Raw genomic sequence first — 115343 nt, forward strand, 5'->3', positions numbered from 1 at the left:
GCTCCGACCTCTTTGAACGTGAGCACGGTATAGCAGCAATACTACCTTTCATCCGATACTTCTTTCGCGACACCCCGGTATTGGCGGTAACGATTTCAACCAGTTCCTCTGAAGCGGAGTGGAGGGCGGCGGTTGAAGCGTTGTCCAAAGTAGTCACTAAACGCACACTGATCGTTCAATCTACGGATTTCTCGCACTATTTGCCAGCGCACGTTGCTGCATCTCGCGATCAAGAGACCTTAAACGTTATAGCGGAGGGAGATCCGGCACGTATTTCGGAGCTGCATCAATCCAACCATTTGGACTCCAAGGCAGCACAGTTCGCGCAGATGAGCCTGCAGAGATCCCTGTTTGACTCCTACCCGACCGTCATAGCCAATCGGAATCAAGCCGAATACGGGTCGAGAATCACAGCTACAACGAGTTACTTCGTAGAAGTTTATACCCGAAACGACAGCCCAGCGTTTCTTCCGGCGTATGACGATCAACAGGTGTTCTATTTTGGAGGAGATGTGTTCCCGGGGAGGTGGCTGACGCGACCTCTCGAGAAGTCAGAAAATAGATCCAAGCTGATCGAGATGGTGCAGTCCTTAACGGGAGGACGGCCGTTGATCGTCAATCTCGAAGGAGCGCTACTCCCTGAGGGGCTATCGATATCCAAGCCCGACCTACATGCAATCGACAGAGCGATCGCCGCTCCTATTCTCCGCGGCCTCAATGTAGTCGTAGCGGGCCTCGCTAACAATCATTCGTTTGATTTCGGGCCAAACGGTCTCAAGGAAACTACCTCCGAGTTGAGGCGGCTTGGCATTCAGTCTGCACAGCACATGAGCGTTGTGGACCTCGGCGCCTTCAGAATGGTCGCGATAAACTTCATCCGCGGCAGAACAGTCGCAGGATACCCTTTTGCTGGGATCAATGATATTCAGCAGCTCTGCCGGCGGCCCACGTCCCCCCCTCTTATTGCCTTCGTTCATTGGGGAGAGGAATACACTTCGGGCCTCCCATCCGATCTCATGCGGATTAGCGAAGCGTTGCACGATTGCGGAGTGTCATTGATCATAGGTGCACACAGCCATCAAGCGTCTGCTCACCCCGTTTCCGTTCATGCTGGGCAAATTCAAGTAGTGTTCTCGTTGGGCAACTTGCTCTTCGATCAGCGCTCCTCGTTGACTTCTGGGGCGATACTTGAACTCAGGATTTTCAAACAAAGAACGATGGCGACTCGTATGCGGCGAGTGCTGAACTTTTTCAACGAACTGGATCCTTCTGGATCAATCGCCGCTCAATAAAGCGTCTTTGGATACCACGAAGGCAAGAAATATAGGAGGTCGATTGGCCGAGAGCGAATTTCACGTCCGTCAGTTAACACAGCGACCAGCTGTAGATCATGATGCGATGATTTTGGGGCATTGAGGGCAACTACGAATTGGCGACTATGTCCTGCATCAATGGTGGACGTGCTAATTGGAAGCTGAATGCGATAGCTTCCCTGATCCAATCTCAAGGTGATCGGTTTATCTCGGATCGGCTCGGGCCCTGACCCTTCTCCACATTCAGGCGCTTGTGTCAGGCCACCTATAGTGATGTTTATGTTCAACGGCGAAGAGACTGAAATCATCCTGCCCGACGCGTCTTGATACTGATATTCGAAGATCCCGCGAAGTGCTGTCACCACCTCTATGCCATCTAAACCTATCGACTGGGACAAATTGCCGAATGCGCCTGTCTTTTTGAGGGCGTCAAGACATTGCGATAAGTTTTTAGGTTTGTCTGGACCGTTCTCGCGGTCAATTTCACATGTGAAGCCCGTCTGCTTAAATCTCTTCAACATGGTAAGGTTGGCACCGGCCTGAGCGATTGCGTCAGACACGTCAATGTTTGTGCGGTTTTGGAAGGTCCCAACTGCCTTAGTGAAGCGCATGCTCTGAGGGGCAGCGTTCTTGCCCGGAGTGGAGAAGTCAAAGCGTAGGGTGCCATTTTCGACTCGTCCCCATCCGAAATTATTCATCCCAAAATAAGGAGCAAAATTACCATTATCCCTTCGTCGTCCAGTGGAGACCGAGTAACCGCGGCCACATGACTCCCTCTCAGTCGCTACAAGCAAATCAAGAGCGGGGCGGTTTTCGCTCTCGCTTTTGGACACATCGAGATAAAAGCCTTTGATCTCGATCCTAGTCGCTGTCCTATTCTGAAAGTCGAAGGCGAGTTTAGGGGGATACACCCCATTGCGGTCGAAGCCGAACAGGCTCTGACGGAAGAAACCGCCCTCGTCTTTCAAGGCGGCCACTTCGCTCTGGATTGTCCCTTGACTCATCCAAACCGAGAGGAGTTGAGGGTCATCTGGTCTGACCGTTATTTTGTTGCCTACGGCCGTTCCCACGTAGCCGAGCGACTCTCGAGCGGGCACTTCGTTCGTCGGCTTGCTTAGAACGGTTACACCAAGGCGCACGTCATCATGGGTCGCGCCTGATATTTGGCCTCCTGTCTGAGCTATGCGGATCCGCTTAGAGCCGGGGAGTTCAGTTCCGTTTCGCCACACCGACTGATAAATCGATCCTCCGGGTAAGGTCGTCTTTCCCAGCCCCTCCCTTAGCCCCGAGACAAATCGGCCTTCAAAAATCTCTCCTGTTGCATCGATATACTTTCCGACGCCAGCAGCGCGGCCTTCGACAAAAGAGCCTTGGTAAAATTCTCCAGTGGGCAACTGAAGTGTGCCCTCTCCATTGAAGCGACCGTTCTTCCACGAGCCATCGTAGACAACATTGTCTCGGCTAACATACCGACCAAGGCCGTTTGGTCGTCCGTCCCGCACGTGACCGACATATACGCTGTCAATGGAGCTGGGGTCACGGGGCGAACCCGTTCGTGCCCTCCATACCAATCGGCCAAAACCGGAGATGCGGCCGCCGTGGTCGGAACTTACCTGGCTCGGGGTCCAAACAAAGTCCAGATTGCGAGAAGGATGAGAGTCGAACACCGAGTAGCTGCGCGCAATCAAATTCAGGGCTCGCTCATCAAAGACATAAAGGATCTTCGTTCTCCAAATTCCCTTCTCACGAGAGAAGTCGTCTCCCAAGATAGTGTCGACCACTACCCTTTCTTCTTGAGACTCCGCTTTCGAGAACGGAGCGCCAATTAGGACGAGAACTAACAAGCCGAAGCGAGCGCAAACCGACATGTTTTACTCCTCAATATTCAAACATTAGTGGATGTCCTTTGTGGACCCGTATCCCAGCGACGTAATCCTCCGTGCCCACTCGGAGGCGTTAGTCGAGACGACTTCTGGGTGACCGGTCCCGCCGCAAATCAATATATGAGTGTCGTCTGACCAGAAGATCATAGTCGGGGGCTGCGCCTTTCCGGCGCGTATAGGGCGCATGCGAGCTAACGGTAGAGCGCGCGTAGCCAACGAAAGATGCGCATTGCCCTGCTCAAACTCCCAAATCGTTAGTCCCCCAAGAGCGTCCAGTGCCGCCAGCTTGCTACCAGTCGGGCTGAACGCGACCGAGACGGTCTCGCCTACTTGCGCGGTCAATCGCGTGTAATTTGCAAAGCGGTTCAAGTCGTAAATATCAACGAAGTTCCCGTTCCCAGATACCGCAAGAAGACCACTCGCTTCATCTACCGATAGGCTTGCACTACCCTCGCGCGGCTTGCCTGCAAGCTTCGCAGCGGGCAACACCGCGACAGGCTTTCGAGTTGTAAGATCAAAAGCAACCACCGGACCGTCCCGGTAGCTGGCCAGTGCCAACCGACGTTTTCGATCTACGGTAAGTCCGAATAATCCATCACCTTGAGGCGGTTTTGCGAACTCAAGCGTGGCCGACGAATCAGTGATAGTTATTCGGTCCGGCGTTGCCATCAAGATGTCGTCCGCTTTTCCTGCCCACACGAGGATGGACGCACTACCCGTCTCGATCGCTCGAAAGGGTTCATCGCTGGAGCGGCGGCGAGAGTGAATTTTCTCTGGTAACGCCACGTAGAGTCGCTCCGGAGTAATCACGACAGCTTCGGCCGGCCCGTCTGTAGAAACGTAGTTGGGTTGACGCTCCTCGCCGCCATTAATCGACAATAATCCCACTTGATTTCCCAGACCTGGAATGAAGGCCAGCATATCCCTCTGAGGCGATACCGCAGCTGTCGTCCAAATTTGCTTCTCCGTTGCAGTAACAAGATCCCGATATACTTCGCCGGACTGCCGAAATGACCAAATCAGCAGCTCGTTATTGGCGTCCCGAGACGCCAACCTTTCGCCGGTCGGGTCCCACGATAGGTGCGTTATTGGAGCACGATGACCTCTGAACTCCTCAGCTAATTCGCCCACACTTGAGCGGTCCTTTCGGCAGATACAGATTGTGTAATCGTCGCAGAGGAGCGGCAGCTCGCTGCGCGCGGGACGCCATGTGTTACTGGGCAAAGCAGCGACACCGCGTCGGCCTGCAAAATCCCCAATTGACCGGACCTCCTTGCTATCTACATCGAAGAACTGAACGCTGTCCTGCAATGTAAAGGCGAGCGTCCTCCCGTCGTAAGAGAGACTTAAATTCTGAATGACCCCTGCAAACGAAAGCGGAGTTAAGAGCGAGTGTCCCTGCTGATCAAAGCCTATCAGCGCGGTTGCCTCCTCGCCATTTGAGAGCACCTTTTGCTGCGCAACGTAGAATCTTTCACCTTGCGCATCACTGGCAGCGCTCGTTACTCCCGCCAGTGGGAGTGAGATAACCGCTTTGCAGAAGATGCTGCGTGGGCCTGGATTGACTTGGCATCTCACTGGACGAAATCGGTCCGCTTCCACAAAGCTGATTATAAACGTGTCCTGTCCTGCGTCCTCGATCCTCGCATTCGATGCATAGTCGTCGCTCAGTTTGATTTGGTAGGTTGCAAGAACTTCTTGTTCCTTGCCGATCACGTTGATATAGCCGTTGTTCAGAACGACCACGAGTAGGCCCGAGGCGAGGGCTTTCATTTGAAGAACCGAAGTGTAGTTCTCCTCACCTTTCGCTGCTGATTTTTGGAGAGGGACTTTCTTCAGTGCCGGCTGTTGTGAGGTGCCTACAATGTAAAGGTTGCCGGTATCTTCGGCGATAGCCAAGGTTTGAGAGTCGACCCATTCAAGAGCACGCACGGCGGTGTCTAGGTGAACTCGGCGCTCAAGATGTGGTGAGATTTCGATAGCAGCCTCAAAAAGGGCCGCGCGCGAGGCGAGAGTGGATGCGCTGTGAAATGCGCGTAGCGCGAGCCCGGCGGCCGCAGGTGTGTCACCTTCCGCAAGAGTAGTGGCTATACGAAAGGCGAGAGCTGTTTCGTTGCGGCTGACACGCGCACTGTAGGCGAACCAAGCTAAGCCGGTGGCTAACGCTAAAGATACAAATAGTCCTAGTCCGGTAAACCGGGCTACTCTTCGGTTAGCTATTGCAATGGTTTCAGCGTCCCTTAGGCGACGCTCCTCTTCCCTTCGCTCAGCTTCTCGACGGACTTCATCAGCAGCTTGTCTGTCCTCAGCCGTCTTCGCTCTCAACGTCTCTATCTCCCGGGCTCGCTCTGCCTCTAAGCGAGCGAGCCTTTCTCTGTCGAGCTCGGCTTCACCGAGTTTTACTTCGATGGCCAAGCGCTCCGTCTCTCGCTTGGCTGCTGTTTCAACTATATCGCGGTGATGTTCGATACTTGCTTTCACAAAGTCGCGGACATCTTGGGCGAGATCGGCTGATCTCTGTTCGAACCAAGTCTCAGCGCGCCTGAGCGGTAAGCCCATCAACAGAGCTTCGGGCTTTTCCGCTTCCGCTAGCCGGCCATACGCTTTTGCCGCGTTTTCCGTCTCGGTCCTCCAAATCAGAAACTCTCGTTGATCGTCGAGCCATGCTTTAAGGGTCGGCCAGCTTCGCAACAGTTGCTCGTGTGCAACTTCAACGAACGGTTCTGCGCTGACGAAAGGGGTTGCAATCGTAAGAAGCCGCTGCTCTGGTCCTGCGAGCTCCTCCGCAACCGCCCATTCCTCGGATAAGCACTCGCTCTTCGTAGCTCGACGTCGAACCGGGCTCCCTACTTGGGAGACTTGCGCCAGCCGAAGCGTAAAGAGTCGACGCACGATTTCGGTGTTTGTGCTTGTCATCTGCAAGAATGCATCCGCTCGCCGTCGAAGAGGCAGACCGATGTCGACAATGCCTGGCTGATCTGCCCAGCGCAGCACGCCGTCAGCGCGGCTCAACATATTGAGCCACATCTCTTGGAGCAAATCTGACAGTAGGGGCAACGCTCCTGGATCTCGGGTTCCTTCCGCAATCACCAAAGGCATCTTTGCATCCTCGAATCGAACTCCAAGCAGTTCGGCAGGCTTGCGAATAGCATCTACGAGGCCGTCTTGACCTAAAGGAAGGACGTTGAACACAGTAGAAAGTGTGAAGATCGCCTGATCGTTCTGGAAGTTAGAGTAGAAATCTGAGCGAAGGCTCAGCAAAACAGAAAATGAATCATCATCGCTCGCTGCGCCCGCCAGCAATTCCGAAAATAGTTGCGCATCCTCTTTCCTTTTTGTGCGCGTGTAGAGTTCTTCACCTTGGTCAACATACAGCACAAATCGTTTGGGCGCGTAGCCGCCCTGAGCATCCGCGATCTTCTCGCGAACCAAGCGAAGCATATCCTGCAATCGCGCGCCTTCTCGAAATCGCGTAACCCAAGCGCTCGCATCCCGGTCCGTCTCCGCTAGATCATCGCTCTTATAGAGCCTTACGAGACTTACCGCGAGTTCCTTCAACGGATCTGAGCCGGGATGAATCGTGAATTGCAGAAATGACCGGCTTTCCTTCAGTCCGAGCGGCCAAGTGCCACGATCGAGCGGCCACAATTGAGACTTCAAGCGGGACATTACGCCGGCCATGACCAGCGATGATTTGCCTACCCCTGATTGTCCTATCAGTGTAATTAGTCGGCCGCGAGCGCGGGCAAGAAGGTCTAATATTTCCGCGGTCTCTTTCTCTCGGCCAAAAAAGAAGGCGGCGTCTGTCGAGGTCAGAGCGGGAAGGCCTTTGTAGGGCTGAAACTGCTTCCAAGGCTCAAGCGTCGTCTCGTGTCTAACATCGCTCAGGGCTCGGTCTACGGCGTCAATGGCATTGCGGCTCGTCAGGTCGACGGCAAAGATGTGCTGTATAGTTGAGAGAAATGCGAGTCCCGGAGCAGGTGAATCGGTTATTATGATAGGAATGATTCTCGGACGACCCTCTGTTTGCCGCGAGAGCTGCAAGGCTTCGTAGTATTCAAGCTCCTGCCAAGGGCCAATTCTCGAGCCCAAAATCAAGATGACGACGTCGGCCTTGCGAAGCTCCTGGCCCAGCTTGGGAATCCAATAAACGCCACCATGAAGGTCGCGTTCATCAAAGAAGAGCGACGCGTCAGGCTTGCGGGCGCACAGCCCGGCAACAAAACGTCTCACACACTCCCGATCTTTAGATGCAAAGCTGACGAAGATTCGCACGATCGCCCCCGTCGTTAGGGGGATTATTCCTTACAACCTAAAGGTATTCAAGGACAATTGAATACGAAGCGAGTGCATCTGGACCGAATTGCCGGCTGCCGGCGCTGAGAACGGAGGCGAATTATGGATAGCGCAGGCTAGGGAGCTTGGTAGGTTTCGAGCACTGGAGAGCTCATGAAATGCTCTAAGATTACTTCGGTATGCTCTCGTTTCTCCACCTCGGTCCAGCCCAAATTGGTGAGGTCAGCTATGCTCCGCTTATCGGCCTTATCGAGGCTGAACCGATCCGGCTGAGCCATGAAGTTGACCCGATGCAGCCGGCCATCAAGCAACAGCTTTGTTTGGGCGAGCGCTGCTTCGGCTTGCGCTTCGAACATAAGGTTGACTAATCCGATATTCCATTTGAGCGCACTAGCCCGATCATTCTTAGCGATACTAAACGGTTCAGTAGTCGTTCCAACACTTAGGATATGGATGTCTGCGAGCGCAACTTCAAGAAAGGCGATCGCTTCGACAAGGCCAACCATCACAGGGCTATTCGCCCAAACGCCCCCGTCAACAAACCTACCATCCTTGTTGGCCGAAGCTGCAGCAAAATAAGTTGGAGCAGCCGAAGTCGCTAAAGCGACATCTACAGCCGGCACATTGACATCATTGATAAATCTCGGATGATGAGGTGTCTTGAAGATGTATATACGTCCTCTCACCGCATCGTAGGTTGGGATGACAAGTCTCGACTTAGCCTCACCAAATTTGCGATCCTTCAGAACTTGAGAAAGTTCTACCTTCAAGATGTCCCGCGAAAGCTTTGGGCCTAAGAAGAGCTGACGTATGAGGCCGGCGGAGCGCTCCACTAAGCTCATTGCAGGGAATATGAACGGGCCACGTTGACGATAGAAGTCTAACAAATCCGAAGCGGATAGACCCATTGCAAGGCCGAGCGCGAGAATTCCCCCTGTAGACGTGCCGCAGATCAAATCGAAATGGTCAACCAGCCTCGCGCCAGATTGCTTCTCTATGCGGGCAAGCGCCGCAGCTGTGAAGACCCCTTTGATACCGCCCCCGTCCAGGCACAGAATACGAAACACGTGTATCTCCAGCAGATGGAGAAAGAATGTTAATTCTACTGCCTTGGCCGATCAAGTGTCATGACCCGCTCCCCGGTTTTAAGTTAGGGTTCTGTTCTCCACCGAGGAAACGGACGATGCGTGAAGGCAGGCTCACGGAACAAGCTCGAGAAGTTGCTGGCGGAGACGATGCTGGATGCATCGACGCTGAAGGAGATGCTCGGAAAAAACTTCTGACGCCCGGATTACGGAGACGAGCTTCTGATCAACGCAAACAACTATTCGGTGGGTTACGCCTCGGCCATACTTGCCGGCAAACCTCAAGCGCAGCTCGTAAACTCGTCCACGCCGAAACGAATAAAACGCATGACTGCGGAAGCTCTTTCACGGATGGAAAGTGAGCTCTCGCGGCTTCAGCAGGCGATAACATCGATCCAGGACACCTACGGCCAAGACCACCTGCGCCTTACGGTGCTCAGAGGTTACCTGGCCAAACTCGTCGGCGACACGAAGATCGCTAATATCTGGAGAGGCTACTAGTCAATTCTGCATCAGCATCCTGCGCATCACGAAATACTCCCCGCCGCCGTCGATTTATTAGCTCGAGAAATTTTCGACGAAAATCGATGTCAATAACGAAGGAGGCATCAATTTCGATCCAAAAGCCATCGGCGCGCACGGCTGCAAGCCTGGTCTCCACACTCCGCTTGAGGTCAGCATAGAAACGCAGCACTTTGCGTTTCGCATCAAAGATTTCGTTTACGATGGCGCGACGCGCATTCCGCTTCTCACCCAATAGAGCTGCAAGCTCCTCATCAAGATACTGCAGTTGGGCCTCGATACCACGCAAGCTGTCTGGCTTTGCTTCAGTTTCAGCGCCAGCCATTTCGTCGCGGCGTTTTTGCCAGCTTGTGAGACGCTCTAGATAATTCTGATACTGTCGCTGTGGCGTTCCAAGCTTCTCCTTCAGACCTTCGATGGACTGACCCACATAGGCATGAGCTCGACGTAAATCCGGGAGGGACTCCAAAACGGAAAAGTCTGCGTCATCCGAGAACTCAAGCTTGCGGTCCATTTCTAGGATCGCAAGCTGAGCTCTAATTGCTTCTGCCCTAGTTTCAATAGGATTAAGGTTCACTGTGAATGCGACGATTGCAGCGGGATCCACACCCAGCGCCTTCAACTGCGGCGCCGACTCTCCGATTGTTCGCTCAGCGTCAGATTTGAGCGTTATCAGGCGTTCTTGCAGCGACACGATCTGTTGAAGGTCACTTTTGACCCGAGTAGTCGCTTCAACGCAGCGCTGGATACGCTCACCAAGCGATTTTAGAAGAGCCACTTTCTGCGCAACCTCAGCGGCCAAAGATTTCTGTTCGGGGTCTTCTTGGTCGGGTTTAGCCACCTCTTTTGGCTTTGCAGCATCAATTGCGACGAGTTCTTCAAATTTCGCTTTCCGTTGCCCTTCTAGCTGTAGTCGATATTGAATTTTTCCCTGTTCCTCTAACTTTACAATCTCAATATTGAGCTCGCGCAGGCGCCGTTTAAGAATGCTAACTTCCTGCTTACTCTGTAGCGTCTTGAATTCCTCCAGCTCGGAAAAGTTGGCTTTTCCTAGCTTGTCAGATTCCTCGATATGACTGCCGACGCGATCGCAAGGAAGCTGGGGATCGAGAAAACGGCCATGATCCGGGTCAGGGCTGGCATCTCGTTCGCCCTCACCGAGGCCATGGACGAGGGGCACTGTGGCCTGCCGACCGACGAATTGGCGCCGCTGGCCGAGAAGCTGCTCGAGGTTCCGACGGAACTCGTTCGAGAGGCGCTTGATCTCGAAATATCGGAGGGCACGGTCGTTGCCGATAGTGTCGGCGAAACACGCTGCGTGTTTCTGGCAGGTCTGCACCGGGCCGAGCGCATCATTGCTGAGCGCCTGGTCCAACTTGCAAGCGGTAAGCTCCCCTGGACGTGGATCGATCCGGACAAGGCCTTGCCATGGGTCGAGAGTCGGATCGGGCTTTCGGTATCCTCCCTCTCTCCGGGCACGGAGCTCCACGCCTATTGCTTCACGGATTGGACAGACGATATCCGTCATACCGCGGCTGCTTTCGGATGCGTTGCGCATCTACATCCAATCCAGGATGCGATTTCGTTCTCCTACGACTATCCGCTCTCCATGGCTGAGCGTCATCCGTCGATCATAACACCCAACCGGCCAATAGTCGTCCAGGGCCGGACAATCCTAAGATTCGGCTTCGTCGAGGGGGAAGCGATCGTGCAGGCCGAGCGTGCAGTCTTTGATCCGCATTCTCATGACCCGATCGAGGAGTTCGAAGCGAATGGATCGCGGGCCCCACCGCCTCGCGGTTGTCCTGAACGAGAGCGAAGCGGGGGGATCGGACGGCGCCGTCGACGCCGCCGCCCTGATGGCAAGGCACGGAGCGGAGATCGTCGTCGTCAAACGTGGACCGCGAGGAGCAACCGTGTTCGAGCGAGGTGGGGATGCGGTCGAGATTCCCGTCTATCGATCGGACTCTGTGTTCAAGATCGGATCGGGCGACGTGTTCAGTGCCGCGTTTGCCCTGCATTGGGGTGAGCGCGGCCTCGCCGCGGCCTCGGCTGCGGACATAGCGTCGAGAAGCGTGGCCAGTTTCGTCGATGGTCACGCGTTGCCCTTGGACGATACCACGAACCAAAGTGCGGTCGCCGTACGCGCCGCGGACCAACGCCGGATCTACCTGGCGGGGCCATTCTTCGATCTCGCACAACGCTGGTTGATCGAGGAAGCCTTTCGAATTCTCACGGAATTCGGTGCGGAGGTGTTTTCTCCTCTGCACGAGGTTGGGACGGGGCTTTCTGCCGACGCGATCGCGGAGGCGGACCTCGAAGGCCTGCGCGGCTGCTCAAAAGTGCTTGGCCTACTCGACGGCGCCGATTCCGGAACGGTCTTCGAGGTCGGTTACGCGCGCGCCCTCGGCATTCCGGTCATCGCCCTAGCCGAAAGGCTCGATGCGGAAAACCTAACAATGATCGCCGGGTCCGGGTGCGAGGTCGTGCGCGACTTCACGACTGCAATCTATCGAGTCATGTGGGCCGGTGGGCGATGAAGGTGCTGCTCTTCTCGGGTGGATTGGACTCGTCGGCACTCGCCTCTTGGAAACGGCCGGATGTGTGCTTGACGATCGACTACGGTCAACGACCGGCTAGCGGCGAAATAGCTGCGGCCAAGGCCATTTGCGACGAACTGCGCATTCGCCATGAGCTTCTGACCGTCGATCTGAGGGCACTGGGATCGGGAAGTCTCGGGGGAAAACCCCAGTCGAGCCTCGCGCAGGCCGAGGAGTGGTGGCCGTACCGCAACCAAATGCTCATCACCCTAGTAGTCTTCAGGAGAAACGAATGCTGCGCGTCACTGTTGAAATTTGGCCAGGCGGAGACAAGACGCGCGCTCGCTCTCTCGCGATCGCAAACGTCGCCAACCTCAGTGACCTCGCGAACGTGAGTGATTACGCGGTGAGCGTCTCCGAGGGATACAATCCCGTTACCAACACGCCACCTTGGTCGCAGCGCGGGCAAATCTACGAGCACGATCGCAGAACATCGGTGTGGGGGCCGAGGTGCGTGAGGAGAAGACGCTGAAGGCCGGCAACACCGACGACGCCGATTTGAGGACGAGGCATGAGCGCGGACCGTACGAGCGACGACGCCGATGACGCTGATGTGCCGTGGACCGCCCGCGATGCGGTCTCGACCGGAGCTGCGGCTGACTCGGCCGACTGGGACGAACGCCTGAAAGGGCTGCCACGGCTCCTGCGCTTCGCCATGCTGGTCTGCGGCAACGCCCGTCATATCGAGCAGCGGCTGATCGCCGAGATCAATGAGCTCTGCCCGAACTTGCCGCTCAACGCGGCTTGGGCCGCAGCGCCCGACGTGCGCACTGGACTGGCGCTCGCCGCCGAACTCGATCGCCGTGCCGTCACCCAGAATGAGCCGAATCTGCGCAGCCTTTCCGACAGCGTGCGGCTGTTGTGCCTGCCGCTGCCGCGCGAAGCCACCTATTTCGAGGAGCACCGCAGGGTCGGCAAGGCGCTCGTCCAGGCCTTTAATGTGACCTCCCGTCACGCGGGGGAACAGCTCCGCTGCAATCTCGAGCGATTCACCTTCGGCTGGGCGGCACTACCAGCCTGCACCGACCTGCTGCCGAAAAATCTCTCGGCCGCGGTGAACGCAACCGTCCTCGGCGGGACCATGGCGGAGTACCGCATCGCTGCTGTCGAAGCGGCGGCCCGCCGGCGGGCAGAAGAGGAGAAGCGCAGGAAAGAGGAAGAGGACGAGAAGGCCGCCGAGGCATCCCAGCAGGTTTCCTCTCCTGCGGTGGAAAGGATTCCTGATCACCATCTCGTGGTGGCGCGCCTGAGCAGTGATGAGATGAAGAACCCGAAGCTGAAGGACATTCTGGGGCCGCTTAAGAGCGCCATCAACGCGGCCTTGCCGCTGGTCGAGGTGCCACCATTGCACAAGGCTCGCAACACGTTGATTTCGAATTCCCCTACGCATTGGACGTCATCGACTTTGCGCTGGCCGATCTCGTCGGCCGTGCCACTGTCCGGCTGCGGCCCCTACTCCTCGTCGGCGATCCTGGCGGCGGCAAGTCCCGATTTGCCCGCCGCCTTGGAGAAGTCCTTGGCGTGAGCGTTTGGCGTGAGGACGCGTCCCGCGCGGACGGCGCGGTATTTGCCGGTACCGATCGGCGCTGGTACTCGGCTGAACCCTGCCATCCGTTTCTCGCCGTCGCTGCCGGCGGAATCGCCAATCCGCTTGTGTTGATCGACGAGCTTGAGAAGTCTGGCACACGCAGCGACTACGGGCGGCTATGGGACTGCCTCCTCGGATTTTTTGAGATCGAGACCAGTGCCCGCTATCCGGATCCCGCGCTTCAGACGAACCTCAATTTATCGCAGATCTCTTATGTGCTGACGGCGAATTCCCTGGATCCACTGCCAGGCCCGCTCCGCGACCGGACGCGCGTCGTGACCTTCCGAAGCCAAGCGCCGACGATCTCGATGCGCTCTTGCCCGCCGTGATCGCCGACCTCGCCAAAGAGCGCGGGCTTGACCAGATCTGGGTGCCGCCGCTCGATGGCGTCGAATACGCCGCCGTCACCATGAACTGGCGCGGCGGCTCCGTGCGGCGCCTGCGCCGGATTGTCGAGGCGATCTTGCGTGAGCGCGACCGGCGCGCACCGAGAAACTGATCCTCGACCTGCGTCCTGTCACGCGACGTGCGCATTCACCGGAGCTACAGGCGGGCCCGAACTATGTCATCGCAATCTGCAGGGACGCAGGGTCTATTCCGGATCGGCAAGATCCATTTTGCATTGCAAATATTCTTAGCAGGAGAAAATCAGCGCTACGTGTCACGGTTGAAATTTGGCCAAGCGGAGACAAGACACGCGCTCACGCCATCGCAAACGTCGCCCATGTTAGTGAAGTGACCTCGCGGAAGTGAGCGACACGGAGTGCCCTACGTTGGGTGCCTAGGGAGGATCTTACTTGGTGTCGTCGACGAACGTCACGGGCGTCCCCTTGGATACCAGTTCGGCGACGCGTTCGGCGTCCCAGTTCGTGAGACGGATGCAGCCGTGCGATTCCGATTTGGACACGCGTCCCGGGAATGGGGTGCCGTGAATGCCATAGCCGTCGGCGGAAAGATTGATCCACATTGTGCCGACAGGATTGTTCGGGCCCGGCTTGATGGTGAAAGGCTTCCGGGAATGGACGCCCTTGAAGTGGTAGTCGGGGTTGTAGCGATAGGTCGGATTGCGGTCGATCTCCGTTACTTTCAAGGTGCCTGAGGGTGACGGCTTCTCCTCGCTGCCGACCGTGGCGGGGTAGAATCCGATCAGCGCGTTCGACTTATCGAAGAGCTGCACGGTCTGCCGGTTCTTGTCGACTTCCACCTTGGCCGCCTTCTCGGGACTTTGATCAGCACCGGTATCGATCACAGCGATGGTTTCCCCGGCGCGATCGAAGTGCCTTCCTGGGTTCAAGGCAGACAGCAGATCCTCACTCATGTGAAACTTTTCGGCTAAGCCCTCGCGTGCGCTGGTGTAGGCCAGCTTCGGAAGGTCCTTCATAGCTTCCATCTTGGCCGGGAGTTTGCGTAGGAACGGCCCTGCGACGTCTTTGTCGGAGATGGCGTAGCTCGTAATCACCGGACGGTCGTCCGATGCAAGCTTTGCCCAAACGTCGGTGCCGACCTCGTCGGAAGTCGCCAACTGCTGCGCCTTTTCGTAGGCCCGCAATGCCTTCTTCGCATTCTCTCCGAATTTGCCGTCGATCTCGCCCGGCGAGAAGTGCGCCCGGTCAAGCAGAACCTGCAGCCTGATACCTGCCGGGGTCGGCTTGGTGTCCGACAGCGTCTTTTTCGAGGGCTCGGCGGAGTTGATCGCTGCCGCGTTCATTTCGGCACAGAACGCGGAGCCTGTCACGGACGCCAAGACAAGGCCGAAGAAAATGCACCTCGGCGGAAAGAGCCTCATGCCGGCAGGTCCGCTATTCCGACAATCCTGACAGCGGTCCCATTGGTCGGCGGTACACGCCGGCGCTGGTGGCCGCCGGTTCCCATCCGGATCACTTCTGATCCGAGGGAGCCTGGGCGTTCGCCTTGTTCGCGTCGGCCTTGTTCGCTTCGTGATGGCCGACGACGCACCCGGCCGCAGCACCAAGTTTGCCGTGTCCCGCCATGTGGCCGGCGACACCGCCGACGATGGCCCCCTTGATGCAGCCCTTGGCGTCCGCAGGGGGCGCGAGAGTGAACGAAACCGCGATTGCGAAAGCCGCCGCCAAAACCCATCTCATGTGCGTTCTCCGATCGTGAAGGATCGGCAGGCCAACCATTCAGGACGCACTCTGTTCCGACTTCGTCGCGCCTTCCTGCGCCAACACCTCGCCCAACCGCCTCGAGCACTATCGGCAATCCATAAATCGACCTGGCCGACCCGCTCGCGCGCGGAGCCAGCAGCCGGAGGAAATTGGGACTGCAGAAGCCGGGACCGAAGAACAGACTCTAGTGTGCCCTCGATGCTTGCGGATGCTCGAGAAAGAAACGCAGCATTTCCCTCGTTGCATCCGGCCCCTCTCCGTCCGTATAGGATCCTGCCGGGCTGCCTCCGGACCAGGCATGGCCGGCGCCGTGGACATTCCAGTGCTCCAGGACCTCGCGTTCGCCGTCGGTGTGAGTCGTGCGGGTATACCCATGCCCTCCCGGAATTTGCCCGCGATGCACCTTCTTTCGCGTCCTTCTCGCTCCGATGGCATGTTCGACGACGTGGGCGCCGTTGTCGGGATGCACAGTGGTGTCGCGGTCGCCGTGAAAAATAATGGTCGGGACCATCGGGCCGCCCGCCATAGTTTGGCGACCGCCTTTGCCCCCTTGACGCATGGCGGCGAACGCCGAGGGCATATCGGTGGCGGCTCCGCAGGCGAGGCCGGAATGGATCCCGACCGCCGCGTATAGATCGCTGTAGGTGGCACCCATGACTGCCGCGGCGGCGCCTCCGGCCGAAAGGCCGGCGACGAAGACGCGCTTCGGATCGACCGAATAGTCCTGCATGACACGGCGGGTGATGCCCGCGATCAGCGAAGGCTCGCCTTCGTCACGGCGCTGGTCGGCCGCGCGAAACCAGTTCCAGCATTTGGACGGATTGGCGCCGCTAGGCTGCGCCGGATAGACCACCAGGCAGTTCTGTTCTTCCGCGATGAAGTTCATTCTGGTGCCGGCTGCGAAATCGTCCGGCGACTGGGTGCAACCGTGGAGCATCACCACCAGCGGGAGCGGCTGACCTTGGTGGTAGCTGCTGGGGACGAAGAGCTTGAAGGTCCGGCTTCCGGCCTCGTTGCTGTAGGCGCCTTCGATGAACTTCGTACCCACCGGCGCGATGTCGGTCACCGAAGCGGGAGCGTGCTTGGCGCCCCGCAGGCCGAGCCAGGTGCCGTCCTTCGCGCGATCGAACAACGGTCGGCGCCGACGCGCCATGGCGGCGGGCGTCTCCGCCGGTGCTGCGCGGTCGGCGTTGCCGACGCCATTGGCCTTGGGGTCGATCGTGGGCGGGGTGCGGTCTGGAAGACTGATGAGACCTTTAGCGGTCGCGAGCGGGCGCTCGCCTCGCAACATGCACTGCAGCAGCGCCGTGGCTTCGGTCAGTTGCCCTGCTTGGGTCAACCGTGTGGCCTCGCGGAGCGTGTCCTGATTCAACATCGTGTTCACCTTGTCCTGTCGGAAAGAGCGGCCTTGACCGCAGGGGTGGCATGGAGGGCTCCGAGCACGGATACCGAGGCGATGGTGGCGCGGGCGAGATCGGGAGAGACGTCCTGCGCGATGCTGGCAAGACCGAGCACGTTGATATGCAGCATCTCGCCGGCTTGCCGCGCCGCTTCGAGATCCGCGCGCGTGTAATTCCGCAGACCGAGGTCCAGGCCTTTACGGGCCGTGGATTGCTTGACCACGTCGGCGTGCCGCTCGAGCTGATTGCGGATTGCCGTCCGGATGAAATCCGTGCGGTTCGAATAGAATCCGTCCTTCACCATCAGATCCACATGGCCCAGGTCGACATAGCCAAGATTGATGGTGATCTTCTCGGTTTCCGGAGGCTTCGGCCTTAGGTCCTGCACATTTAAGGGCATCTCATCATCCATATACCATCTGTACGGATTGTATATGGATGTCCCTGCACGATGTGCAAGGGGAGAGCACCGTGGAGCCCGTAGGGGATTACGACATGTCATCTCTGCGGCCTCGGTCAAGGCCGCCCACGCCTCCGTCCTCATGGATCGCTTCAAGTCCAGATTGAAGAATCGCCTGCAGGGGCAGACCGGCGGGGCCACGCTTCAAGGCCGGCGTCATGGCGATCGTAACGGAGGGAGGCGAGGTCTCGCCCGGGGACCGGATCCGGGCGGTCCTTCCTGCGCCTCCCCATCTGGACCTGCCACTACTTTAAGCTGACGCATCCTCGCGACGGGTTCATACGTCGCCGAGATCGTGGATTTCCGGCCGCAGGTTGTCCGGCGTCACGTCGATCGTCGCAAGCGTGATGGGCAGCCCGAAGCGCCGCCGGCCCGCGCTTCCTGGATTCAGGTAGAGCACGCCGTCGGCCGTGTCGATCTTCGACGCATGGGAATGACCGGACACGACGACGTCGATGCCGCGCGCGATCGGATCGATCTGCAGAGTCTTCAGATCGTGCAGAACGTAGATCGATTTTCCCGCAAGTCGCACGACCTCGGTTTCAGGGTATGCAGCAGCCCAGTCGTCGATATCCACATTTCCTCGGATCGCGGTAACCGGGGCGATGCGGCGCAGCGCGTCTATAATTTCGGGACGTCCGATGTCGCCGCCATGAATGATGTGATCGACGCCAGCCAGGCGACGCTCCGCCTCCGGCCTGAGCAGCCCGTGCGTGTCGGAGATGATCCCGATTCTGAATGTCATCGGTGGCGGCGGCTCTTAGTGCGCCTCGGTTAATGTTCGATTTCGGCCATAGTCACTACCACAGCACGGTCCGGAACGTTTCCGAGCAGATCGCCGCTGTTGGACGGCCGGTCCGTATTCGGATGGGAAAAGGACGCAGCCAAAGGCGGCGGGGTCGTCGCGATCGAAGATCTCAAGGTGACGAAGGTGCCACGGTCGAGGTGCCGGGCACCTCGGTCAGCCAGAGACCTTCGGCAGGTCCGCAATTCTCACCAGTCCGTGTTGGCTGGTGAATGTCAGCGTTCGATCGGCGCTTTGGGCCTGCGCGACGCCGAAAATCCGATGCGATCCGGTGTCGTATACCGAGACGGTACCTCGATCGTCGATCACCAGCCGCCGGGTCTCGGGAAAAACCGCGTATCGGAGATCGTTCTGCGCACCCACCGCGGCCGGCCTCCCCAATCCGGCCGGCCACCAGTCGTCCGATCGGTTCGGCGAACGGTAGCTGACCTCGTCTCCCCCAGGACGTACCCCGCCGGCTGATTCCGCAGTGTCCAGATGGGCCGCGATGTCGCTGCAGAGTGCGTCCAGCTTGGCCTTGAGTTGCGTGTTGAACATGTCGCCGACCATCGACATGCCTGGCGACCACTGCGACATCCCGCCGAAGTCGGCGTGGCTGAACTGCGCCATCCGGCCGCCGCCGCTCCGGAGAGCCGCGAGCACGACCTGCACCGCGGCGGGCGAGACCGAATGCTTCTTCGCCAGCCGGTCGACCAGATCTCCGTCGTTTGCGGACATTTCGTGATCCCCGATTTCCAGGTTCGATGATGAAACGCCTCAGGCGGAAGAACGCGCCCGTTCTGATCCTGCGGCACCGACGAGCGGAAACGTTGGTAGGCGCTGATGGCCCGGTTGGACAGTGCCAGCCGGCTGCGTGCGCTGGCCCCGACGGATCATGGTCTCGATGACGTCGCTGAGAAACCGACTTGCCGAAGCCGTCTCCCAGTTCGCCGCTCCGCTCAAGGTAGTCCCAGGCGATCTGGAACGAATCCTCGAGGAGTTGGGAGAGCGAGACGGTCATGAGCAAAAAACCAACGAGAACCGTTCGCGTTCCCTGTCATCTCCGCTTCGCCGCTCGCTTTTCTACTTTGATCGCAACCGGCTCGGACCGAAAGACGACATCGCCGAACGCGTGGGCTTCCGGCGTGTCCAAGGCATCGCAGACCGCGAAGCGCGGATTCCGCCAATCGCGTCCGGATGCGATCTGCCGAGCCTCCTCCTCGGTATCCCCTGCGACTCCCTGGCCTGTCGCTTGGCGTTTTGCACAGGCAAGCGGAACACGTGGACAAGCCACAGCCCTTGCGAAAGCGAATCCCTGCTCTGTGCTAAGCGCCCGGAACCACCGGGAGGACGAAGGGATTCGTCAGGCAGGAGCGATCTCGATGCTGATGACGAAGGAACGGCTGCCGGCGATCCGGACACTGCGCGGATGGGCTATCTCGGTGCTGCAGGACGCCGGGGCCATCCGCGAATGCGAAGATCATGGTTGGATGCGGGATCGCGCCGACCCGCACGCGCGCGAGCGGGCCTTCGCCATCGCCCGCGAAGAGCCGCGGCCCGGGGTCGTCTGAAGCCGCCGCCGTCGCGGTCGCGGAGGTCCTCGACGGAATCGGCGACACCTGCCCCGAGCGCCCACCCGAAGACTGAGGCTGCCTCAGCAGCCCTTGCAGATGGTCTTGAGCCGCTGGTTCAGCAAGCGATCGAAGTCCTGTACGTTAGGCTCGAACGCCTTGGCTTCGAAGCGCCCGCGTCCGCCACGGCCTTCCGGCACCGGCAGACCCTGGACAAGCTGCATGGTCGAAGACGAGCTCTTGTGGAGGTCGGCATCGAAGCTCTTGTATGCGTCGGAGTTCTTCCACGCCTGCGCCTGCTCGGCGTCGGCGAACTGAATCATCACGATATGTTCGGAAGCGGCACCCTCCCAGGCAGGCGGTTTTTCCGCATCGACCGCTAGTCGTCCGGTGAACGGAGCCACAGCAGTCGTCATATCCTGGATCGCTTTCTTGAAGGCATCCGCATCGGACACCGCCGAAACCGTAATGAGCATATAGGCGGGCGCCATCATGTGCTCGCCTCGGCCCATTCTGCCGCCTCCATGAAGGCCAAAGCCGCCCATCCCGTGGCCGCCGCCTCGCGCCGTCGCCGGCGCGCACCAGAGCAGGCCGATCAGCGCACACAGGGCAACGGTCCTCAAAAATCGATCGGCCGAGGACCGAGTCCGGTCCTGCTGCGGTTCGCCTGCTGCCTTCTTCGCTCCCGTCATCGCCTGCTCCACGATCGATGATTTCCGGTGCAACGCAGGAGGGATTGGCCGGTTCCGGAACCAATCTGTCTGTGCCAGTTTGAATTGGCGTTGGCGGAGTTCGTAGGTGGCGTTTCTCGTCTACGCCGGCAAGGTCGACCATGGCTTCGACAAGGCATCCGCGGCCGACCTGCAAAAGCACCTGAGCCTTTGATCCGCAAGACGCAGCCGTACGCGAAACGGATCGCTCACAAGGGCATCTGGGTCGAACCGAAACATCTCGCCGAGATCGAGTACCGGGCGAAGTCGGCAGAGGGCAAAGTCCGGCATCCGTTCTTCAAGGGGCTGCGACGATATCTGACGATGACGCGGGGGATCACCGGGACGGATCACGAGGGCCGCGCCCTGAAGGGAATGCAAGGCATGCAAATTCTTGAAGGAGCAGTTCGCCAATGAGCCGAACATCGACCCTGCCGAAACGCCTGCAGCCGATGCTCGCAACTCTGACCGATGCCCCGTTCGACGACCCCGGCTGGGTCTTCGAAGACAAGTACGACGGTTTCCGGATGATCGCCGAGATCAAGAACGGCGCAGTCGCGCTCTACAGCCGCAACGGCGAGATCATCAGCCGCAGCTACATCGAGGTCGCCAAGGCTCTGGAAAGCGTCGAGGCCGACGCCGTGATCGACGGGGAACTCGTCGCGATCGGGAAAGACGGCGTGTCGCATTTCCAGCTTCTCCAAAACGCGCTGCGCCATGAGGCGAAGCTTCTGTACTGCGCCTTCGATCTCACGTTCGAGAACGGCGAGGATCTGCGCAAGCGGCCACTCCTGGAACGCAAGAAACGGCTGAAGGCCATCCTGCCGCGGGACAAGCTGATCGCGTTCAGCCGGCATCGCGAAGCGAGCGGCACCAGGTTCTTCGCGGAGGCCGAACGGAAGGGCCTCGAAGGCATCATGGCGAAGCGCGCTGACAGCCCTTACGCGTCCGGCAGCCGGACCGCGGATTGGCTGAAGATCAAGACCGCGAAGCGGCAGGAGGTCGTCATCGCCGGCTTCACGGCGCCTAGGCGCACACGCCCCTTCTTCGGTGCCCTAGTCCTAGCTGTGAGGGAAGACGACACTTGGCGATACATCGGCCATGTGGGCACCGGGTTCAGCCACCAGACCTTGGAAAAGCTGCACGGCAAGCTCGTGAAGCTGAAAGTCGCGAAGTCGCCCTTCCCCGGCAAGGTGAAGGACGAACTCGTGACCACTTGGGTCAGGCCGTCGCTCGTAGCCGAGGTTAAGTTCGCGGAATGGACGAGCAAGGGCGAACTGCGCCAACCCGTCTACCTCGGCCTCAGAACCGACAAGCGCGCGAAGGATGTCGTGCGCGAACGCGAACGGTCGCGGAAATAGCCCGTCCCCCTTCCCGCCACCGGCAAGGAACCAATCCATGAGCCGTCTCGCGCCTTTTATTCAGTTCCGGCTCGAGGCCGTCGAAGCATTAGGCCCGGCTTTCCTTCCACGCCGCAAGTCCTCGGCGAGACGTCGTACCTCACGGAACCGCCGGCCGATGGACCGGTTGATCGAGCATATGTACAGCGACGGATCCGATCCCGAACCCACGGCGTCCTCGGCTCTAAGGATCGTCGGTCTCGCCAGCGACGACAAGCATCGCTTCAGCAAGTCGCGACACGAAAGCCTGGTTCTCCTCAAGGGCATCGGGGTCGAAGGTGATGCTCATGCCGGACCGGTCGTCCGACATCGCTACCTGATGCGGCACGACCCGACGATGCCGAACGCACGACAGGTCCATCTCATAAACTCCGAGCTCCTCGAGACGCTGCGCGCGGAGGGCTGCATTCTCGGCCCCGGCGACCTCGGCGAGAACGTGCTGACTGCAGGCCTCGACCTCGAATCCTTGCCGCTGGGAACGATCCTGAAGCTCGGCGCCGAAGCCGCCATCGAGTTGACCGGCCTGAGGACACCGTCCGTGCTGATCGACCGATTCAGAACCGGTCTCAAGCATAAGTTGATCATGCCGGACGCCGATCGTCCGGCATTCCGATGCGGTGTCATGAGCGTCGTCCTCTCAGGTGGCCGAATATTCGTTGGCGACCGGATCGAGATTCGGTTCCCGCCCGAACCTTGGCGGCCTCTGCCGGCCTTATGAAGTCCCGAGGGGAACGCCCTATTTCGGAGATCAGCTTCGCGACTGGAACCGACGCGCTCTTCCGGTCTTAACCGAATATTTCCAATCGATGGAGGATCCCATGCCTCGCGGCGACAAATCCAGTTACACCGACAAGCAGAAGCGCCAGGCCGAGCACATCGAGGAAGGCTACGAACACCGAGGCGTTCCGGAGAAGGAGGCCGAACGGCGCGCTTGGGCGACCGTGAACAAGGAAACGCACGGCGGGAAGAAGAGCGGCTCCGGCCGCGGGACAGAAGAAGACCATTCGCCGTCGAGGAAGGGCGGCCGGTTGGGCGGCGCTGCATCTGCCAAGCGGCCCGCCGCCGAAAAGTCGCGATCGGCCAAAAAGGCCGCGCAGACCAGAAAGCGGCGCGCCGCGTGAGGGTTTGAGCCGCAGATCGTCGTCGCGCGACCAAGCAGGAGTTGCCCATGGCCGAGAGGTTCAAAGGCAAGATCGTCATCGTCACGGGGGCCGCTTCCGGCATCGGAGAAGCGACAGCACGCCGCTTCGTTGCAGAGGGCGCGAAGGTGGCCCTGGTGGACCGCAACAACGAGTCGCTGGAAAAGGTCGCGAAGAGTCTGCCCGGCGACCAGGTAATGGTCCAGGCCGCCGACGTGTCGGACTCTAGCGCCGTCGACGGAATGGTCGGGGCGGTCGTGGACCGCTTCGGCCGGCTGGACGTCATCGTGAACAACGCAGGCGTCCACGAAGGTGGCGACCCGACTTCCATCACGGACGAGAAATGGCGGACCGTGATGTCGACCGACGTCGACGGCGTGTTCTATGGCTGCCGCGCAGCACTCCCCCATCTCGAAAAAACCAAGGGCTCGATCGTGAACACGGCGTCGGTCTCAGGGACTGGCGGCGATTGGGGCATGAGCCCCTACAACGCAGCGAAGGGTGCTGTCCCTATCGCAAACTTATTCTGACTAGCAGTTGATCGAGAATCGGGCGATGCTCTTGCGAGATGAGAGATTTTGTCAGGCTCATTGTTTGGATGGTCGCAGATCTGTTTCGGTCGCGGACAGCGCTTGAGGTGGAAATTTGGATGTTGGGGCAGCAGATAAACGTTCTGCGGCGAACCGCTCCTAAAGAGACAGACCTTCAGCGCCATCGACCGCTTGATTTTTGTTTGCCTTTATCGGCTTCGCCCTGGCGTTCGCGATGCGCTGGCGATTGTCAAGCCGGAGACCGTGGTCAAATGGCATCACGCCGGGTTCCGATTATATTGGCGATGGAAATCGAAAGCGCGGGGTGGCAGGCCAACAGTTCCGTTGGCGATACGCAAGCTTATCCGCGAGATGAGCATTGCCAATCCGCTGTGGGGAGCGCCGCGGATCCATGGAGAACTCCTCAAGCTCGGCGTCGATGTCGGACAGACGAGCGTGGCCAAGTACATGGTCAGGCGACGAGACCCGCCGTCCCAAGGCTGGAGGACATTCCTTTGCAATCATGCGGACGGGATCGCTGCGATGGATATGTTCGTCGTGCCGACAATCTCGTTTCGCCTGCTCTATGGATTGCTGATCATGGGGCACGGCCGGCGACATATTCTGTGGTTTGGCGTCACAGCGCATCCAACCGCAGAATGGATCGCAAATCAGGTCACGGAAGCATGCGGTTGGGAACAGGCTCCCCGCTATCTCATTCGTGACCGAGACGCGCTTACGGTGAGGTTTTTATCCGCCGACTCCGATCGATAGGCATCCGCGATCGACCGACGTCGCCGCGCTCCCCTTGGCAAAATGGATATGCTGAAAGGCTGATCGGTTCGATCCGACGGGAATGCCTTGACCACGTTATTGTATTCAGCGAGCGCCACCTCCGTCACCTGCTGCTCTGTTACATGAAATATTACAATGGGGCCCCGCACCCATCTATCCCTGGAGAAAGATGCGCCGGTCTCGCGCGCCGTCGATCGCGCCGGGCACATTCTATGTCGCCCAATCTTGGCGGACTGCATCACCAATATGGCCGGATTTAATTTACGACAGGCACAGCCCTCGGAGAAGAACCTGATGGATGATCCGAACGATCCAATCAATCGCGAGAACGCGGAGCTCGACCGCATGACCAAGGGCATTTGCCGCGCTTGCTAACAACTGGCCTTCTCACCTCTCCTCGTCCGGATGCGCCGACAGATACGCATCAATCTCCCGCTCGCGAGACAAGATTTGGAGAAAGCGGAAGTTGAAACGGGATGAATAGTGTCCGCCCCCCAACAATTTGTTTGTTCCTTTGATGGAACAGCAGTTTTGATTCGCGCCCTTCGCTTGCCAGTGCAAGTCTCCCGTAACCGGGGCGGACGGGGCCATTTCGAAAGCACACAATTTTGAGCCCGGTAGGCCGCCGGATATTGCCCGGCGGCCTTTGCTCTGTTCCGCTTGCTTTCCGCAGGTTTAGACAAATGACCCACCCCAAACGCCCAGCGCGTGAAGCGGCGCCCTCACCTCTCCTCGTCCGGGTGCACCGCAGCGGCCCGAAAAATGCATGTCAAATCACGCCTTGGAGGGTTTGATTCCCCTCTTGGGCTTTTCTCCCCATCGCCTTGACCGTCGCATCTACCCGCTGCGGCGGTCATTTTTTGGGCCGAAGGACCGTCGCCGCCTGTATAGATCCCAGGCATGGCGAAGCCGGAAACAGTTGGAATGAGCTATGGGGCCCTTCGAAAAGAGTGCCTCGAAGCCGTTCGCCAATGGCCTGGATGCGAAACGGTAAGTGGCATCCAAGTTATTCGAAATAACACTCCCGGCGGCTTCTCTGTCCGCGTGACTTTGTACGGGAAGGCCGACCAGAAAAACCGCCAATCGCGCGATCGCCTTCGTGCAACGCGAGAAGCGACGCCTTTTTCACCTGACCGAATAGCGCCCTCAACTCTCATCGTCCGGACGCCGGTCGCGGAAAGAAACCGCGGTGGCTGAGCGCGCAGCTCAAGTCGGGCTAACAGATCGAAGATTTTCGGATCGGTTTCTAGGCGACTTCAGGTTCAAGCCGCGCCGGAGGCGATGGCCGGGGGCCGCGATCCGTAGTTCTGCTTTCCTGACATGCTCGCGTAATCGGTCCAATTCGCGGAACTGAGCCTTGAGATTGCTGTCGTGTCGGCGATGGCTGCAAGGCGCTCCTGAAGAGTCCTCATTTGAGACCCCAAACTAAAATGGACGCTACAAAAAACTACAGCTGGTCACGCAACTAAATAACTATCCGGATTCCGTGCGAGCCTCATACGCGACTGCCGGTTTCCCAGTTCCGTCGCTGCCCTCATAGAACCGGCGAGCGGCGCGAAGGTTCCGCTGTCGCCAGAAAACCCGACGGCCTGAACCGGCGCCGCGCGCCTCACCGCTCCTCATCGGGCCCGGCGCCAGAGAAACGGCCCCAGCTTGGGGGTCAAGCTGAGGCCGTCGGGCTCTGCATCATAACGTGCCGAGTAGCCGGCACGATCGCAGAACCCGCTAGCGTACAAACCGTTCCCCTCGACGAGTGGCCTATTTTAAATCCGCGACTGGCCTAATTCGGCCGGTACCAAAATTTCGGCCCTGTGTCGGCAATCGGACAGCAACCTCAGCCCGTGAGCGACCGTTGTTCTTGCTGCCCGTGTAGACTTGGCATTCGGGCACTGATCCAGATGGAAGGGGTATGGCGGCCCGGCGCCGCCCCGGATCGAATCGGCCGGCGCGCCGCTTGAGTCCCGGTTCTGTTGCGGAGTCGCCGTTGTGTCCTGGTCCTTACGTTTTTGCCGAACCGATCGTGCTGGAGGATGGCAGCAAACTCGCGACGTTGCGCGACGCAATCAGGCACCTCGCCCAGATCATTCGACGGCAATAGAACTTGGATTTCTGAGAAGATGTAAGGCCGCCGCCTCAGTTGGCGGCCTCTTTCATTGCAGCCTTGACAACGGGCCACGCGGCGCATGGTCTGACCCGCCTGTCAGATGATCTTCGATGTTATCGGCGATCTCCTCGCAGACCGACGCCAACGCAAGCAGTTCGGTTTTAACGAAAGGATCGTCGGCCTGCTCGACAAGTTTCCGACACATGGCCGCTTGATCCCATAGATAGTTAATCCAATCATGGATGCCGAACACAGTACCGTTGAGCTTGGAGTGGTGACACATAGTGGAGCTTTCACTAGAAGGCCGAATGCGTGAAGCTGATGTAGGTTCGCCATCTGCCGACACGGGCAGAGCCATCAGCGATTACCGAATCTCTCGCCCCGGCCTCATATGGCGACGCGGCTCCCAATCACTAATGGGAAATTTCGAAGGCAGTAATCGGAGCAGCCGATTGCACTGGCATCAGCCCGGAAAAGGACGCTGCTCCGATACCGATGACCATCTTTTGACTTGGCAGCAGGGTCTTCTCGGCATTCTGTGCCGCATGGAAAGACAAGACCGGCAGAAGCCAACTTCACCGCGCTGTGTCAGGTGCCTAAGTTCGCCGCGAGTATGCTTGACCCGCCGACCGGGCGGACGTTTCACATGTTCGAATGCGTGTGCGGTACTAGAACTTGGATTTCAGAGAAGATGTAAGGCCGCCTCAGTTGGCGGCCTCTTCAGTCGCCACCGCGCCGGACTGCCCTCATTCGCCTGGCACGACAAGGAAACAGCCCAGCTTTGGGCAGGGACAAGCTGGGGCCGCAGTTTACATAGGAGGAGTGCCGCATATCGGCACAATTCTGATGTCTGTTCGCAGGACGCCGATTCCCATTAAATTTTGCTTTAGAAACTGTCCTATTTCAGGTCACATGATCGTGGCACGCCGATTGCTCGGTTGAGGTCGCCGGGATTTAAAGACCCGGCCACGGAAATGCCAACGCCGCCGAGCGATCATATTCCGCTTGGCGGCGTTGTGCGTTTTGAGGGCTGGATCCACCGTAACCTTTATCCGCCAGAGTAAAGGCCGCCTCAGTTGGCGGCCTCTTTCATATCAGGTTCGCCATCGCGTAGCGCGGGCTTTTGTCCATCGCCTCGACGCCTGCGGCGCTGCCTTCCTCGGTTCATCTGAAATAGGGATAAGAACGGCCTCGAACGTCAAGTCCGGCGCTTGTTTAGCGGTCCCGGTACATGATGCCATCGTGGCGTGGATCTACCGGAAATGGTCAAATCGAAGTTGTCGATGCCGAAAACGGAAGGTTGTCCCTGCGTGTGCCGCTCCGTGGCAATACACGCCGTAAATTTATCTCCGTCCACAACGTATGACCCGTGTACGCGAGCACTGTATCGCCACCGGTCACTTTGCCGTCGTAAAGCTCTACAATGCCGGTTCCTTCTCCCTGCATCATGCAGCGTCCTTCTTCCTGCCGGGTTCTGAACCAAGCCGAGTAACTGCCATTTCGAAGCATGTGCCCACCTATGCGACAACGTGAGGTAGCACCGATAGGTTGCCGGATGGTTTACTGACAGGCGGGTTTTGCTTTTAACTCTAATGCGATGGGCCTTGGCGCGGCGGCTCCGGACCTTCGCCAGTCTCAATCTCCGCGTCGTGCACGTGTACAGGCAGCCTCATGTTCAGCGCCGCTCACGCGCCCGTCAGACGGTCCTCGATACTATTGGCGACCTGCTCGCAGACCGACGCCAACTCAAGCGAGTTTTTTTTCAGGACAGGATCGTCCGTCTGCTCGGCAAGTTTCCGATATGTGGCCGCTTGGCCCCGTAGACATTCAGACCAATAATGCATGCCGAACACAGTATCGTTGGGCTTGGAGTGGGTGACAATCCGTAGTGGAGCTTTCACTAGAATGCCGAAGCGTGAAGCTGATGTAGGTTCGCAATCTGCCGACACCACTAAATTGAGTTTCAGAAGGCAAGCGCCTCAGTTGGTAGACCTGACCGGTCTGGCCTCGCCAACCTTCTCGACGCTGTTACCTGCATGAAAACTTAACGTGATACGTCGCCTGATGTGCTCGATGCTCTTGAGCTTGCGAACCGCCTGATCAATCGCAGCGGCCATTGCCCCCACCGCGCGGCTCTTTTGCGTGCGTCTCACGCGCTTGATGATGATCGCTCGAACGTCCGCACCGAAGTCCTTTCTAAAATACCATTTAATGGCAGAGCGAACGCCGCCTTCCCATGTTGTTCGGTAAGCTATTTGTCGAGGATCACTATGATGAATTTCGCACTGATTGGCGCTGCCGCCGTCGCCGCACAGCAGCTTTGGCAGTTCCTGCGCTGGTGCAGGCCGCTATCGAACATCCCGGCTATCGCCCGCATTTCTACCCGAAATCAAATCGTCAAAAACTTGGGGGCGGGCAATCCGCACGCCGATGGCGGTTATTATCGCGACAACAACTGACAGAACGGGTTGGAGACGCAAATCGGGTTGATGGGCAAAAATGGCGGACCCTTCGCCAGCGCCCGCAAGGCTTGCCGCCACGTCTACGACGCCTTGGCGAGGGACTGGGACCCTATCAGTCCCTTGGCGCTGCTCTTGGTACCTACCGGTCTTGTAGAACCTCTAAAGCTGGTCGCAGTGGCCGTTGCGGGCGATGGCCATTGGATCACCGGCACAGTCATGATTGGGGCCGCTTATGCTGCGAGCCTGTTGCTGGTCGACCGGCTGTTCGTAATGGTCAAGCCCAAACTGCTGACCTTGCCTTGGTTCGCTCGGCTTTGGCGTTGGTTTGTCGCGGTTCGCAGCAAGGCGGTTGAACTGTTTCGCAGGGCGTGAAACGAATACCCCCGCCTGAAGCGAGGGTTCCTTGGCGTCCGACCGCCGACTTGGCGCTCATGTGCCGCCTGCGGGTGGCACGAGCCGCAGCTTTTTAGGAGCGAGCGCACGGTCAATGGCTCGCTCCGCTTGCGATGCGGCCTCAGCCTTCGTCGCGGCTTGGCCTGTCGCCGAGCGGTCCGCATCTAGCGAAACCGACCATTTCCAGACCTGCCGCCCTAGCCCTTGAATGAGCGCGTACTCAACACCGCGATATTTCATGCCGGTGGAAACCGGAATGGCGCTAGGTGGTTCCGAGCCGCGCGTGCAAGTTATAGCGGCAACGATGATCGCCCTGAGCCTATCGAGCGGCGGTTCGTCATGCCGCCGCCGCCCGATCTTCCTTGTCGGCACCACGTGCAACGATCCTCTGGCACAGGCCGATGCAGCGCCCTCCCCTCATCCCACGGCGCACGCATCCGAACGTCGGCCGTTTCGTTTGGAACTACGAGAGACGGCTTCCGTAAACATGCTTGATGGGGATGGTCGCGAAATCGACTTCGTGTAGGCATCGCACGTTGATGGACCACGTCCCCGGACCTCTTCGTGGCTCCCTGAAAGGGAGTATCCCGCAGGTCGCAAGAATCTTTGGCTGTATGAGTATTAAACGAGTAGGTCGTCAGGTCCTCGATCGGCGTTAGCATACGAAGGCAATGAACCTCCACCCGGTGCAATAAAGCACCTCTGCGTCGACAGATCGAGCAATCGCAGATGCGAACATGATCTATGTCAGCATCGACCTCAAAGCTAGTTTTCCCGCAATGGCAAGAACCTTGATAGGTTTTCAGCATCACCAGTTCCTTTCCCTGAGTAAGCACAGCTCAGTTTGCCGCCTCTATCGTCACCTTATCCTCTTTGTCGGCACCACGGGCGACGATCTTGAGTGCATCATCAGCCAACGGTCGCTGCAGCGCCCTCGCCTCGTCCCACGGCGCGCGCATCCAGACATCGCGTTCCTCCTCAGTCGCCAGGATCACCGGCATGGCCTTGGGATGGATCGGCTCAACGATAGCGTTGGGCGCGGTCGTCAGGAAACCGTAGACGTTATGCGGGTCGGGAATGGGCTTGGACGTGCCCCGGTCGCCCTTGAATTCGGTCCAGATGCCAGCAAACGCGAACGGCGGGCGATCCTCATTCAGGGCGAACCACGCGACGTCCTTTTTTTGGTGTCGATCTGACCGCGGCTGCGCGCGTCGGGCACTGGGACGACAAATGGCGCGTGCCGCCTTGTGTTGGCTCATCCCAAACAGTTGGGTAGCAAAATGGTAGCAGGCAGGTGCGCGCACCGCTTTTCACATACCTTGCGGCGACGGCAAGTTCATTATTGTCCGCCACTGGAACCAAAGTCCCATCGCATTATTGTTTCTTGAAACAATGGAGGGACATTATGATTTCCAAATGTCTTGCAATAGCATTCCTGGCTACCGCGTCGATGACCGGCACGGCGTCGGCGCAAACAGCCACAAACCCAGTGGATTCGACTGCCAGTGCTACCGCGCACAAGGAGGGTGAATGGCGCGGGTCCAAGCTCGCCGGCATCGATGTGTATAATGAAGCAAATGAGAAGATCGGCGACATCAACGACGTGATTTTGGATAGGTCGGGCAAGGTGGCCAATGTCATTCTAGGTGTGGGCGGCGTTCTCGGCCTAGGCGAGCACTACGTGGCAGTAGGCTTCGATAAGCTGAAGTGGGTTGATCAGCCGGTGACCTCGACAACTGCCTCAACAACATCCGCACCGGCGAATACTCCTGCAACTACTTCTGCTCCAGACGGCACCACGCGAACCACCACGGGTGCCGCAACTACCACCACGACAACCACCACAACCAGCGCCAGTAAGCGTTGGTATCCCGATCACGCGGTGTACAACGCCACCAAGGATGAATTGAAGGCCATGCCGGAGTTTAAGTACTAACTCTCGACGTACGATCCAAAAGCCGCCCTCACGGCCAGCGGCGTCAGCCTTCAGCTTTGGGTCGGCGCCGTTATCCATATCCATCAGTGCACGACATGGCTGGATGCCGCTCCAACCGGCCATACATGATGTGGGCGAATATGCCGCACGAGCACGCCATGATCCCGATCGGTCCGCCAGGGGCAACGATAGCGGGATCGAAAACGGGAATGCCACGGGAACTACCTTAGCGCGAGCGTCATGACCCGCGCCATCTCGCGACGTGAGCTCCTGGAACCGGACAACCGGCCAAACGTTGTCAAAAAGCTAGAATTCCACGCTGCGCAATATGCAGCATTTCGAGGGAAGACGCGTGGATATCACCACGCTTCTCATCATTGTTGTTCTCATTCTGCTGCTTGGCGGCGGCGGTTGGTACGGCCGTGGACGCTGGTACTGAACGTTGCTGATTGATCTGTAACTAGCGAGGCGTTACGGCACGCCGCGGGAGACACGCCCTCTGGTGCAGCGCCCGACGAGATCGAAGAACAGCGGTGTTTCATCGGGCCGATCTCGCGCCGAAAAGCGGCCGCACGAAGGGACAGTCCCTTAGCGACGCTTTCTTATCGGCAGGTCGCGGTGGTTAGGAGCGGCTCTCCGCCTGGTAAGTACTTCGCGACCTACGGGGGCCTAGTAGCTAGAGGATGGCCGGGAGATTTTTCGTATCCGAGCCGAAACTTGTTTCGAACTCCTCGTCAAGAGCATCAGCGCATTTGTAACTCTGCTTGCGTCCAGATTCCTGGACTGGGTGCAACTAGCGCGACGTTCCACACAATCACGATCGAGAATGCCGGGTTCGAGTTGGCTCTTGTGCAATGGTTGGTGCTCCGCCACGAACTTCCAGATCAGCACGTCCTTGATCATCGGATCATCGCCAGCTACGGCTAATTGCACACTCGTCACGATGAGCTGTTGCCTATTGCTTCGCCGTGCCGCCAGCAGCGGTCGTTCTACCGCGCGAGCGGTTTAGTCCATTGGCACGTTTGAGACATGCCGACTGACTCTGAGCATGTCTGTTTATTGGGGTAGACCGGAAATGGCCGACCAACTGCCAAAACGGCGCTTTTGCCGAGTAGGCCCGGGGAATTTCACCCCGAGCCCCTCACAGAACCGGACTTGACACTCTCGCGTCATCCGGCTCGTGCCACCGCACGAAGGCTGCCGCCTTCCATTGAACATCGGATTCTTCCCGTTGCCGGTTGACCCGAGCCAAATGGCGATGGCCCGCTCCCTTCGCTCCGCGGGCATTACACCCGCTTCATCGCTACTACGAAGCAGTCCGCCCCTGCCCGGCGCATCGGTACTTTCGGCCTCGCGGTTGGCGCCGCTTGCGCCTTTTCCCTTGGCATCGCCGATCAGGTTCTCACGTTCCATACAAGAGCCTGGTTGAGCTTCGCGCCGCCTACATGCCGGATGCCGCTTGGGCCGTCTCAGGCATCTCCCAAGCTGATCCCGGAGGAAGGGTCACCCCCCGGTTTTGACATCGTCTAATCCGCTTTCGACACTTCATCGACGGTTTGCTTGCGCTCGCCTCTCCCAACCTTGCCTGCCGGAATCTCGTCCCGGCGTTTCTGCAACGGCGAGCGCTTCGCGCTGAGGAGTCACAGGACGGCCGGCGCGCTGGCACTGTCCAGTGGCCTCGGGGACCGCCGGGGACCGCCGGGGACCCGGAACTACATCGTCGTTCACCGCGGTGATGATCGCTGGCCATCTGCATCGGATCGAAGTTAAGGCTAGCCAGAACCTAGCTGACGCCTTGTCGATCCAACCCCTCCAACCCGGGTTAGTCGCCCTCATCAGGCGGGTCATCTCGGCTGTCTTGTTGCTCATCGCTGAACTCCGTGTGGAGCAGACTGCAACCGGCGAGCGCTTCGCGCCGAACATTCGCGGGACTTCGGCGCCGTATTCGGCGCGCCAACCCGTTCTTGCGGCGGGATTGTCGTTCATCCGGCTCTCCAGATTGGCATCCATGTAACGGTCTTTGCTGATAGGTCGTCCAGGCCGAGAAGGAGGCAGCGTCAACAGCCAGATAGCGATACTTGCGATCGGCGCGGTTACCATAAAGCGAGGCCGCGCATTGATATTGCTATCAAGCCCTGCGCTTGACCGGCTTCTTCTTGTGGGAAGTGAGATTCTTCAAATACACAAGGCCGTCAACCGTGAGCTTGTCGGCATTGTGCTCCCCGCGCTCGGCAAGCGAAGCGATGTACGCTCTAAGTAACGCCCGGCGATTGTTATCCTCAGCAATGCCGTGATCGAGGGAGGAGAAGATGCCCCAAACCCGGTTGGTCACCCGTTCGACGGTAGCGCCATGCACCATGAGACGTCCCCTTTGGGGGACCAAACAGCTGAAAAGCCATTTGTTCCAAATGCTAACCCCGACTGAACAGGTTCGTCTTGTTCCACTGCCCTTATTGCGACGTTAGCGAGTTTAATTCTGCTCTCTCATCACCTCGATTGTGAAATAAGCGCTTGGTAATTTTGGTTTCACGCGGGCCACTAAAGCAATTGCGCCGTCTCTCTACGCCAAGGCGTCGGCCGCGATCCGCAATGGCATCCCCTGGGAGGATCCGTGGGCTTGGTCTTGCGGTTTCTATCCGCTGTCTCACCGGGGCCTGCAGCAGGATGGGACCGCCAAAAGCCTTGAGATGGCCAGGGCCGACTTCGACCAGGCCCTGGCGCGAATACCTGCCAAGGTGCAGCGAGGCCGATTTTCAGACTTGGCGGGATCAGCAGGATTGGACCGAGCGGAAATATGCGAAGTGGGAGAGAGGCGAGAAGTTGCCATCGCAGAAACCGAGTTCCCTGATGAAATGCCCAGGGTGGATGCCTGTCCGGCTCCCACGCTCGCGGTGGAGGATGAGTGACCGCCGAAAGCTAGCGAAGAAGATGCGCAGAGTTGGGTCACGATGGAGCGGCGGCAATGCCGACCATGCACCCTCGGGGGGACAGCCGGCGGTGCATGGGCAGTCATTTGGCTTAAATCATCCCTGGTCGAAGCATAACCCTGATCACGCCGTCCTGCTTGTCCCGAAATCGCTGATACATCTCGGGCGCTTTTTCGAGGTTGGTCGGGTGAGTCACGACGAAACTCGGGTCTATCTTTCCTTCCTTGATCTTGTCGAGTAGCGGCTTGGTGTAGGCTTGGACATGGGTCTGTCCCGTCTTGAACGTCAGCCCCTTGTTCATCGCCGCGCCGATCGGGATTTTGTCGCCCATCCCGATATAAACGCCTGGAATCGAAATCGTGCCGCCCTTGCGGCAGCTCATGATGACCTGCCGCAGAACGTGCACACGGTCGGTAGCGAGGAACGCCGCCGCCTTCACCTTGTCGAGGGTCGCGTCCGCAGCACCGTGGGCAGAGGCCTCGCAGCCGACCGCGTCGATGCAGCTGTCAGGACCGCGCTTGTCGGTGCGCTTCATCAACTCATCATAAACATCGGTTTCGGAGAAGTTGATAGTTTCCGCACCGCCGGCTTCGGCCATGGCAAGGCGCTCGGGCACTTCGTCGATGGCGATCACCCGGCCGGCGCCCATCATGAATGCCGAGCGGATGGCGAACTGGCCGACCGGACCGCATCCCCAAATCGCGACGGTGTCGCCGTCTTCTATCTGGGCGTTTTCGGCGGCCATGTATCCGGTCGGGAAGATGTCCGACAGGAACAGCGCCTGTTCATCGCTGACTTCCTCCGGAATCTTGATCGGGCCGACATCGGCCATCGGAACCCGGAGATATTCGGCCTGTCCGCCGGCGTAACCACCAAGCATATGGCTAAAGCCGAACAGCCCGGCCGGAGAATGACCCATCGCCTTAATCGCCATCTCGGCATTCGGATTGGTTCGGTCGCAGCACGAGAACAGGCCCTTCTTGCAGAAGAAGCATTGGCCGCAACTGATCGTAAAGGGGACGACGACGCGGTCTCCCACTTTTAGATTGGTGACCTCGGAGCCGAGTTCGATCACCTCGCCCATATTCTCATGGCCCAGGATGTCGCCGTCTTCCATCGTCGGCTGATAGCCGTCGAACAGATGGAGATCGGAGCCGCAGATCGCACAGGCTGTGATTTTGATGAGGGCATCTCGCGGGTGTTGAATCTTTGGATCCGGAACTGTATCGACGCGAACGTCGCCTTTGCCGTGCCAGCATAATGCGCGCATGAGAATGCTCCTTTTCCGGGTTGAAAATCGCCAACAGGCTAACAGTTGAACTGTTCCGACGAAGAGAGAAAAATTCGCAGTTCGAAGACGACGTAGTTCGAACTTTTGAAGCGAAGCGCCCGGCCGGACAAATGACGGGAGATGATCATGACTGACGATATCGCCACGACTGCTCGCCTCATGAAAATTGCCGATGCTGCCGTCGAAGAGTTTGACCGGCAGGGTGTGGCCGAGGAGCTGTCCAACCTGAAATTCGACCCCATGGCGCTGGCGCGAGCCGTCATCAAAGCCGCGGACGGCGATGTGATCGACCTCAGCAGCCGCCGCGATCGATGATGATTGAGCGCGTGGCGCTCGCCGGCCAATTCTTTCATCAGCCGTAAATGGAACGATTGTCCGCCGGTCCGATTATAGGCAAATGCATCACCTTTTCCTCGCCATCGCGGTCTCCGGACTGCTGCTCTTGTTCGCCGCGTCGACCCTACTAGTGGCTACACCCGGCCTGCTGGTGCATGCCCCGAGCATGGCCGGTGATCCTTTTAGTCATGTCGCCACCTGGTGATCCGTTTTCGGATGAGCGCGTAGCGCTTCGCCGGCCGGCCGCAGACTTGGGACTCTTGAGGGCGAAGCCCTCACCGGCCTATACGTATGGCGATAAGTCTTGCGATCAGCGGAACGCGCTGTTCGCACCTTTGTTTTCGCAGGCGCGCCATTCAATGCGTCAGCTTATCCAGAAGTTCGCCCTTGTCAAAGCCCCTTAGTCTACGTAGCGCAGGGAAGCCGCTCCATCGACTAGCAACCCTTGCAGACGCTTTCCATCTTCTTGTCGACCCGGTCGTTTTCGGCGTCGATCTCGGCGTCCCCCCTCATCGGCGGGCCCTTCGTTACCGTTCCATCGATCCGGCCACTGCTCGAGCCCCGCGTTAACCTCCTTTATCACCCTTAGTGCGCGCGAGGGCGCTGATGGCCAGGCCGTGGTCTGCCCGTTGCTACGGGGTAGCTCGCCAACGAGAGGGGTCGCGCCAAAACAGCATCGGGTGCCCCGCGTTAACCTCCTTTATCACCCTTAGCGCGCGCGAGGGCGCTGATGGCCAGGCCGTGGTCTGCCCGTTGCTACGGGGTAGCTCGCCAACGAGAGGGGTCGCGCCAAAACAGCATCGGGGGGCCCGCGTTAACCTCCTTTATCACCCTTAGTGCGCGCGAGGGCGCTGATGGCCAGGCCGTGGTCTGCCCGTTGCTACGGGGTAGCTCGCCAACGAGAGGGGTCGCGCCAAAACAGCATCGGGGGCCCCGCGTTAACCTCCTTTATCACCCTTAGCGCGCGCGAGGGCGCTGATGGCCAGGCCGTGGTCTGCCCGTTGCTACGGGGTAGCTCGCCAACGAGAGGGGTCGCGCCAAAACAGCATCGGGGGCCCCGCGTTAACCTCCTTTATCACCCTTAGCGCGCGCGAGGGCGCTGATGGCCAGGCCGTGGTCTGCCCGTTGCTACGGGGTAGCTCGCCAACGAGAGGGGTCGCGCCAAAACAGCATCGGGGGCCCCGCGTTAACCTCTTTTATCACCCTTAGCGCGCGCGAGGGCGCTGATGGCCAGGCCGTGGTCTGCCCGTTGCTACGGGGTAGCTCGCCAACGAGAGGGGTCGCGCCAAAACAGCATCGGGGGCCCCGCGTTAACCTCTTTTATCACCCTTAGCGCGCGCGAGGGCGCTGATGGCCAGGCCGTGGTCTGCCCGTTGCTACGGGGTAGCTCGCCAACGAGAGGGGTCGCGCCAAAACAGCATCGGGGGGCCCCGCGTTAACCTCTTTTATCACCCTTAGCGCGCGCGAGGGCGCTGATGGCCAGGCCGTGGTCTGCCCGTTGCTACGGGGTAGCTCGCCAACTTGGTTGCGTGATAACGCGCTGACGCGGGCCGGGAACGTCCACGATCCGGTCGGCGTAGTCCGACACGGCCGATCTGAGCAATTTTTTCCTGTTGGGCGATCAGGGGCCGCCTCCGAGTCGTGGCGGGGAATGCTGGGCATGGTCTGGCTCGGTATCGGCACGCAGTGGGGTCTCCACACTCACGCTCTGATCGCTGCCAGCAACGCCCTTGTACCGACGATATTCATGACCCGCGTCAGATTGTAGGCGAGTACGCTGAGCGCCATCTCGCTCGCGACCTTCGGCAGCGTCTTCATCAAGAAGTGCGTCGCGCCCATTCTCATCTTGAGCGTGCCGAAGGGATGCTCAACCGTCTCGCGCCGGCGGCGCATGGCCTGGGGATCTTGATCCAGCCGCTGCTGCACGATTTCGAGAACGTGCTCATGCTCCCATCGCGTGATGCGGCGTTCTTTGCCTGTGGTGCACTGATCCTTGATTGCGCAGGTCTTGCAGGCGTTCGTCCAGTACCGGCGCATCTTCTGCCCGTGTTCCTCATTGGCATAGTGGAATTTGAGCTTCTCGCCGGCGGGGCAACGATAGACATCCTCCTCCGGCACATAGACGAAGTCCTGCTTGCCGAAGCGGCCTTCCGACTTCGCGCCCGACGTCATCGGTTTGGGCAACGTCACGCAAATGCCTGCCTGCTCGCAGGCCAGGATCTCTTCGCCATTGAAGTAGCCGCGGTCGGCGACGGCTTCGAGTTTATCGACTTGCAGAACGGCCTTGGCTTCCCGCGCCACGTTCGCCAGTTGTGAGCGATCCGAGCCGATATTCGTCACATCGTGCGTCACGATCAGATGGTTCACGGTGTCGACCGCGACCTGCACATTGTAGCCGACGACGCCCGAGCCACGCCCACTTGTTGCCATCGAGCGGCTATCGGGATCAGTGAGCGAGATTTGGTGATCCGGCGAGGCCAACATTTGCTTCTCGTAGGCTGCGAGTTTGCCCATTTCCTCTTTCAGCTTGTCGAGCTTCTCCTTGAGCCGCGTCGTCTTGAGCACCAGCACTTCGGACGGTTCCTGCCTATCCGCCGTATCGAGCTGGGAGAGATACCGCGCCACACTCTCCTCGAGTTGCGCGCGCCGGCGATCGATCTTCCCCCGGGTAAAATTGCGATCTCGATTATTGACCGCTTTGAACTTGCTGCCGTCGATCGCGACGCTCGCCTTCGCCAACAGACCCATCTGGCGACAGAGATTGACGAAGCTCGCGCATGCCCTGCGGATCGCCGGGCCATTGTCCTTGCGGAAATCGGCAATCACCTTGTCATCGGGAACGAGCCGACCGAGTAGCCATATGACTTCCAGGTTTCGGCCGGCTTCGCGCTCAAGCCGGCGGCTCGACTGCACTCGGTTGAGATAGCCGTAGATGTAAAGCTTCAGAAGAACCGAGGGGTGGTAGGCAGGCCGGCCTGTCGCTGCAGGCTCGACGCCTTCGAAACCGAGATCGGCCAGATCGAGCCCGTCGACAAAGCAATCCACCACACGAACGCAATTGCTCTCCTCGACCCACTCATCGAGGCATTCCGGCAACAACGTCGATTGTCCGCGATCGGCACCCTCAACGAAGCGTTTCATGATTGCCCCCGGCAAATCGCCAAGCGAATCATAGCAGACAGTTCGTTTTCACGCAGCCAGCAACGAGAGGGGTCGCGCCAAAACAGCATCGGGGGCTCCGGCGTGCTTTCTCTCCGACATTTTTCGGGCTGGTTCTCTTTATCCCTTGGCGCGTGGGTGCCGAAGAATCTGGCGCGGCGAAGGATGGCTTCGGCGGGCGCGATGCTGCTCGACCGGCTCGGGCCGCCTGGGCGGTGCAGCGGCGGCTGGCCGCACGATGGAGAGTTTCGGTTTATTGATTTCCGGGCCCCGCGTTAACCTCTTTTATCACCCTTAGCGCGCGCGAGGGCGCTGATGGCCAGGCCGTGGTCTGCCCGTTGCTACGGGGTAGCTCGCCAACGAGAGGGGTCGCGCCAAAACAGCATCGGGGGCTCCGGCGTGCTTTCTCTCCGACATTTTTCGGGCTGGTTCTCTTTATCCCTTGGCGCGTGGGTGCCGAAGAATCTGGCGCGGCGAAGGATGGCTTCGGCGGGCGCGATGCTGCTCGACCGGCTCGGGCCGCCTGGGCGGTGCAGCGGCGGCTGGCCGCACGATGGAGAGTTTCGGTTTATTGATTTCCGGGCCCCGCGTTAACCTCTTTTATCACCCTTAGCGCGCGCGAGGGCGCTGATGGCCAGGCCGTGGTCTGCCCGTTGCTACGGGGTAGCTCGCCAACGAGAGGGGTCGCGCCAAAACAGCATCGGGGGCTCCGGCGTGCTTTCTCTCCGACATTTTTCGGGCTGGTTCTCTTTATCCCTTGGCGCGTGGGTGCCGAAGAATCTGGCGCGGCGAAGGATGGCTTCGGCGGGCGCGATGCTGCTCGACCGGCTCGGGCCGCCTGGGCGGTGCAGCGGCGGCTGGCCGCACGATGGAGAGTTTCGGTTTATTGATTTCCGGGCCCCGCGTTAACCTCTTTTATCACCCTTAGCGCGCGCGAGGGCGCTGATGGCCAGGCCGTGGTCTGCCCGTTGCTACGGGGTAGCTCGCCAACGAGAGGGGTCGCGCCAAAACAGCATCGGGGGCTCCGGCGTGCTTTCTCTCCGACATTTTTCGGGCTGGTTCTCTTTATCCCTTGGCGCGTGGGTGCCGAAGAATCTGGCGCGGCGAAGGATGGCTTCGGCGGGCGCGATGCTGCTCGACCGGCTCGGGCCGCCTGGGCGGTGCAGCGGCGGCTGGCCGCACGATGGAGAGTTTCGGTTTATTGATTTCCGGGCCCCGCGTTAACCTCTTTTATCACCCTTAGCGCGCGCGAGGGCGCTGATGGCCAGGCCGTGGTCTGCCCGTTGCTACGGGGTAGCTCGCCAACGAGAGGGGTCGCGCCAAAACAGCATCGGGGGCTCCGGCGTGCTTTCTCTCCGACATTTTTCGGGCTGGTTCTCTTTATCCCTTGGCGCGTGGGTGCCGAAGAATCTGGCGCGGCGAAGGATGGCTTCGGCGGGCGCGATGCTGCTCGACCGGCTCGGGCCGCCTGGGCGGTGCAGCGGCGGCTGGCCGCACGATGGAGAGTTTCGGTTTATTGATTTCCGGGCCCCGCGTTAACCTCTTTTATCACCCTTAGCGCGCGCGAGGGCGCTGATGGCCAGGCCGTGGTCTGCCCGTTGCTACGGGGTAGCTCGCCAACGAGAGGGGTCGCGCCAAAACAGCATCGGGGGCTCCGGCGTGCTTTCTCTCCGACATTTTTCGGGCTGGTTCTCTTTATCCCTTGGCGCGTGGGTGCCGAAGAATCTGGCGCGGCGAAGGATGGCTTCGGCGGGCGCGATGCTGCTCGACCGGCTCGGGCCGCCTGGGCGGTGCAGCGGCGGCTGGCCGCACGATGGAGAGTTTCGGTTTATTGATTTCCGGGCCCCGCGTTAACCTCTTTTATCACCCTTAGCGCGCGCGAGGGCGCTGATGGCCAGGCCGTGGTCTGCCCGTTGCTACGGGGTAGCTCGCCAACGAGAGGGGTCGCGCCAAAACAGCATCGGGGGCTCCGGCGTGCTTTCTCTCCGACATTTTTCGGGCTGGTTCTCTTTATCCCTTGGCGCGTGGGTGCCGAAGAATCTGGCGCGGCGAAGGATGGCTTCGGCGGGCGCGATGCTGCTCGACCGGCTCGGGCCGCCTGGGCGGTGCAGCGGCGGCTGGCCGCACGATGGAGAGTTTCGGTTTATTGATTTCCGGGCCCCGCGTTAACCTCTTTTATCACCCTTAGCGCGCGCGAGGGCGCTGATGGCCAGGCCGTGGTCTGCCCGTTGCTACGGGGTAGCTCGCCAACGAGAGGGGTCGCGCCAAAACAGCATCGGGGGCTCCGGCGTGCTTTCTCTCCGACATTTTTCGGGCTGGTTCTCTTTATCCCTTGGCGCGTGGGTGCCGAAGAATCTGGCGCGGCGAAGGATGGCTTCGGCGGGCGCGATGCTGCTCGACCGGCTCGGGCCGCCTGGGCGGTGCAGCGGCGGCTGGCCGCACGATGGAGAGTTTCGGTTTATTGATTTCCGGGCCCCGCGTTAACCTCTTTTATCACCCTTAGCGCGCGCGAGGGCGCTGATGGCCAGGCCGTGGTCTGCCCGTTGCTACGGGGTAGCTCGCCAACGAGAGGGGTCGCGCCAAAACAGCATCGGGGGCTCCGGCGTGCTTTCTCTCCGACATTTTTCGGGCTGGTTCTCTTTATCCCTTGGCGCGTGGGTGCCGAAGAATCTGGCGCGGCGAAGGATGGCTTCGGCGGGCGCGATGCTGCTCGACCGGCTCGGGCCGCCTGGGCGGTGCAGCGGCGGCTGGCCGCACGATGGAGAGTTTCGGTTTATTGATTTCCGGGCCCCGCGTTAACCTCTTTTATCACCCTTAGCGCGCGCGAGGGCGCTGATGGCCAGGCCGTGGTCTGCCCGTTGCTACGGGGTAGCTCGCCAACGAGAGGGGTCGCGCCAAAACAGCATCGGGGGCTCCGGCGTGCTTTCTCTCCGACATTTTTCGGGCTGGTTCTCTTTATCCCTTGGCGCGTGGGTGCCGAAGAATCTGGCGCGGCGAAGGATGGCTTCGGCGGGCGCGATGCTGCTCGACCGGCTCGGGCCGCCTGGGCGGTGCAGCGGCGGCTGGCCGCACGATGGAGAGTTTCGGTTTATTGATTTCCGGGCCCCGCGTTAACCTCTTTTATCACCCTTAGCGCGCGCGAGGGCGCTGATGGCCAGGCCGTGGTCTGCCCGTTGCTACGGGGTAGCTCGCCAACGAGAGGGGTCGCGCCAAAACAGCATCGGGGGCTCCGGCGTGCTTTCTCTCCGACATTTTTCGGGCTGGTTCTCTTTATCCCTTGGCGCGTGGGTGCCGAAGAATCTGGCGCGGCGAAGGATGGCTTCGGCGGGCGCGATGCTGCTCGACCGGCTCGGGCCGCCTGGGCGGTGCAGCGGCGGCTGGCCGCACGATGGAGAGTTTCGGTTTATTGATTTCCGGGCCCCGCGTTAACCTCTTTTATCACCCTTAGCGCGCGCGAGGGCGCTGATGGCCAGGCCGTGGTCTGCCCGTTGCTACGGGGTAGCTCGCCAACGAGAGGGGTCGCGCCAAAACAGCATCGGGGGCTCCGGCGTGCTTTCTCTCCGACATTTTTCGGGCTGGTTCTCTTTATCCCTTGGCGCGTGGGTGCCGAAGAATCTGGCGCGGCGAAGGATGGCTTCGGCGGGCGCGATGCTGCTCGACCGGCTCGGGCCGCCTGGGCGGTGCAGCGGCGGCTGGCCGCACGATGGAGAGTTTCGGTTTATTGATTTCCGGGCCCCGCGTTAACCTCTTTTATCACCCTTAGCGCGCGCGAGGGCGCTGATGGCCAGGCCGTGGTCTGCCCGTTGCTACGGGGTAGCTCGCCAACGAGAGGGGTCGCGCCAAAACAGCAAAACAAGGCGATTGCTGACCAATCGCCCTTGCTCAAGCTTAGTCTACGAAGAGTCCGATTCCAAAGAACGTCTACGCGTCAGCAATTGGATTGTGCAAAGACTCTATAATTATGCAGTCAAGAAAACCGTCGAACTCTGACTTCTGACGGTCTTTCAACATGTAGTCGATCCAACCCGCGTTCGCACCGTCGCGGACAAGAATTCTGCCGTGACCCCACTCGACCTTCGCCCAACACTCGCGGATCATGTTTTCAAGGGTAATGGCATCGAAGTGTGAGGGCAATTCAATTGCACAATGAATATGCCATCGACCTGACGCGCCGCACTCCCATGGACGTAACGCGCGGGCGCGGACCTCGCCTTTTTCAAGTACGGGTAATACACGAAGACGTTTGCCGTGCCGACGAAATGCAGATCCATATACAGCTCTGTTGAGGAGGTTCATGAAGTGCCGAAAAGCTTGTCTGCACCGATAGTCGTCGATTTTTACCCAGCCACCGCGGTCGGGCTGCCAGGCTTGCTTCAAGGTTAGAGTGACGTCGCAAAATTCACCCCAGCTGCTGGTATCGAAGAAGTGTGATTTGGCGGATTCAAAAGGATCAGATCTAACTTCCATCGAATAGTTATGCGCCTCACCGCGGGAAAGGTCCTGGTCATTCCAGTTATGGCGTTTCTTCGTGGAAGGTCTCAACGGCAGAGCTCGAGGCCGGCGAGTTGTAGTTCTTTGCCGATCTCACAGATCTCAACGGGGTAAAGGCATTGTTGGCTCGTAAAGCCGGGCAGGCGACGAAGGCCTCATTTTGTGAGATGGTCCCGCGATCGTGACGTTTTGCTTCCTCATTCTTGGCAATTGGCAGATGTTGCGGACCCGATAGTGTAGTTCGAAAATTCTCGAGGAAGCTAGGTTTTTGCCTCCCGAAACTTCCGCGAAAACGACTGCGATAAGGCGCAGTGGGCTCTGCGACGTTCCGTCGCCCATGAGAAACGAGGAATCAACGGCCTCCACGATGCCGTTGTGAAAGATTTGTACATAGGCCCGATACGACTTCCCGTTGGCTTGCACGTTGGACAGAACAAGGCCGCCATCGACATTGATCCGAACTTGCCCAACCTGCCCGCCGATCGGGGGGAACGCCGTGAACAACTGCTGCGGATGCTGCTGGAGGTCGAGTTGAAAGTCACGCGCCCCCTCGAATGCCGACAACGGAGCGACGTGCATGATGACCGGATGGTTGTCCGCGAGCAAAACTGGCGCGTCGTTGGCGACGACCTTCGCAATTCGATCGAATCGAAAATCGCGAAGGCGATCGGCTAATTGAGGAGCGCGATTGAACAGGAGCCGGAGCTCATCGACGTTGGGTTCGTATTTTCCGGCCGATGATCTCGCAAAGAACCGATGATGACCCGACCCCTGCCGAAACAATGCGATGCGGCAGGTTGTAGCTGCGTGGAATGCGAACGACTAGAACCGATCCACCTCCAGCAATCGGGACAGCGTGCACGGCAAGTCCGAAGATCCTCGGTTGCATTCCCGATAGCGCGATGTTCTGTAGACGAAGAACTTCCTTGTCGGCATCGATCTGCAAGGGAGAGAAGCCGGTCGGAACGCCCGCCTGCTCGGTCATTCCGATAATGATCTCGCCGCCCGCAGTATTCCCAAATGAGGAAATGTCAGCGAGGTATTCGCCGTGATCCTTGTCGGCATTTCCATAGGTGTCGCGCTTGTACTCGATGTCGCGGCTCTCGGAGACCGGTTCATCGATAAGACGCTGTAGTTGAGATTGATCGATTTGCTCCAGAGGGACGTGTCGTAAACTCATCTTGAAAATGCCTCTCTAAAATCAGAGTCCATCCGCGCCCGCATTTTGTCAAAACCGAGACGAATTTCGCGGCCGCCTCAAAGGACGTGGCGTTCTTGACACGGAAGTAGTTAGACCGAGCCGTCGCATAATAATTTGCCATGGTAAGTTTGATTGAGTGTTAGTAATTCAGCCGCCGCATCCTTTCGCGGCAGCCAACCCACCAGCCGCATGAACGGCGGGTGGGTGTGGCCGGCTAGCGTCGCCTCGCGCGGCCGATCAGGTGGTTCACCACCCGACATATGAACGCCTTGGCGCTGAATTGTTAGTGGACGTGGTGATAGTCTGTCGCGACTGTCACAACGAAATACATAGGCGCCGGCGCGTTACCGAGGGGCCCAGGACCCGTTGGTTAACGGACTTTCGAAAGGACGAACTTAGCCCATTTCGTCATCATCGGAATGCGGACCTTGTAAAGCTCATGCGCCGGCAGGCTGTAGGCCTGTACGACGGCGTCGCCGACCGCATGCGCCAGAGCCATCTCGCGAAGCTCTAACGGAAAACCATTCTTCAATGCCCAATCGCCCTTGAACGTTGTTCTAAATCCATGCGGCACGGGCACGCGATCCTTGACCAACTTTACCTTGCCGCGCTTGTGCATCTTAACGAGAAGATCGCGCATACCCTTGGACCACATTGGCGCACCCGGCCCATTCTCGGGGCTCGGGAATACGTGGTCATCTGGAGCGCCCGGCTTGCCCATGAGCTTGAACGCCTGCGGCGTCAACGGCACGCGATGCTCTTCATTTTCTTTCATGCGTTCCGGCGGCACGATCCAAACCTTGTTCTTGTGATCGACCTCGCGCCAGCGCATCGCAATTGTTTCATCGGTGCGTGCGACGGTCAAAATCGTGAACGCGAGCGCGCGGGCTGCAACAGTACCAATCTCCAACAAATCGACCATGAACGCGGGTACGTCCGCAGACGCCATCGCGGGATGGTGCTCGACCTTTTCCGCTTTGGGTCGCGGGAGATGTTTGAAAATCTCAGTCGAGGCTGGGTTGTCGCCGTCGCGGAAACCTCTGGACTTTGCATTGTCCAAAGTAGTTTGGATGCGCGAGCGCACTTTTTCACGAGTCACTGGCCTGTCGTTCCATTCGGCGAGATGACGCTGCACGTCGAATGTATTGATCAACGCCACGGGCCGCAGAGCGATGCCACCCCGCTTCAATAAGGTCCGGCGATAGGACTTTGCCTCGTCGCCTTCAAGGCCGCCGCGCCAACTGTCCGCAATGCCCGGCATCCACACCGGCTCCCCGCCGGGTTGCCCGGGCAGCCAATAGCCTTCGAGATATTCCGTCACGACTTCGCCGAAGAGCTTACCGGTGGGCTCCGCAGGCTTGGGATTGGCCCTTCTAACCGCCGCACCTCGGCGCTCCACCGTTCTGCCGTTGCGGCGTTCGGTCGCCAATTCTTCCCGGATGGCCCGTGCCCGGGCTGGCGACATTTCCGGCGCATTGCCGAGCAACTTGGTTCGGAAGCTCGCGCCCTCGCGCCAGTTATAGGACCAGTAGCCGCGCCCGTTACGCGTGATCAGGTACAGGCTCTGCCCGTCGCTGATCTTGGTCATCTTCGGATTGCCCGTGCTGGCTTGGATGGCTTTGGTGACATCTTCGGGACGAAGGCGAACGCGAGACATGGCTTCCTCGTTTGTTACTCACTTTGTTACCTACAATTAAGCCCCCAGCCCTTCCCTTTCAATCCCTGCCATTCACAAAAGAGACCTGTCGGAAATCCTTGTTTAGAAGGCATTTCGTTCCTGTTATTCCCACGCATTCCCAGCCATTCACAGCTACCTAAATCGGCTGGGTCCGCCAGTTTGACGCCTACGGCAACTACATCGGCCGCGTCCGCACCTGCAACTACTGATGATCGGCTGAAAGATTGTGGATCCCGCGTCCGGCACGGGCGCCTCATCCACCCCCGTGCCGCACCCCGACCCGCCCGGTTATTCCCCCGGCGCGGGTTAACTTTTGCCGTGCTTCCAGCGCGACACGGGAAAGTCGATTTTGGCAGCTTGCTTGTGATCCAAGACGTACAGGACACCGCCGGAGTAAGCGATTATCTTCGAGTGACGGCGGGGCGTCTTCCCAAGAAGAGTGCCTGAAAGAAGCCCCGCGAAGTTGCGGGGCTTTTCCTTTTCTAAACTAGCCGCTGCGGTCATAGTCCACGGAGTTAATGTCGATCCGCTTGGCTCATGCCGGATCGGCACAAAAGTATTCCCGGAGAAGTTCCACGGCCTGGTTGCCATAGGGCATGTGACCGTGTCGCCTCTGACGATGGGGTGAGCGACAGGAACCGTGTAGTTTCTTGTGCCTTCAGCAAATGCGAACGTACTTGGGAGAGCGAAAGCAATTGCGAGCGCGACCGTTGCAAGTTTCAAGGGTGTGTTTCTGTTATCGTTTAGATAAGCGAGAAAATCGGAATGTCTGTTTGATTGTTCAATTCACATTTTTTTTAGCGCGACAGAACCCCGCGAAGCCGACGACGTCACTCAATCGAACCTCCTGTTTTTCCGCCGACGAGTGGCGACCAGGGCGCTTTCGATCTCACATGGGCCACCACACTTTTCTTCTCCCCTCCCCGAAAAGCGGCGGGGTCGAGACGAGCGAAGCTCGCTCTTAGGGGTCGGGGGTGGGGGGTCTATCGGCCGGAACGGCTGCATGGGTGATTGCCGCACTACCCCCCAACCCCGACCCCTCCCCACCACGCGCAAGGGCGCGTGGAGGGAGGGAAGTGAAGAGTATCGCCAAGCGATGCCGCTCGAAGGATGAAGCAGTAGAAGTGGAAAACGCTTTAGGCATCCCAGCGGTTGACATAGCATAGGGGGGTACCCTATCTAAGTGGCATGACACATACGATCCGAGAAAAGAAAAAGCTGCTCGCCCGGGTCGGGCGCATTCGCGGCCAGATCGAGGCGATCGAGCGGGCGCTGACCGAAGAGGCCGAATGTGAGCGCATCATGCACATGATCGCGGGCATTCGCGGGGGCGTCGCCGGCCTGATGGCCGAGGTGGTCGAAGACCACATCCGTACCCATCTGGTCGACCCCGAGAAGAACCCGGGCGCGCTCAACGCGGATGCGGCGGATCAGCTCATCGAAGTGGTCCACACCTACCTGAAGTGAGAACACGCCATGACCGATGCAGAAACGATCTATCCGTTTCCGCCGCACCAGCACGTGTTTCTGGGCAAGGATCACGACCGGGCGGAACGCCGGACCTGGGCGGTGATCATCCTCTGCAGCGTGATGATGATCGCCGAAATCATCGGCGGCGCGCTGTTCGGCTCGCTGGCGCTGATTGCCGACGGCTTGCACATGTCTACCCATGCCGGCGCGCTGCTGCTGGCGGCGCTGGCTTATACCTACGCCCGCAAATACGCCAACGATCCCAACTTCAGCTTCGGTACCGGCAAGTTCGGCGATCTGGCGGGGTATTCCAGCGCCATTGTTCTGGCGATGATTGCGCTATTGATCGGCTATGAAGCCGTATCGCGGCTGCTCAACCCTGTAACCATCAGCTTCAACGAGGCGATCCCGATTGCCGTCCTGGGTCTCGTGGTCAATGTCGCGAGCGCGTGGCTATTGTCCGGTGGACATCATCACGGTCACAGCCATGGCCACTCCCATGCGCATGGTCATGGCGATGGAGCGCGCCGCGTCGCGTTAGGCGGCCGTATGCTGGAAATCGATGTCTATGAAGACAACGTGCCGCCGCGCTTCCGCGTCACGGCGGATCCCGGTATGTCGCCGGAGGCCCGCGATCTCACCATCGAGACCATCAGGCCGGATGGCCGCCGGCAACTGTTCGCGTTCGAGGACGGCGGCGGATACCTGCAGTCGCGCGACGAGATTCCGGAGCCGCATGCCTTCCTCGCCAGGGTTTGCCTGGCGCAACAGGGGCGGCAACAAGAATGCGAACTTGAATTCGAAGAGCACGAACACGACGCCGCGCATGGCGCGCATCACCGCGACAACAACATGCGGGCCGCCGTCATTCATGTCATGGCCGATGCCGCCGTATCCGTTCTGGTCATCGTCGGGCTAGTGACGGCACGTGCGTTCGGCTGGCTCTGGATGGACCCGCTGGCCGGCCTGATCGGCGCGCTGGTGATCGCAAACTGGTCGTTCGGGTTGCTCCGCGATACCGGCAGCATCCTGCTCGATCGCACGCCGGATCCGGGGATGGCGGAAAAGGTCCGCACGACAATCGAAAGCGAGGGCGATCAGGTCACCGACCTGCATCTTTGGCGGCTTGGACCGGGCCATCTCGGCGCCATTGTCGCGGTCGCAACCAGCGGCGCGAACGGGGCGGCGCATTACCGGCAGAAACTGGCGAAATTCGCCGATCTGTCGCACGTCACCGTGGAGGTCCAGCACTCCCGTCCGGCAACTGGCCAGGTTTCACCGGCCGCGTAGCCACGCGTCACAGGTACTTCGCGATCAGCTTGAAATCCCTGAGCGCGGCCGGGCCTTTCGAACCCGACGCCCTGAACGATCGTTCGAGGCTGTGGCTGATGTGATCGTGGATCAATGCCTTTTTGGCGTTTTCAATGGCGCTCTCCACGGCTTGCAGTTGTTGCGCGACCTGGGCGCAGGGCCGGTCCTGCTCGATCATCTCGATAATCGTTTCGAGATGGCCATTGGCACGTTTCAAACGTCGGGCAATCGCGGAATGTGGGTGGTCCGGCATTCGAATCTCCTATCCTCCGGGGAGGATAACAACGATCCTCCCCGGGGGATAGATTAAATTAGGTAAATGCGCTTGACACAGATAACGGTCAGGCTTATTTGCCGATTGTTGTCGAGGACATTCGTCCGAGGCAAGCCTTTCAACCCTGATGAAGAGCACATGGGCAGTACCACCTTTGGCAACGTCACCCCGGCGATCATGATCGGGCTGGCGATGCCGCAGAACATCAAGATCAATCGCGCCGGCCTGGGCCGCGTGAGGGATGGTGGTCGCGCCTAGCTGACTGCCTCGCTCACTGGCCTGCCGCGCAAAGCGGAAGTGGAGGTGAGCGATGTTCAAAAGACTCGCAATATCCAGATTTTCAGACTTCAGGTTTGCAGACTTCAGATTTGCAAACTTCAGATTTGGAGAACTCCGGTCTCTGCAGCCGCGGCGCGTTGCGTTGCGCGGGGCCGGGTTTTTCATCGATACCCGTTCCAACGATACCCATTCCAATGACAACCTTCCGGGTCTTCGCCGCCCGAAGGGCCAGCGCCGGATTCCATCCCCGGCGCTGGCGTGTCATTGGTTCAATCATAACGGCCGCCTCGAATGCCGCTGGCAGGTCGAGCCCAGCGGCGATGCGCCAATCGGCGACTTCGACGAACACGCTACGATGGGCAGTGCTTCCGGCCCGTCGTCGATGCACCCGCCCGGCCGCGGCCTGGCGCTGACCGGATAAGCGGGGAATGACATGGACGCAGGACCTAGACCTCCCGCCGCCCACCGCTCCGGTGCCGCGACGGGAGCCCCTTTGGGGAACAATCGCACTGAGTTTCGCAAGGCCGTGACTCAACCCGGCCGAGGTGGCGTGGGCGTCTAGCTGCTCCGCTCGCCTCGTGGCGCGGGTTACCGGCATCGAGGTGACTACGGAGGCAAGGGATGACGACGTCGTCAAGCTTACCAAGCTGAAATTTCCCGACTTGCAGGGTGACGGGTCTCGCCGGAGCGAGACATGTCTTCACAATGGCGGCCCGCGCCAGACCCGCGCCCTGCACGCCCAAGCCTCCGCGTGGCATTTCACATAACGGTCTTCGAGCCGTCTTATCAGGAGCGCGGTGGCTGGAGCGGTCAGGAGCATAGTTGGCTGTGGGCTACCGGTATCGGGGGGCAGTGGTGAAGCGCATTGATGAAATTGGAAACGGCACAGCCATTGTCCCGGCGACTCGCTCCCTTGCGATCGCGGCCGATCTAGCCCCAAGCCTGCCAATAAGCCTGCCAATCAGGGCGCCTTGTCATTCTGAGGTGTGTGGCGGGCCCGTCACTACGCGATGCCATTCCGCAGCATCTCCTGCGTTATTTCTTCCAAATGCGAATGGCTTGCAATAAGGCTTGGGGATGGATGGGACCTGCGTTTGATCCGGCTTTTGACCGCAACAAGCGACAATTCCGGACCGGCGGGATCGACAGCTCGATTGCTTTTCCTGGATGGCAGCGCGCCGGCACAAGGGCAGTGATGACGAAAGAGACCGCCGGCATGCTCGCTCTGGAAACATCCGCCCCATGAATCGCAGCACCCGATCATGGGAGCGCGTGGTCGCGGGCGTGGGCTTGAGCTTGCTCGCGCTCGACGGCGCGGCGGCCGCGGCTGACCTGCCGCTCAAGGCGCCGGCTTTCAAAGCCGTTTACGACTGGACCGGATTCTATCTGGGCGGCCATTTCGGTTATGGCGGCGGCAGTTTCGGCCCCGGCACCAATCCTCTTCCCGAACAAGGGGTGGTGTTTCCCCACAGTATCACGGGCCTGATCGGTGGTTATCAAGCCGGCTACAACAGGCAGTTTCCGAGCCGTGTCGTGCTCGGCATCGAAGCCGATGCCTCGTTCACCAGCCCGCAGGACGCCCCGGCGGTGATGCCGGCGCCGTTCCACACGACGCTCGATTACGTTAGCACCTTGCGTGGCCGGGTCGGATACGCGTTCGGGACGCTGATGCCTTATCTGACCGGCGGCTTTGCCTGGGGCCACAGCCGCGTCGAACTCAATGACAGCGCCGGAAACGTCGTCTCCTCGCCGGGGCAAACCCAGGCCGGCTGGACCGCGGGCGCGGGTGTCGAATTTGCCGTGAGCGGCAACTGGAGCGCAAAGGTCGAATATGACTACATCGGCCTGTCGCGCCGGATGTACGATTTGAGCGACTTTGGACTGCCCGGCATCAACGTCGATCCCAGCATTCATCTTGCCAAGCTTGGGCTGAACTACCGGTTCGGCGATACGCCCTGGACCGCGCCGGTTTCCGCCAACGCACAAACCGCGCTGCCGGAATCGGATGTCTGGAATATCCATGCGCAAACCACGTTTCTGCCGTCGGTCTACCCTGCATTTCGCTCGCCCTATGCCGGGACGGACAGTCTTCCCGGAGGCGGACAATCCCGCGAAACCTGGACCGCGACCGCATTTCTCGGCGTCCGGCTATGGCAGGGCGCCGAATTCTATTTCGACCCGGAGCTTGCGCAGGGGTTTGGCCTCAACGGCACGCTCGGACTGGCCGGCTTTCCGAACGGCGAGGCGCAAAAGGCCGGCGCCCCCTACTTCAAGATTCGTCCGCAGCGCTATTATCTGAAGCAGACGTTCGGCCTCGGCGGCGAACAGGAAGATGTCCCGGACGGCGCCAATCAGCTGCCCGGCAAGCGCGACATCGACCGGATCACATTGATCGTCGGGCGTTTCGCCGTCGGCGACTTCTTCGACGGCAATACCTACGCCAAGGATCCGCGCGCGGATTTCATGAACTGGGCGATGTGGTCGTCGGCGGCCTACGACTTCCCCGCGGATCTGCCCGGCTACACGCGCGGCGGCGTTGTCGAGCTCAATCGCAAGGACTGGGCGGTGCGCGCCGGCCTATTCGAGGTGCCGTCGGCTCCCAACAGCGACGTCCTGACGCTGGGCGACAAGAACTTCGGTACGGTGGCTGAACTCGAAGAACGCTATGCGCCGTTCGACCAGCCGGGAAAATTGCGGCTCGGCATCTTCGCCAACCGCGGTTTTACCGGAAATTACAACCAGGCGCTGGCGATTGAGGACGCAAACCCCCTTCTCGATATCAACGCCGTGATGGCGAGCATCCGGACCGCCAACTTCAAATACGGCTTCTACGTCAACATGGAGCAGCAACTCATGAAGGATGTCGGGCTGTTCGCCCGCGCCAGTTGGAACGACGGCCAGAATGAAATCCTGTCATTTACCGATATCGACCGCAGCCTGTCGGGCGGCCTGTCCATCAAGGGCAGCAGTTGGGGGCGCCCGAGCGATACGATCGGCATCGGCGGCGCCATCAATGGCCTGTCCGCCGGGCATCGCGACTTCCTCGCGGCCGGCGGGCTCGGCCTGCTGATCGGCGATGGCCGGCTCAACTACCGCCCCGAACAGATCCTCGAGACCTACTACGCCTATGCGATTAACAACAGTTTCACCTTCACCGCCGACTATCAACTCATCACAAATCCCGCCTATAACGCCGACCGTGGGCCGGTTTCGATTTTCTCGGGCCGTTTGCACGGCGAGTTCTGAACAAGGCGGCTCTGATGGCCCTGCATGATTTTCGGCCGGCCGCGCTGGGGCAGGCGTTACGGCCCAATATCTGGGACCTCGTTGCGCTGATTCTCGTGATCGGGGCCATGGTGCTGATCGTCTACGGCGGCGCGCAGACCACCGCACCTTTGTCGACTCTCGACATCGCGCCGGTCTCGCTCGATCCGGCCAATCTTCCGCTCTATGCGCTGCGGACCACCCTGCGGATGCTGCTGGCGATCGTCTGCTCGATCATCTTCACCTTCATCTATGCAGCACTTGCCGCCAAGAGCCGGCGCGCCGAGATGGTGCTGATCCCGCTGCTCGATATCCTGCAGTCGGTGCCGATCCTCGGCTTTCTCACCTTCACCGTCGTGTTTTTCATGAATCTGTTTCCAGGCCGGGTGTTCGGCGCCGAACTCGCCTGCGTGTTCGCGATCTTCACCAGCCAGGCCTGGAACATGACGTTCAGCATGTACCAGTCGATGCGCAACGTCCCGAAGGATCTGGAGGAAGCCTCGCAAAGCTTTCACCTCAGCGGCTGGCAGCGCTTCTGGCGGCTCGACGTTCCCTTCGCGATGCCGGGCCTGATCTGGAACACGATGATGTCGATGTCGGGCGGCTGGTTTTTCGTGGTGGCCTCGGAGGCGATCACCGTCGGCAACACCACCGTCACGCTGCCCGGCATCGGTTCTTACGTCGCAATGGGCATTCAAAAGCAGAACCTGCCCGCGATCGGCTATGCCATCCTGACCATGCTCATGGTCATCACCGCCTACGATCAACTGCTGTTCCGGCCGGTGGTGGCCTGGGCCGACAAATTCCGCTTCGAGCAGACCGCCTCGGCCACCGCGCCGACCTCCTGGATGCTCGATCTGTTTCGGCGGACCCGGGCGCTACGCGCGCTGTCGTATCCGTTTGCCGCCTTCAACAAGGCCATTTCGAACCTGCATTTCGCCGTCCCGAAAATCCTGCGGCCGCCGGTCAAAAGCGGCCCGCCGTCGCGCATTGCCGATGCCGCCTGGCTCGCCCTGATCGTCGCCAGCACCGGCTATGCCGCCTGGCGGATCTATGAATATCTCTCGGCGACGTTGGGCCCGTCGGATATCCTCAGCGCCGTCGGCTACGGGTTCATTACGCTGGCGCGCGTCGTCGTGCTGATCGCGCTTGCGACTCTGATCTGGGTGCCGGTCGGGGTCTGGATCGGACTTCGGCCGAAGCTTGCCGAGCGGATCCAGCCGCTAGCGCAGTTTCTGGCCGCATTTCCCGCCAACCTCGCGTTTCCGATGTTCGTGGTGATCATCGTGCGCTACGGCCTGAACCCGAATGTCTGGCTGAGCCCGCTGATGATTCTGGGAACGCAGTGGTACATCCTGTTCAATGTGATCGCCGGCGCCAGCGCCTTCCCGACCGACCTCCGCGAGGCCGCCGGCAGCTTCCATCTGAGGGGATGGCGGTGGTGGACCAAAGTCATCCTGCCCGGCATCTTTCCGTATTACATCACCGGCGCCATCACCGCCTCGGGCGGATCCTGGAATGCCTCCATCGTCGCCGAAGTGGCAAGCTGGGGCGACACCCATCTAACGGCGATAGGACTTGGTGCTTACATAGCAACCGCGACCGAAGCCGGCGACTTCCCGCGGGTGGTTCTCGGCATCGCCGTCATGTGCATTCTGGTGACACTGTTCAACCGGCTGCTCTGGAGGCCGCTCTACGCCTTCGGCGAGCGTCGCCTTCGTCTCGGCTGATCCAAGGAAACGTCCAAGGAGAACTCATGCTCGAACTTACCGAACGGACCACTCTCCTCGATATCCATGGCGTCTGCCGGTCGTTTCCGAAGGGCAGCGGCGAGGACCTGCTGGTGCTCGAAAAGGTCGACCTGACCATTCATTCCGGCGAAATTGTCGGCCTGCTCGGCCGGTCCGGATCGGGCAAGTCGACGCTGCTGCGCATCATCGCCGGCCTGATCGCGCCGTCCTCGGGCGACGCCAGGTGCCGCGGCGAGACCATTGTCGGCCCACCGAACGGCGTCTCCATGGTGTTTCAGTCCTTCGCGCTGTTTCCCTGGCTGACCGTGCTGCAAAACGTCGAACTGGGCCTGGAGGCACTGGGGATCGACAGCACCGTGCGTCGTACCCGGGCGCTGGCGGCGATCGACCTGATCGGCCTCGACGGCTTCGAGTCGGCCTATCCGAAGGAATTGTCGGGCGGCATGCGCCAGCGCGTCGGGTTTGCCCGCGCGCTGGTCGTGCATCCGGACCTGTTGCTGATGGACGAGCCGTTTTCGGCGCTGGACGTGCTGACCGCCGAGACGCTTCGCACCGACCTGGTCGATCTCTGGACCGAAGGCCGGCTGCCGATCAAATCGGTGCTGATGGTGACGCACAACATCGAGGAAGCGGTGCTGATGTGCGACCGCATCCTGGTGTTTTCATCCAATCCCGGCCGCGTCGCCGCCGAGATCAAGGTCGATCTGCCGCACCCGCGCAATCGTCTCGATCCGACCTTCCGGCAGCTCGTCGACAGCATCTATGCCCGCATGACGCAGCGCGCGGAAGTGAGAACGCCGGCCATCGAGGGCATCCACGGCACCGGCGTCGGCATGGTCCTCAACCATGTCTCGTCCAACGTCCTTTCCGGCCTGATCGAGACGCTCGCCGCACCCCCTTATAACGGGCACGCCGATTTGCCGGTTCTCGCCGGCCACCTGCAACTGGAAGCGGACGAGATATTTCACCTCGGTGAAGCGCTGCAACTATTGAGGTTTGCCCAATTGAGCGAAGGCGATCTGATGCTGACCGATGCCGGCAAGCGCTTCGCGCACCTTGAAACCGATGCCCGCAAGAAACTGTTCGCCGAACATCTCATCAATTATGTGCCGGTGATGGGTCTGATCCGCCGGGTACTCGACGAACGGCCCTCGCACACTGCCCCTGTCGCGCGCTTCCGCAACGAGCTCGAGGATTATATGTCCGAGGAGTATGCGGACGAGACGCTGAAGACCATCGTGTCGTGGGGACGCTACGCGGAGCTGTTCGCCTATGACGAGCAGTCGGAGCTGTTCAGCCTCGAGAATCCGCATTAGCTAGCCCTCTGCAATTCCGGGTTTTTGACGACCTGCCGCGGCAATGTCGGTGCTCCCCCTCTCCCGTTGGGAGAGGGTCGGGGTGAGGGGTTACGGTCTATCGTTAGGCTGTAACCCCTCACCCGGCGCTACGCGCCGACCTCTCCCAATGGGAGAGGTGACACCGAGCCTGCGGCCGACGCTGCGTCCACTTCAACCTCACCCCGCCGCGGCGAAACTCTCCGCGCGCGCCATCGCCCAGGCCTCGCGGAAGCGAGGGTCGCTGGTGCCGTCGATCAGTTCGCCCGGGCGCAGCGGCGGATAAAGCTGGGCGAACGATCGCACCTCGGTAATAGAAGTCCGCTGCGAGAAATGGATCGGGCGGATCTGTTGCGGATGTTCGAGCCCTGCCGCGGCGATAAGTTCGGCCAGCGCATGCAGGGTGGCGTGATGATAATTGTAGACCCGTTCAATCTTGTGCGGCACCACCAGCGCGCGAGCGCGGGTCGGATCCTGCGTGGTCACGCCGGTCGGGCATCGATCGGTATGGCAACTCAGTGACTGGATGCAGCCCAGCGAGAACATGAAGCCGCGCGCTGAATTGCACCAGTCGGCGCCGATCGCCATGGCGCGCGCCATATCGAATGCGGTCGCTATCTTCCCGGCGGCGCCGATCCGGATGCGGTCGCGCGCGTTGATGCCGACCAGCGCGTTGTGGACGAAACTGACCCCCTCGCGCATCGGCATGCCCAAATGATCCATGAATTCCAGCGGGGCTGCGCCGGTGCCGCCTTCGTTGCCGTCGACGACGATAAAATCCGGATAGATTCCGGTCTCCAGCATCGCCTTGCAGATCGCCAGAAATTCCCAGGGATGCCCGATGCAAAGCTTGAATCCGGCGGGCTTGCCGCCGGACAGCCGCCGCATCTCGCCGATGAAGGCCATCATCTCAAGCGGCGTCGAGAACGCCCGGTGGGTCGCCGGCGAGATGCAGTCCTCGTCCATGGCGACGCCTCTGATCCTGGAAATCTCCGCGGACACCTTGGCCGCCGGCAGCACGCCGCCATGTCCGGGCTTGGCGCCCTGGCTGATCTTGAGTTCGACCATCTTGATCTGATCGTCAGTGGCGACGCGCGCGAATTCCTCCGGATTGAACGAGCCGTCGCGGTTGCGACAACCGAAATATCCGGAACCGATCTCCCAGATCAGATCGCCGCCGTTCTCGCGGTGATAGGGACTGACTCCGCCCTCGCCGGTGTCATGCGCGAAGCCGCCCTTCTTGGCGCCCGCGTTCAATGCGCGCACCGCGTTGGGACTAAGCGCGCCAAAACTCATCGCCGAGATGTTGAAGACCGACGCCGAATACGGCTTGGCGCAATCCGGCCCGCCGACGGTGACGCGAAATTGCTCGTCGGCGCGAGGCTTCGGCGCCACCGAATGGTGCATCCACTCATAGCCCTCGCGATAGACATCCTCCTGGGTGCCGAACGGACGTTTGTCGAGCACCATCTTCGCACGCTGATAAACCAGCGCGCGAGTGTCGCGGGAAAACGGCATGCCGTCCTTCTCGCTCTCGAAGAAATACTGCCGCATCTCCGGCCTGATCTCTTCGAGCAGGAACCGGATATGCGCCGAGATCGGATAGTTGCGCAGAACCGCGTGGCCCTTTTGCGTAAGGTCGCGAATGCCGAGCAGCGTAAGGGCGCCGAAGATGCAGATCGGAATCACGACAAGCTTGAGCGCCTTGTGATCGACGATCCCGATGCCGAGCAGCAGCCCCGTGACGACGGCGCAAATCGTCAGAACGATGAAACGTGGCGAGAACGGAAGCAGCAGCGTTTCCATGGTACCCCTCGGGCAGATTCTGCCGTATTATTCTTGTCGGCTGCAGCCTGATCCAACTATCAGAACAATGCTGTACACGATATCGGGCGATACCGGTCGTGGATATGACAAGGTGTCTCGGACGGCGGATCGCCGCCGAGGCTACCGAATTATCCGGCGGACAATCAATCCGTCCCGCGGCCGGCCGATACCGCCGCTCATGGGTCATTTTGCACTGCAACCAGGCTCAACGGAGCCTTTGACGGGTCAGTGGCTGTGCAGGCGCATCCCGTCGGGAATCCCGCTTTTCTCGAGGCCGTTCTGCGCCAGCCACCTATCGGTGCTCTCGATGGCACGCTCGATATGATCGGCCGTTCGCGAGAAGTCGTAGGGCGATCCCACCAGCGGGCACAATGGCGGCACCACGAAGTATTCGATGCCGGGGTCGAGACCCTCCAGGTCGCTCACCAGCTGCCGCGCGATCAGGAGCGTCAGCGCATGCAGCGCATTGCCGACCGCGCCCACCGGCGGGGTGTGGGTGGCGCAGGCGTAGCCCGTCGGCAGAATGATCAGTCGGGTTGCGCCCTTGTCGACCGCGACCCTGACCGGCGTGTTGGCGGCGATCGCGCCATCGGCCAGATAGAAATCCTTGTAGCGGACGGGCGCGAACGCGCCGGGGATCGCGGTCGAGGCGATGATCGCCTGCGCCGCCGGGCCCTCCGACAACACAACGCTGTCGCCCGAGACGATATCGGTGGCGACGACATGGAGCGGCAGCTCCGCATCCTGCAGGTTGCGGTAGGGCAGATGGTCGTCGATCAGTTTCTGGATTCCGTCGTGGGGAATCAGGAAATCCCGGCGCCAGATGAACCCCAGCATGGTGCGCCAGGTGACCGGGAAAACATCGTGCCGCTGCAACCCGCGCCAGATGGTTTCCAGCTGCAGCACGCCCTTCAGGGTGGGATCGCCCGCATAATAGGCCCCGTTGAGCGCGCCGACGCTGGAGCCGACCACCATATCCGCCGATACGCCGTGGGCGGCGAGCGAGTGCATCATGCCGACCTGAATGGCGCCAAAGCTACCCCCGCCCGCGAAGACAAAGGCCGTTTTCGCAGGGCCGGCATGGTTGGATAGGGACAAAGCCTCTGGAGCTCCCCGGTCTCGAGGCGAAAGGCCACGCGACGCTCGGCGCCGTTATAGCAGCCGAAAACGGGGGGACGCCATCAACATTGGTTGTGATAATCGTCATTCCGGGACGGTCCGAAGGACCAGACCTCAGATGTGCAACTGCACGTCGGGGAATCTCGAGATTCCCCGATGCGCAATCGCGCATCTGAGGTTCGCGTCTTCGACGCGCCCCGGAATGACGGCCTGAGGGGAACGGCTTCAGCGTTCGACGAACGCCTTCTCGATCACAAAATGGCCGGGCTCGCTGTGGCTGCCTTCGAGAAAGCCGCGCGCCTCGAACATCTGGCGTAGCTCTTCCAGCATCCCCGGACTGCCGCACATCATGATCCGGTCGAACTCGATATCCAGCGGCGGCTGGCCGATATCGTTGAACAGCTGCTCCGAGGTGATCAGATCGGTGATGCGGCCGCGGTTGCGGAACGGCTCGCGGGTCACGGTCGGGTAATACACCAGCTTCTCGGTCAGCAGCGGCCCGAACAATTCGTCGTCGCGCAGCTTCGCCACCAGCTCCTCGCCATAGGCCAGTTCGGAAACCTGCCGGCAGCCGTGAACCAGAACGATGGTTTCATATCGCTCGTAGACCTCGGGGTCCTTGATCAGGCTCGCAAACGGCGCCAGACCCGTCCCGGTCGACAGCAATAATAGCCGCTTGCCCGGGATCAGATTGTCGGTGATCAGCGTGCCGGTCGCCTTGCGCCCGACCAGGATAGTGTCGCCCTCCTTGATCTTCTGCAGCCGCGATGTCAGCGGCCCGTCGGCGACCTTGATCGAGAAGAATTCCAGCGCCTCCTCATGATTGGCGCTCGCCATGCTGTAGGCGCGCAGCAGCGGCCGGCCATCGACTTCCAGCCCGATCATCGCGAACTGACCGTTGAGGAAGCGAAAGCCGGAATTGCGGGTGGCGGTGAAGCTGAAAAGCGTATCGGTCCAGTGCCGGACGGAAAGAACTTTCTCTCGATGAAATGCGCTCATGTGTTTTGGTTTACCCTGACGTCTTGATGTAGAATGATCGAGTTGTCCGGCCCCCGACGAGGCGAAAACCCCTGCAGTGATTGACGATTTAGCGTGTGACCTACCCCAGTCCCAGAGATAGTCAACCTGTGCTGACGCGCAACTGAGGGTGCAAAATCGCAACCGATCGCTTGCACAAAATGATTTCCCTGCGATCCATTCGCACACCCATTGGCCGCGCAATTAACTTGCTGAAGCCGGCCTTGTCGTTGCAGTTAATTGCGCCACCGGACGAAAATTTCGTTAAGAGGTAAAAACCAAATTGGAATGCCAGATCGCCGGAAATTGCATGCGAGATCTCAGGGAATTTCGGGCGGGAAAGCCGCGCTCCTATCCGGACCAAACGGTCTATGCGGAATATGCCTGCGCTGAATCCGGCCTGGTGTTTCGAGACCTCGATGGCGGAACCGGGCTCCTGTTCAGCGTCGCTTCCCGGGCCAAACGCATCCATTTCGGCGCCGGGCGGGGCTCGTGGTACCCGCAAAACAACGCCACCGCCGCGAGGCTGGCCTCGGACAAATACTTCACCAGCCTCATTCTTGAAGACGCCGGCGTGGCCACGCTCGGCGGTGAATATTTCTTCCTGCACGAGCGGCATCGCGCCCATCGGCCCGCGGGTCATGAGTGCGAAGACGCGCTCCGGTATTTCACAACACTGGGAGCAACGGCCTTCGTCAAACCGCTGTCGGGATCGCGCGGCGATTTTGCGCAAGTCGTCGATGGCGAAGCCTCGCTGCTGCGATATCTCGGCGAGGTTTCGAAGTACTACGATTCGATTCTGATGCAGAAGGTGGCCTCCGGAACCGAATACAGGGTCTTTCTGCTCGATGACGAGGTCGTCTATACCGCGCGGAAATATCCGCCCGCGGTCGTCGGCGATGGCGTGCGCTCCATCCGCGAACTCCTGACCGCCCATAACACGGCTTTGCAAGCCCGCGGCCTTTCGCCGGTGTCGTTGACCACCGACAACGCCACAACGCTCGACGCCGTGCTTCCCAAGGGCGAGCGTTGGGAAATTCCCGGGCGGATGAACCTGAGCGCGGGCGGGATGATGGTGCTCGAAGGCCCTCGTTCCGATGCCGCGCTGACGCTGGCGAGGAAGGCCGCCCGCGCGCTCGATCTCCGTGTCGCCGCGGTGGACCTGTTTGCCGATGGCGACGGAGATCAGCAGGCGATCCGCGTCATAGAAGTGAACGCCAACCCGTCGATCCGACTATTGGAAGAATCCAACCGAAGCGACCTGATCCTGAAAATCTGGCATCACACTTTTTCGGCGACGGGATTGCTCGGTGTTTGATCTTCCAAAATACGGCGACGGCGTTTGCCTGGCGCGGATGGCGGAACTCCTCGACGCCCTCGCGGTGGACCGCGCCAGGCTCTCACGCAATTCGATTGTTGTGACGGGCTCCAATGGCAAAGGCAGTACGGCTGCGTTCTGCGCGAGCATCGGCCGCGCCTGCGGCTTGCGCACGGGATTGTTCACCTCGCCGCATTTGCGTGTCTTCAACGAGCGCTTCCAGATCGACGGCGCTTCGATCGGTGACGACGACCTGGCGCGGCTGAAGTCGCGGATCGAAACCGCGATCGCCGCAATCTCGCAGCGCCGCGGCGAAAGATTCGGAAGTTTCGAGGCCCTGTTCGCGCTGGCCTGCCTGTATTTCCAGGAACGGAATTGCGATTTCGCGGTGTTCGAGGCCGGCATCGGCGGCCGCTACGACCCAGTGCGCCTGGTCGGTGCGCGCGCGACCTGCGTGACCTCGGTCGATTACGAGCATGTCGAGCTGCTCGGCAATTCGCTGGAACTGATTGTTTCCGACAAGAGCGACGCCTGTGCATCCGAAGGCACCGTCGTTTACGGCGAGAACTGCCGGGTCCTAAAACCGCATCTGATCGAATATAACCGCTATCGTAAAATCACCTCGCTGTTCGTCCGCGACGAGATCGGCATCGGCGACGAAACCGCCGCCGCGACGGGACAGCGGTTCGATTTCCAGTTCGGCGCTTGCGCGTTTCGAGCGCTGGAGATGAGCCTGCTGGGTGCGTTTCAATTCAACAATGCCGCCATCGCCGTCGCCCTGTTCCTGCTGTGGCTGCGGCAGACGCGCCCCGGAGAAGTTCCTGCCGGCATCGAGGCGGCGGTACGATCGGGACTGCGCGATGCACGCTGGCCCGGCCGCCTCGAGGTCATCGAACAGGACCCGCTCACGGTTGTCGACGTCGGCCACACCCCCGACGGCATCCGGCAATCGCTTGCAAGCCTGCAGGCGATTTACGGGGCAGAGGGCTGGATTCTGGTGGTCGGCGTTTCCCGCGACAAGAAGGCTGGCGAGATCGTGGGTGCGCTGGCGCCCTCCTTCGGCACGATCATTTGCACCATGGCGCACCACAAGGGCGCGGATGCGGATGACATCGCCGCCGCGGCGCGCCAGGCCAATCCGCGAGCCAAGGTTCGCGTCGCAGCCACCGTCGAGGATGCTGTCGCCGTTAGCCGCAAGCTTGCCGCGGCGGGAAGTCGAAAAATCTATGTGGCCGGCGGATTATTCCTCGCGATCGAATACGCCGTTGTCGCCAGCGGCGGCCGCGCGCAGGACCTGAATTTTTTCTGAAGCGGCGGCGAGCCCTCCCCCGTTAACGGCTCATTAACCATAGCCGAACGATGGTTCCGCAAGCTGGGAGGAACGCATGACCGATATATCATCCGTGGCATCGTCGGCAGCCGCCATGATCACAAAGCCGATAGCCGAGCTCAACAAGGCCGCGAGTGCGGCAACGACGAGCTTCGCCACCACTCTGTCCAAGGTGCAAACCGCGGTCGGCATCAAACCGAAGACGGGCTTTGTGGCCGGTCCGACCTACGAGGCGGGTACATTACTCGGTCAGACCAAGGCCGCGTTCAACAACTCCCTCAGCGCCACCAAATCCGCGCTCGGCATCAAGCCGTAAGAAACGCCGGGGTGCTCAGCGACGCGGTGATCCGGCAGGAGTTGCTGAAGGTGCAGGTGCCGCTTCTACTGCGGGTGCTGCGTAATAGGGGTTGTTGAAGCAAAGCGCGGCCACGCCGCCTTGGGTCCCTGCCTTGCACTGCTCCATTGACGTGAAAAAGCACTCGATGCGGCTGCCATCCGATCCGTACACTTCCATGCAAACAGGATAGTGCGGATCGTACCTTTGAGCCCATGCCGGCGATACGGCGAAAATCATTCCTGTCCCAAGGATCAGCCAAACTAGCCCGCGCATCATCCCCCCCCGTCGCAGCCTGGATATCTCATCGAATACAGTCAGCGGCGTCAGGACAAGTTACAAAACGACAATCAATCGTTGGATGCGGCTACTCGGCGGCTACCCGAACAAACCAAATGGGCGATGATGCTTCTCGGCTTCGCCGGCGCTGGCCTCATGGCCCTAATTGCTCGCACCCTCGGTGTCGTCGAGCGCCTTGAAGGCGTCCTCGAGTTGGGGCGAGATCGCGACATTCAGCTTCTCGCCGGTCGGCAGGCGGGAGACGAACCACTTGTTGTAGAGCGGAATCAGGTCGTGATTCGTGCCCAGCTTGCGGAAGGCCCGCTCCACCGCGGCGGCCAGCTGCGGCTCGCCCTTGCGGAACATGATGCCGTAGGGATCGTAGGACAGATAATCGCCGGTGACGTGAAACTTGTCCTGCGACTTGTGCCGCGCGATCAGGCCGTAGAGCAGGATGTCGTCGGTCGCGAACGCATCGGCCTTGCCGTCCACCAGCATCTGGTAGGATTGCTCGTGATCCGGCGCGACCACGATGGTGAGGCCGAGCGCGAACTTCTTGTCGACGGCGTGCATCGCCTGCTCGTTGGTGGTGCCTTTGGTCACCACCACGGTCTTGCCCTGCAGATCCCTCGGCGCCGAGATACCAGAGGTTTTCGGCACCATCAGCTTGGTGCCGGCGACGAACATCAGCGGCGAGAACGCCACCTGCTTCGCCCGCTCCGCGTTCGCCGTGGTCGATCCGCATTCGAGGTCGATCTTGTTCTGCACCACAGCCGGAATGCGGTCATCCGAGGTGACCTTGACGTAGTCGATCTTCAGGTTGGGCTCGTCGACTGCGACACCGATCTCATCGACCACGGCCTCGCAGAGTTCCAGGCTGTAGCCGATCGGCCGGTTGGCCTGATCGAGAAACGAAAACGGCGGCGAACTTTCGCGATAGCCCAGGCGCACGACATGGGTGTTCTTGATATTGGCGAGCGTCGGGCTCAGCCCTTCGCTGCCGCTGGTCTGGGCTCCGGCGGACCTCGCCAGCAGACAGGCCGCCAGCAGCAGTCCGCCGGCCAGGGACGATCTTGCCAGGGTTTGGCGCATGGATCGCTCCCGTCAATGGCCGGCCATCGCGGGGATCTCGCCGGGGATCATGGTCGGCGGCACGACGTCGTCGGGGCCGAGTGCATGCTCGGGCGCGAGTTCGCCCTCCCATTTCGCCACCACCGCGGTTGCGAGCGAGTTGCCGATCACGTTAGTGGCGCTGCGTCCCATGTCGAGGAAGGTATCGATGCCCATGATCATCAGCAGTCCCGCCTCGGGAATGCCGAACTGGCCCAGGGTCGAGGCGATCACGACCAGCGAGGCGCGCGGCACGCCGGCGACGCCTTTCGAGGTGATCATCAAGGTGGCGAGCATCGCGAACTGGGTGCCGAGCGACATCTCGATGTGGTAGGTCTGCGCGATGAAGATACTGGCAAACGTGCAGTACATCATGGTGCCGTCGAGATTGAAGGAATAGCCGAGCGGCAGCACGAAACTCGAGATCCGCGCCGACGCGCCGAAGCGGTTGAGGCCTTCGAGCGTCTTCGGGTAGGCGGCTTCCGAACTCGCGGTCGAGAACGCGATCATCAGGGGTTCCCGGATCAGCCGCAGCAGATGACCGTATCTGGGCCCGATGACCACAAAGCCGACGATGACGAGGATGCCCCACAGCAGCATCAGCGAAAGATAGAAGCCGCCCATGAAGACGATCAGCTTCCACAAGACCAGCAGGCCGTTCTTCGCCACCGTCGCCGTGATCGCCGCCCACACCGCGATCGGCGCAAACAGCATGACATAGCTCGTCACCTTCAGCATGATGTGGCCGAGGTCATCGATCACAGACAGTATCTGCTTGGAGCGCTCCGGCAGCGCCCCCAGTGCGACCGAGAAGAACACCGCGAACACCACGATCTGCAGGATCTCGTTCTGCGCCATCGCGTCCGCAATCGAGGTCGGAATCAAATGGGTCAGGAATTTCTCGAGCGAGAACGCCGACACCGGCAGGCCGGTCGATTGCGCCTTGTCCGGCAGGGTGCCGGGGAAATTGGCGCCGGGCTGCAGCAGATTGACCATGACGAGGCCGAGCAGCAGCGAGACAAACGAGGCACTGACAAACCAGCCCATGGTCTTGGCGAAAATCCGCCCGAGTCTGGCGCCGCTGCCCATATGCGCGATGCCGCCGACCAGGGTCGCAAACACCAGCGGTGCGATGATCATCTTGATCAGGCGCAGGAACAGCATCGCGATCAGGTTGACGGCGGCTGCGATATCCCCGCGGCTATCGGGAAGATAATTGAAGATCAGCGCCCCCATCACGATGCCGAGCACCATCGCGATCAGTATGTACTGCGTAAACCTGTTCGACATGTCCTTACCCCCGTAAGTTCCGCCATGCCTGAGTTTGGCAGATTTCGGGGCCGACGCAACACGCTTCAACCCGCCGGCGCGTTCGCCACAATGTTCCCGTTGTGAAATGAACGCCCGCCGACTAGCGTTGGGCGCAACGCACAATATGTGCAGTTGCGCGTTTCGTGCGCGTCGATTGCATCAGGAAACGCCAATGTCATTGGAGGAAGCACCATGAACGACTCTGTCAATCGCCAGGTCCTGCTGGTGGAAAAGCCGACCGGAAAACTTGGGCCCGAGCATTTCGAGATGGCCAAGGCGGCGATCCCGGAACCGAAGGACGGCGAAGCCTTGCTGCGGGTACGCTATATTTCGTTGGACGCCGCCAACCGGGCCTGGATGCACGGCGCGACCTACCGCGCGGCGGTCGAGGCCAACACCGTGATGGCCGGCGGCGGCATCGCCGAAGTCGTGTCGTCGAAGGCGCCGGGACTGGCGCCCGGCGACATCGTGTTCGGCGATACCGGCTGGCAGGACTATGCGGCGGTGCCCGCAAAGCACCTCACCAAAATGCCGAAGGTCGAGCCGATGACGCATCTGCTAAGCGTCTACGGCATCGCCGGGCTGACCGCCTATTTCGGGCTGCTCGACGTCGGCAAGCCGAAAGCCGGTGAGACTGTGGTGGTCTCGGCCGCCGCCGGTTCGGTCGGTTCGATCGTCGGCCAGATCGCCAAAATCAAGGGCTGCCGCGTGGTCGGCATCGCCGGCGGCAAGGACAAGTGCGACTGGCTGACCTCCGAACTCGGCTTCGATGCCGCGGTCGACTACAAGGACGGCGCGGTGTTCAAGGCGCTCAAGGCAGCGGCGCCCAAGGGCATCGACGTTTATTTCGACAATGTCGGCGGCGACATCCTCGAAGCCTGCCTCGCGCAGATGAACAATCGCGGCCGCATCGCCTGCTGCGGCGCGATCTCGCAATATGACGGCGTGCCGTCGGCGCATGGGCCGCGCGGCGTGCCCGGCCTGATCGTGGTGAAACGCCTCGTCATGCAGGGCTTTATCGTGATGGACTTCATGGACCAGCGCGACGAGGCGCTGAACGACCTGCAATCGTGGGTTGCGTCGGGCAAGCTCAGGGTTCAGGAGGACATTATCAATGGCCTTGAGAACACGCCGAAAGCGCTGATCGGATTGCTCGCGGGCGAAAACCGCGGCAAGCGGATGATCCGGGTGTAGGACAGGGAGGCCCGAGGCGGATCACGGCGCGCAAGATTTGAGCATTAACGGATCAGTAACCATGGTTGCAGGGCAAGCGCACCGCGACACAAGCCGATGACGTAAGGAGCAAAAAACCTTCTAAACTCAAAATTAGAAGCTCCTGCCTAGTGTCGATTGATTGTCACATCGAGCCGGGTCAGATGAAACAGCGGTGGCACCGCGTTACCCAGACGGCGATGGTCGCCGCGAGCCTGGCCGCATTCGTGACCGGGGGGCATTTTGCTGCGAAGGCGGTCATTGAAGCGCAGCAATCGAGGCAACTCGTTGAGCTGACGGACGTCGCATTGCGACGCTCCGAGACTGCGGTGGATTTTGGTGCTGCAACCCTGGATGAACTCGCCAGGCGCGGGCCGCTGAACTGCGATCCCGCGTCGCTGCAGGCCGTTCGTCTTCAAGTTTACCAACGGTCCACGGTAAAGGATATACGCTTAGTCGATCGCAATGGCTCGGTTATCTGCTCGGCTTATTCCGAGACGTTGGAATTTGACAACGGACTCGTGAATCGCCCCGACATGTTGCGCTCCGACGACCGGCGTCTCCTGCTTTTTCGGGTCGATCAGTTCAGTGGCGTCGCGCTTGGTGTTCTCAGGGATGTTGACGAGAACACGTCACTGGTCGCCATTCTCGGAATCAATTCCTACGTCTTCGACATCATGCCCGCCGAACTGCGGGAACATAGCGAAGTATTGCTGGAGCTGAACAACGGCTCGGAGGTTGGACAGTTCTCCACGAAACGCCACAGTGAGTTCTCGAATCTGGTCAGCCTTGGCAACGTCTCCAACCGGTACCCGCTCCATGCGACGATCCGCGTTGAACGCAGTGCTTTGGAGCGATGGCACACCCAGGCTTACTGGCCAACGATGCTGATCGCTTCCGTGCTGGGGCTGGTCTTTGGTCTGCTGCTGACGAGGACGACAGCCCGGCTGGAAGGCCCGATAGCCGATATCGATCGAGCCCTGGCCCGGCACGACTTCAAGCCGTTCTTCCAACCGACGTTCGATCTGCGCACCGGTGCTATTCGTGGGTGCGAAGTGTTGGCTCGATGGGTGCGCGAGGACGGCATCACGATTCCCCCCATGAGTTTTATCCCGCTCGCGGAATCCAGTGGGCGCATCGAGCCAATGACATGGCAGATTTTGGCAGCCGCCCTCAAAGACCTGTACCCTCGTCTACGGGAAGACAAGTATTTCAAATTGTCTTTCAACGTGGTCCCCCGCCATCTGCTTAGTGACGGTTTCGTCGAAGAACTCCGTCGGATCGTTTTGGGGGCCAAAGTTTCGGCACGTCAGGTTGTCATTGAAGTGACAGAGCGCAGCGAAATGCCCGATCTCGCCAAGGCCGCTGCGGTCGTGAGAGAATTACGCGAACTCGGCTTCAGGGTAGCGATGGATGACGTCGGCGTCGGACACAGCGGCCTTTCCCAAATAAAGGGACTTGGTGCCAACATCATCAAAATCGACAAGTTCTTTGTCGATACGATCACCGAAGATGCATCAGCCATTGCTATCGTTGAGATGCTGGTGCGTCTCGCGCGAGATTTGAAAATGACTGTTATCGCCGAAGGTGTCGAAACGCCCGATCAGGTTCGGGCGCTGATAGCCTGCGGCGTCGAGGAAGGACAAGGCTATATCGTTTCCCCGCCACTGCCATTCGCGAAGTTCGATGAGCTACTGGAAACCAGCCGAACTCAAGCGTTTGCCGAAGCCGCCGTTCGGGAAGCGGCGCTTGTCGCATAGTTCATCACTTCACCATTTGGCCCCGAAGTTCGCCTCCTGGATTGGCTGCGGTATGAACGTTGGCATACCATTTGCCTGCTAGCAGGTCGGCCGCCTGGCTTTCCGAAATCGTTGCAGTCCCCTGTCGGATCAAGCTGAACGATGGTGGCGAGTTGGGTCGGCGACGCCGCGCCAACCAGTTCTCCGACCGAAACCAGATGTGCGCTGACGATGCCGTCGAACGGCGCCACCACGTTGGTATAGCCGTAATTGACCGCGGCGATCTTGGTGTTGGCCTGGGCCTGCTGCAGGTTGGCCTGGGCGTTGTCGCGTGACGACGTGGACGTGTCCAGCGTCGCCTGCGAGACGGCTTGCTTCTGAACCAAATCCGCCTGACGTTTGTAGTCGGCTTCGGCCTGCTTCAACGACGCCTGCGCGCCGGCTTCGGCCGCCTCGGCCTGTTCGAGTTTCAGCTTGTAGGTGTCGGGCTCGATCGTGAACAGCGTGGTGCCCTGTTTCACGAATGCGCCGTCCTGATAATTGATCGATTGCAGCACGCCCTGCACCCGCGCGACAAGATCAACGGATTTGATCGGAGCAGTGTTGCCGGTGGCCTCGAGATAGCGCGTGACGGCCCGCTGCACCGGCACCCCGACATCAACCTTCGGCGGTGGCGGCGCCACAAAACTGTTCTGTTCGCAGGCGGCGAGCACGAGCGGTGCCGACACCGCGAAGGAAAGGCCACAGGCCGCGCGGGCTGTTCGTTTCGCGCTGCCGTTCGGTCTGACCCATGCCGGCGAACGCGAAGGCTTCATTCCCCTGCCCCGTTCATCTCTTCTGCAAACGGCTTTTGCGCTGCGAAGGTCTTCCGCGATCGAAGAATAGCAACAATCCGCTTGCGGCGGAACTTGAAAGCGAAAATGATGGCGGCCGCACGAAGATATTTCTGTCGGTCTTGTCACAATTTCATTTCGGTTGAAGCGGCGGCTCCAGCGCGACAACGATAAGGATTTTGTCAAATGATCAACACGTCGAAACGTGCGCCGCTGCTTGCGGCATCGCTGGCCCTCGTGCTGTTTGGCGTCGCGACGCCGGCGTCTTCGCAAAGTCCGACCGATGCACAGCGCAGCGCGATCCGCTCGCAATGCCGCTCGGACTATCAGGCCCATTGCGCCAGTATCCCGCCGGGCGGGGCGGCGTCGCTGCAATGCCTGCAGCAAAACATGTCGAGCCTGTCACCGGGCTGCCAGAGCGCGGTGCGAGCGGTGGAAGCGCCGGCCGAACCCAAAGCCGAGGCCAAGCCCGAATCCGCGCCGGTCGCCAAGCCCGCCACCGAGACCGCCGCGCCGGCAATGGAGCCCGCCCAACCGGCCGCCGAGACCCCCGTTGCGCCGGCTCCCAAAGCGGCGACGGCGGCAAAGCCGGCGCCAAGTCCGATGGCCAAGAAGCCAAGCGGCAGCCAGATCGCGGCGGTCCGCAGCGCCTGCCGTTCCGACTACCAGCGAAACTGCGCCGGAGTCCCGACCGGCGGTGCGGCGGCGCTGCAATGCCTGCAAAAGAACCAATCGAAACTCTCGGCGAACTGCGAACAGGCGGTCAGCGCGGCCAGCGGTGGGGCTGCGACGCCTGCCGCGGCCGGCGTTCCCTCTGCCGCAGCGCCCGGTGCAGCGCCTGCCGCCCCGCCCGAGCCCGCACTGGTCTTGCGGCCGATGCGGCCGCGCGAGGAGTTGTTCGTGTTGAGGTCGGCCTGCGGTGGAGACGTCCGCGCGCTGTGCGCCGGCGTTCAGCCCGGCGGCGGCCGCATCATACAATGCCTGGCAACGCAGGCGGCTTCGCTTTCGCCGGCGTGCAAGGGTGTGCTGGGCCAGTTCGCCGCGCAATGAATTAAACGGCGCGACATTTCCGCAGCAGCCTGCGAAGCTTCGTTGTACACCTGCGCTGCTGCCGGTCACGCCAGCCGGGTGCTGCCCGATCGTTTGCCGATAACGCTGGCTGGCTGTCATGGCCGGCCACTGGACACGTTCCAGGGGTTAGTCTTTAAGCGGGAGATTCTCCGCTTTTGCCGGGCCATCGAGGGAGGAAGCTTGTGCGTATCGCCGTGATCGGCGGAGGCCCCGGAGGTCTCTATTTCGCCTATCTCTGGAAGAAGCGTCACCCGGACGCGACCATCGACCTGTTTGAGCAGAACGCCGCCGGCGCCACCTGGGGCTTTGGCGTGGTGTTCTCCGAGCAGGCGCTGGAATTCCTGCGCGCTGACGACCCCGATACGGTCGATGCCATCGCGCCACGGATGGAGAGCTGGAAGAACATCACGCTCAACCTGCGCGGCGAAAGCGTCGAGATCGACGGCGTCGGCTTTTCCTCGATCGGCCGGCTCGATCTGCTCGGGATCCTGCAGGCGCGCGTCCGCTCGGTCGGCGTCACGCCGCGATACGACACGCTGGTCCAGTCGACGGCCCAGTTGGCCGGTTACGATCTGATCGTTGCGGCCGATGGCTTGAACTCGCTGGTGCGCCGCAGCTTCGAGGCCGAATTCGGCACGTCTGTATCCCATTCCGCCAACAAGTTTGCCTGGTACGGCACCACAAAGCGGTTCGAGACGCTGTCACAGACGTTTGTCGCGACCGAACTCGGCACCTTCAACGCCCATCACTACCGCTACGCGCCCGCCATGAGCACGTTTCTGGTCGAATGCGATCCCGAGACCTGGTGGCGTTACGGCTTCGCCGACAAGACGGTCGAACAATCGCAGGCCAGTTGCGAGCAGGTGTTCGCTGCGACGCTCGATGGCCACGGACTGGTGTCGAACAAATCGGTGTGGCGCAATTTTCCGTGGATCTGGAACGAGCGCTGGTCGTCAGGCAATATGGTACTGATCGGCGACGCCCTGCATTCGGCGCATTTTTCGATCGGATCGGGCACGCGGCTCGCCATCGAGGACGCGATCGCGCTGGTAAAGGCGCTGGAAGCGGAAGCGGATATTGCCGCGGCACTCGTCCGCTATGAGGCCGAGCGCAAGCCGGTCGTGAAAAAGCTGGTGACGGCGGCGCGCACCAGCGCCGACTGGTACGAAAAATTCCCCGACCATATGAAGCTCGGCCTGATGGATTTTGCCTACAGCTATATCACCCGTTCGGGGCGGATCGACGATGCGCGGCTGCGCACGATGTCGCCGGCCTTCATGGCGCGTTATGAGGCGTCGAAAGCGTCGTCGCTCGGCGGGAGCAAGGCATGACCTCGCCGAAGCCACCCGGATCGGTTGAGATTGTCGACGCCGTGCCCGGCGATAGCCCGGGCGCACAAGAGATCGGCTTTACGATCCCGGAACGCTACAACGCCAGCCGCATCCTGTTCGACAATCTCGGGAAGGGCGGCGGCGACCGCATGGCGCTGACGGGTCCGGCCGGAACGCGCAGCTATGCCGAACTCTGCGCCGAAGCATCGCGATGGGGACATGGCTTGCAGTCGCTGGGACTGGCGCGCGGCGACCGCATCCTGATGTTCCTCGACGATTCGCCGGCCTATCCGGCGGCATTTTTCGGCGCAGTCCGAGCGGGCTTCGTGCCGCTGTTGATCAATACGCTGACGCCATCGGACCTGCTGCAATTTTATCTGTCGGACTCCGGCGCCACGATGGCCGTCGCCGATGCCGAGTTTTGCGCGCGCTTCGACACAGCGGCCTGCAAGGACACGGCATTGCGCACGCTGATCGTCGTCAACGGCGCGGTTGACGATCACGCCGTGCCGAATGCCATCGTCGCAGAGCCTTGGCTGCAGGGATTTCCGGCTGACCTCGCCGAAGCCGACACCCACCGCAACGAGATGGCGTTCTGGATGTATTCGTCGGGCTCGACCGGACGGCCCAAGGGCATCGTCCATCTGCAGCACGATATGGCCTATAGCGAAGCCGCGTTCGCACGCAATGTGCTGAAGCTCGACCCCGGCGACATCTGCTTTTCGGTGCCGAAGATTTTCTTCGCCTACGGCTTCGGCAACTCGATCACCTTCCCGTTCACCGCGGGCGCAGCCACGCTGCTGCTGCCGGGCCAGCCGAAGCCTGCGGCTATCTTTGCGGCGATAGAGCGTTTTCGCCCGTCCGTCTTCTTCGGATTGCCGACGCTCTATACGTCCCTGACAAAGGCCGAGGGTGCTGCGGCCACGGATTTTTCCTCGCTCCGCATGGCGCTGTCGGCCGCGGAAGTGCTTTCCGCTGAGGTTTTCAACGGCTGGAAGAGCCTGACCGGCATCGAGATCATGGAGGGGCTGGGGTCCACCGAAGTGCTGCACATCTACCTGTCCAACCGGCCGGAGCAGAAAAAACTCGGCGCCGCCGGGCTTCGGGTGCCCGGCTATGAAATCGCGCTGAGAGACAAAGACGGCCGCGAGGTCGGCGACAACGAGGAAGGCATTTTGTGGGTGCGCGGCGATTCCAACACCCCGCTATATTGGAATAGACCCGACAAATCGGCCGAGACCATCCGCGAAGAGGGATGGATCTACACCGGCGACCGTTTTGTCCGCGATTTTGACGGCTTTCATTTCTTCCGCGGCCGCGCCGACGACCTGATCAAAATCTCCGGCCAATGGGTCTATCCGCTCGAAGTCGAACTCTGCCTCGCCGAGCATCCGCAGGTGCGCGAATGCGCGGTTTTTGCTGTCGAGTTGCCAGACCGTCGCATGACCCTGAAGGCCGTCGTCGCCATGAACAGTCGCGCCTTCGATGAACGCGAAGCGACCCGGCTGTTGCAGGATTTCGTGAAGGAAAAATTATTGCCGTACAAATATCCGCGCGAGATCAGGTTCATCGACGAGTTGCCAAAAACCGGCACCGGCAAGATCGACCGGCAAGCGCTGCTGCGGGTTTAGCGGCAGAAGGATGTCCGATCTTCGCCTCAGCCCACCCGGTGTCGTCCCGGCCTTGAGCCGGGATCCATAACCACCGACGTTTGTTGTCGCATGAGACAGTTGCTCCAGCCTTCGCCCCTTGCGCACCGGTGAATATGAGTCCCGGCTCAAGGCCGGGACGACGTGGAGGGTTGGTCCCTATCCCTTTAGCCCCGTTCCGCCATACAGCCACGCCAGATCGCCGTAATAATCCTCCGACGTCTTCGCGCTCATGATGGCGTTGCGTATTCGCGCGTGGTCGCCTGCGGGGTGGTAGATGTGCTCGCCGATGGCGCGGGACAGGAGCTGCACGCGTGCGGTGCGCGGGAAGCGCTGCTGGCGATATTGCTCCAGCGCGGCGGCGTGGTCACCGGGATGGGTCCCGAGCATGTGCGACAGGCACACCGAGTCCTCCAGCGCCATGCAGGCGCCTTGCGCGAAATATTGCAGCATCGGATGCGCGGCATCGCCAAGCAGCGCGACGCGGCCGTCGACCCAGCGTTCGAGCGGCTCGCGGTCGCACAACACCCAGGCCTTCCAGTTCTTGCCGTGGCGAATGATCTCCTGTGCGCGCGCATGCACATGCGCAAAACCCTGCATGACCTCGTCGTCGGATACCGGCTTGCCGGCGACCGGCTCCGGCGCATCGTTGTGACAGGTGACGACGAGGTTGAACACTTTCCAGTCCGACAGCGGGTAATGCACGATATGGCATTTGGGGCCGGCCCACAGCGTCGCCGCATTCCAGCGCAGATCCTCCGGCATTTCCCCGGTGGGAATTACCGAACGATAGGTGGTATGGCCGGAAACCCGCGGCGGCCCGTCGGCGACGACTTGTTTGCGGATATTCGACCACAGCCCGTCGGCGCCGATCAGCAGCGATCCCGTGACATCATCGCCGGAAGCCAGCCGCACCGTCACCGACGCGCCGTTCTGATCGTAGCCGATCACTTCGGAACTGACACGCAGATCGATCAGCGCGTGATCCCGGCAGGCTTTCAGCAATACGCCGTGCAGATCGCCGCGATGCACGACCGCATAAGGGTTGCCGAAGCGCGCGCGGAACGCATCGCGCAGATCGACATGGGTGATCTCTTCGGCCGTCAGCGCATCCATCAGCCGCAGCTGATCGATATAGACGGCCATGCCGCGCGCGGCCTCGCCGACCCCGAGATAGTCGAAGGCATGGAACGCGTTGGGTCCAAGCTGGATGCCGGCGCCGATTTCCCCCAGCGCCGAAGCTTTCTCCAGCAGGATCGAGGCAATGCCCTTTTGTGCGAGGCCAAGCGCGGCGGCGAGACCGCCGATACCGCCGCCTGCGATCAGCACCGGTCGTGCGGCCGCCGGTCCCATCAGCCCGATTTCCCGAGATGTTCGAGCGCGTCTTCGGCCCGCAGCGGCACCCGCGACGCCTCGTTGTTGAGATCGACCAGCTGCGTCAACAGCGCCAGCAAGGTCTTGCGGTCGGCCGGCTTTAAGGGCTGCAGCATCCGCGCCTGCGCGCGGTCGACCGACGGCATGATATCGCGCAACAGCGCCGCGCCTGACTTGGTCAGATGCAGCAGTTTGATCCGTTTGTCCTCGCGCGATGGCTTGCGCTCGATGTAATCCTTGGATTCCAGCCGCTCGATCACATTGCCCAGCGTCGAGCGGTCGAAGGCGATCACGGCGGAGAGCCGGGTGGCGTCGATGCCGGGATGGGTGCGGATCGCGACCAGGGCTGCAAATTGCACCGGCGTCAGGTCGTGATCCCTGCACTCCTCCACGAAAATCGAAACCGCGATCTGCTGCATCCGGCGAAACAGATAGCCCGGCGCGGAATAGACCGCATCCATCGTCACCGCGGCTGGCTTATTCGGCATCGGGCTGCCGCTCCGGTGCCGCGTCCGCGAACGCCTTGTTGTTCTTCGCAGCCGTTTCGGCCTGCAGCAGGCGCGGAAAGGCGGCGAGATCGACTCCAAAACGCCGCGCATTGGCCAACTGCGGCACCAGGCAGAGGTCGGCGATGGTCGGTGCCGTGCCGAAGCAAAATGGGCCGGGTTCGTTCGCGATCAGGGTTTCGCAGGCCGAGAGGCCCTCGCGGTTGGCCCAGGCCGCCCACTCCGTGACCTTTTCTTCCGCCAGGCCGAGCTGCCGCAGCCGCGCCAGCACCTTCAGATTCTGCACCGGATGGGTATCGCAGGCCAGCGCCATCGCAAACGCCCGGACTTTGGCGCGCTGCAGCGGATCCTTCGGCAGCAGCGGCGGCTCGGGGTGGATTTCATCGAGCCATTCGATGATCGCGAGCGACTGGGTGAGGATGGCACCGGCATCGTTCTCCAGCGTCGGGACCAGTCCCTGCGGATTGATCGCCAGATAGGAGGGCGCGCATTGCTCGCCCTTGCGAAGATGGTGCGGCAGGTGCTCGGCGCTCAAACCCTTCAGGTTCAACGCGATTCTGACCCGGTAGGACGCGCTGCTGCGAAAATAGCCGTGCAGCCTCATCGGAACCTCCCCAAATTTTCTCGTTTTGCTTTTGCTGGCTCATTGACGCTACCCACTTTGTAAGTATGCTGTCAATAATTCGAAACGATAACGAGGGAGGCTTGCCATGGAAGCCGTGCAGAAGACCCCGGAACGCGAGGCGTTCTACAAGAAGATCGACGGCGAAAACCTCTCCGCGCTGTGGAACGTGATGGGCGACCTGATCACGCCGGAGCCCAGGAGCGCCTGCCGACCGCATCTATGGAAATTCGACGCCATCCGCGACTACATGACGGAAGCCGGCAAGCTGATCACCGCCAAGGAGGCCGAGCGGCGGGTGCTGGTGCTGGAAAATCCCGGGCTGCGCGGCCAGTCGAAGATCACGACATCCTTGTTTGCCGGCGTGCAGATGGTGGTCCCCGGCGACATCGCGCCGGCGCACCGGCACAGCCAGTCGGCGCTGCGGTTCATTCTCGAGGGCAAGGGCGCCTATACCTCCGTCGATGGCGAGCGCACCGCGATGGAGCCCGGCGATTTCGTCATTACGCCGTCGATGACGTGGCATGACCATTCCAACGAAACGTCCGAGCCGATGTTCTGGCTCGACGGGCTCGATATCCCGATGGTGCAGTTCTTCGATGCCTCCTTCGCCGAAGGCTCGACCGAGGAGCAGCAGAAGATCACCCGTCCCGCCGGCGACAGCTTTGCGCGCTACGGCCACAATTTGCTGCCGGTCGACGAAAAGCGCACATCGAAGACCTCGCCGATTTTCAACTACCCCTACAGCTACACCCGCGAGGCGCTGGAACAGGCCAAGGTGCGCAACGAGTGGGACGCCTGTCACGGCCTGAAACTGAAATTCTCCAATCCCGAGACCGGCGATTTCGCGATGCCGACCATCGGCACCTTCATCCAGTTGCTGCCCAAGGGCTTCAAGACCGCGCGCTATCGCGCCACCGACGCCACGGTATTCGCGGCGATCGAAGGCAAGGGGCGTTCGCGGATCGGCGACCAGAGTTTCGAGTGGGGCCCGCGCGATTTGTTCGTGGTGCCGAGCTGGCAGTGGGTCACCCACGAGGCCGACGAGGATTCCGTACTGTTCAGTTTCTCGGACCGTCCGGTGCAGCAGAAGCTGGATCTGTTCAGGGAAGATCGCGGCAATGCGTGAGGCGGCATTGCGAGCAGTCGCCGCTTGCTGGGAACACCTCTCCCCTTGTGGGAGAGCAAAGGCCGCCTTCGGCGGCCGTCCTTGGAAAGAACGCCGAAGCTATGCTTCGGCTATGTCGCATCGTGAGATGCGATCCGGGTGAGGGGTTACGCTCCATCGATAGACCGTAACCCCTCACCCCAACCCTCTCCCGCAAGGGGAGAGGGAGCTCACTGCCGTCGCCGAGACAGCTTCGCTCAATCCAACCAACTAGCTCTAATCACCGCCAGTGCAGCAATCTCGTTTCCAGCCAATTGATCAGCCGTCCTACCGCGAGCCCGAACAGCGACAGGATCACGACGCCCGCCAGGAGCTGATCGGTCTGCATCAGGTTGCCGGCCTGCAGCACAAAAGCGCCGATGCCGTATTCGGCGCCGATCATTTCGGCGCTCACCACCAGGAGCAGCGCGATGGAGGCGGTGATGCGGAAGCCGGCGAGAATCGAGGGCAGCGCGCCGGGCCAGATCACCCTGATCACGATCGCATGAAACGGCACATTGAAACTCTGCGCCATCCGGATCAGATTGCGCGGCACATTGTCGACGCCGCTATAGACCGAGATCGCGGTGGAGAAGAACACCCCGAGCGCGATGGTGGCGATTTTCGGCTCTTCGCCGATGCCGAGCCACAGGATCAGCAGCGGCAGCAGCGCGATTTTCGGAATCGGAAACAGTGCCGAGATGAAGGTGATGCCGACGCCGCGCGCCAGACTCGAGAGACCGATCGCAAAGCCGACGACGACGCCGGCAATCGTTCCAAGAAGCCATCCGGTTCCAATCCGCATGATCGACCAGGACAGATGGTGCCAGAGCGCGCCTGAGATCGCGAGCTGCCAGATCGCGCGCACGATTGCGGACGGCGCCGGCAGAAACAGCGGATTGACCCAGCCAGCGCTGCCGGCCAGTTGCCAGAATCCGATCACCAGCGCCAGCGCAATCCAGCCGGAATAGCGGCCCGCTTTGGGGCTGAAGCCGGCGCCGCGAAAGGCCACCGGCCGCGTCTCGCCATTGCGGTCGGCTGGCGGCGAACCTTCGTTGGCCTGCGCACGGTCAAGCATGCTGGACCTCGCGCTCGGCGTCGATCGCTTCTTCGCGGATCAGCGACCACAGCTCGCTCTGCAGCGCCAGCAGCTGTTCGCGGGCGTGGATGTCGCCGCGTTCGCTGCGCGTCAGCGGGATGCTGACGACCTCGCGGACCCGGCCGGGCCGCCGCGACAGCACGACGATGCGGTCGGCGAGCCGAACAGCCTCCTCCAGATTATGCGTCACATAGACCGCGCCCATCGCGCCGTCAGCGAGCAGACGGATAAAATCCTCCATCAGCAATTCGCGGGTCTGCGAATCCAGCGCCGACAGCGGCTCATCCATCAGCAGGATCGCGGGGCGGACCGCGAGCGCCCGCGCAATGCCGACGCGCTGGCGCATGCCCCCGGACAGTTGTTTCGGATAGGTGCCGCGGAAATCCGACAGGCTGGTGCGGCGCAGGGCGTCATCGACCACGGCGCGGCGATCGCTCGCGGCAAGGCTGGTGTGCAGCAGCGGAAATTCGACGTTTTCCCCGACCGTGCACCAGGGCAGCAGCGCAAAATCCTGGAACACAAACGTCAGAGGATTGAGGCTGCCTGCCGGCGCCGCGCCGCGCAGCTCCGCCGCGCCGGCGCAGGGCTGCAACAACCCGCCGAGGACCGACAGCAGCGTGCTCTTGCCGCAGCCGGACGGACCGACGATCGCGACCACCTCGCCGGCGCCAACCGTGAACGACACGTCGTCGAGCACCTCGAGCGCGCCGAAGCGGTGGCTGATATGGTCGGCGATCAAGTCCATGTGGGATCCTGTTTCGATTCGTGATCCCGAGGGCCGTCATTGCGAGGAGCCAACGGGTCCGGCCTCTGGCCGGCCCGATGATAAACTCCACGACGAAGCAATCCAGACTGTGTCATTCCGGGATGGTGCGTTAGCACCAGACCCGGAATCTCGAGATTCCGGGTTCGATGCTTCGCATCGCCCCGGAATGACGGCTTCATTAGCATCAACATCAATCCGGCTTCACATAGTCCTTCGCGATGATGGCATCGGCGGTGAAGCCCTTGTCGACAAAACCCTGCTGCTGCAGCCAATCGATCTGGTTGGCGACATTCTTCACATCGAGCTTGCCGTCGGGGTCGATATAGGCGCAGTTGCCGACCACCTGCTCGACCGGCAGATTAGTGTATTTGGCGATGATCTCCAGCAGCGGCTTTGTCGCTTCGTTGATCGGCGCCTTGCCGTCGACGACGGCGGCCAGGATCACGTCATGGTATTCCCGGTCGGCGCGGGCAAGCGCGCTCAAAAGCCTGGTCACCAGCGGCTTGTCGGCCAATGTTTTCGGCGAAGCGAACACCGCGCCCAGTTGCCACGGCGTCTCGTCGCCGACCCAGCCCAGCAGCTTCGCCCCGCCATCGTCCATCAGCTTGCGCGCGGTCGAGGCCGGCAATAACGCGGCATCGACGGTTTCGCCTTTCAGCGCGGCGGCCGCGTTCGACAGCGACTGCATCGGCAGCACCTTCATGTCGCTCAGTTTGAGCCCATATTTGTCGGCGAGCAGGCCGAGCGAATAGTGAAAGCTGGAACCGACCTGCGTCACCGCGATCCGCTTGCCGGCGAGATCCCTGGGTGTCTTGAGGCCGGCGGCGTAGGCGTTGTTGCTGGCGAAATAGCCGATCAGGGGATAGCCGGCCTTTTCGCGGCTCATGCCGCCGATCACCTTCAGCGTGCCCTTGCCGGCGAGGTTGTAGAGCCCGGCGGTGAACGCCGTGATGCCGAAATCGATATCGCCCGACGTGGTCGCCACCGCGATCGGCTGCGCGGCATCGAAGAATTTCAGTTCGACATCGAGCCCGGCGTCGCGGAAATAGCCCTTGTCCTGCGCGATGAACACCGGCGCGGACGACGACAGTCGCAATACGCCGACTTTGGCCTTGAGGGGTTCCTCGGCTCGGACAGCTCCGGTCACCGACAGCGTCATCAGGGCCGCGAACAATAACCGCAAAAATTCAGGCCGCGCCATAATGATGCGATAGCACAACGTCATGCAGTTTCCTCCATCTCTTATTGCTCTGTCTTATTCACTTTGAAGCACTGGCTCGATGTCTCCGCACGGCAGTGAGCCCCCTCTCCCCTTGCGGGAGAGGAGGTCGCAACGAGCAAGCGGAGCGATTTTGGCTTCATCAAATAGAACTTTACAGCCCGACCGGCACGGCCTGATCCCGCCCGAGAAACGCCCCCTGCTGTCTCAACTGACCCTGTAGTTTGCCGACATCAATGTCGCGCGGATTGGTATTGCCGCCCAGCGCCAACGCGGCAGCCGTTCCCGCCGCCTCGCCCATGACAAAACAGGCGCCGGAGACGCGCGCCGCCGACTGGCCGTCATGGGTCATCGAGGCACAGCGGCCGGCCACCAGCAAATTGTCGATGCCTTCAGGCGTCAACATGCGGTACGGCAGTTCGTTGAACCCGCGCGACTCCGGGATCGGCGGAAACTTGAAGATCACATCGCCGGCGACATGGGATTCCATCGGCCAGCCGTTGACGCCGATCGAATCGTCGAACGCGGCGCAGCCGAGCACGTCATCGCCAGAGAGCATATAGCCGCCAACCACGCGCCGGGTTTCGCGGATGCCGAGTTGCGGCGGCAGATCGACGATGTAGGATTTTTCGAATCCCGGCACCGTGCGCAGGAAATCGAAGGCGTTGAGGGCCTGACGGCGGCCTTCGATCTCGCCGCGCGTGAGATCATCGGGTTCAAGCCCGTTGATCGCGCTACCATCCTCGCGCGCCAGCTGCGTAAAATTCACCCGCCATTCGATTTGCGAGCGCTGCGGCCGCACGATCGCGGCCTTGCGCGGAAAATGATGCGTGCCGGCGGCTTCGGCTTGCTCCATCAGCGCCGGGATCGTGCGCCAGGCGTCGCCGGCTTTTTCGGGATCGATACCGTTGAGACGAAACATCATCGAGGGGTAGAGCATGCTGCCGTTGCTATCGCCGACCTCGTAACGCGCGCCCGCCCACGCGGCGAGATCGCCGTCGCCGGAGCAATCGATGAAGATGTCGGCGCGCACCGCCTGGCGGCCGGCCTTGGTCTCGACCATCAGCGCGTTGATGCGCCTGTCGTCATGCATGACCACGCCGGCGCCGAGCGCATGAAAGAGAATGTCGACCTTGTGGCTCAGCAGCAGATCGTCGGCCGCGATCTTGTAGGCCGCGGTGTCGTAGGCTTGCGCCAGGATTTTCCCCAGGATCAGATGCGGCGCGTTGAGGCCACCGAGACGATCGATGCGCCCGAGCAGGTCGGACGCGATGCCCTGCACCACCCGATGCATCTCGCCATAGACGTTGGCATGCAGCCCGCAGAAATTGGTGACGCCCGCAGCCGTGCCCATACCGCCGAGAAAGCCGTAGCGCTCGATCAGCAGCGTGCGGCGGCCCGCGCGCGCAGCAGCCACAGCTGCGGCAATGCCGGCGGGTCCGCCGCCGAGGACGACGACTTCATACTCGCCGTACAGCGGCACCTGCCGCGCGGGCTCTTCGATGGTTTTGGTGGGCAATGTGGGATTCCCGATGCTGAGTGAACATCATGCCCACGGGTGAGGCGTTTCAGCCATCTCGTCAAGGGATTAGCCCCGGGGATGCCCCGAATCGTCAATCCCACCGCCTTCATCGGAGACAACGCGATCAAATCGAGTGTTTGATCTTTGCCAGTTTCTTCGGCCGCGTAGCGCGCGTCCGAAGACAACGTGATCACGGTGATGCGGTCGCCTTTGGCTTTGGCCGGCTGCCGGAACTGCGTTTGCGGCTCGACGGCTGAGGCGCGCCTCCTGACGGCGGTTTTTTATTCGCGGGCGAAACATTCCGCTGAGACGGCCGGCGCAGCCCCGAACCCGACTCGGAAGGACTTTCGCGACGCTTGTTATTCTGGTCAGCCAGGAGAAACAGCGGGGCCTCCCCGCCGGCGTTGAGTCCGACCAGAAAATCCATCCCCGCACGCATCACATGCTCGGCTGCGAGGGTGGCGGCCCTGCGTTCATCGCCGTCGATGATCGCGCGCAAGATCGCTGCGTGCTCCTCCCAGGAGCGAGCCTGGCGGCCGGGATCCATCGGCGAGAACAGCATCGACGTTCGTTCTCTCAGCTTCTGCAGCAGTTCCCCCAGGACGGTATTTTGTCCGGCCGCGGCGAGTTCCCGGTGGAAAAGCAGGTTGAGATCGAACAGCTGCTCGAATCGCTTGGCCGCGACTGCCGCGCTGCCCTTGTTCAGGACCGCCTCGATGCGCTTGATGATCTGCTGGTCGTGCCGGCGCGCCGCGAGCCGGGCGTTCTGTCCCTCGAGCAGGGCCCGCAACTCGATGGTCTCGCGCGCTTCCTGCTCGGTCATCGTCGCGACCGCCGCACCGCGCCGCGCGGTGACCTCGATCAGACCCTCGGAGGCGAGCGCACGGATCGCCTCGCGCACCGGATTGCGGGAGACACCCAGTTCGTCGGCAAGCCGACCCTCGACCAGACGTTCGCCTGGCTTCAGTCGTCCGGACAAGATGGCTTGGCGGAGCTCCGTGACCACCTGGTCGCGAAGCGGAGAATGCTCCTCGCCGAGTCGACGCTTGCTTGTGACGGCCGTGAGCGTCATTCCTTAGCCCATCCCAAAATCAATGCCGCCCGGCAAATGCAATGACGCCTCCGCCAGGCTATTGTTCGCCTGATGCTGACTGCGAAGCGGCTGCCTGACGCCAGTCTACTGCAATCCGCGCCATATGCCATCCCGTTACTGCGTACGCTTGCCGGAGTTCGTGGTGGCCGTTTCGGGTCACTCTTGCACCGGTCCGTCGGACAAGGGCATGACCGCCGCGGCGTCCGGCTCGGCGCGCGGGGCTGGCGCACGACGCTCCGCCATCGGCACCCAGGATACACTGACGTCGCCGTTGAGGAAGGTCTGGCAGGCCATGCGGTAGCCCGCCTTGAATTGCTCTTCGGTCAGATGCTTGCGCTCTTTGGGCTTGATGGCGTCGGTGTGCTCCAGGCCTTGCTCGATCCTGCATTTGCAGGTGCCGCAGATTCCGCCGCCGCACTTGAATGGAATTCCGCCCTGCTCGCGCAACGAAACCCGCAGCAGATTGCTGTTCTCCGGCGCGCTCGCCACTTTGCCGCTGTTCGTCAGGAACGTGACTTGGATCATCTCGTGACCGGCTATTCAGCTTGCAGGCAACGCCGTCTGGCGCAACTCGGTGTCCATATGGCCGAAGCTGGTCAGGTGCCGGAGTTCCCTCAGCGCCTGTTCGGTCGTCTCGAATTTTTCCAGGAATTTTGAGGGCACGTCGTTGACGATGGCGGTGTCGTCTTCGATGACGCGGATCCGGGTGCGCTCTTCAAGCAGTTCGGCGATCACGAAATGCGCTTTGGTCTGCCCGTAGAACACATAGTCGTAGGCCTCGAGAGGCCGCAGGCCATTGACGGTCTCGGTCCGGAACTGTCCGGGCTTGCTGGTCAGGATGACATACATGGCAAATTCCTTATCGTCATTGGCAACGCGCCGGACCATTTCGCCGCGGCGAAAAATTTACAAAGCCGCGGGCGCCAGCGGTTCGACCGGGATCTGGTCTTGCTCAAGTTCGATGTCGTGGCTGAGCCAGAGTTGACAAATCAGGCGGTAGCCCGCGTCCAGCCCGGGCCCTAGCCGCTTCTTTTCCTTCCAGTTCGGCTCGGGCAATTGCTCGGCCCCCCGGAGAACCCGGCAGGCGCATTTCCCGCACTTGCCCATCCCGCATCCATATCGCAGATGGGGATAGGGAAACTGCTTGATACCCGCCCGCACGACGAGATTGGTGTTCTCCGCGACCTCGCCATGGTAGGCGTGGCCGTCGCGATGAAAGGTGACCTTGGGCACCCGAATCAGGCCCGCAGCAATTGCCGCTCGCCGTGCTGCACCTTGGGCTCGGCGTTCTCGATCTCGCTGATCGGAATGTCCTTGGCGACGTAGTCCCAATACAGCGCGGTGGTGTACAACAGCCGCATCTGCGCTCCGATTTCGCAGATTTTCAGGCAGCGCTGCTGCAGCTCGACGGTGTTGGCGTGCTCAAGAACGATCTGATAGCCACGCTCGCCGTGGATCTCGTCGGAAACGATGTGGAGATCGAAGAACTCGACTTCCTCGTCGCTGAATTTGTACTTCTCGCGCAGCGTCGGGGTCTGCTTGCGATAGATTGACGGCACCTGGGACTCCAGGCCGACCACGAGGGCTGCGACGGCGACAATCGGATCTTCGCGCATCGCCACCGCATAGCACCAGCTCTGCAGGCCGCGCGTGGTGGCAGTCATGTTGTCGGGATCGATAACGCGCTCGCGGGTCGTGCCACAGGCTTCGGCGAAGCGGATCAAGAGATCGGTATGGCGGTCGCCGCCGATCTCTTCCTCGTACATGTTGGCGAGCAGGAAGTCCTTGGCCTCGGTGTAACGCTCGGGCATCCGAGCATAAATATAGGCCAGATAGTCCGCGAACGGCCCGACATAATGGAAATGATTTTCCGCCCAGCTGGCGAGGTGCGCGCGGCTCAGTTTGCCGCTGGCCCATGCGATGCTGAACGGCGCCTTGTTGGCGCTCTTGCCCTTGATGGCGTTTTCGAGGGCGCTGCGGAACTCCACATGGTTCATCAGTTCAGGCATCGTTGTGCTCCTTGAGGTTGGACGGGAACAGAACCAGTTACGGATTCTCTGCCCAAAATTGTATACACTATACAAAATCTGTCAACCTAGCGATTGCCTACTTTGCCCGCAACTTTCCAGGCAAACGCCCATATTTGGCGCAATCTCAATTTATCGCTTGCACTGGCGGATACTGTATACAATCTTGCGGCTGCCGGGCATGGCATTGGTCCACAGGGGGGAAAATGGGTCAGCAAGTCACGATTACCGCAGCGCATTGGGTCTATCTCGCAGGTGTGATGGCCGTAGTGCTCACGATGGTACTGCGCGCCAACGTGGTGGTGCCTTCCATCGTCGCCACCTTCGCCGTTGCGCTGGTTTGGACGCACAGCCCGGTGAGTGCTCTCGGGAGCATCTTCAATGCCAGTTTTGTCGCGGCCAAGGAGCTGTTCAACATCTTCCTGGTGATCGCGCTGATTACCTCGCTGCTGAACGCGCTGAAGTCGCTGCGCTCCGACGTTCTCATGGTGCAGCCCTTCCGGGCGGTGATGACGAACGGCCACATCGCCTTCTTCGTTCTTTCCGCCGTGACCTATGTCATTTCGCTGTTCTTCTGGCCAACGCCCGCCGTTCCGCTGGTATCCGCGGTGCTGTTGCCTGCGGCGATAGTCGCCGGGCTGCCGCCGCTTGCCAGCGCAATGGCGATCGCGATCGCCGGTCAGGGCATGGCATTATCGTCCGATTACGTGATCGGCGTTGCTCCCGGCATCAGCGCCAAGGCCGCCGGCGCCGCGGTCAGCGCCGCCGCGGTGGCAGACCGCGCTTTGTCCTTGTCGCTTATCACCGGCGGCGTCGCTCTGGTGATCGCCTATTTCTCGATCCGAAAGCTGATCCAGCCTGCCAGCGAATTGCTGCTGGTGCGCTGGCAGAAGCAATCGAGCACCGGCGAACTCGACCGCATGGAGGCAGTCGGCACCTTCGACAAGGCCGAGATCGCGCGCAGCACCGGCGGCAGCTATGAAGAGCCGCTCGCCGTCGATGCCGCGATCAGGACCGAACGGCCGCTCAGCGACAAGCGCCGTGCCGGCTGGTCGAAGCTGTTCGCCATCCTGACGCCGCTCGGCTTCGCCGCCGTGATCGCCGTGATGGTGCTGCCCAAACTGGGAGTCCGCGGTTTGCCGGAACTCAAGGGCGGCGACGCCGCCGCTCTGGTCGGCGGCATGGGCGCGGCGCTGATGATCCTGGCGACGCTCGCCGCGGAAGGCGCGCGCAAGAGCCTCGACGTCTGCGCCGACCATATCACCGACGGCTTCGTGTTCGCGTTCAAGGCGATGGGGTCGGTGCTGCCGATCGCCGGCTTCTTCTTCATGGGCGCGGGCGGCGATCTCGCTGCCGGCGTGCTCAATGTCCCGGTCGGCGAAGCGCCGCCGCTGTTGTTCAACTTGATCCAGACCGCCGAAGCATGGATCCCGCACAATCACGTGCTGGTGGCGTTCGGCGTTTTGGTGGTCGGCATGATCACCGGCGTCGACGGCTCCGGCTTTGCCGGCCTGCCGCTTACCGGTTCGCTGGCGGGCGCCCTTGGACCAACGGTCGGGCTCGACGTCACCACCCTGTGCGCCGTCGGGCAGATGGGCGCGGTGTGGACCGGCGGCGGCACCCTGATCGCATGGTCGTCGCTGATCGCCGTGGCCGGCTTCGCTCGGGTGTCGGTACTCGACACGGTCCGCGCCCTGTTGCTGCCCGTGTTAACCGGCCTGTTTGTGTCGACCATCTGCGCCGTCCTGTTCTGGAGCTAGAGAAAGGCTAAATCGTCCATGTCCGATACCGCGACGCCGTTGGCGTACACCCGCACAGCGCGTACCCAAATCGAAGAGTTCAAGAACCATATCGACGGCAAATGGTCGGCGAGCCAGACCGGCGAGCAGTTCGATGTCATCAACCCGGCCGATACCAACGACGTTGTCGGCCGCTTTCCGGCGTCCTCGGCGGCGGATGCCGAAGCGGCGGTCCGCGCCGCATCCTCGGCCTTCGCGAGCTGGAAGAAGACGCCGATCTCGGCACGGGCGAAGATTCTCAACCGCGCCGCGGACTATCTCGAGGCCAACGTCGATCGCTTCGCCGCGGAACTGACGCGGGAGATGGGCAAGGCGCTCAATCTGAGCAAGGACGAGATCCTGCGCTCGGCGCAGACGCTGCGATTCTACGCGGTCGAGGGCCAGTCGTTCGCGGGCGAGACCTTCCCCAACGACGATCCCGACATGATCGTCTATACGCAGCGCGAGCCGCTCGGCGTCGTCTCGGTGATCACGCCATGGAATTTTCCGGTGTCGATCCCGGCGCGAAAGATCGCGCCGGCGCTGATCGCCGGAAACACCGTGGTGTTCAAGCCATCGTCGGACGCGCCGCTGAGCGGCTATCGGCTCGTGGAAGCTTTCGTCGCCGCAGGCGTCCCGAACGGAGTCCTGAATTTCATCGTCGGACGCGCTTCCGAGGTCGGTCCGGCCATTACCGTACCGCCCGTGGTGCGCGCGATCTCCTTTACCGGCTCGACCGCCGCCGGCGAGGCGATTCATCGCTCCGTCGCGTTTACCACCCGCACGCAGATGGAGCTCGGCGGCAAGAATCCGCTGATCGTGATGGAGGACGCCGATCTCGACAAGGCCGTCGATCTGACCGTCAAGGGCGGCCTTTCGTTGAGCGGCCAGGCCTGCACCGGCACCAGCCGCGTGCTGGTGATGAAGCAGGTCAAGGCGGCGTTTACCGAAAAGCTCGTGAGCAAGGTAAAGGCGCTGAAGGTCGGCAGCGGCATGGTCGCAGGAAACGATATCGGCCCGCTGGCGACGCCGCGGCAACTCGAAACGGTGCTGCGTTATATCGAGATCGGCAAGCGCGAGGCGACGTTGCTGTGCGGCGGCGAGCGCCTGACCGGCCCCGGCTACATCAGCGGCTATTACGTGTCGCCCGCCATTTTCACCGATGTGACGCTGGACATGCGGATCGCCCGCGAGGAAATCTTTGGACCGGTGATCGGCATCATGGAGGTCACGAGCTACGTCGACGCGATCGCAAAGGCCAACGATACCGAATACGGCCTCTCCGCGGCGATCGCGACGCGCAATCCGCGCTATATCCACGACTTCGCCAACGATATCGAAGCGGGAACCGTCAAGATCAACCGCACGACAACGGGAAATCTGATCAATGCGCCGTTCGGCGGCCTCAAGCGCTCCAGTACCTCGACGTTCCGGGAATCCGGTCGCGGAGCGCTTGAATTCTACACCCAAATCAAGACGATCTATCGCGGCTGCTGAATCCAGGTCGCGCCAACCATCACCCCATCCGCAATTCGAACTGCCGAGGCAACCAATGAGACCTTCATTCAAATTGGAACTAGAGGAAGCACGCCACATGGTCGCCGCCGCCATCCGTAAATCCAGCGAGATCGGCGTGCTGGAGACTATCTGCGTCGCCGACGAGGGCGGCTATCCGCTCGTGCTTGAACGCATGGACCGCGCCAGGGTGACCGGACCCCAGATCGCCTGGAACAAGGCCTTTACCGCGGCCGGACACAAGCGTTCGACCCACTTGTTCAACCAGACGCCGAACGGCCCCGCGCTTCCGGGCAATGAAGCGTTCGGCATTCAGTGGAGTTTCGAGGGCCGGTTCGCTGTATTCGTCGGCGGCTTTCCCATCGTGGTGGACGATGAGGTCGTCGGCGGCATCGGCCTCAGCGGCGGCAACGGCGAACAAGATACCGCCTGCGGTGTCGCGGCCCTGCAGGCGCTGCAGGAATGGCTGGCGCCGAACAACCATCGCGTTCTGGTCCGGGCCGACATCAAGATGTGATGCAAGGTCGGCCGTCCGCTTCGCAGCGGACGGGCCGCCGCCGATCGCATCACCGGTTTCGCGGCGGGGCTAGCCTGTGGAAACTAGCCCCCAGTCGCGTCGCCCTACTAACAGGACACCATCTCCATGCGTATCTGCATTTTCGGCGCAGGCGCCGTCGGCAGCCATCTTGCGGTGCGGCTCGCGCTGGCCGGACATGACGTCGCTTGCGTGATGCGCGGACCGCATCTCGAGGTGGTGAAGGCGAAAGGCCTGGTGCTTCGCGTTGGGGACGCCGAATTCCGCACGCGGGTGAAGGCATCGGACGATCCGGCGGCGCTGGGTCCGCAGGATCTCGTCATCAGCACGCTGAAAGCGACCGGGATGAGCAGCCTCGCCACCGGCCTGCGGCCGCTGCTGCGCGACGACACGGCTGTGGTGTTTGCCCAGAACGGCATTCCCTGGTGGTACGACATCGGGCTTGCCCCCGATCATTCGCCGCCGCCGGATCTTGCGTTTCTGGATCCCGGCGGCCGGCTGCGCGCGGCCGTGGCCAAAGAACGCATCATCGGCGGCGTGATCTTTTCGTCGAACGAGATCGCAGCGCCGGGAATTGTCGCGAATTTATCACCCGACCGGAACATGCTGCTGGTCGGCGAATGCGATGACCGTGCCAGCGAGCGGATCGAGCGGCTGCGCGGCACGCTCGTCGAGGCGTCCATCGACTCGCCCTTGGTCTCGCGGATCAGGGAGACGATCTGGTCCAAGCTGCTGACCAACATGTCGATGTCGGTGCTGTGCCTGTTGACCGGACAGACCGCCAGGGGCGTCAGGGAGGATCCTGCCTTGCGCGATATCGTGCCGCGGCTGCTCGATGAGGCGCATTCTGTCGGGCAAATTTGCTATCCGGGCGTCAAGCGCGTCACCCGCACCGGGGCCGCGCCCGAGCACAAGCCTTCGATCCTGCAGGACTACGAACTCGGCCGGGCGATGGAAATCGACGCGCTGGTGCGGGCGCCGGCAGCCTTTGCCAGGGCGGCGGGCCTGTCGACGCCGATGCTCGACATGCTGGCGGGCCTCGCCATCCGCCAGGCGCGCGACAAAGGGCTGTACCAGGGTTGAGCGTCATCCCGCGCTTCGCGGGGATGATGTAGATCGCATGCTCCATGCGGGGACGGCTTGGCGGAGTAGCGGCTGCGCCAGCGTCAGGTCTTGGCCGCCGTCCAGTCGGCCGCGCGTTTTTCGGCGAACGAGGCGAGGCCTTCCGAGGCTTCCCTCGTCTGGCGCTTGGCCGCATGCATGCGGACCAGGCGCGCATAGGCCTCGTCGTCCGAGCTCATGCCGCCAAACGAGCTTTCCATCGCCAGCGTCTTGGTTTCGGCCAACGCATCCGGCGCGTTGGCCAGCAATTGCTCGACCACTTTTGCGCCTGATGTTTCCAGATCGGCCAGCGGCACCACCTCGTGCACGAGCCCGATGCGGCGCGCGTCCTGCGCGCCGAAGCGTTCTCCGGTCAGCGCATAGCGGCGGACCTGCCGGACGCCGATGGCATCGCACAATTGCGGGATGATGATCGCGGCGGTCAGCCCCCATCGCACTTCGGCGATCGAGAACACCGCATTGTCGGCCGCGATGACGACGTCGCAGGCGGCAATCACGCCGGTGCCGCCGCCGAAGCAGCCGCCTTGAACTAGCGCCACGGTCGGGATCGGCAGCCTGTTCAACCGCTGCACGGCTTCGAAGGTGGCTCGCGACACCGTCTCATTCTCGTCAGGCGATTGCGGCCTCACGGCATTGATCCACTTCAGGTCGGCGCCGGCCTGAAAATGCCTGCCATTGCCTTTCAGGACAACGACGCGAAGAAGAGGTTTCCTGCTCAGTTCGTCCATCGCCGAGAGCACGCCACCAATGAGTCCGGCATCATAGGCATTGTTGACCTCCGGACGGTTCAACGTGACCGTCGCAACCCCGCGTTCATCGAGGTCCCACAAAACCGGATTGGCAGGCATCGGCGATCCCTTCGTTGAGCGGCGCCGCGTGAAAACGGCTTGAGGCATCGCCTCAAAAGGCGGCGCGGTTACTCCGCCGCGTCGAGGATCGTCTTGCCGAGCGTGTTGTCGACAATGACGGGCGTCTCGAAATAGCTGATCTCGGGCGCGGCGCCGTAACGCTCGGTGATCATCTGGCGCCATTCGGCAGTGTAGACGCGCTCGGCGGCCTCGCGGCTCTGCCACAGATAGCAGCCTCCGCCGGTGCGGCCTTCGGCGTCGTACAGGTAATATTTGCGAATAAGGCCGGCGAGGCCCTGGTATCTCGGCGCCGAGAGCTGGAACACCTCAGCCGCCTTCGCGGCATCGAAGGTTGCGGGCAGCTTGAAACGGACAATGGCGGTAATCATCGGCAAGATCCCGGCCCTCGCTTTGATGGTCGCTGATATTATAACTCTCTGCGCTATGGCTGTCATCCCGTCAGCCGGGCGGTGCATTCTCGGCGAAGCGCGACATCTGGGCGTCGAGCGCCTTTTTGAAGGCGGGGCGATCTTCGCACCGAAGGCGGTAGAACTCGAGCACCGGGCGGTCCGTTACCATTGTGGTGGTCCGCAGGATCCGCAGGACCGAGGTCATGAGCAAGTCCGCGGCGGTGAAGCGATGTTCGAGATAGTCTCGTCCGCTCAATTGGCTGCAAAGGCTATCCAACCTCTGTTCAACCAAACCGACGACGCCCTGCTTTAGAGGTGACTGTTCGGCGTCGGGCGTCCCGCTGACCGCATTGAGGAAAACGATCGGCGGCTCGACGGTATTCAGCGCTGCGAACATCCAGGTCTTGGTTCGTGCGCGCGCGACCGGATCGGGGGGCATCAGCGACTCCGCCCGCTCGGCGATGTGCAGCACGATCGCCCCGGACTCGAACAACTCGAGGCCGTTCTCCTCGTAACTGGGGACCTGGCCGAACGGCTGCAGGGCCCGGTAGCCGTCCGATTTTTGATCCGCAGGTCCGATCAGACGCTCCTCATAAGGGAGGCCCGCTTCTTCCAGCGCCCAGCGAACTCGGAGGTCGCGAACGAGGCCTTGCGCGAACGGCGGCACCCAGCGAAATGCGCTCACCTTGATCATGGTCATCTTGTTATCCCTCGCTTGGATCCTTGCTGGCCTATCCGTGACTGGGGTCACCAGCCGCGAGATGGCCGGCCAGCTTGTTCAGTGCGCTGTTCCAGCCCGTCCCGTGCGCGTCGCGGTTTTCAACCGTGCCAAGGCCCTCCTGACGCAGGGTCAGCTCGGTCTTTCCGCCGAGATCATTGAGCGTAATGGTGATGAGCGACTGCCGCTCCTCATCACCTTCCCAGCCCCAGGTGAAGGCGAAACTCCTGGGCGCCTCAATCATCTTGAAGACGCCGGCCACGGGGATCACGCGTCCGCCGGACATGCGCATGATCATGCGATAGCGGCCGCCGACGCGGGGCTCGAACAGCGGAAGCTCGCAATGCGCGCCTTCGGGTCCGATCCAGGCCTGCCATTCCTCCCCGGTCAGCCAGGCGTCGAAGACGCGCGCCGGCGGCGCGTCGAAGATGCGCGTAATCTGCAGCACCGTATCTTCCGCCGTCACGGTCATGGCTTTTTTCCCTTTGCTGGCTTTTTCAAGTGGGCGTCGAGGCGGTCGAAGCTTCCGCTCCAGAAGCGGCGGTGAAAATCAATCCACTCCCCCGCGCTGGCGAGCGCTTCGGGATTGAGGCGGCACCGGCGATGCTTGCCTTGCCGCTCATTCGAGATGAGCGAGGCTTCCTCCAGCACCTTCAGATGCCGCGAGATTGCGGGCGGCGAGATATCGAACGGTTCTGCGAGTTGCCCGACGGTTGCTTCCCCCTGCGCGAGGCGGGCGAGAATAGCCCGACGAGTGGGGTCTGCGAGGGCTGAAAAAGTGCGGTCCAGGGTAATCATTTCACGAGTACGTTAATTCACTTATCAGTTAAGTCAAGTGCAAAGTACGTTCCCACCGCGTCACCATCGCTTGAACATTTGTGCGGTCCCGCAACTCAGCGTGTACGACCCAGCGAAGTGCGACCGCCGACAAGCCCTGTCAGCCGACTTGCTGTTCGCGTCCCGAACAACCCATCCTCCCGCGCGGGAGAAAGTCCGCGTGCGCAAGGCGCCCGTGGGCTTTTTCGTTGCCTGGCACGATGTGAGCTACCCCGCAATTGGTGCCCCAATCGTGTGATTGCATTCGGGCGTCGCGGTGTCGCCCGCAAGCGTAGACTCGCAAAATAGTTGGTTTCGAAAGATTAGTGGATTGTGAAAACTTTGGTGTTTAGATGTGGCTTTACACCGGGCTGTGAGCGCTCCTCAATGCGGCTAGGTTTAAGAGCGGCACCAGCTTCGACCAGCGGCAAAACTGCGCCGGGCGAGGAAAGCCGCGTCATCACAGCCAAATACAATATTGCCGACCGGCATGATCTTCGGACCGGTTCACGATTGTTCTTCGCCTGTCGCGTCGAACATCTCACTGACATGGAAATGACGCTTTCGGTTCCGGTAACGGGCGAGATCGGGGATGCGGTGTTTGTCCAGGTAAAAGCGCTGGGCGACATAAAAGGCTCGGTTGTGAAGCGAACCCGTACCGGTTTTGTCATGAGCATCTCTGCAACCCAAGCCGAGCGTGCCAGGCTCAAAGTAAAAATAGACTGGTTCGAGAAAATTAGAGCGCGCAAGGCCGTCAACAAGAGACTACACGACCGCTTCACGCCCACCAATCCGCACTCTACACTCATCTTCGGCGATGGAAGCACACTGCGGTGCTTTGTCGTCGACATGTCGGCTTCGGGCGCCGCGGTATCAGCCAACGTAAGGCTCGAAGCCGGAACGCCGCTCGCGCTTGGCAAAGTCGTGGGAAGAGTGGTGCGTCACCTGCCGAACGGTTTTGCAATAAGGTTCGTCAGTGCGGTCAACGTCGGAGTCCTTGAGGACCTGCTGATAAAACCCTCGATCTGATTTTTTTCGGAGTTTTTTGGAAGCGGCGGCAAACCAGCCGGCTCATCCGTCATAACGACGGGCTGCAGATCACGACTGGCTCCTGCCTACCCCTCGTCACGGGCAAATCCAGAAAGCCAGCGGCCCGGCCCACAGGCTGACCAGGCGCCCGGGATCTGTCGAAGGCGGCGAGGACTGCCGCCGTCGATCGCAAGTGCTCGCTAGGCTGCCATAACCGGCATGGCCTGTTCGGTAGCCGGCGCCGTCTCAACGGCCTTCGGAAGCGGGCGCGGCTTGATCAGAAACAGCGTCGAGCGGAACCCGACCTGCAGATAGGCGAAGCTCAGCAGGGACAGGTAAAGAGACTTGCGCGGCATGCGCTGGACCTTGACGACCTCGAGCCCGTGAGCGGCGGCAAGCTTCTTGACCAGTCCGCCGAACCAACCTGGATATTGGACGAGCAGGCGGCCGTCCTTCTCAAGGTAATCGCGCGCTTGCGCGAAGAGAACCGGAAGATATCTCGTCGAGGTGGCGAACTGTGCCTCGTTATCTTCGAAATCCGCCTCGATATAGGGTGGATTTGCGAGGATAAGATTGAACCTGCCGCTGACATTGGCGAACATGTCGCTCGGCAGGACAGTGACGTTTTCCCGTCCAAAAAGCCGACAATTTTCCTTGGTATTGGCAATGGCAGCCGGACTGATGTCCACCGCCAGAACTTCCCGCGCCACGCCGGCAGCAAACACCGCGCACACGCCGCTTCCGCAGCCGAGATCGAGCACCCGGTCGCCCTCGTGGCAATATTCCACGCAAGACTGCTCGTTTTCGAGCGGCTTGTAGACGCCGGGGAAAATGACGAGGGTTTTCTCCTCCAACGTGATGGAGGGCCACAACACATTCAGTTGCCGAACATGCCAATACCAGTAGGTCATGAATCCGCGTTTAAAAAGCGCCCAAGGGTTCATCATATCCTCCAACTTGTCGATATGTTCCTCTGATGTGCATATACCGCACGAAAGTTAAGAAAGCGGCTTCCCGTCCCGGGATGCTCATTCGCAAATTGTCAACAGGCGACTGAAAGCCCGATCGCGCTGTTGGCGGACGCTTCAAGTTGGCCTGGTTTTCTTTTTGTCATTCTCTCAATGCGGCCGGCAAGATGAGTTCGCTATCTCGAACTCCGCCCGCGAGCTACCCAGTCCTTACGATCTTGTCGACTCCGTTTGAGCCAATCGCTGGGCACCGAGTCTTCCAAGCAGCGGGGCGATCTCGCTGGGCGGCAATGGCTCGCTATACAAATATCCCTGGACTTCAGTGCAGCCCTCCTGATTGAGGCAGCTCCTTTGGTCTTCTGTTTCGACCCCCTCAGCGGTAGTCGTTATTCCAAAACTCGAACCAAGTCCCACAATGGCGCGCACGATCGCCAGGCTCTTTTCGTCCGCGAGCAGATCCTTGACGAACGACTGGTCGATTTTTAGCTTGTCGAAGCTGAAGCTGCGCAGGTAGCCGATGCTGGAATAGCCGGTGCCGAAATCGTCCAGCGAAATCCGGACGCCAAGCTCGTGCAATTGTTCGAGTATCCTGACGTTGTGATCGGATCCTTCAAGCAAGATCGATTCGGTGATTTCCAGCTCGAGGCGAGATGCCGGCAAACCCGACGACGCGAGTGCATTCATTACGGTCGATACCAGATCGCCCTTCGCGAACTGCACTGCCGACAAGTTGACCGAAACGGAAATATCTTCCGGCCAGCCCATCGCATCGGAGCATGCTTCTCGGAGCGCCCACTCGCCGAGCCGCACGATCAAGCCGGTCTCTTCCGCCAACGAAATGAATTCGGTCGGCGATACCACGCCACGCGCGGGGTGCTGCCAACGCATCAACGCTTCGAAAGCCGTCACTTTCTGCGTCTGCAAATTGACAAGCGGTTGGTAATAGAGTCGGAATTCGTTTTGGACAATCCCGTTCCGCATCTCTCGTTCGAGAGCGCTTCGCGCCTGAACGGCCGCATCCATTTCAGAGTCGAACATGCGATAGTTGCCGGGGCCCGCGGCTTTGGCGCCGTACATCGCGATATCGGCGCTCTTCAGAAAGCCCTCCGCGTTCATGCTTCCAGCGTCTGCAACGGCAACCCCGACACTGGCGCTGACCGTGACATCGTATCCCTCGATGGTGCACGGTTGGCCGACAACCTCGATAAGGTTCTTCGCGAGCGCGATCGCGGCTGAAGGCTGTTCTGCGGAGATTTGAAGAATTGCGAATTCATCGCCGCCGAGCCGCGCTATGCGGCCATTTACGGGCAAAATGTCACGAATCCGATTTGCAATTGACTTTAAAAGCAGGTCACCGATCGAATGGCCCAGGGTGTCGTTGACTCCCTTGAAGCCATCCAGGTCCACAAACAGAACCGCGACAGGCTTCGATGCTCCCAGAACATCCTTGAGGACGTCTTCAAGCTGCTCCTTGAACAGAAGGCGGTTGCCGAGACCGGTGAGGGAGTCGTGATAGGCAAGATGGAGGGATCGCGCATCCGATTCCTCGCGAACGGCCATTTCCGCTCTCAGCTTCTGGTAGAGTCCCAACAGAAGCGCGGTGCGGTCGGCAACATTCTTTTCGAGACCGTCATTCGCCCTGGATAGCGCCTCGTTGGCTGCCACCACTTGCAGTTCTGCCCGCCTGCGCCCGATCTGGGTGTTGGCACGCGCCAGCGCGACGGCAAAGTCAACGGGCTTGGTGACGTAGTCGTTCGCTCCGAGTCCAAGCGACTCGACGATGTTTTCGCTTTCGGACTTTGCCGTCACCATGATCACAGGAAGCACCGAAGCCGACTTCCGACTGCGAATCCGCTTGAGGGTTTCTATTCCGTCGATCCCGGGCATCATCACGTCGAGAAGGACCAGGTCGAATTCCTGACGATCGATCAGCTCGAGGGCCTTCAGCCCGCTATCCGCCTCGACAACTTCAAAGCCGTGACGCTGAAAGCGCCGCAGCAGGATGATCCGATTGTCGGAGATATCATCGACGATCAGAAGGCGAGGAGGCGCCGCCGTATTATTCTCGACAGCACCGGATCCGTGATCTTCGGGCCGCAAGATGGTGACGCGTTCGGATTGGAGATTTAACGAGGACATCGGTTTATCCTTCAGACCGCAGTTGCGAATTCGGGAGCAGCTAGCGGGATGCTTCTCTCTTCAGTGAGGGTCTCCTCATTCATCCAGGCGAGCACCCGGATCGTAAAGCACGAACCTCGACCAATCTCGCTCGTGGCGGTGATGCCGCCCCCCATCAGTCCACATATCCTTTGGCTCAACGCCAGCCCAAGTCCCGTTCCGCCATATTTTGTGGAAGTCGTGCGATTGGCCTGGCCAAAATTCTGGAACAGGTTTGAAAGGTCCGATCTGGTAATGCCGATCCCGGTATCCTGGACCTGGATCTCGATCCAGTCCCCCGCCGGGCTTCTTCGGCGATACGCCGATAGCGTGATCGTTCCGCCTTCGGTAAACTTCGCGGCGTTGCTCAGCAAATTCAGAGTCGCCTGGCGCAACTTGGTCGCATCGGTCGAAACAGTTCCGAGATCGTCGGCACATCTCACGACGAGCTTGTTGCCATTTTTTGACACCATCGGCTCAACGTTGGCAACGATCCCGCGTATTGTCTCGGGGAGATCGAATTGTTCGATTTTCAGTTCGATGGAATTCGACTCGATCTTGGAGAGATCGAGCACGTCGGTAACGAGGGACAACAGATGCTGCCCCGCGGAATTTATGCGCCGGAGATCGGCCTTCCTGGTCTCGCCCTTTCCCTCGAACTCGGCGTTTTCAAGCAGAATTTCGCTAAATCCAATGACCGCATTGAGAGGGGTACGCAGTTCGTGACTCATTTTGGCGAGGAAGATTGACTTGGTGCGATTGGCGACGTCCGCCATGTCCTTGGCTTCGCGAAGACGGAGCGCCGTTTCGCGATGACTTTCGGTTTCGCGCTCAATCTCGGAACTCATCGACATCATGTTGGCGTAGTAGATGGCCATCCAGGACATGTAGATTGTCGCCGACAGGATCGAGATCCAGCCGACGGTTGCAAGATCCTCCTTTGAAACAAGTTCCGGGAATCCCCACAGCGAATGGGCGGCGCAAAACCCGAGGATGTTGAAGACGAACAATGCGACGACGAGGGACGGAGACTTGGAAAGATAGAAGAAGCCAAGCAGGAGGCTGACAATCAGCCACGGCAGGAACGGCGAACTCACTCCGCCATAAAAATAAGCGCCAAACAGCGAGGTGAAGGCCAGGAGCTCAACAGTGACGACCGCCGTCCGCTGCAGATTGCCGGTCCATTTGTAGACGAAAGGCAATGTCCAGAACAGCCATATGCAGACTATCACCGTCCAGCAGGCGATCCCCGGATCAGGATCGGATAAATAGAGGAACACGCTGATGGACTGCGACAGCAGCGGCCCGGCGAGATGCGTAAATACGAAATTTCTTGCGAGGTTTAACTCCGAACGCTCCGACTTTGCCGCGTCGGGGATGAACCAGTCGATTATCCGGAGCGAAAAATTTAAAATCCACATTTGCCCGCAATCCTCAGCAGCCCTCTCAGGCAGAGCCTACGGCAGTGCTTTTAATTATCCGTTTACGGACGTGTGCAGCGATTAACACGACTTTAAAGGGAAACTGCTAACGGATAACCGGTGCCGGAATGGCGCCGCTTCACTATTTCTACGCACTCAATATTTCCACGCGCTCGGTTGCTGGATTTATCAAGGCCCTCGCAGAAGGCGGCACGGTTCCATGAAACAAAAACTGGCACAGTTGGTTACGGCGCTCGACCGCCTGGTGAATTACTTCATTCCTCCCGACATCGCGGCCGATCGGGAAGCGTGCAAGCGGGCACACGTCTTCTTAATCAGTCACATCCTTGGACCGTTCATCGGGAGCGTAGTGCCGGGGACGATTTACTTTATTGATCCGAACCCGGGATATGAAGTCGCCATACTGGCCATTTCGATCATGTCTTTCTGGGTGTTTCCCTTCCTGTTGAAGGCCCGCGTGCCTTACAACCCACTGGCGCTGGTCTCGGTCCAGAATTTGATCTTCTGCATTCTCTGGAGCTGCTATTTTTACGGCGGCGTGACCTCCCCGACTTTGGCCTGGGTGCTCACGATCCCTTTGCTGGCGTTCTTTTACCTGGGTTCGTCAGCGTCGCTCCGCATGATCGTCATTGGCATGTTTGTGGTGAATCTGGCGACCTTCTGCGGGTTCTACTTTTACGGCTACCACCCGTCCCCAGACGATCTTCCGAGCGATGCGATGCAGGGCCTCGGCCTTATCTCCACCGTAGCGGCGGCGCTTTATGTGGCGATGATGGCGCTCTACTACGCGAAAGTTCAGACCTCGCAGGGCGAGCTCGAAGGCGAGATGCGTCAGCACATGGCGACTGCTTCGGCGCTTCGGCTGGCGACCATCGAAGCCGAGCGGGCGGGCGCTGCAAAGGCGGAGTTCCTGGCAAAGATGAGCCACGAGTTGCGCACGCCGTTGAACGCGGTCATTGGATATAGCCAAATTCTTCTTGAGGACGCAGAAGATGAAGGCGATGTCGAAGCCATCGCAGATCTTGGTAAAATTCACGGCGCCGGACAGCATTTGCTCAAGCTGGTCAACGAAATCCTGGACCTCTCGAAAATCGAGGCGGGCAGAATGGAGCTCGACCTGCAGGAAATCGTTCTGGCGGACTTGCTCAATGAGATCGCCGTTGAAGTCGAGCCGGCGGCCGTGAAAAACGGAAATTCGATTCTTTGTAAAATCGACCCGAATCTCGGAAGTCCATTGTGCGATGCTTCAAAATTCCGGAGTATGGTCGGCCAATTGATCGACAACGCCGTGAAGTTCACGCAAAACGGCAAGGTCGAACTCGTGGCGGAACGCCTGCCGGGCGACCCCACGGATGAACTTCTGGTTCACGTTATCGATACAGGCATCGGAATCGCGCCGGACCAGATCTCGGACCTTTTCGAAAAATTCACCGTCGTCGACGACTCCAGCACCAGCAAATATGGCGGCACCGGACTTGGATTGGCGCTCAGTCAGAAGCTTTGCAGGCTGATGGGCGGCGATATTTTCGTGGAAAGCGAAGTTGGGCGAGGCAGTCGCTTCACGGTTCGGATCCCACTGATCTATGAAGAAAAAATCAATTCAACCATTGAGTCGAGCGATCGGCCTTGCGCTGGAGCGGATGGTTATGCCGCGGCGACGCTGGCCCCGGCTTTTCAGGATCCGGAAGCAGCTCTCGAGCCAGTGACGGTGACCGACCATGCATAAGATCCTGCTCGTCGAAGACAATGAGATCAATCGGGAAATGCTCACGCGTCGCCTCGAGCGTAACGGCTTTTCCGTGTGCTGTGCGTGCGACGGTGCCGCCGGCGTAGCTATGGCGCTGAGCGAGATGCCAGATCTGATCCTGATGGACGTTGCGCTTGGCGAAATGGATGGCTGGGAAGCGACCCAGCTGATCAAGGCCAATCCCGCCACGACCGCAATCCCGATCATCGCGTTGACGGCACACGCCCTGGCCAGTGACCGCGCGAAGAGCGTGACGGTCGGGTGTTGCGACTTCGATACAAAGCCGGTGGATATACAGCGTCTGCTCGGCAAAATTCGCGCGTGGCTACCGGCCGCCAAGCATGAAAATGCCGTGGCCTGACTTTGAGTGCAATGCCTGCGCCGGCGATCCGTTCGGGACTTTGGGCGGTAATGCCGCTGATCGGATCCTGCGAGTGATGCAACCCTGTCGTTGCCGCCGTCCAACCTCACCGCCAACATAGAAGCAATTTCGCATGGTAAAGCCCGCGTTAAGAAGCGCCGAATCCGCCCGTGCGGAACATTGTCGTATAAGCACCACTTAACCACCCGATCAAAAGGCCCGTAAAATCGAGTAAAAACCTACCAAAAATTCATTCCCGTCCTCCAATCTCTCCTCGGACGACAAAAACGATTTCAAAAAAAAGCGTCGAACAGGGGATAACGATGTCAGACATTGCCAACGCCTATATTCCGCCTGCCGCCTTGACCGGCAGCATGAGAGATTTCCGCGTACCCGGCGGGGCGGACCTCCTCAGACGCACCGAAGGGTTCTTCAAGTGGCAAAATCTGCGTCGTGAAAACGGCCTCTGGCCGTTTTCTCGCGCCACCGAAGAGGGACCCAGCACGGTCTGCTGGGCACAGGACGATAGCGGCAACAAGATGCGCGGCGTCAATTTTGCCTCGCAGGACTATCTGAGCCTGTCGTCACATTCCGGAATCAAATCGACCGCCAAGGAAACCATCGAACGCTTCGGCGTGCACAGCGCCGGTTCGCCGGCCCTGGTCGGCAATACGTCCTACTCTGTCGCGCTTGAACGCAAGATCGCCGACTTCCTGAAAATGGAGGAAGTGGTGCTGTATCCGACAGGTTGGGCCGCGGGTTTCGGTGTGATCAAGGGCCTGGTCCGGTCGGCCGACCACGTGGTGATGGACATGCTGTCGCATTCCTGTCTGCAGGAGGGTGCGAACGCCGCCACCAACAACATTCATCTGTTCCGCCACCTCGATAACGAATATTGCCGGGACATCCTGACCAAAATCAGGTCGAAGGACAAAGAGAACGGCATTCTGGTCGTGACCGAGGGCCTGTTCTCCATGGACTCGGATACGCCGGATCTGGCGGCCCTTCAGGCGCTCTGTCACGAGTTCAACGCGACCCTGGTTGTCGACGTTGCGCACGATCTGGGCTGCCTCGGTGACGAAGGCCGCGGGCACATCGGCATCCAGAACATGCTCGGCAAGGTCGATATCGTCATGGGCAGCTTTTCCAAGACCTTCGCGTCCAACGGCGGCTTCGTCGCGTGCAAGAGCCGCGCCGTGAAGGAGTATCTGCGCTTCTACAGCGCGCCCGCGACCTTCTCGAACGCGCTGTCGCCGGTCCAGGCGGCAACCATTCTGAAGGCGTTCGAGATCGTCGATTCGCCGGAAGGACGCGCCCAGCGTTCGGCGTTGATGTCGAACGTTCTTAGTCTTCGTCATCAGCTGCGTGAAGCCGGCCTCGACTATTACGGCGATCCGTCTGCGATCGTTTGCGTCAAGATGGGAACGGAAGGCGTTGCCCGTCTCGTGAGCCAGCGCCTGCCGGAACTTGGACTGATCGCCAATCTCGTCGAATTCCCGGCGGTTCCCAAAGGCGCTGCGCGGATCCGGATGCAGGTGATGGCCAACCACTCGGAGCAGAATATCGCCGACGCCGTCCGGATGCTTAAAACCGCTCGGCGTCAAGCCGAATTGCAATTCGAGGACATCAATCAGCCGGCCTCCGTGGCCGCGTCGGTCGCCGCCTGAGCGCAAAAAAATCCGCCCAAAGCAAAAATGTTTTGGGCGGGTCCACTACTTAGAACTCGTTAGATTCGGCTAGTGCTCGTACACGAGCCTCGTCCTGATGGTGCCGTCAAGCGCGCGAATGTCGTCGAGAATTTCGTGGCTGTCGTGGCCGGCCAGATCCACGTCGAGCACGACATAACCTACCTCCCTGTCGGTCTCCAGATGCTGCGCGAAGATATTGATGTCGCGCTGCAGGAATACCTCGCTTAGTCGCCTGAGCATGCCAGGCACGTTGCGATGCACATGACTGAATCGCGCGCCGCGCGGACGTGCCTGCAACTGGACTTGCGGGAAATTTACGGCTCCCATCGTCGAACCGCTGCTGAGATAGTCGAGCATCTTTCGAGCCACTTCCGTTCCGATTCGATCCTGCGCCTCTTCGGTCGAACCGCCAATGTGAGGGGTCAGGATCACGTTCTGCAGGCCCTGCAGGGGACTTTGAAAGCGATCCGCGTTCGAAGACGGTTCGACCGGGAAAACATCGAGCGCGGCGCCCGCCAGATGGCCGTCGCGAAGCGACTTTGCCAGCGCATCGAGATCGACAACAGTGCCGCGGCTGTTATTTATGAGGAATGAACCCGGTCTCATCAGGCGGAGTTCGGCTTCTCCGATCATGCCGGAAGTGGCCGGTGTCTCCGGAACGTGTAGGCTGACGATGTCGCTCTGGGCCAGGAGAATCTGCAGGCTCTCGACGGGCTCGGTATTGCCGTGGCGAAGTCTGTCGGTGTGGTCGAAGAAAATGACCTTCATGCCCATCGCTTCCGCAAGCATCGAAAGCTGCGATCCGATATTGCCGTAGCCGACAATTCCGAGTGTACGACCTCGCACCTCGTGGCTGTCGGTCGCGGATTTGACCCATCCTCCCTGGTGGGCTGCGGCAGAGCGTGGAAAGATGCGCCGAAGCAGCATCACAATCTCGCCGATCACCAGTTCCGCCACGCTGCGGGTGTTCGAGAACGGAGCGTTAAAAACCGGAATGCCGCGCTGGCGGGCAGCATCCAGATCGACCTGGTTCGTACCGACGCTGAAACATCCCACCGTGATCAATCGGTCGGCATCAGAAAAAATATCGCCGGTCAGCCGGGTTCGAGAACGAATGCCCAGCAAGTCGATTCCCTTGATGGCCTGACGCAGCGCGTTTGCCTCGAGGGCTTTTGGCAGGCGTTCGACGCTCAGATATTTCGAATTCAGGAATAGTTCGACGGCACTGTCACTCACGCCCTCAAGAAGAAGGGCGCTGACCGTCTGATCGGCTGGAGAAGGATTGGCTGGCATCGGCAATTGTCCACGCTGTCGTGAGAGTTCGCGCGCTGGGGGTTATTTTCGGCAGGTGCATAAGCCTTTCCTTAGCGCCCGTTTCCCGTGAGCCCGGATGATTGGCATCGCGGCTCCGTCCTTACGTCAAGTTCGCCGCGCTTGGCGAATGTTAGTCTCTTGCCGCCATGGACGGAAGTGGTCAATCTACACTGTTCATGACACATGGTAGCCCGGCCCCCCACGCCGTTCGGCACAAGTCACGTTGCCGCGCGATCAAAACGCGCGCGACGAAACGTAGCATTGCATTTTTGCCCGCAGAGGCAGGTCCTTTCGACACACTGGGATTTTTCAGTGCTGGGGCGCGCGCTTTCGATAGAGGCCGGCGCATGCTTGAGCTTTGGAACAACTGGTACGAGACCCTGGCCTCGGTGGAAGCGCTTGCCACCGTCATCGCTTTTGTCCTGGTGGGCACTGGCGTTATCATGCTGGTGCAAGGTCGGCGGCGATAAACGCGTCCGACAAAATCTGGCGAGACGTCGCCTTCCACAAAATCATCGATGGATTTCTTACGTCGGCTGGCCGTTATTCTCTACGTCGCAGTCGAGATGATCTATCGCGGAGCCTTGGATATTATGAAGCCTGCGTCAGCATGACATGACGCTCGAATGAAGGACGATCGCTTTCCAGGACCGTAAACGCAACTTGGCGACGTGCACAACCCGAAGAGACTGCGGCGTTATGCTCGCCCATCCTCCTGCGTCGCAAAGCCGCAATGACGAAATCAAAACAATTTCTGCGCTGGCGCATTAAAATTGGCGGGAGACCAACGAGCTACAGGGAGCGCAATCATGCTTCCGCCTGGCGGTCGCTTTGCAGCATTTCTACTTGGCGTCTCCGTGATCGCGGCGAGTGTCGGCGCGTACGCCCAGGATTCCAGAAGGGCAGCGCCGCCTGCACCAGCAGCCCGACCGGCGCCGCCGCCTCGACCAACCCCGCCGCCCGCCATGGCCCGTCCCGCACCACCCGCCATGGCTCGCCCTGCGCCGCCTCCAGCAATGGCGCGGCCCGCCGCCCCGGCATTCCGTCCGGCTCCGCCGCCACAGCGTCCGGCCATGGCGCCGCGTCCGATGCCGCAAATTGCTGCACCGCCGCGCCCGGCCACGCCGAGAATCGCCGCACCGTCGCGCCCGAGCGCACCGCCCTCTCCGAGCGCTCGCCCACCGCAACAGGAGCGGGCCGCCCAGCGCGAGCAGCGCATCCAGCAGCGGCAGCAAACCACGCAGGAGCGCCCGCACGACATGCCTTCGCGCCAGAGCGCGCAGAGCCAGGAGCGCATCGATCGCTTGCAGCAGCGCGTTCAGCAGCTGAAGTCGCAACAGCCGGAAGGCCCGCGGGCGCAACGCGCGCAACAAAGGTTGCTGCAGACAGAACAGCGGCAGCTCCAGCGTGAGCAGCGCGTGCAGCAACTCCAGCAAACCGCGCAGGAACGGCAGCGCGACATGCTTTCGCGCCAGAGCGTGCAGCGCCAGGACCGCATCGATCGGTTGCAGCAGCGGGTGCAGCAGCTGCAGTCGCAACGGCCGCAAGGCCTGCGCGAGCAACGCGCACAGCAGCGCTTGCTACAGACACAACAGCGCGTGCTCCGGCAGGAGGAAAGCCTGCAACAACGTGTTCTGGCGCGCCAGGAGCGGTTGGGAATACAGCCTTCGGCTGCGCGCCCCGCCGTTGCTGCCGCAGTGCAAGCTGCCGCGCGCGGGCGGTTTGCACGTCGCTTCGCGAGTGCCGACGACCCACAGGCCGAGATGGCACGCGCGGCTCGGCAGCACGGTTGGGCTCCCCGGCACGCCTGGCGGCGCGGCCTGCGCGCGGCGTTTGTGCCGTGGGGCGGCCACGTGTTCTGGCCCTATGCCTATTCCGACATTTTCGAATACACGTTCTGGCCCTACGCGTACGACCCCGGCTATTGGGCTTACGCTTACGATGACTTTGTCGATGCCGTGTTCTGGGGCACGGAAAGTCCGTATTCCGCCTACGCCAGACAGGCCCCGACTGAATATCCGCAGAGCGGCGGCGCATCCACAGGCTCTCGATCGCGCGAACGCTCAGACGTGAGCCAACAATCTCTCAGCCAACTATGCGGAGATCCGGAAAAGGGCATCACCGCCTGGCCGATCGCTTCAATCGAGCAGGCGGTACAGCCGACGTCCGAGCAGCGCCCATTGCTCGACGAGTTGAAGAGCGCGGCTGCAAAGGCTGCCGATGCGTTCAAGGAGTCTTGCGGCGGGTCGTATGCGATGACTCCGCCCGGCCGCTTGCGGGCGATGACCAACCGCATCAGCGCCACGCTTGAGGCAGTGCGGATCGTTCGGCCCGCACTGGAGAAGTTCTATAACTCTCTCAGCGACGAGCAACAGGCACGTTTCAATGCGCTCGGCCCCAATGTCGGCGAGCGTTCGCAGCCGCGGCAGGAAGCGAACGCGCAGTCCGATACCTGCGGCGAGCCGAAGTCCAGCCTGATCCAACTGCCGATCGAGCGGATTGAAGCCGTGACACGCCCGGCGGGCACACAAAAGGAAGCGCTCGACCGCCTAAGCGGGGCGACGGAGAAGGCGGTTCAAGAGCTGCAAGCTGCCTGCCCGGACGACGTGCCGCTCACGCCGGTCGGACGGCTGGAGGCGATGCAGAAGCGGCTTGAGGCGATGTTGCAGGCAGCCAAACTGGTGCAGCCGACAATGGATGAGTTCTATGCCGCGCTGAGCAGCGAGCAGAAGGCGCGCTTCAATACCCTGGGCCGGTTCGCGGGCCCCTGATCTCGACTGCACCCGACGTGCAAATAGAGGTTTGGGCTGCGCGCTTTATTTCTGTTCGAGAGCAGTCTACTCAATTCCGCCTGTCGATCCGTTCTCCCGTGTCGTCGTTGGCGATCGTATGATGACCTAAAGCGGGTAAATGCAGGTCAGGCGAGCGGGTGAAATCCTCAGGCCTTGGGTTGAGCCGACACCTGCTGCAAACCGCCGATCAGGTTGAGCATTTTTAGTAATATGTCTCTTGAGCGGGAAAGCCTGGCGGACGTGAGGTTGCGAACGCTGTCAGCTTTTTTCGAGCGAACCGGCAGAGTCACAACCGCAGATTTAGTCGGCTCCAGCTCTTCATTCAGTTCCATGGCTTGGAGCTTTAGTAGTATCCATCAAGATGCAACTTTCGAGTGACTTCTACGGTCGATTACACTATCTGTTGCCGCAAATTAAACATTTGAGAACAATTGGCAGGCGCGAATGCCTTTTTGGTTGAGTGGCGCTGATTTTCGTCATCGCGCCGATGCCTGGAAACCCCAGCCCCAATGTCAGCCTGACGTGCAGCCCGGCGCCCCTCACCGCCGGCGTGACTTCGGCAAATCGTTTCGGCTTCAGCGATGCGATCGACGGCTTCGACGTCCAGATGATGGGCGGCGCCCTCGGCCTTTCATCCAGAGCCGGACCAACCCGATGATTGATACCGCGGCCTTCAGGGATCGCCGGGATGGTGGGCCGCTGGCGGCGACTCGCGCGACGGTTTGATGACGAAAACGGGGACTTGATCCATGACTGAACGCCACAATCGGCTGCAGGCGGGGAACCAACTCTACCACCAGGGCGGGCTGGATGACGGGACGTGGGCGTTCGACGCCGCCAACGCCGCGTCGCTCGATGCGAGCCCGTTCAGCTTGAACAGTGGGACGCCCGTCATCTCGCCGGGCGCGGCGGGGCCGTCGCAAGTCGTCTTCATTGATTCCCGTACGCCCGATATCGCCGACCTCATCAACGGTGCTTTACCCGGCGAGCAGATCTTCGTCCTTGATCCGACGCAGGATGGTCTCGACCAGATCGCCTCGATCCTCAAGGCGAACGATCTAAGCGGGCTGTCGGCGATTTCGATCGTCGGCCACGGCGCCTCGGGTGAAATCGATCTCGGCTCGGCCGTGATCGACGATGCGAACCTTGGACATGACGCCGCGGCCCTGTCCGTAATCGGGGCGTCGCTGGCGCCCGGCGGCGATCTTGCACTCTATGCCTGCGACACCGCGGCCGGCGCGACCGGTCATCAATTCATCGCGGACCTCTCCGCCTATGCCGGTGGCGCCGACGTCGCCGCGGCGACGCATCTCGTCGGCAGCACCGATCTCGGGGGAAGCTGGACGCTCGATGCGTCGACCGCACCGGCCGCGCCCGCACCAGCACCATTCACCGCTTCCGCGCTTGCGGACTACAATGGCGTGCTTGGCACCCAGCCCGGCCGGATATTCCTCACCACCAGCAATACGGAGGTGATCAGCATCGATGTCAACGGCAGCGCCGGCACCACGACCGCCACCACGCTTGCCAGTGCAGCGACCACCAGCAATTTCCATTTGAGCCTCTATGGCATTGCCAGCGACACGGCCAGCGGCAAGTATTTCGTGGTCGACGAAGCCGCCCTCGGCGGCTCCTCGTCGACGATTCTCGCAGGCAATATCAGCGGCGGCGGCGGCGCGGTGACGCCGATCTATACCTCCGCGGTCGGCGCGGGTATTTACGGCATGCGCTTCGACCCGCAGAACAGCAAGCTGTATTTCGCCCAGGTCGATCCCGGCTGGCCCAGCGTTACGACTGCGACCGGCATCTACACCATCAATGAGGACGGCACCGGGCTCAGCAAGCTGGTGTCGTTCACCGGGGCCGACAGCGCCACTACGTTTGCCATCGACACGGCCGACAATCTGCTGTTTTTCACCAATGGCGGCTTCAACACGAATCCCGTCGAAAGCGTCGAAGTCGCAAACCTGACGACCGGCGCGATCATCTCCACGAACCTTTTCTCCATCGATCCTACCACGAGCCAGCTCGTTGGCGGGATTGACGTCGACCCCGCCAATCACAAAATCTACTGGACGACGTCCGATCCGCAAGTTTCCGGCAACAACGAGGTGTTCAGCGCCACGTTCATCACTGGCGCTTCAGTCACGCTTTCCAATATCGCCCCCATCTACACGGGTTCGGTAACCAGCCAGCCGTTCGACGTTTCCATCGACGTCGCCGACGGCATTTTTTATACCGCCACCACGGACGGGACGAACTTCAAACTGGTCGAAGGCAACCTCAACGGGACCGGTAGTCCGGCCACGGTCTATTCAGCGAGCGGATATAATCCGGTCTTCATGAGCCTCGAGCTAGCGCCGACGCTGACGCTGAGCGGCACGGCGCCGACCGTCCTCAAGGACGGTCCGGCGGTGACACTCGACAGCGCCGCCACCGTCGTGGACAGCGCGCAGGACATCGCCAGCGCAACGGTGTCGATCACCGGCAACCTTGCCAGCGGCGACACGCTGAGCTTCGAGAACGGCGCAAGCCACTTCACCTTCGGGGACGGTCACACCATCAGCGCCAGCTTCAGCGCCGGCGTCCTGAGTCTGACCGGCGACGCCACCGCGGCGGAGTACCAGTCGGCGCTGGACACCATCGCTTTCAGCACCACGAGTTCGAACTCCGCGGACCGCACCGTCAGCTGGAGCGTCAGCGACGGCAATCTCTCCAGCGCCACCTCGACCAGCACGGTGCATGTGCTGGGCGCCCCCCAGGTGGCCGGCGAGGGCCACACCTCGTCGAGCGGATCTCACATCGACGCCGGCAAGACCGTTACCTTCACCGTCGCGTTCAGCTCTGCCGTGACCGTGACGACCGGGGCAAACGGCGCGCCGACACTGCAGCTCAACGACTCCGAGGTGGCGACCTATTCGTCGGGCTCGGGCACGAACACGCTGACATTTAGCTACACGGTGCAGCCCGGCGATACCCAGACCGATCTAAAAGCGACGTCGTTCGTCGCCCTGCCGACCGGTACGACGATCAAGGACGGTTCGGGCCAGGATGCCGATCTGAGCGGTTTCACCGCGATCGACACCGGCGTGCAGGTCGACACGACCGCGCCGAGCGTGACCTCGGTCGGCGTCCCCGCCAACGCCACCTACATCGCCGGACAGGACCTCGATTTCACCGTCCATTTGAGCGAGGCGGTGACGGTGACGGGTACGCCCGAAATCGCCCTGACGCTGGATACCGGTGGCACCGTCGATGCAACATATGTCAGCGGCAGCGGCACCTCGGCACTGGTTTTCAGCTACGCGGTGACCGGCGGCGAAGCCGATACCAACGGCATCGGCGTCGGAAACGCCATCATTCTCAATGGCGGCACCGTGCAGGATGCCGCGGCCAATGCCGCTACGCTGACGCTCGCCAGCGTCGGTTCGACGTCGGGCGTGCTGGTGGATGCGATCCCGCCGACGGTCGCTTCGGTTTCGGTCCCGACCGACGGTGTCCACAGCGTCGGTCAGGCGCTGACTTTTACCGTGCATTTCAGCGAGAACGTGCTGGTCACGACCGGCGGCGGCGCTCCCTATATCGATGTGACGCTGGATACCGGCGGCACCGTGCATGCGGTCTATACCGGCGGATCGGGCACGCCAGACCTTACGTTCTCCTACACCATCGCGAGCGGCAACGACGACTCTAACGGCATTGCGGTCGGCAGTTCGATCAACCTCAACGGCGGCACGATCAAGGACGCCGCCACCAATGCAGCGGTGCTGACGCTCAACAGCGTCGGCTCCACCACGGGCGTGCTGGTCGATGCGATCCCGCCGACAGTGTCGTCGATTCACACGGTGGACAGCAGCGCCAATAACCTCGACACCGAACACTTCACCGTGACGTTTTCGGCCCCGGTCAACGGCGTCGACGCCAGCGACTTCACATTGGTCGGCACCGGCACGGTGGGCGGCGCGATCACTTCGGTCTCCGGCAGCGGCACCACCTGGAATGTTACGGTCGGCAACGTCACCGGCGACGGCACGCTGCGGCTGGACCTGAACAACAGCGGCGACCCCATTACCGACAATTACGGCAACACGCTCACGGCCGCGCATACGGGCGATCAGAGCTACACGATCGAACATACCGCGCCGGCAGCGCCGACGCTGGCATTGACCCATGACACCGGCGTGTCGAACAGCGACAACATCACCAGCGATCCCTCGATCACCTATTCGGCGCCGGCATCAGGCGATACGCTGCTCTACAAGGTCGATGGCGGCAGTTTCTCGGCGACGGCCCCTGTATTCGCCACCGACGGTTCGGCCGATGGCTTGCATACGGTCTCGGTCGAGGAGGAGGATGCCGCCGGCAATATCAGTGCCGCCGCGAGCCTGAGCTTTACGCTCGACACGACTGCGCCGGCAACGCCGACGCTGGTCTTGACGCATGATACCGGTGTGTCGAACACCGACGGGGTAACAAGCGATCCGTCGATCACCTATTCGACGCCGGCGCCGGGCGATACGCTGCTCTACAAGGTCGATGGCGGCGGTTATTCGGCGACGGTGCCGGTGTTCGCGACCGACCATTCCGCCGATGGCATGCATACGGTTTCGGTCGAGGAGGTTGATTCCGCCGGCAATGTCAGCAACGTCGCAAGCCTGAGCTTTACGCTCGACACGACAACCCCGGCAGCGCCGACGCTGGTCCTGACGCATGACACCGGCGCGTCGAACACCGACCACCTCACCAGCGATCCCTCGATCATCTATTCGACGCCCGCGGCGGGCGACACGCTGCTCTACAAGGTCGATGGCGGCAGTTATTCGGCGACGGTGCCGGTGTTCGCGACCGACCATTCGGCCGATGGTTCGCACACGGTTTCGGTCGAGGAGGTCGACGCCGCCGGCAACGTCAGCTCCGCTGCGAGCCTGAGCTTCACCCTCGATACGACAGCGCCGGCAGCGCCGACGCTGGCGCTCACGCATGATACCGGCGTGTCGAATACCGACCACCTCACCAGCGATCCCTCCATCACCTATGCGCTGTCCGCGGCAGGCGACACGCTGCTCTACAAGGTCGATGGCGGCAGCTATTCGGCGACGGTACCGGTATTCGCCACCAACGGCTCGGCCGATGGCCTGCATACGGTGTCGATCGAGGAGGTCGACGCCGCCGGCAATGTCAGCGCCGCCGCGAGCCTAAGCTTCACGCTCGACACCGCCAAGCCGACGGTGTCGGTCACAGCGGATCACAATGCGCTGCTGGCCGGACAAACCGCGCTCATGACCTTCACCTTTTCCGAGGCGGTCTCGGGCTTCGCGCTCGGCGACACCACGGTCACCGGCGGCACGCTGAGCAATCTGGTCCAGGACAGTCACAACGCCGACGTCTATACCGCGACCTTTACGCCGAACGCGAGCAACACCGAGGCGGGCTCGGTCCAGGTCAATGCCTCAAGCTACGCCGATATCGCCGGCAACGATGGTACGGCGAGCAGCATCGTCTCTTTTACCGGCGATACGCTGGCCCCGACGGCCGTGGCCACGGCCTCGCCCTCGAGCGGTACCGAGGCCATCGGCGATCTCGTGCATATCACGCTGGCGTTCGGCGAAGCCGTCACGATTGCGGGCAGCGCGCCGGGGCTGGCGCTCAACGACGGCGGCACCGCCACCTACGATGCCGCTGCGACCGTAGCGCTGCATGACGCGAGCAAACTGGTGTTCGATTACACGGTCACAGCCAGCGATGCCAATACCTCGCCGCTGGCCATTACCGATGTCACCCACGGGACGACCATCACGGATCTGGCCGGCAATGAGGCTGGCGTCGCCGCGACGTTGACGGGGCTCGGGGTCGTGACCTCCCTTGTCACCGCGAATCCCGACACCAATCATGCGGTCGCCAGCCAGACGGTCACGGCCGATGCGGCCCATGGCGTGCTCGCCAACGACGCCGACACCAGCCCCGCCGACCATGTGGTCGTGAGCGCAGTCGACGGGCTGGCGGCCGACGTCAATCAGCCGGTCGCGGGAGAATATGGCAGCCTTACACTTCATGCCGACGGCAGCTACTCGTATACGGCGAGCAGCGCGGTCACCGGAGAGGGCACCGACACGTTCACCTATACGGCGAGCAACGGCCATGGTCCGGATTCCACGTCGACGCTGACCATTACCGTGAGCGGCGCCAACCAGAACTATATCGAGGTCCCGTCCGGCGGTTCAGGCGCCGGCGGATACAACAATACCGTGCTCGACGGCAGCGCCGGCGGCGCCACCCTCACCGCCGCCGCCACCTTCAACGCCCATCAGATCCTGGTTGGCGGCCCGGGCGATATCCTGAACGCCGCAAGTTTCGGCCAGGATACCTTCGTCTTCGCCGATAATTTCGGCCACGAAACCATCAACAATTTCCATCCGGCGCTGGACGTCATTCAACTGCAACAGTCGCAGTTCGGCAGCCTCGCCGCTGTCATGGCCGATATCCAGCAGGTCGGGGCCGACAGCGTCCTTACCCTGGACGCCAACCATGTGATCACCATCACCAACACCCCGCACACCAGCCTGACCGCATCGGACTTCCATCTCGTGTAAGGCCCCGCTCGTCTGAAGGTTGAGACCGAATTTTGTTGCAACGTGGCGAAATCGTCACAGCCACGGGCCGAGTCGTCCGATACAACGCAAGCAGTGACCGTTGGGTGGTCTGATTTCCGGGGTGGCCAAATGGTCGCGAATATCGTCAAGAAACTGGGGCTTGCAACCGTCGCCTGGATCGCGGCGGCTTCCCTTGGTGCGGCTGTCGCCGCCGACCTTTCGCCGGCCTACAAGGCGCCGGTCAAGGCCATTGCCCCGGCATCGGGTTGGACCGGGTTCTACATCGGCGGCAACGTCGGATATGGCTGGGATTCCGGTTCATCGGGCGTATCGGCCCTTTCGACGGATGCCGCCCTGGCGCCGGCGTTGGCAGCGATCCTCGCCGCCGGGTCCTATCCGACTTCGCTTTCCCCATCGGCGAAGGGTGTGATCGGCGGCGGTCAGATCGGCTACAATTGGCAATTGCCGTCACAATGGCTTGTTGGCCTCGAGGCCGACCTGCAGGCCTCCGGCATCAAGGGGTCGGACAGCCAGACACGGTCGCCCCCATTTTTCGATATGACCTCAACCGGCGTGACCAAATCCATCGACTGGTTCGGCACGGTGCGCGGGCGGGTCGGATTTCTCGTGACCCCGCAATGGCTGCTGTATGGGACCGGCGGCCTGGCTTATGGCGAAACCAAATCCAGCTTCACAACCACCGATCTGGCCTTCGGCTGCATACCGAACGCAACGCTTTGCGCCAACGGCGCGTCGTCGGGCATCCGTGCGGGCTGGACCGCGGGAGCCGGCGCCGAGGCGATGCTGGCGCCGAATTGGAGCGTTAAGGTCGAGTATCTCTACGTCGATCTCGGCGGCCGCTCGATGAACATTCCGGCATTCACCCTTCCGGCCATCGTGTTCAGCGCCTCGACCCCGTTCCGCGAGCAGATCGCGCGCGTCGGGTTGAACTATCACTTCGACTGGGCCGGGCCTGTCGTCGCCAGATACTGAGCGCCAAAGCAAATATCGATCGAAGATTGTCGCCGCATCGCCAGCGCCGGTCTGGCCCTGGGCGAACTGCAGCAGGTTCCGCCTAACCGAAACACGTTCTCGTGGCCTCATGGTTCGCGACGCGCGGCATTGCTACACTTCCCTTTTGTTCGGTCGTTCCACAGAGCTGCCCGATTCACCTCAATTGCCTGGTCAGGATTGGCGCCTGACGACGGCAATCGCGACGCTGTGAGAATGCCGGTCAAGGTGTTGCGTGTGCGCGCGCGAGGAGTAGCCATCGGAGTGCGGACGCGAGTCTGCAAAATCCAATGCGTCGCCCGGGCAGCAAGCAATGCACAAAAATTTCAAAATCAGACATGTTCGGAAAACGGCCGACCGCTATTTCGTCACCCTGAATAAAAAAATATTTAATTGGCGTTCGACATGACGCAGATAGAGTCCGATTCCATGTTGGAGCATTCCATGGATTCGAAAAACCAGTTCTACGCTCTTGAAGTCATGTGCCGTGAGCGCGCCGCCGTGGCGAAAAAAGAAATGATATACTGGCTGACCGAGGCCGAAGAATGGGCGCAGTTTAGAAAATCCAGCGATCCATCTCTGGTGGCTGCGCAAGCATCCCGCTCCAATTCAGAGCCGCCTGCAAAGTGATGTTAGCGGCGGTAATATCCCGGGGCCCTTAATCGCACCTGTGTGGAAGTACACAATTCGCAAACGAGTTAGGACCGTCCGCAAAACGTACCGGGTTGAATAGCGGTCCAAATTGCCAGCCAGCGAGTGCCCAGGTTGGTGTTGCTCGCGACCGCCGGCGCCTTTTTGGTGTTGCAGACGGCGCAGATGTCGTAATCTTGAAGGGGCGCATTGCGCCTCATGCCGACCGGCCGAGAGGACCCAATGAAAATTCGTGGAGCAATAGCTCTGGTCACCGGAGCTAATCGAGGCCTCGGTCGGGCTTTCCTGCGGCATCTGCGCGAAGCAGGCTGCGCAAAGGTCTACGCCGGCGTGCGCCAGCTTGAAAGCCTTGGCGCTGGCATCGAGAACGCCGTCCAGTTGGATATCACCGACCCTGAACAGGTGGCTGCGGCTGCGGCTCGGTGCCAGGACGTTGATCTTCTGATCAACAACGCAGGCGTCGCCAAGTTCACACCGCTGCTGGGCTCTCCAACCGTCGACAATGCGCGCGCGGAAATGGAGACGAATTATTTCGGCACGCTGGAGATGTGCAGGGCGTTCGCGCCGATCCTCAAGCAAAACGGCGGCGGCGCATTGGTCAACGTGCTCTCGGTGGTGAGCTGGTTCAACGCGCCGATGCAGGGATCATACTGCGCGTCGAAGTCCGCAGAATGGTCGCTTACCAAGGCCGTCAGGTTCGAGCTGCGAAATCAAGGCACGCTGGTTGCCGGCGTCCATGCCGGATACATCGACACCGAAATGGTCGCGGCGCTGACAGATCCGAAGACCAGCCCGGACGATATCGTCAATCGCGTGCTTGCGGGAATTGAACACGGAGATGAAGAGATCCTCGCAGACGAGCGATCGGAAACGCTACGTGCCGAGTTGCTCGGAAATTATGCGCCGTTCGAAAGCGCCATGCAGCAGACTTGGGATGAGTATCAACGCCGGATCACGCGCTAAAGGATCCCCGCGAACGGTTTTCGACGGGCGTCTGGGCTATTGAAGGTGATGCTTCAGCGCATCCCCCAGCAATGCGATATCTCTGGTTGCTGCAGTACCGTCAAATGTAAGCGCCAATTCATCGATGCCGGCGTTTGCATAGTCGGTCGCCCGCGCAATGCACTCGT

Annotated in this window: 97 protein-coding genes and 5 pseudogenes (2 of these 102 running past the window's edge); 50 read left to right on the plus strand and 52 right to left on the minus strand. The window is 60.8% G+C overall.

What is annotated here, in order from left to right; translation table 11 throughout:
• Positions 1-1292 carry the 3' portion of an AmmeMemoRadiSam system protein B gene (gene amrB, locus B5527_RS38220; RefSeq protein ID WP_079606090.1) on the plus strand. The gene continues 409 nt to the left of window position 1, outside the view, so the window shows 1292 of its 1701 coding nt (coding positions 410-1701); the start codon falls outside the window, past its left edge; its stop codon occupies positions 1290-1292.
• Here amrB and B5527_RS38225 read toward each other — a convergent pair.
• The 3 genes from B5527_RS38225 to B5527_RS38235 form a co-directional block, all read right to left on the minus strand.
• The gene (locus B5527_RS38225) at positions 1286-3181 is read right to left on the minus strand and encodes an MORN repeat-containing protein (RefSeq protein ID WP_079606091.1); all 1896 of its coding nucleotides are present in this window, start codon (positions 3179-3181) and stop codon (positions 1286-1288) included. The genes amrB and B5527_RS38225 overlap by 7 nt on opposite strands.
• 24 nt (positions 3182-3205) lie before the next feature.
• The gene (locus B5527_RS38230; protein ID WP_172842794.1) at positions 3206-7471 is read right to left on the minus strand and encodes a TIR domain-containing protein; all 4266 of its coding nucleotides are present in this window, start codon (positions 7469-7471) and stop codon (positions 3206-3208) included.
• 137 nt (positions 7472-7608) lie between these two features.
• Positions 7609-8559 carry a CBASS cGAMP-activated phospholipase gene (locus tag B5527_RS38235; RefSeq protein WP_172842795.1) on the minus strand — a complete coding sequence of 317 codons (951 nt, stop codon included), beginning with the start codon at positions 8557-8559 and terminating at the stop codon, positions 7609-7611.
• A 243-nt stretch (positions 8560-8802) separates the two neighbouring features.
• On the opposite strand from B5527_RS38235, the gene B5527_RS38240 reads away from it, so the two are divergent.
• The 6 genes from B5527_RS38240 (at position 8803) to B5527_RS46960 (ending at position 13786) form a co-directional block, all read left to right on the plus strand.
• Complete coding sequence (locus B5527_RS38240) at positions 8803-9078, plus strand: plasmid partitioning protein RepB C-terminal domain-containing protein (RefSeq protein ID WP_276329361.1); 276 nt, start codon at positions 8803-8805, stop codon at positions 9076-9078.
• 1793 nt (positions 9079-10871) lie between these two features.
• Positions 10872-11639, plus strand: a complete 768-nt coding sequence (locus B5527_RS38250; RefSeq protein ID WP_172842797.1) for a PfkB family carbohydrate kinase — start codon at positions 10872-10874, stop codon at positions 11637-11639.
• On the plus strand, positions 11636-12034 hold the full coding sequence (locus tag B5527_RS38255; protein WP_079606095.1) for a 7-cyano-7-deazaguanine synthase: 399 nt from the start codon (positions 11636-11638) through the stop codon (positions 12032-12034). The genes B5527_RS38250 and B5527_RS38255 overlap by 4 nt, the downstream gene beginning before the upstream one ends.
• A 176-nt stretch (positions 12035-12210) precedes the next feature.
• Positions 12211-13224 carry a hypothetical protein gene (locus tag B5527_RS46950; RefSeq protein ID WP_245332416.1) on the plus strand — a complete coding sequence of 338 codons (1014 nt, stop codon included), beginning with the start codon at positions 12211-12213 and terminating at the stop codon, positions 13222-13224.
• Positions 13143-13616 carry an AAA family ATPase gene (locus B5527_RS46955; RefSeq protein ID WP_245332791.1) on the plus strand — a complete coding sequence of 158 codons (474 nt, stop codon included), beginning with the start codon at positions 13143-13145 and terminating at the stop codon, positions 13614-13616. The genes B5527_RS46950 and B5527_RS46955 overlap by 82 nt, the downstream gene beginning before the upstream one ends.
• On the plus strand, positions 13604-13786 hold the full coding sequence (locus tag B5527_RS46960) for a hypothetical protein (protein WP_245332417.1): 183 nt from the start codon (positions 13604-13606) through the stop codon (positions 13784-13786). The genes B5527_RS46955 and B5527_RS46960 overlap by 13 nt, the downstream gene beginning before the upstream one ends.
• A gap of 294 nt (positions 13787-14080) precedes the next feature.
• Here the strand turns inward: B5527_RS46960 and B5527_RS38265 are convergent, their stop codons facing one another.
• The 6 genes from B5527_RS38265 to B5527_RS38290 all read right to left on the minus strand — a co-directional run bounded on the left by B5527_RS38265 (position 14081) and on the right by B5527_RS38290 (position 18798).
• Positions 14081-14995: a L,D-transpeptidase family protein gene (locus B5527_RS38265; protein WP_079607824.1), complete on the minus strand. Its 915-nt coding sequence runs from the start codon at positions 14993-14995 to the stop codon at positions 14081-14083.
• A gap of 169 nt (positions 14996-15164) precedes the next feature.
• On the minus strand, positions 15165-15392 hold the full coding sequence (locus tag B5527_RS38270) for a hypothetical protein (RefSeq protein ID WP_079606097.1): 228 nt from the start codon (positions 15390-15392) through the stop codon (positions 15165-15167).
• A gap of 208 nt (positions 15393-15600) precedes the next feature.
• Positions 15601-16791 (minus strand): extracellular catalytic domain type 1 short-chain-length polyhydroxyalkanoate depolymerase, encoded by a 1191-nt coding sequence (locus B5527_RS38275; RefSeq protein ID WP_079607825.1) that lies wholly within the window; start codon positions 16789-16791, stop codon positions 15601-15603.
• A 5-nt stretch (positions 16792-16796) separates the two neighbouring features.
• Complete coding sequence (locus B5527_RS38280) at positions 16797-17216, minus strand: CopG family transcriptional regulator (protein ID WP_079607826.1); 420 nt, start codon at positions 17214-17216, stop codon at positions 16797-16799.
• 337 nt (positions 17217-17553) lie between these two features.
• Complete coding sequence (locus B5527_RS38285; protein ID WP_079606098.1) at positions 17554-18021, minus strand: metallophosphoesterase family protein; 468 nt, start codon at positions 18019-18021, stop codon at positions 17554-17556.
• Positions 18022-18237: 216 nt separating this feature from the next.
• Positions 18238-18798, minus strand: a complete 561-nt coding sequence (locus B5527_RS38290; protein WP_079606100.1) for a hypothetical protein — start codon at positions 18796-18798, stop codon at positions 18238-18240.
• 644 nt (positions 18799-19442) lie between these two features.
• Here B5527_RS38290 and B5527_RS38295 point away from each other — a divergent pair.
• A pseudogene (locus B5527_RS38295) lies at positions 19443-19707 on the plus strand (hypothetical protein).
• 7 nt (positions 19708-19714) lie between these two features.
• On the opposite strand, the gene B5527_RS38300 reads toward B5527_RS38295, so the two are convergent.
• Positions 19715-20323: a DUF1330 domain-containing protein gene (locus B5527_RS38300; RefSeq protein WP_154072764.1), complete on the minus strand. Its 609-nt coding sequence runs from the start codon at positions 20321-20323 to the stop codon at positions 19715-19717.
• Between the two features lie 115 nt (positions 20324-20438).
• Between B5527_RS38300 and B5527_RS38305 the strand changes: the two are divergent.
• The 7 genes and pseudogenes from B5527_RS38305 to B5527_RS47940 form a co-directional block, all read left to right on the plus strand.
• Positions 20439-20662, plus strand: a pseudogene (locus tag B5527_RS38305) (DNA ligase); the annotation flags it as partial.
• 92 nt (positions 20663-20754) lie between these two features.
• Positions 20755-21702, plus strand: coding sequence for a non-homologous end-joining DNA ligase (gene ligD / locus B5527_RS38310; protein WP_079606103.1), 948 nt, complete (start codon positions 20755-20757; stop codon positions 21700-21702).
• Positions 21703-21739: 37 nt separating this feature from the next.
• Complete coding sequence (locus B5527_RS38315; RefSeq protein WP_245332418.1) at positions 21740-22459, plus strand: MOSC domain-containing protein; 720 nt, start codon at positions 21740-21742, stop codon at positions 22457-22459.
• A 100-nt stretch (positions 22460-22559) separates the two neighbouring features.
• Complete coding sequence (locus tag B5527_RS38320; protein WP_079607827.1) at positions 22560-22862, plus strand: plasmid stabilization protein; 303 nt, start codon at positions 22560-22562, stop codon at positions 22860-22862.
• A 47-nt stretch (positions 22863-22909) separates the two neighbouring features.
• Positions 22910-23410 (plus strand): SDR family NAD(P)-dependent oxidoreductase, encoded by a 501-nt coding sequence (locus tag B5527_RS38325; RefSeq protein ID WP_079606106.1) that lies wholly within the window; start codon positions 22910-22912, stop codon positions 23408-23410.
• Between the two features lie 543 nt (positions 23411-23953).
• Positions 23954-24184 (plus strand): hypothetical protein, encoded by a 231-nt coding sequence (locus B5527_RS44995; RefSeq protein WP_154072765.1) that lies wholly within the window; start codon positions 23954-23956, stop codon positions 24182-24184.
• A gap of 59 nt (positions 24185-24243) precedes the next feature.
• Positions 24244-24465 (plus strand): hypothetical protein, encoded by a 222-nt coding sequence (locus B5527_RS47940; RefSeq protein ID WP_425305119.1) that lies wholly within the window; start codon positions 24244-24246, stop codon positions 24463-24465.
• 1890 nt (positions 24466-26355) lie between these two features.
• Here the strand turns inward: B5527_RS47940 and B5527_RS45005 are convergent.
• Complete coding sequence (locus B5527_RS45005) at positions 26356-26667, minus strand: hypothetical protein (protein ID WP_154072766.1); 312 nt, start codon at positions 26665-26667, stop codon at positions 26356-26358.
• Positions 26668-28582: 1915 nt separating this feature from the next.
• Between B5527_RS45005 and B5527_RS45620 the strand changes: the two genes are divergently transcribed.
• Positions 28583-28768: a hypothetical protein gene (locus tag B5527_RS45620; protein WP_172842798.1), complete on the plus strand. Its 186-nt coding sequence runs from the start codon at positions 28583-28585 to the stop codon at positions 28766-28768.
• 9 nt (positions 28769-28777) lie between these two features.
• Positions 28778-29143, plus strand: a complete 366-nt coding sequence (locus B5527_RS38355) for a hypothetical protein (RefSeq protein ID WP_245332419.1) — start codon at positions 28778-28780, stop codon at positions 29141-29143.
• Positions 29144-30003: 860 nt separating this feature from the next.
• Here B5527_RS38355 and B5527_RS38370 read toward each other — a convergent pair.
• Positions 30004-30348: pseudogene (locus tag B5527_RS38370) on the minus strand (SOS response-associated peptidase family protein); the annotation flags it as partial.
• Positions 30349-30569: 221 nt separating this feature from the next.
• On the opposite strand from B5527_RS38370, the gene B5527_RS38375 reads away from it, so the two are divergent.
• On the plus strand, positions 30570-31100 hold the full coding sequence (locus B5527_RS38375) for a PRC-barrel domain-containing protein (protein WP_079606111.1): 531 nt from the start codon (positions 30570-30572) through the stop codon (positions 31098-31100).
• A 2128-nt stretch (positions 31101-33228) separates the two neighbouring features.
• Here the strand turns inward: B5527_RS38375 and B5527_RS38385 are convergent.
• Together B5527_RS38385 and B5527_RS38395 are read right to left on the minus strand one after the other, a co-directional pair.
• Positions 33229-33459 (minus strand): hypothetical protein, encoded by a 231-nt coding sequence (locus tag B5527_RS38385; RefSeq protein WP_079606113.1) that lies wholly within the window; start codon positions 33457-33459, stop codon positions 33229-33231.
• A gap of 659 nt (positions 33460-34118) precedes the next feature.
• Positions 34119-35297 carry a zinc-dependent alcohol dehydrogenase gene (locus B5527_RS38395; RefSeq protein WP_079606115.1) on the minus strand — a complete coding sequence of 393 codons (1179 nt, stop codon included), beginning with the start codon at positions 35295-35297 and terminating at the stop codon, positions 34119-34121.
• 147 nt (positions 35298-35444) lie between these two features.
• Here B5527_RS38395 and B5527_RS38400 point away from each other — a divergent pair, with 147 nt between their 5' ends.
• Positions 35445-35633 (plus strand): hypothetical protein, encoded by a 189-nt coding sequence (locus B5527_RS38400; protein WP_154072768.1) that lies wholly within the window; start codon positions 35445-35447, stop codon positions 35631-35633.
• Positions 35634-37355: 1722 nt separating this feature from the next.
• On the opposite strand, the gene B5527_RS38405 is transcribed toward B5527_RS38400, so the two are convergent.
• Positions 37356-38795, minus strand: a complete 1440-nt coding sequence (locus tag B5527_RS38405) for an IS1182 family transposase (RefSeq protein ID WP_079600895.1) — start codon at positions 38793-38795, stop codon at positions 37356-37358.
• A 3939-nt stretch (positions 38796-42734) separates the two neighbouring features.
• Entirely contained in the window at positions 42735-43355 is a 621-nt protein-coding gene (locus B5527_RS45015) for a hypothetical protein (RefSeq protein ID WP_154072769.1), read from the minus strand.
• A gap of 324 nt (positions 43356-43679) precedes the next feature.
• Here B5527_RS45015 and B5527_RS38410 point away from each other — a divergent pair, with 324 nt between their 5' ends.
• On the plus strand, positions 43680-43979 hold the full coding sequence (locus tag B5527_RS38410) for a hypothetical protein (protein ID WP_154072770.1): 300 nt from the start codon (positions 43680-43682) through the stop codon (positions 43977-43979).
• Between the two features lie 31 nt (positions 43980-44010).
• Here the strand turns inward: B5527_RS38410 and B5527_RS38415 are convergent, their stop codons facing one another.
• Together B5527_RS38415 and B5527_RS38420 are read right to left on the minus strand one after the other, a co-directional pair.
• A complete protein-coding gene (locus B5527_RS38415) occupies positions 44011-44484 on the minus strand; it encodes an AlbA family DNA-binding domain-containing protein (protein ID WP_079606119.1) in 474 nt (157 codons plus the stop codon).
• Between the two features lie 391 nt (positions 44485-44875).
• The gene (locus B5527_RS38420) at positions 44876-46162 is read right to left on the minus strand and encodes a tyrosine-type recombinase/integrase (protein WP_079606120.1); all 1287 of its coding nucleotides are present in this window, start codon (positions 46160-46162) and stop codon (positions 44876-44878) included.
• A 1209-nt stretch (positions 46163-47371) separates the two neighbouring features.
• On the opposite strand from B5527_RS38420, the gene B5527_RS38430 reads away from it, so the two are divergent.
• Both B5527_RS38430 and dmeF read left to right on the plus strand, forming a co-directional pair.
• Positions 47372-47650, plus strand: coding sequence for a metal/formaldehyde-sensitive transcriptional repressor (locus B5527_RS38430; RefSeq protein ID WP_079606122.1), 279 nt, complete (start codon positions 47372-47374; stop codon positions 47648-47650).
• Between the two features lie 9 nt (positions 47651-47659).
• The gene (gene dmeF / locus B5527_RS38435; protein ID WP_079606123.1) at positions 47660-48943 is read left to right on the plus strand and encodes a CDF family Co(II)/Ni(II) efflux transporter DmeF; all 1284 of its coding nucleotides are present in this window, start codon (positions 47660-47662) and stop codon (positions 48941-48943) included.
• 7 nt (positions 48944-48950) lie between these two features.
• Here the strand turns inward: dmeF and B5527_RS38440 are convergent, their stop codons facing one another.
• Together B5527_RS38440 and B5527_RS45020 are read right to left on the minus strand one after the other, a co-directional pair.
• Positions 48951-49217, minus strand: coding sequence for a metal-sensing transcriptional repressor (locus B5527_RS38440; protein WP_079606124.1), 267 nt, complete (start codon positions 49215-49217; stop codon positions 48951-48953).
• A gap of 361 nt (positions 49218-49578) precedes the next feature.
• Positions 49579-49866 carry a hypothetical protein gene (locus B5527_RS45020; protein WP_154072771.1) on the minus strand — a complete coding sequence of 96 codons (288 nt, stop codon included), beginning with the start codon at positions 49864-49866 and terminating at the stop codon, positions 49579-49581.
• Positions 49867-50759: 893 nt separating this feature from the next.
• Here B5527_RS45020 and B5527_RS38455 point away from each other — a divergent pair.
• From B5527_RS38455 to B5527_RS38465, 3 genes are read left to right on the plus strand one after another with little or no spacing between them, the layout of a single operon-like run.
• Positions 50760-52763, plus strand: a complete 2004-nt coding sequence (locus B5527_RS38455; protein ID WP_079606127.1) for a carbohydrate porin — start codon at positions 50760-50762, stop codon at positions 52761-52763.
• 14 nt (positions 52764-52777) lie between these two features.
• Entirely contained in the window at positions 52778-54511 is a 1734-nt protein-coding gene (locus B5527_RS38460; RefSeq protein WP_079606128.1) for an ABC transporter permease, read from the plus strand.
• 26 nt (positions 54512-54537) lie between these two features.
• On the plus strand, positions 54538-55848 hold the full coding sequence (locus B5527_RS38465) for an AAA-associated domain-containing protein (RefSeq protein WP_079606129.1): 1311 nt from the start codon (positions 54538-54540) through the stop codon (positions 55846-55848).
• A 198-nt stretch (positions 55849-56046) separates the two neighbouring features.
• Here the strand turns inward: B5527_RS38465 and B5527_RS38470 are convergent, their stop codons facing one another.
• From B5527_RS38470 to B5527_RS38480, 3 genes are all read right to left on the minus strand, one after another.
• Positions 56047-57672, minus strand: a complete 1626-nt coding sequence (locus B5527_RS38470) for an FMN-binding glutamate synthase family protein (protein ID WP_079606130.1) — start codon at positions 57670-57672, stop codon at positions 56047-56049.
• A gap of 246 nt (positions 57673-57918) precedes the next feature.
• Positions 57919-58791, minus strand: coding sequence for a patatin-like phospholipase family protein (locus B5527_RS38475; RefSeq protein WP_079606131.1), 873 nt, complete (start codon positions 58789-58791; stop codon positions 57919-57921).
• A 246-nt stretch (positions 58792-59037) separates the two neighbouring features.
• Positions 59038-59811 carry a ferredoxin--NADP reductase gene (locus B5527_RS38480; protein ID WP_079606132.1) on the minus strand — a complete coding sequence of 258 codons (774 nt, stop codon included), beginning with the start codon at positions 59809-59811 and terminating at the stop codon, positions 59038-59040.
• Between the two features lie 328 nt (positions 59812-60139).
• Here B5527_RS38480 and B5527_RS38485 point away from each other — a divergent pair, with 328 nt between their 5' ends.
• The 3 genes from B5527_RS38485 (at position 60140) to B5527_RS38495 (ending at position 62793) form a co-directional block, all read left to right on the plus strand.
• Positions 60140-61147: a hypothetical protein gene (locus tag B5527_RS38485; protein ID WP_079607829.1), complete on the plus strand. Its 1008-nt coding sequence runs from the start codon at positions 60140-60142 to the stop codon at positions 61145-61147.
• Positions 61140-62456, plus strand: a complete 1317-nt coding sequence (locus B5527_RS38490) for a bifunctional folylpolyglutamate synthase/dihydrofolate synthase (protein ID WP_079606133.1) — start codon at positions 61140-61142, stop codon at positions 62454-62456. The genes B5527_RS38485 and B5527_RS38490 overlap by 8 nt, the downstream gene beginning before the upstream one ends.
• Positions 62457-62532: 76 nt before the next feature.
• Positions 62533-62793 (plus strand): hypothetical protein, encoded by a 261-nt coding sequence (locus B5527_RS38495; protein ID WP_079606134.1) that lies wholly within the window; start codon positions 62533-62535, stop codon positions 62791-62793.
• 15 nt (positions 62794-62808) lie between these two features.
• On the opposite strand, the gene B5527_RS38500 is transcribed toward B5527_RS38495, so the two are convergent.
• The 3 genes from B5527_RS38500 to B5527_RS38510 form a co-directional block, all read right to left on the minus strand.
• A complete protein-coding gene (locus tag B5527_RS38500) occupies positions 62809-63090 on the minus strand; it encodes a DUF3551 domain-containing protein (protein ID WP_338065068.1) in 282 nt (93 codons plus the stop codon).
• A 162-nt stretch (positions 63091-63252) separates the two neighbouring features.
• A complete protein-coding gene (locus B5527_RS38505) occupies positions 63253-64182 on the minus strand; it encodes an amino acid ABC transporter substrate-binding protein (protein ID WP_079606135.1) in 930 nt (309 codons plus the stop codon).
• A gap of 12 nt (positions 64183-64194) precedes the next feature.
• Complete coding sequence (locus B5527_RS38510; protein ID WP_079606136.1) at positions 64195-65490, minus strand: dicarboxylate/amino acid:cation symporter; 1296 nt, start codon at positions 65488-65490, stop codon at positions 64195-64197.
• A gap of 213 nt (positions 65491-65703) precedes the next feature.
• On the opposite strand from B5527_RS38510, the gene B5527_RS38515 reads away from it, so the two are divergent.
• Entirely contained in the window at positions 65704-66705 is a 1002-nt protein-coding gene (locus B5527_RS38515) for an NADP-dependent oxidoreductase (RefSeq protein ID WP_079606137.1), read from the plus strand.
• A gap of 182 nt (positions 66706-66887) precedes the next feature.
• Complete coding sequence (locus B5527_RS38520; RefSeq protein ID WP_079606139.1) at positions 66888-68483, plus strand: EAL domain-containing protein; 1596 nt, start codon at positions 66888-66890, stop codon at positions 68481-68483.
• A gap of 4 nt (positions 68484-68487) precedes the next feature.
• Here the strand turns inward: B5527_RS38520 and B5527_RS38525 are convergent.
• Together B5527_RS38525 and B5527_RS38530 are read right to left on the minus strand one after the other, a co-directional pair.
• Positions 68488-68589, minus strand: a pseudogene (locus B5527_RS38525) (CHRD domain-containing protein); the annotation flags it as partial.
• Between the two features lie 19 nt (positions 68590-68608).
• A pseudogene (locus B5527_RS38530) lies at positions 68609-69277 on the minus strand (efflux RND transporter periplasmic adaptor subunit); the annotation flags it as partial.
• Positions 69278-69481: 204 nt separating this feature from the next.
• Between B5527_RS38530 and B5527_RS38535 the strand changes: the two are divergent.
• The 3 genes from B5527_RS38535 to B5527_RS38545 all read left to right on the plus strand — a co-directional run bounded on the left by B5527_RS38535 (position 69482) and on the right by B5527_RS38545 (position 73328).
• Positions 69482-70345 carry a hypothetical protein gene (locus B5527_RS38535; RefSeq protein WP_079606140.1) on the plus strand — a complete coding sequence of 288 codons (864 nt, stop codon included), beginning with the start codon at positions 69482-69484 and terminating at the stop codon, positions 70343-70345.
• A gap of 203 nt (positions 70346-70548) precedes the next feature.
• The gene (locus tag B5527_RS38540) at positions 70549-71697 is read left to right on the plus strand and encodes an FAD-dependent monooxygenase (protein WP_079606141.1); all 1149 of its coding nucleotides are present in this window, start codon (positions 70549-70551) and stop codon (positions 71695-71697) included.
• The gene (locus B5527_RS38545; RefSeq protein ID WP_079606142.1) at positions 71694-73328 is read left to right on the plus strand and encodes a benzoate-CoA ligase family protein; all 1635 of its coding nucleotides are present in this window, start codon (positions 71694-71696) and stop codon (positions 73326-73328) included. The genes B5527_RS38540 and B5527_RS38545 overlap by 4 nt, the downstream gene beginning before the upstream one ends.
• A gap of 177 nt (positions 73329-73505) precedes the next feature.
• Here B5527_RS38545 and B5527_RS38550 read toward each other — a convergent pair whose 3' ends face one another.
• From B5527_RS38550 to maiA, 3 genes are read right to left on the minus strand one after another with little or no spacing between them, the layout of a single operon-like run.
• Positions 73506-74699, minus strand: a complete 1194-nt coding sequence (locus B5527_RS38550; protein ID WP_079606143.1) for a 3-hydroxybenzoate 6-monooxygenase — start codon at positions 74697-74699, stop codon at positions 73506-73508.
• A complete protein-coding gene (locus B5527_RS38555; protein ID WP_079606144.1) occupies positions 74699-75208 on the minus strand; it encodes a MarR family winged helix-turn-helix transcriptional regulator in 510 nt (169 codons plus the stop codon). Before B5527_RS38555 ends, B5527_RS38550 begins: the two co-directional genes overlap by 1 nt.
• On the minus strand, positions 75198-75830 hold the full coding sequence (gene maiA / locus B5527_RS38560) for a maleylacetoacetate isomerase (protein WP_079606145.1): 633 nt from the start codon (positions 75828-75830) through the stop codon (positions 75198-75200). The genes B5527_RS38555 and maiA overlap by 11 nt, the downstream gene beginning before the upstream one ends.
• 106 nt (positions 75831-75936) lie before the next feature.
• Here maiA and gtdA point away from each other — a divergent pair, with 106 nt between their 5' ends.
• Entirely contained in the window at positions 75937-76977 is a 1041-nt protein-coding gene (gtdA, locus tag B5527_RS38565) for a gentisate 1,2-dioxygenase (RefSeq protein WP_079606146.1), read from the plus strand.
• Positions 76978-77236: 259 nt separating this feature from the next.
• On the opposite strand, the gene B5527_RS38570 is transcribed toward gtdA, so the two are convergent.
• The 9 genes from B5527_RS38570 to B5527_RS38610 all read right to left on the minus strand — a co-directional run bounded on the left by B5527_RS38570 (position 77237) and on the right by B5527_RS38610 (position 84703).
• A complete protein-coding gene (locus B5527_RS38570; protein ID WP_079606147.1) occupies positions 77237-78073 on the minus strand; it encodes an ABC transporter permease in 837 nt (278 codons plus the stop codon).
• A complete protein-coding gene (locus B5527_RS38575; RefSeq protein WP_079606149.1) occupies positions 78066-78839 on the minus strand; it encodes an ABC transporter ATP-binding protein in 774 nt (257 codons plus the stop codon). Before B5527_RS38575 ends, B5527_RS38570 begins: the two co-directional genes overlap by 8 nt.
• A gap of 211 nt (positions 78840-79050) precedes the next feature.
• On the minus strand, positions 79051-80019 hold the full coding sequence (locus B5527_RS38580; RefSeq protein ID WP_154072952.1) for an ABC transporter substrate-binding protein: 969 nt from the start codon (positions 80017-80019) through the stop codon (positions 79051-79053).
• 214 nt (positions 80020-80233) lie between these two features.
• A complete protein-coding gene (locus tag B5527_RS38585; RefSeq protein WP_079606151.1) occupies positions 80234-81598 on the minus strand; it encodes an FAD-dependent oxidoreductase in 1365 nt (454 codons plus the stop codon).
• 193 nt (positions 81599-81791) lie between these two features.
• Positions 81792-82673, minus strand: a complete 882-nt coding sequence (locus B5527_RS38590) for a GntR family transcriptional regulator (RefSeq protein WP_079606152.1) — start codon at positions 82671-82673, stop codon at positions 81792-81794.
• A gap of 177 nt (positions 82674-82850) precedes the next feature.
• Positions 82851-83219 carry a 2Fe-2S iron-sulfur cluster-binding protein gene (locus tag B5527_RS38595; protein WP_079606153.1) on the minus strand — a complete coding sequence of 123 codons (369 nt, stop codon included), beginning with the start codon at positions 83217-83219 and terminating at the stop codon, positions 82851-82853.
• A gap of 15 nt (positions 83220-83234) precedes the next feature.
• A complete protein-coding gene (locus tag B5527_RS38600) occupies positions 83235-83543 on the minus strand; it encodes a ferredoxin (RefSeq protein ID WP_079607831.1) in 309 nt (102 codons plus the stop codon).
• Between the two features lie 57 nt (positions 83544-83600).
• Positions 83601-83927 (minus strand): 2Fe-2S iron-sulfur cluster-binding protein, encoded by a 327-nt coding sequence (locus tag B5527_RS38605; RefSeq protein WP_079606155.1) that lies wholly within the window; start codon positions 83925-83927, stop codon positions 83601-83603.
• Positions 83928-83932: 5 nt separating this feature from the next.
• Positions 83933-84703 (minus strand): TenA family transcriptional regulator, encoded by a 771-nt coding sequence (locus tag B5527_RS38610; protein ID WP_079606156.1) that lies wholly within the window; start codon positions 84701-84703, stop codon positions 83933-83935.
• Between the two features lie 224 nt (positions 84704-84927).
• On the opposite strand from B5527_RS38610, the gene B5527_RS38615 reads away from it, so the two are divergent.
• From B5527_RS38615 to B5527_RS38630, 4 genes are all read left to right on the plus strand, one after another.
• A complete protein-coding gene (locus B5527_RS38615) occupies positions 84928-86481 on the plus strand; it encodes a hypothetical protein (protein ID WP_079606157.1) in 1554 nt (517 codons plus the stop codon).
• Between the two features lie 18 nt (positions 86482-86499).
• Complete coding sequence (locus tag B5527_RS38620; RefSeq protein ID WP_079606158.1) at positions 86500-87996, plus strand: aldehyde dehydrogenase family protein; 1497 nt, start codon at positions 86500-86502, stop codon at positions 87994-87996.
• A gap of 55 nt (positions 87997-88051) precedes the next feature.
• Positions 88052-88531, plus strand: coding sequence for a GlcG/HbpS family heme-binding protein (locus B5527_RS38625; RefSeq protein ID WP_079606159.1), 480 nt, complete (start codon positions 88052-88054; stop codon positions 88529-88531).
• Between the two features lie 126 nt (positions 88532-88657).
• Entirely contained in the window at positions 88658-89632 is a 975-nt protein-coding gene (locus tag B5527_RS38630; protein WP_079606160.1) for a 2-dehydropantoate 2-reductase, read from the plus strand.
• Positions 89633-89715: 83 nt separating this feature from the next.
• On the opposite strand, the gene B5527_RS38635 is transcribed toward B5527_RS38630, so the two are convergent.
• The 5 genes from B5527_RS38635 to B5527_RS38655 form a co-directional block, all read right to left on the minus strand.
• Complete coding sequence (locus B5527_RS38635) at positions 89716-90519, minus strand: enoyl-CoA hydratase-related protein (protein WP_079606161.1); 804 nt, start codon at positions 90517-90519, stop codon at positions 89716-89718.
• A 68-nt stretch (positions 90520-90587) separates the two neighbouring features.
• Positions 90588-90908 carry a monooxygenase gene (locus tag B5527_RS38640; RefSeq protein ID WP_079606162.1) on the minus strand — a complete coding sequence of 107 codons (321 nt, stop codon included), beginning with the start codon at positions 90906-90908 and terminating at the stop codon, positions 90588-90590.
• 70 nt (positions 90909-90978) lie between these two features.
• Positions 90979-91629, minus strand: a complete 651-nt coding sequence (locus tag B5527_RS38645; RefSeq protein WP_079606163.1) for a glutathione S-transferase family protein — start codon at positions 91627-91629, stop codon at positions 90979-90981.
• A gap of 31 nt (positions 91630-91660) precedes the next feature.
• The gene (locus B5527_RS38650) at positions 91661-92119 is read right to left on the minus strand and encodes an SRPBCC family protein (RefSeq protein WP_079606164.1); all 459 of its coding nucleotides are present in this window, start codon (positions 92117-92119) and stop codon (positions 91661-91663) included.
• A complete protein-coding gene (locus B5527_RS38655; protein WP_079606165.1) occupies positions 92116-92445 on the minus strand; it encodes an ArsR/SmtB family transcription factor in 330 nt (109 codons plus the stop codon). The genes B5527_RS38650 and B5527_RS38655 overlap by 4 nt, the downstream gene beginning before the upstream one ends.
• A 405-nt stretch (positions 92446-92850) precedes the next feature.
• On the opposite strand from B5527_RS38655, the gene B5527_RS38660 reads away from it, so the two are divergent.
• A complete protein-coding gene (locus B5527_RS38660; protein ID WP_154072772.1) occupies positions 92851-93492 on the plus strand; it encodes a PilZ domain-containing protein in 642 nt (213 codons plus the stop codon).
• Positions 93493-93692: 200 nt separating this feature from the next.
• On the opposite strand, the gene B5527_RS38665 is transcribed toward B5527_RS38660, so the two are convergent.
• Both B5527_RS38665 and B5527_RS38670 read right to left on the minus strand, forming a co-directional pair.
• Positions 93693-94436 (minus strand): methyltransferase, encoded by a 744-nt coding sequence (locus B5527_RS38665; RefSeq protein ID WP_172842799.1) that lies wholly within the window; start codon positions 94434-94436, stop codon positions 93693-93695.
• A gap of 234 nt (positions 94437-94670) precedes the next feature.
• Positions 94671-96497, minus strand: a complete 1827-nt coding sequence (locus tag B5527_RS38670) for a putative bifunctional diguanylate cyclase/phosphodiesterase (RefSeq protein WP_245332792.1) — start codon at positions 96495-96497, stop codon at positions 94671-94673.
• Here B5527_RS38670 and B5527_RS46965 point away from each other — a divergent pair.
• Positions 96438-96590: a hypothetical protein gene (locus B5527_RS46965; protein ID WP_245332816.1), complete on the plus strand. Its 153-nt coding sequence runs from the start codon at positions 96438-96440 to the stop codon at positions 96588-96590. The two genes, B5527_RS38670 and B5527_RS46965, sit on opposite strands and share 60 nt — an antisense overlap.
• Positions 96591-96610: 20 nt before the next feature.
• Here the strand turns inward: B5527_RS46965 and B5527_RS38675 are convergent, their stop codons facing one another.
• Positions 96611-98038: a sensor histidine kinase gene (locus B5527_RS38675; protein ID WP_079606173.1), complete on the minus strand. Its 1428-nt coding sequence runs from the start codon at positions 98036-98038 to the stop codon at positions 96611-96613.
• Between the two features lie 220 nt (positions 98039-98258).
• On the opposite strand from B5527_RS38675, the gene B5527_RS38680 reads away from it, so the two are divergent.
• From B5527_RS38680 to B5527_RS38690, 3 genes are all read left to right on the plus strand, one after another.
• Positions 98259-99785, plus strand: a complete 1527-nt coding sequence (locus tag B5527_RS38680; RefSeq protein WP_079606174.1) for a sensor histidine kinase — start codon at positions 98259-98261, stop codon at positions 99783-99785.
• Positions 99778-100167 carry a response regulator gene (locus B5527_RS38685; protein ID WP_079606176.1) on the plus strand — a complete coding sequence of 130 codons (390 nt, stop codon included), beginning with the start codon at positions 99778-99780 and terminating at the stop codon, positions 100165-100167. Before B5527_RS38680 ends, B5527_RS38685 begins: the two co-directional genes overlap by 8 nt.
• Positions 100168-100490: 323 nt before the next feature.
• Positions 100491-101834, plus strand: coding sequence for an aminotransferase class I/II-fold pyridoxal phosphate-dependent enzyme (locus B5527_RS38690; protein WP_197689246.1), 1344 nt, complete (start codon positions 100491-100493; stop codon positions 101832-101834).
• Positions 101835-101903: 69 nt separating this feature from the next.
• Here B5527_RS38690 and serA read toward each other — a convergent pair whose 3' ends face one another.
• Positions 101904-103148 carry a phosphoglycerate dehydrogenase gene (gene serA / locus B5527_RS38695; RefSeq protein ID WP_079606177.1) on the minus strand — a complete coding sequence of 415 codons (1245 nt, stop codon included), beginning with the start codon at positions 103146-103148 and terminating at the stop codon, positions 101904-101906.
• A 368-nt stretch (positions 103149-103516) separates the two neighbouring features.
• Between serA and B5527_RS47255 the strand changes: the two genes are divergently transcribed.
• On the plus strand, positions 103517-103639 hold the full coding sequence (locus tag B5527_RS47255; protein ID WP_276329298.1) for a hypothetical protein: 123 nt from the start codon (positions 103517-103519) through the stop codon (positions 103637-103639).
• Between the two features lie 337 nt (positions 103640-103976).
• On the opposite strand, the gene B5527_RS47260 is transcribed toward B5527_RS47255, so the two are convergent.
• Entirely contained in the window at positions 103977-104309 is a 333-nt protein-coding gene (locus tag B5527_RS47260) for a hypothetical protein (RefSeq protein WP_276329299.1), read from the minus strand.
• A 119-nt stretch (positions 104310-104428) separates the two neighbouring features.
• Between B5527_RS47260 and B5527_RS38705 the strand changes: the two genes are divergently transcribed.
• The gene (locus B5527_RS38705; RefSeq protein WP_276329300.1) at positions 104429-105940 is read left to right on the plus strand and encodes a Spy/CpxP family protein refolding chaperone; all 1512 of its coding nucleotides are present in this window, start codon (positions 104429-104431) and stop codon (positions 105938-105940) included.
• Between the two features lie 167 nt (positions 105941-106107).
• On the opposite strand, the gene B5527_RS38710 is transcribed toward B5527_RS38705, so the two are convergent.
• The gene (locus B5527_RS38710; protein WP_079606180.1) at positions 106108-106293 is read right to left on the minus strand and encodes a hypothetical protein; all 186 of its coding nucleotides are present in this window, start codon (positions 106291-106293) and stop codon (positions 106108-106110) included.
• Between the two features lie 128 nt (positions 106294-106421).
• Here B5527_RS38710 and B5527_RS38715 point away from each other — a divergent pair, with 128 nt between their 5' ends.
• From B5527_RS38715 to B5527_RS38735, 5 genes are all read left to right on the plus strand, one after another.
• Complete coding sequence (locus tag B5527_RS38715; RefSeq protein WP_079606181.1) at positions 106422-106619, plus strand: hypothetical protein; 198 nt, start codon at positions 106422-106424, stop codon at positions 106617-106619.
• A gap of 91 nt (positions 106620-106710) precedes the next feature.
• A complete protein-coding gene (locus tag B5527_RS38720; RefSeq protein ID WP_079606182.1) occupies positions 106711-112551 on the plus strand; it encodes a DUF4347 domain-containing protein in 5841 nt (1946 codons plus the stop codon).
• A gap of 129 nt (positions 112552-112680) precedes the next feature.
• Positions 112681-113544: an outer membrane protein gene (locus tag B5527_RS38725; protein ID WP_079606183.1), complete on the plus strand. Its 864-nt coding sequence runs from the start codon at positions 112681-112683 to the stop codon at positions 113542-113544.
• Between the two features lie 462 nt (positions 113545-114006).
• Positions 114007-114192, plus strand: coding sequence for a hypothetical protein (locus B5527_RS38730; protein WP_154072773.1), 186 nt, complete (start codon positions 114007-114009; stop codon positions 114190-114192).
• A 243-nt stretch (positions 114193-114435) separates the two neighbouring features.
• The gene (locus B5527_RS38735; RefSeq protein WP_079606185.1) at positions 114436-115176 is read left to right on the plus strand and encodes an SDR family oxidoreductase; all 741 of its coding nucleotides are present in this window, start codon (positions 114436-114438) and stop codon (positions 115174-115176) included.
• 36 nt (positions 115177-115212) lie between these two features.
• Here the strand turns inward: B5527_RS38735 and B5527_RS38740 are convergent, their stop codons facing one another.
• Positions 115213-115343, minus strand: the 3' end of a protein-coding gene (locus B5527_RS38740) for an LLM class flavin-dependent oxidoreductase (protein WP_079606186.1). The gene runs 913 nt beyond the window's last position; 131 of the gene's 1044 nt are visible here — the last part of the coding sequence; its start codon lies off the right edge, out of view; its stop codon occupies positions 115213-115215.

The sequence above is a fragment of the Bradyrhizobium erythrophlei genome (genome assembly GCF_900129425.1).
Classification (GTDB): Bacteria; Pseudomonadota; Alphaproteobacteria; order Rhizobiales; family Xanthobacteraceae; genus Bradyrhizobium; species Bradyrhizobium erythrophlei_C.

What these genes read in the sequence shown, in the direction of transcription:
- B5527_RS38225 (WP_079606091.1), bottom strand. Translation starts at nt 3,181, where the DNA reads ATGTCGGTTTGCGCTCGCTTCGGCTTGTTAGTTCTCGTCCTAATTGGC.
- B5527_RS38250 (WP_172842797.1), top strand. Translation starts at nt 10,872, where the DNA reads ATGGATCGCGGGCCCCACCGCCTCGCGGTTGTCCTGAACGAGAGCGAA.
- B5527_RS38255 (WP_079606095.1), top strand. Translation starts at nt 11,636, where the DNA reads ATGAAGGTGCTGCTCTTCTCGGGTGGATTGGACTCGTCGGCACTCGCC.
- B5527_RS46950 (WP_245332416.1), top strand. Translation starts at nt 12,211, where the DNA reads ATGAGCGCGGACCGTACGAGCGACGACGCCGATGACGCTGATGTGCCG.
- B5527_RS38265 (WP_079607824.1), bottom strand. Translation starts at nt 14,995, where the DNA reads ATGAACGCGGCAGCGATCAACTCCGCCGAGCCCTCGAAAAAGACGCTG.
- B5527_RS38270 (WP_079606097.1), bottom strand. Translation starts at nt 15,392, where the DNA reads ATGAGATGGGTTTTGGCGGCGGCTTTCGCAATCGCGGTTTCGTTCACT.
- B5527_RS38275 (WP_079607825.1), bottom strand. Translation starts at nt 16,791, where the DNA reads ATGTTGAATCAGGACACGCTCCGCGAGGCCACACGGTTGACCCAAGCA.
- B5527_RS38280 (WP_079607826.1), bottom strand. Translation starts at nt 17,216, where the DNA reads ATGCCCTTAAATGTGCAGGACCTAAGGCCGAAGCCTCCGGAAACCGAG.
- B5527_RS38285 (WP_079606098.1), bottom strand. Translation starts at nt 18,021, where the DNA reads ATGACATTCAGAATCGGGATCATCTCCGACACGCACGGGCTGCTCAGG.
- B5527_RS38290 (WP_079606100.1), bottom strand. Translation starts at nt 18,798, where the DNA reads ATGTCCGCAAACGACGGAGATCTGGTCGACCGGCTGGCGAAGAAGCAT.
- B5527_RS38300 (WP_154072764.1), bottom strand. Translation starts at nt 20,323, where the DNA reads ATGACGGGAGCGAAGAAGGCAGCAGGCGAACCGCAGCAGGACCGGACT.
- ligD (WP_079606103.1), top strand. Translation starts at nt 20,755, where the DNA reads ATGAGCCGAACATCGACCCTGCCGAAACGCCTGCAGCCGATGCTCGCA.
- B5527_RS38315 (WP_245332418.1), top strand. Translation starts at nt 21,740, where the DNA reads ATGAGCCGTCTCGCGCCTTTTATTCAGTTCCGGCTCGAGGCCGTCGAA.
- B5527_RS38320 (WP_079607827.1), top strand. Translation starts at nt 22,560, where the DNA reads ATGCCTCGCGGCGACAAATCCAGTTACACCGACAAGCAGAAGCGCCAG.
- B5527_RS38325 (WP_079606106.1), top strand. Translation starts at nt 22,910, where the DNA reads ATGGCCGAGAGGTTCAAAGGCAAGATCGTCATCGTCACGGGGGCCGCT.
- B5527_RS44995 (WP_154072765.1), top strand. Translation starts at nt 23,954, where the DNA reads ATGGATATGTTCGTCGTGCCGACAATCTCGTTTCGCCTGCTCTATGGA.
- B5527_RS45005 (WP_154072766.1), bottom strand. Translation starts at nt 26,667, where the DNA reads ATGGCTCTGCCCGTGTCGGCAGATGGCGAACCTACATCAGCTTCACGC.
- B5527_RS45620 (WP_172842798.1), top strand. Translation starts at nt 28,583, where the DNA reads ATGAATTTCGCACTGATTGGCGCTGCCGCCGTCGCCGCACAGCAGCTT.
- B5527_RS38375 (WP_079606111.1), top strand. Translation starts at nt 30,570, where the DNA reads ATGATTTCCAAATGTCTTGCAATAGCATTCCTGGCTACCGCGTCGATG.
- B5527_RS38385 (WP_079606113.1), bottom strand. Translation starts at nt 33,459, where the DNA reads ATGGTGCATGGCGCTACCGTCGAACGGGTGACCAACCGGGTTTGGGGC.
- B5527_RS38395 (WP_079606115.1), bottom strand. Translation starts at nt 35,297, where the DNA reads ATGCGCGCATTATGCTGGCACGGCAAAGGCGACGTTCGCGTCGATACA.
- B5527_RS38400 (WP_154072768.1), top strand. Translation starts at nt 35,445, where the DNA reads ATGACTGACGATATCGCCACGACTGCTCGCCTCATGAAAATTGCCGAT.
- B5527_RS38405 (WP_079600895.1), bottom strand. Translation starts at nt 38,795, where the DNA reads ATGAAACGCTTCGTTGAGGGTGCCGATCGCGGACAATCGACGTTGTTG.
- B5527_RS38415 (WP_079606119.1), bottom strand. Translation starts at nt 44,484, where the DNA reads ATGAGTTTACGACACGTCCCTCTGGAGCAAATCGATCAATCTCAACTA.
- B5527_RS38420 (WP_079606120.1), bottom strand. Translation starts at nt 46,162, where the DNA reads ATGTCTCGCGTTCGCCTTCGTCCCGAAGATGTCACCAAAGCCATCCAA.
- B5527_RS38430 (WP_079606122.1), top strand. Translation starts at nt 47,372, where the DNA reads ATGACACATACGATCCGAGAAAAGAAAAAGCTGCTCGCCCGGGTCGGG.
- dmeF (WP_079606123.1), top strand. Translation starts at nt 47,660, where the DNA reads ATGACCGATGCAGAAACGATCTATCCGTTTCCGCCGCACCAGCACGTG.
- B5527_RS38440 (WP_079606124.1), bottom strand. Translation starts at nt 49,217, where the DNA reads ATGCCGGACCACCCACATTCCGCGATTGCCCGACGTTTGAAACGTGCC.
- B5527_RS38455 (WP_079606127.1), top strand. Translation starts at nt 50,760, where the DNA reads ATGAATCGCAGCACCCGATCATGGGAGCGCGTGGTCGCGGGCGTGGGC.
- B5527_RS38460 (WP_079606128.1), top strand. Translation starts at nt 52,778, where the DNA reads ATGGCCCTGCATGATTTTCGGCCGGCCGCGCTGGGGCAGGCGTTACGG.
- B5527_RS38465 (WP_079606129.1), top strand. Translation starts at nt 54,538, where the DNA reads ATGCTCGAACTTACCGAACGGACCACTCTCCTCGATATCCATGGCGTC.
- B5527_RS38470 (WP_079606130.1), bottom strand. Translation starts at nt 57,672, where the DNA reads ATGGAAACGCTGCTGCTTCCGTTCTCGCCACGTTTCATCGTTCTGACG.
- B5527_RS38480 (WP_079606132.1), bottom strand. Translation starts at nt 59,811, where the DNA reads ATGAGCGCATTTCATCGAGAGAAAGTTCTTTCCGTCCGGCACTGGACC.
- B5527_RS38485 (WP_079607829.1), top strand. Translation starts at nt 60,140, where the DNA reads ATGCGAGATCTCAGGGAATTTCGGGCGGGAAAGCCGCGCTCCTATCCG.
- B5527_RS38495 (WP_079606134.1), top strand. Translation starts at nt 62,533, where the DNA reads ATGACCGATATATCATCCGTGGCATCGTCGGCAGCCGCCATGATCACA.
- B5527_RS38500 (WP_338065068.1), bottom strand. Translation starts at nt 63,090, where the DNA reads ATGATGCGCGGGCTAGTTTGGCTGATCCTTGGGACAGGAATGATTTTC.
- B5527_RS38505 (WP_079606135.1), bottom strand. Translation starts at nt 64,182, where the DNA reads ATGCGCCAAACCCTGGCAAGATCGTCCCTGGCCGGCGGACTGCTGCTG.
- B5527_RS38510 (WP_079606136.1), bottom strand. Translation starts at nt 65,490, where the DNA reads ATGTCGAACAGGTTTACGCAGTACATACTGATCGCGATGGTGCTCGGC.
- B5527_RS38515 (WP_079606137.1), top strand. Translation starts at nt 65,704, where the DNA reads ATGAACGACTCTGTCAATCGCCAGGTCCTGCTGGTGGAAAAGCCGACC.
- B5527_RS38520 (WP_079606139.1), top strand. Translation starts at nt 66,888, where the DNA reads ATGAAACAGCGGTGGCACCGCGTTACCCAGACGGCGATGGTCGCCGCG.
- B5527_RS38535 (WP_079606140.1), top strand. Translation starts at nt 69,482, where the DNA reads ATGATCAACACGTCGAAACGTGCGCCGCTGCTTGCGGCATCGCTGGCC.
- B5527_RS38545 (WP_079606142.1), top strand. Translation starts at nt 71,694, where the DNA reads ATGACCTCGCCGAAGCCACCCGGATCGGTTGAGATTGTCGACGCCGTG.
- B5527_RS38550 (WP_079606143.1), bottom strand. Translation starts at nt 74,699, where the DNA reads ATGGGACCGGCGGCCGCACGACCGGTGCTGATCGCAGGCGGCGGTATC.
- B5527_RS38555 (WP_079606144.1), bottom strand. Translation starts at nt 75,208, where the DNA reads ATGCCGAATAAGCCAGCCGCGGTGACGATGGATGCGGTCTATTCCGCG.
- maiA (WP_079606145.1), bottom strand. Translation starts at nt 75,830, where the DNA reads ATGAGGCTGCACGGCTATTTTCGCAGCAGCGCGTCCTACCGGGTCAGA.
- gtdA (WP_079606146.1), top strand. Translation starts at nt 75,937, where the DNA reads ATGGAAGCCGTGCAGAAGACCCCGGAACGCGAGGCGTTCTACAAGAAG.
- B5527_RS38570 (WP_079606147.1), bottom strand. Translation starts at nt 78,073, where the DNA reads ATGCTTGACCGTGCGCAGGCCAACGAAGGTTCGCCGCCAGCCGACCGC.
- B5527_RS38575 (WP_079606149.1), bottom strand. Translation starts at nt 78,839, where the DNA reads ATGGACTTGATCGCCGACCATATCAGCCACCGCTTCGGCGCGCTCGAG.
- B5527_RS38580 (WP_154072952.1), bottom strand. Translation starts at nt 80,019, where the DNA reads ATGACGCTGTCGGTGACCGGAGCTGTCCGAGCCGAGGAACCCCTCAAG.
- B5527_RS38590 (WP_079606152.1), bottom strand. Translation starts at nt 82,673, where the DNA reads ATGACGCTCACGGCCGTCACAAGCAAGCGTCGACTCGGCGAGGAGCAT.
- B5527_RS38595 (WP_079606153.1), bottom strand. Translation starts at nt 83,219, where the DNA reads ATGATCCAAGTCACGTTCCTGACGAACAGCGGCAAAGTGGCGAGCGCG.
- B5527_RS38600 (WP_079607831.1), bottom strand. Translation starts at nt 83,543, where the DNA reads ATGTATGTCATCCTGACCAGCAAGCCCGGACAGTTCCGGACCGAGACC.
- B5527_RS38610 (WP_079606156.1), bottom strand. Translation starts at nt 84,703, where the DNA reads ATGCCTGAACTGATGAACCATGTGGAGTTCCGCAGCGCCCTCGAAAAC.
- B5527_RS38615 (WP_079606157.1), top strand. Translation starts at nt 84,928, where the DNA reads ATGGGTCAGCAAGTCACGATTACCGCAGCGCATTGGGTCTATCTCGCA.
- B5527_RS38620 (WP_079606158.1), top strand. Translation starts at nt 86,500, where the DNA reads ATGTCCGATACCGCGACGCCGTTGGCGTACACCCGCACAGCGCGTACC.
- B5527_RS38625 (WP_079606159.1), top strand. Translation starts at nt 88,052, where the DNA reads ATGAGACCTTCATTCAAATTGGAACTAGAGGAAGCACGCCACATGGTC.
- B5527_RS38630 (WP_079606160.1), top strand. Translation starts at nt 88,658, where the DNA reads ATGCGTATCTGCATTTTCGGCGCAGGCGCCGTCGGCAGCCATCTTGCG.
- B5527_RS38635 (WP_079606161.1), bottom strand. Translation starts at nt 90,519, where the DNA reads ATGCCTGCCAATCCGGTTTTGTGGGACCTCGATGAACGCGGGGTTGCG.
- B5527_RS38640 (WP_079606162.1), bottom strand. Translation starts at nt 90,908, where the DNA reads ATGATTACCGCCATTGTCCGTTTCAAGCTGCCCGCAACCTTCGATGCC.
- B5527_RS38645 (WP_079606163.1), bottom strand. Translation starts at nt 91,629, where the DNA reads ATGACCATGATCAAGGTGAGCGCATTTCGCTGGGTGCCGCCGTTCGCG.
- B5527_RS38650 (WP_079606164.1), bottom strand. Translation starts at nt 92,119, where the DNA reads ATGACCGTGACGGCGGAAGATACGGTGCTGCAGATTACGCGCATCTTC.
- B5527_RS38655 (WP_079606165.1), bottom strand. Translation starts at nt 92,445, where the DNA reads ATGATTACCCTGGACCGCACTTTTTCAGCCCTCGCAGACCCCACTCGT.
- B5527_RS38660 (WP_154072772.1), top strand. Translation starts at nt 92,851, where the DNA reads ATGCGGCTAGGTTTAAGAGCGGCACCAGCTTCGACCAGCGGCAAAACT.
- B5527_RS38665 (WP_172842799.1), bottom strand. Translation starts at nt 94,436, where the DNA reads ATGAACCCTTGGGCGCTTTTTAAACGCGGATTCATGACCTACTGGTAT.
- B5527_RS38675 (WP_079606173.1), bottom strand. Translation starts at nt 98,038, where the DNA reads ATGTGGATTTTAAATTTTTCGCTCCGGATAATCGACTGGTTCATCCCC.
- B5527_RS38680 (WP_079606174.1), top strand. Translation starts at nt 98,259, where the DNA reads ATGAAACAAAAACTGGCACAGTTGGTTACGGCGCTCGACCGCCTGGTG.
- B5527_RS38685 (WP_079606176.1), top strand. Translation starts at nt 99,778, where the DNA reads ATGCATAAGATCCTGCTCGTCGAAGACAATGAGATCAATCGGGAAATG.
- B5527_RS38690 (WP_197689246.1), top strand. Translation starts at nt 100,491, where the DNA reads ATGTCAGACATTGCCAACGCCTATATTCCGCCTGCCGCCTTGACCGGC.
- serA (WP_079606177.1), bottom strand. Translation starts at nt 103,148, where the DNA reads ATGCCAGCCAATCCTTCTCCAGCCGATCAGACGGTCAGCGCCCTTCTT.
- B5527_RS47255 (WP_276329298.1), top strand. Translation starts at nt 103,517, where the DNA reads ATGCTTGAGCTTTGGAACAACTGGTACGAGACCCTGGCCTCGGTGGAA.
- B5527_RS38705 (WP_276329300.1), top strand. Translation starts at nt 104,429, where the DNA reads ATGCCTTCGCGCCAGAGCGCGCAGAGCCAGGAGCGCATCGATCGCTTG.
- B5527_RS38710 (WP_079606180.1), bottom strand. Translation starts at nt 106,293, where the DNA reads ATGGAACTGAATGAAGAGCTGGAGCCGACTAAATCTGCGGTTGTGACT.
- B5527_RS38720 (WP_079606182.1), top strand. Translation starts at nt 106,711, where the DNA reads ATGACTGAACGCCACAATCGGCTGCAGGCGGGGAACCAACTCTACCAC.
- B5527_RS38725 (WP_079606183.1), top strand. Translation starts at nt 112,681, where the DNA reads ATGGTCGCGAATATCGTCAAGAAACTGGGGCTTGCAACCGTCGCCTGG.
- B5527_RS38730 (WP_154072773.1), top strand. Translation starts at nt 114,007, where the DNA reads ATGGATTCGAAAAACCAGTTCTACGCTCTTGAAGTCATGTGCCGTGAG.
- B5527_RS38735 (WP_079606185.1), top strand. Translation starts at nt 114,436, where the DNA reads ATGAAAATTCGTGGAGCAATAGCTCTGGTCACCGGAGCTAATCGAGGC.